Genomic DNA, 109,184 nt, shown 5'->3' with positions numbered 1-109,184 from the left:
TCGCCATGTACTCGATCACCGACTTCACGTCGTTCTTCGACAGCTGCGTGCCCTCGGCAATTGCATCAATCAATTGAGTCTTCGTCATCTTCGCCATGTCTGAATTCCTTTTGTGCGGGCGAGCAAATCCTGCTCAGGACGCGGCTGAACCACACAAGTGTGATGCTGATTCATGCCTGATGTCATGAAGTCCCGGGCTTAGAACCCATTGAGCCCCAAAATACAAGCAGGGTGTCCGCGAGGGTTCCACTCCGCCCTTGAAAGCTGTCGCAGCATGCTGCCGTGTTGTTTTGAACCAATCGCCCGCTGGCGCGTCTAACTAATTGAAGTCCCCAAGCTTCACCCCCATCAGAGAGCCCCGCTTCCCCCAGGCGGGGCTTTCGCTTTCTCCACAGCGTCGCGGCCGGGCATGGCCGTCCGAAGGCCGGCGTCGCGTCCGCTCGCCTATGGTCCCGGCCATCGACGCCATGCCGCGCAGCACGGAGCACACAGATGCCCGGAAGGGATTCACCTCATCGTGAAACTTGTGGTTCGGCCCTCGTTGTTGAGACTTCAGTAACCCAACCCCTCCACTCTCTCTTCAGTATCGTTGCGTTGGAGTACCCCCAAAGTGCTGGATTTTAACGAGCTGCGTGAACTCGCGGCTGATGTTCGCGTGTTTGTCGACATCGCCGAAGACAAGGCCGAGGCGCTTCGCGCCGTCATCAGGGCCTACGACGTGGTGCTGGCGATCTTCCCTTCGCAGGAAGGCATGGGCCTGCACGTCATCAAGGGCGGCGAGATCCTGGATCAGATCGCAAAATCGCGGACCCATGCGATCTACAGCCACACCGCCATCGCGGTTCCCGATCTGCAACATGCACAGGCGCTCAAATATCTGACAACGCCCGTCGACCAGCGGATCGCGGCGTAGCAGCAGACGGCGACATTTCCGGCCTGCTATTTCTTTGCTCCCAAAAGGCCCCGTTTAGGAACGGGGCTTCTGCACTCCCGTTGGCCCACACAACCAACCAGGAGTTCGAGATGAAAAAGCTCATCATCGCTGCCGCAGCCGCCGGTCTCATGTGCGGCTCCGCCTTTGCCCAGAACCAGACCGGCCCCGCCCCGCAATCCGACAACATGCAGAAGCCCGGCATGAACAAGATGGACAGGGGCTCGGCGGGCACGACCGGGATGAGCAAGGACGGCATGAGCAAGGGCGGAATGGTGAAGCCCGACGCCTCCGGCCAGGGCGGCTCCGGCCCGGGCAGCGACCAGGGCGGCACCAAGACTCGCAGCAACATGAAGTAAGCGAAATTCCTGTAGTGCCTGCTTCCGGCCGTGTCGCCTCCCACAAGGCGGCGCGGCCAACTCACGCTTGCCCCCTGCAGTGATGGATGCACAGGAACGCCCGGTTCTCACGCGCATTGACTCATCTCAAGACAAGGAGATCGACATGAGCGTTGAAGGCAAGGCGAAGGAAGCAGCCGGCTACATCAAGGAAGAGCTGAACGAGCACGGCAAGTCCCCCGAGAGTCAGAAGAAGGCTCAGGAGGGGCGTGACCTCAGGAACGAAGGCCGCGTCGAAGACGGCAAGCCGCCGAAGACGACGAAGCCCGGCACCGGTCACTAGATCGAGTTTCGGAAACAGCGCTGAGCGAAAACCGTCCCTGGCCATGTCAGGGGCGGTTTTGCACGTTTAGTTGCTGCAGGAGATCTCCGCGGCTAGATCGATGTCCCCGGCTGCGGCTGGGGACTTTCTGTGCGGACGTCTGGAGCAGAAGGAAGACCCGACCAGCTGACTCGAGGGTATTTTCCGAACACCCAGATGCTCGCCGCGCCGATGATCGGGAACAGGGCAAACGCAGCCGTGGCTGCGAGAGGACCGGCACCAGTTATTGCGAGAACGCCGGCAACGCCGAGCCCCACCACGACGCAAAGCACCCCAATCCCGAGCTTGACGAGGAGCTCGATCCGGCTGTTTGACAGAGCCGCCGCCTGGGCCGCGATCTTCGCCTGGGTCTCGATGACTTGCAGTCCATCCTTGCTCTGGATCTCTACCAGCTCTTTCTGTCTCGCCCACTCGTCGGTCTTGGCTTTCTGGACCGTCGCTTCGTGTTGTTTGTTGAGCTTCACGGCCAGAGTTTGAAACGATCCATATGCCTTGTAGCTTCCGTCCGCGAACTCCTCGAGGAACCGCGTCGCGAACACCTCGCCCCCCTCTTTAACCCAGACCTCCCATACGACGCTTTCAGCTAGCTGGCTCGGCCCATAGGATTCATAGATCTCATCGCCCTCAAACTCCTCGACGATGGCGGCCTCCACCTCATTCTGCTCCACAACTATCCTCCCAAATAATTCGACCAATGAAAGGAGCCGATTGAGCACTTTTTCCAGGACTACTTCAAGCTGCTGCAAGGACTTATCGACGCGCCGTCCACGCCTGACTGGCGGGATGCTCCAGCTATTGTATATGGTCGGTTGTTTCTCGTGAGGGGCTGATGAAGATTGCCATTGTTGTCGCCGGCTTGATCGTTGTTGCTGTTGCCGCCGTCGTGGCGATCCAGCCGAGCTTCTTGAGGCCTGCGTCGCTGGCGCTCGTGAAGAAGTCCGACATCCTCGGCTTTTCACCCGGAATGACCTCCGACGAGACCGACAAGGTCGTCACGCAACGCCGCTACCGCTGCCGCCAGCTTCGCGAGTCCTACACCCTCGAATGCGCAGCCGATGGCGCCAGGCTCACGATCGACAGCGACGAAGTTGACGCAAAACATCCCATCCGGCGCGTCAACGCGGAGCTGCTCAATCCTGGGCCGCAAGAGGCTGCGGTCAAATCGATCTCCGACCAGTTCAACGCCCAGCCGACCAGGGACGCCCGCGAGGGCTGGATATGGACCGTCGGCCGCGGGCTGAAGCTGAGCTACGACGGCGCCGCCTTGAAGCTCGTGGACGAGGCCGAGGATATCAGGCGCCGCAAGGAGGAAGCAAAGCCCTAGGGCGCGCGACGCCGAATGCTCTCAGCGCCGAAACCGGTTCAGCGTCCACAGCGGGATCCATGATCCCAGCACCATCAGGACCGCAATAGCGGCAACCAGAACATACTTCAACGGATGTTGTGACGACGCGAGCGAACCTTCGAGATGAAGGTGCGGGAGCAACTCGTCCATCCCCACTCCGATGAGCGCAACCGCAATCAGCCCGCCAAAGGCCGAGGCGAGGATGTTGCCGATCCACCCGATCGCGCCGCGCCCGTTCGACCAGGCCTCGTAGATCGCGACAGTGAGCATCACGACAACAAAGACCAGCATGAAGGTCATCGAGCCGCCGACGCTCGATTTCGGCCCTGAGATCTCCACCAGCAGCATGGCCGCCACCGCGAGCAGCGTGATCGTCTTCATGGCGTCCCCATGGTCAATGAGCGCCCAGCAAATAGACGGCGGCGCCAATCAAGATACAGCCGAGGCCGAAGATCACCGTCGCGATCTCGACGACGTTTTCCAGACCGAGGAATCGGACGACAGCGCTCCATGCGGCAGACAGGAGGATTTCCACGAGCGCGCTGAGGAGGGACTGGAGCATATGGATTAGTCGCCCCTGCCCGCGCCCGGGTTCGGCAGCCGGGCATCAATTCGTTCGTGGGCCGCCCGCTCTGGTGTCCCGGACGCGCGACACAGGCGGCACCGACCGGAGGGATCGACGGCGGAATTCACTCACGCATGTCCCTGGTCGCGAAATGGCATCCAAACGCCACCAGGGCCAGAGTAAACGACGTGCCGAGCAGGATGCGCAGAGCCAATTCCGTCCCCTCGCTCACATACCTGATGTCGTGTCGGTGCGCGTAACGTTCAAGGTGTGCGGCATCAGGCGCCTGAGGTGAGCTTGTCAAAAGCACGAGCCACGCGACGGTCCCGCAAATAGCCGCAACCCTCGCAATCCATCCGAGCCTTTGAAGCCAGCGCATCATGCCGCCCTCATCATGGCCTGGATCTCCGCTTCATAGCCGCGCTTCTCAAGTCCTCGGCTCAATCAGCACCTTGAGAGCGCTGAGAATGACGAAAATACCCAGACCGTAGCAGAGTGCATTCACCACCCAGGAAATAGCTATCCCTGCGAAGGTGGAGCCCCCGACCGCTCCCCAGAACAGATACGCCACGCTGATGCCAGGCCACTCCAGCGACAGAAAAGCGAAGTCGGTGAGCGGCTCGATGGCGAGCAGCACCGCCGAGATCAGCGCGCCGATGGCCAGTGCAATGATGAGGTTCGTCTTCACGGAGGGCATCAGAATCCCAGCAGCCCGGCGATCACAGGAATGAGGATATAGGCGGCAAGCCCAAGAAGGCCTCCCACGACAAAGCGCGCAGCGCGGCCGTGAATCCTCGTATCGAGCCACGCACAAACGGCCAGCGCAGCCTGTCTCAGCCAGTCGCCAACGAGGCTCCTGACGAGACCAAACAGCAGTTCTGCAAAGACAGCGGCCATGGCGTTTAGTCGCCCGACCTCTGGCGGGGTTCAACTGCCGAGGGGGCGAACTATTTCAGTTGGCGAGCTTCGAGATGCAGCGCAAGAGCCGTCGTTACGGTGACAGGGCTGGCAACCGCTGCCTTTCAATGCCCGGTTAGTCCGCCGGGACGAAGAGGAGTGTGCCTGCCCGACGCGTTGGCCTGCCGGTGTCATTGGTGTGATTGACGCCGTCCATGACGGGAACCTCGGAAAAATCGAACGGACTGACCCCATCCAGGCACGCCACGTTGACGGCATATAGCGTCTGGTCAGATCGTCGCTGATGATGTGTGTATATTCCGCAGCGAGAACAGAAGAAGTGCTGCGCTGATCCGGTGTGGAAGCGGTAGCTTGTCAGCGCATCCTCGCCCTGCAGGATCTTGATCCCACCCATTTCCGCCATGGCAACGACGGCGCCTCGCATGCGGCAGTAAGAGCACGTGCAGCGGCGGATCGAATTGAAGCCGTCGCTGAGCGTCACCTCGAAACGCACCGCACCGCAATGGCACTGGCCGGCCCGAACGTTCGTGTCACCCACCATGTCGTCTAAATCTCCTCTTCGGAGGTGCGCACCATCATCGTGGTTGCAAGGACTGACGCGCGCCCCAAGCCACACTAGCAGAACGCCCCGGCTGTTGTATGGTTGGACGTTTCTCGCGAGGGGTGCGACGCATGGCTCCGCGGCCCCGACGCGTGCCGCGTGCCAAAAGCAATGTTGATCTGCGTCAACGCCACCGACGCATGGTGCAGCGACCTTTTGGATCGGCCTTACCTGGTTCATAGAGGCGCAGCGGCCACCGCTTTTCAATGCTCGCAGCGAGCTTGGGAGTGACCGCCAATGAAGCACTGGTTGCCCGGACTGGACGCTCTCCGTCGATACGAAGCGGCATGGCTTCCGCGCGACATCTTCGCCGGCGTCGTCCTGGCAACAATGCTGGTCCCGGTCGGAATTGCCTATGCGACCGCATCGGGCTTGCCCGGCATCTATGGTTTGTACGCAACGATCGTGCCGCTGCTGGCCTACGCGTTGTTTGGCCCAAGCCGCATTCTCGTCCTGGGCCCGGACTCGGCGCTGGCGGCCATACTGCTGGGCGTCATCGCGCCCCTGGCTCACGGCGATCCCGCACGGGCCGTGACGCTCGCCGGCATGATGGCGATCGTCTCGGGGACGGCTTGTATCCTCGCAGGCGTCGCGCGACTTGGCTTTGTCACCGAGCTTCTGTCCAAGCCGATCCGCTACGGTTACATGAACGGAATTGCCCTGACTGTCTTGATCAGCCAGCTGCCCAAGCTGTTCGGCTTTTCCACCGAGAGCGAGGGACCGCTACGGAGCTTGTGGGAGATCGCCGGCGCCATCCTCGCTGGACGGTCAAACTGGGTCGCGTTCGGAATTGGCTCCGCCACCCTGGCCGTGATCCTGTTGCTCAAGAACAGCAAGCTGCCCGGCATTCTGATAGCCGTCGTCGGCGCGACGATCGTCGTCGGGATGCTCGATCTCGGGACCCGGTATGGCGTCCAGGTCCTGGGTCCGCTTCCGCAGGGGCTGCCGGCTTTCTCCATCCCCTGGATCAGCACCAGCGACATCGTCCCCGTGCTGATCGGCGGTTGCGCGGTCGCGCTGGTTTCGTTTGCCGATACGAGCGTGCTGTCACGCGCCTTCGCCGCGCGCCTGGGGGATCGGGTCGATCCCAATCAGGAGATGGTCGGGCTTGGCGCCGCCAATCTGGCAGCAGGCTTTTTCCAGGGCTTTCCGATCAGCAGCAGCAGCTCGCGCACACCTGTTGCGGAAGCCGCGGGCGCCCGCACCCAGCTCACGAGCGTCACGGGCGCGCTTGCCATCGCCTTGCTTCTGCTGGTGGCACCAAGTCTCCTGCAGCATTTGCCCAATGCCGCCCTCGCCGCCGTCGTGATCGCCGCTGCGATCGGCTTGATCGAAGTCGCCGACCTCCGGCGCATCTATCGCATTCAGCGATGGGAGTTCTGGCTGGCCGTCGTCTGCTTTGTCGGCGTCGCCGTGCTCGGGGTGATTCAGGGAATAGGTCTTGCGATCGCAATCGCGATCGCCGAGTTCCTGTGGGACGGCTGGCGCCCGCACTCGGCCATCCTGGGGCGCGCCCACGGCGTCAAAGGCTATCACGACATCACAAGATATCCGGATGCACGCCGTATCCCCGGGCTGGTGCTGTTCCGGTGGGATGCGCCGCTGTTTTTTGCCAACGCCGAATTCTTCAGGGAACGCGTCCTCGACGCCGTCGCGACATCGCCGACGCCCGTGCGTTGGCTGGTCGTGACCGCCGAACCCGTGACCAGCGTGGACGTCACTGCCTGCGACGTGGTCGCCGAACTGGACCAGGCGCTGCAGGCGCAAGGCATAGAGCTCTGCTTTGCCGAGCTCAAGGATCCCGTGAAGGACAAGCTGAAACGATTTGGCTTGTTCTCGCAGCTCGGCGAGCACTATTTCTTTCCGACAATCGGCGTCGCCGTCTCGCGCTATCTCGAAGTCAACAACGTGGAATGGGAGGACCGGGAGATACCGAGTCTGGAAGCAGTCGCACTCCCCACGACGGCATCCGGTTCAAAGCGGACTTGAATTCATGCGCCGTCGCCATCTCACCTGTCCTGCCGCTGGAGCTGTTGCGTCGCTAGTTTGCGTCGCGAGCCATTTCGCCTCACGTACACGTGCTCTCACCCCCTGCCCCTCGTTCCACTTTCCTGCTATCTCCTTCCCCCGTCGGCCCCGCCGACCCAAAACCCCTCCGACCATTCCAGGGAGCAAGAAACATGCGATACCTCCACACCATGCTGCGCGTGCGCAATCTCGATGTCGCGCTGAAGTTTTACCAGGATGCGCTGGGCTTGAAGGAGGTGCGGCGGATCGAGAACGACAAGGGGCGCTTCACGCTGGTCTTCTTGTGCTCGGCGGACGATCTCGAGGCGCTGAAGAAGCAGCCGCAAACGCGCGGCGCGCCGCTGGTCGAGCTCACCTGGAATTGGGACGAGGAGAAGTACGGCGAGGATCGCTTCTTCGGCCATCTCGCCTATGAGGTCGACGACATCTACGCCACGTGCGAGAAGCTGCAGAAGGCCGGCGTCACCATCAACCGGCCGCCGCGCGACGGCAACATGGCCTTCGTCCGCTCGCCGGATTTGCACTCGATCGAGATCTTGCAGAAGGGCGAGCCGAAGGCACCGCAGGAGCCGTGGTTGTCGATGCCCAATACCGGCCATTGGTAGGCTTAACCCGCAGGAACAAAGCCCGCGCTGCCCGCGTTCTCTCCCTGACAATGCGATTGGAGGAGAACGCGATGGGACGCGGAATTTTGTTGTGGCTGCTGGGTGTGCCGATCCCGGTGATCATTCTGCTGTGGCTGTTCTTCGGCCACTGATCATCAGGCTCAATCTGCCAAGTTCGATTTGCCAGGTTCGACTTACGAAGCTTGACTTGCAATTGAAAGCTCCGCCCCGGGCGGAGCTTTTTGCGGGGACTCAGCGCAATCATGCGTCGCCCGCTGAAGCGAATTCCGCTATCAACCGCGCGCGGTGGCCTGTAGCCAACGAAAACGCGCGGGAGGATTTCATGCCGGACACCAAGCTGACGATCTGGGGCCGCGCCAACTCGGTCAACGTGCAGAAGGTGCTGTGGTGCCTCGCCGAGCTTGGCCTCGCCTATGAGCGCATCGACGCCGGCATGGCGTTCGGCAAGACCCGCGAGGCCGACTATCTCGCGATGAACCCCAATGCGCGGATCCCGACGCTGGTCGAGGGCGACTTCGTGCTGTGGGAGTCCAATTCCATCATGCGCTATCTCTGCCTCGCGCATGGCCGCGGCACGCCGATCTATCCCGACGCGCCGAAGCTGCGCACCAGCGTCGACCGCTGGCTCGACTGGACGCTGTCGATGGTGCAGCCGGTCGACCGTCCGGTGTTCTGGGGCATCGTGCGCACGCCGCCGGCCGAGCGCGACATGGTCAAGGTGCAGAAGGATGCCGATGCCGCCGCCGAGGTCTGGGCCATCGCCGACCGCCTGCTCTCCTCGCGGCCATTCATGGACGGCGATGCGTTCACCCTCGCCGATATCGCGATCGGCGCCTATGCGCGGCGCTGGCTCGGCGTCGAGGGCATCACGCGACCCTCGCAGCCGCACCTGGCGCGTTGGCTCGCCGAGCTCGGCAAACGCCCCGGATTTGCGCAATTCGTCGCACCGCCGATGTCGTGAGCGGTGGCGCGGGGTAAGCTGCGCTGAGAGCGCAATGAATCGGCGCTATGGCGCACGTGCCAAGCACCGCGCCGGCACTTGACGGCTACTGTGCATGGGGTTGTTTTCCCAGTTTTTGTTTTTGGGGGCCCTAGCGCCAGCCGCGCTCGACCAGCAGCACGCAGATGATCAGCGCCAGCGTCACGACCGCGGTGGCGAGCTTTGCCGTCCAGCTCAGGCCGCGGCCGACCCACAACAGCAGCGCGCAATACATCACGAAGGGGACGATGATGTCGGGCCGCATGAGATCGGGCGGCATCGGCTTCAGCGCCTGACCGTGGTCTCGACACTGACCGAGCCGCCAACCTTCACGCAGGTGCCGGTGCCCTCGACCATGACGAAGCGCGGGCCATAGGAGGCGCAGGAGCCGGCCTTGGCCGCCCCGCCCGCGCCCTTCAGCGGCAGGGCCTTGCCGGCCTGTGGCCGCTCGGCGGGCGGAAGGCGCAGGGCCTCGGCCCCGGCCGCGGATGGGGCCAGCAACGAGACGAGGATGAGGAGCGGCGCACGCATGCGGGCCGTTCTAGCCCGGACCGGCGCCCCGCGCCATCCGGCTCGCTTCGCCCGCGGGTCAGATGAACTTGACGCCGGCCGATTTGCCGCGGCGCCAGACCACCTGGCAGCTCCGCCCGGTCCGGGCGTCGCGTGCGAACGCCATCCGGATCACGCCCGGGAGCTGGCTCGCGTCCTCGTCCAGCGTGATCTTGGCGCCGGTGTCGGAGATGTCCTGGACCAGGCAATGCCGCGCCGCGAACCCGCCGTCGAGCGTGATCCAGGCGTGCTGCGACAGCGATTTGCGGGCTGCGCGCTTCTTGGGCTGTGGCATGGACAAATTTCTCCGGTTCCAGCGCTATCCCAGGGGGCCTAAGAAACCGTTGAAATCGCCTCCCGAATGAGGCCGGGGCCGGCTATCCACCGGTGCCAAAAGACCGTTCCCGAACGGCTTGCCCACGGCCGCAAAGGCCACTATACGTTCGCCCGCTGCCAGCCGCCGGGCCCGACTCGGGCGGCCAGCGGCCGTGCCGCGGAAAGCGGCGGGGCCTTCGTTTGCTCCCTTCGTCTATCGGTTAGGACGCCACCCTTTCACGGTGGAGAGAGCGGTTCGATTCCGCTAGGGAGCGCCATCATCCGGGCCATCGGGTGATGCGGCGATATCCGCCACCCCGCATGAACCTCCCTGCCCTGACCACCGACCAATGGTCCCGTTGGAACCGGTGCAGGCCATGGCGCAGCGAAAATCCCCCTCGGAAGACCAGTCGCCGGCACCGCCGCCCTGGATGCACCGTGCGACGCCGTACGCACCCGACCGGCGCGCAAAGATGCTGGAGCACATGGCACGTGCCCGATCGATTCCGCAGCCTCAGGCCGCGATGGTGCCGGCGCCGGCGCGCCCGAGCGGCATCGACATTCTCGGCGATGCCTTCGGCTACATGGTCGTGTTCGGCATCATCGCCCTGCTCTTCCAGTCGCGCGTCCCGCTCTATCTCGGCGCGTTTCTCTTCGTCACCGACGGCGAGCGCATCGAGCGCGCGCTCGGAACGATCGGCATCCGGCTCGAGCCCGACACGATTGGCCCTGACGTCGTCAAGGGCTTCGCATCCCTGTTCGGATGGTTCGCGCTGCTCGCGTGCTTGAAGGGCTACGTCCCCGTCTGGCTCGCGGTATGGATGCCGCCGGCGGAGTCATGGTCCTTCATCGCCGGCATCGCAATTGTGCTCGCCATCGTCGAAGCCTTCGCAGCACTGGCGATGCGGCGCGCATTGCCGTGGTTCGGACTCCGGGTCAGGCCGGACAGCTTGGGCTGGTCGGCGATCAAGCTCGTCATGGCCGTTGGCGCGCTGGCGTTGCTGGTGATGCTCGGATGACGCGATCGTGAGATCGGAAGCCCATAAAACGCGGCGCTATGCCGCCGGCCCCGATCCGAGCGTTTACCAAAAATTTACCCCTGCTATTTGATCGGCGTATCGATTGCTTAGACGTTGCTCGCTACGTGTTTCTACGGAAACCCTCCGAAACACGATTGGCGCCCATGTCCGTCGCAGAGTTCCTCAGGCAGCGTGCAGTGCAGGTCACCGTAAGCGGCAGCTACTCGCTGCCGCGCTGGTACGATTGTGAGGGCAAGCTGCGCACCTTTGCCTGCCGGACCAGCCGCGTCTCGCCGTTCCGCATGATGGTCGACGTGCCTGTCGTCGGCAAAGTCGGCGAGCGCGTGACCTCCTACTTCCAGGACTTTGGCGAATTCCAGTGCACCATCAGCGCGACGCTGAAGGCGGGCTTCCTGATGGAACTCGACATGACGCGGGCACGGCGTGCCTGGATGTCGGAGAAGCTGACCTGGCTGGAGAAGAAGCAGAAGGACGACAGCATTTTGGAGCTGCGCAACGACGCGCGCTTCGTTCCCCAGGTCTCGCACACCTTCCTGACGCTCGCCGACGGCAGCACCCATCCCTGCTTCATCATCGACGTCTCCACGGCCGGCGTCGCGATATCCTGCGAATACAACCCTGAGATCGGAACACCGCTTGCGGTCGGTGCCTGCGTCGGCCGCGTCATTCGCAAATTCGACAACGGCTTTGCGGTCAAGTTCGCCGAGAAGCAGCAGCGGGACGACCTCGTCCGCCTGATCGTCCGTACGCCCATGCTGCAATCGGCCTGAACCGGGCCGGATCAATCTTAACTCTTTCTTAACTAAGGACTGGAGGTGGAGACCCCTGCGCGATAGGGTGTGAGCCGGTACGTCCGCAATCACTGCGGGCCCTGAGTTATCGGAAGTACTGGAATGTCCATCGCTGACGCCGGGTTCACGCCGGCAGAGACCACCCGGAACCCTGCAGCCAAGCCACAGCTTCCACCCGGCGTCGTGACCGAAGGACCGCTCGTCCAGGCCAAGCTGCGCGAGAGCTATCTCCTCCTCGGCATCCTCTATGTCGGCGCTGTCGCGGGCATCATCTGGGCCGTTACGCAAGGCGTCGGCAAGGTCGAGCTATTTACGTTCGTCTGGATGTTCGCGCTGACGACGTTCGGCATCGGCGCCGGCATGCACCGCCTGTTCGTCCATCGCAGCTTCCGCACCGGCCCGATCATGCGCGTCTTCTTCTGCGCCATCGCCCAGATGGCGGTGCAGGGCTCGATCGCCAAATGGGTCGCCAATCACCGCCGCCACCACCTCTATGCCGATGACGTCGGCGACCCCCACAGCCCGCAATTCGACGGCTTCGGCAATCGCTATGTCAGCGCGCTCAAGGGCTTCCTGCACGCCCAGGGCAGCTGGGTGTTCGACCAGGCGACCACCGACAACGAATACTACGCCAAGGACATCCTCGCCGATCCCATCGCGATGTTCTTCGTGCGCACGCGCTGGGTCTGGTACGGGATGTCGGCGGTCTTCATCCCCGGCGTGATCGGCTACGTCTTCGGCGGCGTGCACACCATGATCGGCTGCGTGCTGTTCTCCGGCCTGCTCCGCGCCTATCTGCTGATCCTCACCAGCCAGCTCACCGGCTCGGTCTGCCACGCCTATGGCTATCGCCGCTTCGAGGTCGACGACGCCTCGACCAACGAGTTCGTGACCACGATCCTCACCTTCGGCGAGGGTCTGCACAACAACCATCACCGCTTCCCGCGGGACGCCTATATCTCGCACGCCTGGTGGGAGATCGATCTCAACGGCCTGATCATTCTGGGCCTGGAGAAGATCGGCCTCGTCCACGACGTCTTCCACGCCTCGCACCGTCAGCTGGAGCGGGCGGCCGAAGCGCAGGCGGCCCCGACAGCGCGCTAACCGGCAGGCGGCGACCGCGCTGCGGTCGTCCTGCCTCCGCACCGCTGCCCTATCGCGGCCCCAATGCGGGATCAGTTTTTGACGGTCCGTGCCTCATGCCGGATGTCATTTGCGGACTTGCGATCGGTGGACCGTATGGCAGTCAACAAGATCACCTGGGACAGGGTTGGCCGGGTCACCGAGCCCGGACGCTACATGTACACGTTCGGCTGGCTGACGATTACGGCTGGCGATCTCGATATCTGGAAACAGTACCCGCGGGCCGCGTTCACGCTGCTCGCGCACCATTCCGAGCCGGCCGAAGCGGCCGGCGAGGAATACCATCTCGGCGCCTTCGACATCGCGCCCGACGCGCCGCCGTTCACCACGCATTGAACGGGCCGCAAGCGCAGGCTCAGATCACCTTGCCAGGGCCGGGATTCGAGCCGGGGCAAGCGGCGCTTCGCGGCAGGCGCGGCTGCGCGCGGCGCGGGGAACACATGGCATGCTCGTTGCTTAATCCACACCATGATCCACATCCCTGCCGTCGACCAGGCCTTCCTGCTGCTGCTCATCGTCTTCTTCCTTGGCACGTGCCTCGTGCGCGCCTTCTGGGAGCTGGAGCAGGTGCGGGCCCGCCGGATCGCATCGGCGCCCCGCGGCCGCACAACGAAGCGTGACTAGGCCGGCTCGCACTGCCGCGCATTGTCCGGCCGGGAGCGATCCCGCCTCTGGACTCACCGCTCCCACACGTGCATCGTGAATCGAAGAAACCTGCGCATTGCCTTGATCTGACTTACAAATCGCGATCCGATGGCAGCCGCGCCGACCGCTGCCATGGATGACGAAGTGGTTCTGTCATGCGATTGATTGCGCTCGTCTTCTAGACGTTTGGCGGCGGTGATGAACGCAAGCTGTCACGCTTGTTAAGCGACACGACAGCAAGCGCATGACACATGGTCGCATCGGTGGACGTAGATTAGCGGATCAAGGGAACCTATTTTCGGCGCCGATGTATTTGATTGAAGCCTTACCCACCGTCATCGGAACTGCCGCCATCGCACCGGCGCTGCTGATGCTATGGCTCGTCATTGCCGCTGAGGAGCGCCCGGGACCCCCGGCCCAGGTCTGGACTGCGTTCCTGCTCGGCGCGGCCAGCATTTCGCTGCTGGGCCTTGCCCGCGCTCCGTTCGCCAAGATGGTTGCAGCCCCTGACGACCCCTGGGCAGCGCTCGCCATGCATTCGGTCTTCGGCGTCGCCCTGCCCGAGGAAGCCGTCAAGGTGATCGCCATCGTGCTGGTCTCCTCGACCAAGCGGCGGACCTTCGCCAACCCGATGGACACCGTGGTCTATGGCGCCGCCGTCGGCCTCGGCTTCGCCGCCTACGAGAACCTCGCCTATCTCGTACAGCATGCCGAGATGTGGCGCTCGCTGGCCGCCTTGCGCAGCGTGCTAACCGTGCCGTTCCACGGCGCGCTCGGCATCATCGCCGGCGCGTATCTGACGATCGCCCGCGCCGGCACGGCGCTGGGTGCGAACCGCCACCACCGCGACTGGGCTCGCCTGTCCAGCCGCCTGTTGATCTTCGCAGGCCCGGTGGCGCTGCATTCGGCGTTCGACTTCCCGCTGCTCACCCTCCAGCGGATGCCGGATCTCGATCCCAGCTTGCGGATGTGGCTGGGCGCAGCGAGCCTGCTGATCGGCTTCAGCTCGATCGCCTTCGCCATCCGCCTGGTGCGGCGGGTCGCGCGCCATCACGCGCCGCGGACCGAGGTCGCACGGGAACGGCTCAGCCAGCTGCGCCGGATGTGGGCGCTGCTGCTCGCCGGCGGCGGCGTCGGCTTTCTCGGGCTCGCCTTCGTGCTGACCTCGATCCATCACTGGCTGATCAATCCCGAGCGCAATCTGACGCTGGCGCTGATCCCGATCGGCTTCGTCTCGATCCTGCTCGGCCTGGCGCTTCTGATCGTCACGATCGCGATCTACATTCTCGGCCGTAACCGCGTTCGCACCAGTGGCGAAGGTTTTTCGTCTGCGCACGGCGGCGGCCAGCTAGCGGACTCATAAAGACGCAGCCATAGCCTGATATTCACCGGGATTCGCCGAACGTTACCCGGTAGATTCCCCAGTAAGTGACGCCGACAAAGCCTCCGCCGCCCACGATGTTGCCCAGCGTCACCGGCACGAGGTTATGGACGATGCCCGATATTGTGATGAGCGATGCATCGAAGTTCGCGGGCGCATGACCGGTCTGGACCAGCAACCAGGCCAACGGCAGGAAGTACATGTTGGCCACGCAATGCTCGAATCCGGCGGCAATGAATGCCGAGATCGGCAATACGACGGCAACCATCTTGTCGGTGACCGATCGGCCCGCGTAGGCGAGCCAGACGGCCGCGCACACCAGCACATTGCACAGGATACCCTTGACGAACAGCGTCAGCATGTCCGGGCGAATTTTTCCGACCGCCGTGTTCAGGACGGACAAGCCAACGCGGCCGTCATTCATGTCCAGATGATGTGAGAGAAAGATCAGCAGCACGAGCCCAAGCGCGCCGAGCAGGTTGCCGAACCAGACGACGGTCCAGTTACGCAGCATCGTGACGGTGGACACCCTGCCGCTGGCCCAGGCCATCACGATCAGATTGTTGCCGGTGAACAACTCGGCGCCGCCGACCAGAACCAGCGCCAATCCCAGGCTGAAGACAAGCCCTCCGACCACCCGTACGGTGGCGAAGCTAAACGTGGGGTCGCTGGCAACGATGGTGTAGTAGACCGCACCAAAACCGATGCCGCCGCCGGCCACGACCGCCAGCATGAAGGAGGTCAGAAAGGGCAGATTGGCTTTCTTCACGCCAACCTTTTCGACGGCTTCCTTTATCTCGGCAGGGCTGTAGGCCTGCAGATTGAAGATCGGCGTCTGTGACGCGGGCGGCGGCTCATCCATCCTGATATTCCCCGGGACCCGTCGTCACCCGCCCGCGCTGCTGCCCAACGTCAGGAGCCCGACAATCTGCACGGCGATCACCTTCACCAGCGTCATCGACGGGAAGATCATGGCGTAGCCGATGTCGGGCCGCTCCGTTGGTGCCATCTTGGTCGAGTAGACCAGAATGGCGGGGTTGCCGGTCGCGCCCGATGCGACGCCGACGAGATCGTCATACGGGATGCGCATCATGTAGTGGCCGACCAGCAGCACGATCGCCACCGTGGAGAGCAGCACAGCAGCGCCGATGAACAGCATGGTGAAACCGGATTCGGCGACGGTGCGGACAAATGGTTGCCCAGCGTTGACACCGACGGTCGCCAGAAACATCGCAAGGCCGAAGTTTCGAAGGACGATGTTCGCCGGTAGCGGCATGGTCCAGAGCATCGGTCCGGTGCGGCGCAGCTTGCCGAGAATGAGGGCCACGATCAGCGGCCCGCCGCCAATACCCAGCGTGACAATGCCGACGCCCGGGATCGGAATCGGGATCAAGCCAAGCAGGACGCCCATCACCATGCCGAGCCCCAGCGACACATAGCTGAACTCGGCGGTCGCTTTGACGGTATCGCCAAAGTGCTTGCGGATCTCCTCCTTGCGTTCCGGCGGCATCAGAACCCCTACGCGGTCGCCAAACTCCAGCATCAGGTCCGGTGAAGGCACGAGGTCGGCGTCGTAGCGCCGCACATGCAGCAGATGCGCCGGAAAGCCTGAGGGCATCGGCAGGCTGCCAAGCGGAATGCCCACGACGCCGGCCTTGCCGACAAAGACGCGGATGTAGTCGAGGTCGGCGCGGTCGCTGGCCAGCCGGCCGGGTGCCAGCTCGCCGAGTTTCGCCGCAGCGCCAGAAAGTGCCTCCTGGCTGTCGGCGACTACCAGCACGGCGTCGCCTGCAGACAGAATCGTACCTTCCGTTGGAACGATGTTCTGGCCGGACTTGCGGACCATCGTCACTTGTACGTCGCCAAGGACTTTCTTGTTCAAATCTCCCAGCGTGTGGCCGGCAAAGCTCGTGCCGACGGAAATCTCACCCATGTGAAAGCGCTGGGCTTTCGCCGGAAATTTCGGCTTCACAATCCGGGTCATGAAGTAGATGCAAAGGATCGGGCCGATCACGCCGAAGGGATAGGCGATCGAGTAGCCGATCGACGGGTCCTTGCTCTTGGTGACGTCAAGCGCGGCCTGCAGGGTTGCCGTGCTGGTCATGGACCCCGCGTAGAGCCCAAGCGTATGGCCAATCTTGATGTTGAACATCTGCCCCAGGCCGAGCGCCACGGCTAGACCGACAAGGCACGCGATCAGCGCCAGCAGGTTGTATTTCTGGCCCGCACCGACCATGCCCTCGAAGAATTGCTTGCCGTAGAGAATCCCGATTCCGTACAGGAACATGATCAAGCCGGTGAGACCGATCGGGCCGATGATCTGTGCCTTCGGGGCAAAAGCGCCGATCGCGAGCCCCACGAAGAGCACGGCGCCCACGCCAAGGGAAAAGCCGAAGATGTTGATCTGGCCGACCAGATAGCCGACGCCGATGGCAAGAAACGCCGTCAGGATCGGCTGGCTGCCGATGATATCGCGAGCAACGTCCAGCATTGTCCCCTCCAGGTATTCCAAAGCTCTCAGCGGGCGTTGCAGCCCGCGTCGCGAAACTGGCCGATAACCCTGTTGATCAGCTCCCGCGTGGGCGGCGGCGTATCCAAGTGCTTGTAGTCGAGGCCCATCGCCTTCCACTTGAACTCGCCCATCTGGTGGAAGGGCTGCACTTCAACCCATTCGACGTTCTTCATGGGCGCCACGAATTTTGCGATCCCCTCGACATTCGCCGGGTCATCCGTAAAGCCGGGCACGAGGGTGAAGCGCACCCAGGTCGGTTTGCCGATCGTTGCCAGGCGTTCGGCAAAACGCAGCGTCGGCGCGATTTCGCGCCCGGTTACCTTGCGGTAGGTGTCCGGGTCGGAACTCTTGATGTCGAGCAGCACGAGGTCGAGAGCATTGAGGAACCGCTCGTCGGCGCGATCGCCAAGGAATCCGGAGGTTTCGATGGCCGTGTGCAGGCCCATCGCCTTGGCGCCTTCGAAGATCCGCCTGACGAAGGCGAGCTGCACCATCGCTTCGCCGCCCGATATCGTCAGGCCCCCACCGAGGTCACGCAGCGAGGGAGCGAAATCACCGAGGCGCCTCAGCACCTGTTCGGCCGAAACATAGGTTCCGTCCTTGAGGTGCCACGTATCCGGGTTGTGACAATAGGTGCAGCGGAGCAGGCAGCCTGAAACGAACAGAACGACACGCAGGCCCGGGCCATCGTATCGGGACGACGATTCGTATGAGTGGCAGTAGCCGAACGCGCCTTCCTCGTCCTTGAACTTGTCCTCGTCGGGCGCATTGGGAGATGCGCCCGTTCGGAGGTCGTGCCGGCTGCCGGATTCAAGTGGCTGCACCGTCGACATTGCATTTCTCGGCTCAGATTTGGCCGTGGAAAGTGCGGCTGATCACATCCCTCTGTTGCTCCGGCGTCAGGCGAACGAAATTGACGGCATAGCCAGACACGCGGATCGTAAGCTGCGGATATTTGTCCGGGTTCTTGATGGCGTCTTCCAGCGTCTCCTTGTCGATCACGTTCAGGTTCATGTGGAACCCGCCGCGGCCGAAATAAACGTCGAAGGCCTTGGTAGCCTCCTCGATGACCTGGGCTTCGGACAGGTGCGCCTTCTGCGGGGCGACCGATACCGTGTAGCTGATGCCGTCGAGCGAGTCCTTGTAGGGCAGCTTCGCCACCGAGAGACATGACGCCAGCCAGCCATGGCTGTCGCGACCATGCATCGGGTTAGCGCCAGGTCCGAACGGCTCACCCTTGCGGCGGCCATCCGGTGTGTTGCCGGTTGCCTTGCCGTAGACGACGTTCGAGGTGATGGTGAGCACGCTCTGCGTATGCGTCGCGTTCCGGTAGGTCGGATGCTTGCGGATCTTCTCCATGAAGGAGGTCACCAGCTGGGAGGCGATCTGGTCGACCCGGTCGTCGTTATTGCCGAACTGCGGCGTCGAGATATTGCCCTCGTTCTGGTAGTCGACCACCAGTCCCGTGGCATCGCGATTCACACGGATCTTGCCGTACTTGATGGCGGCAAGGCTGTCGGCAACAACAGACAGGCCGGCGATGCCGAACGCCATGGTGCGCAGGATGTCGCGATCGTGCAGCGCCATCTCGAGGCGCTCATAGAAATACTTGTCGTGCATGTAGTGGATGCAGTTCATGGCATGCACGTAGGTCTTGGCGAGCCACTCCAGAATGGTGTCGAACTTCGCCAAGACGTCGTCATAGTCGAGGAAATCGCCGGTGACCGGCATGGACTTCGGCGCAACCTGGTCGCCGGAAACCTCGTCGCGGCCGCCATTGATGGCGTAGAGCAGCGCCTTGGCGAAGTTCACCCGGGCGCCGAAGAATTGCATCTGCTTGCCAAGCCGCATGGCCGAAACGCAGCAGGCGATCGCGTAGTCGTCGCCCCAGTACGGGCGCATCAGATCGTCGTTCTCGTATTGCAGCGAGGACGTATCCTTGCTGACCTTGACGCAGAAGCGCTTGAAAGGCGCCGGCATGTGGGTGGACCACAGCACGGTGATATTCGGCTCCGGCGCCGGCCCGAGATTGTAGAGGGTGTGGAGCATGCGGTAGCTGCTCTTGGTCACCAGCGCCCGCCCGTCGAGATCCATGCCGCCGACGCACTCAGTCGCCCAGTAGGGGTCGCCACTGAACAGCGCGTCGTAGTCGGGCGTCCGAAGGAAGCGGACGATGCGCAGCTTCTGGACCAGCTGGTCCCACAGTTCCTGCGCGCTGGCTTCGTCGAGCGTGCCTTCCTTCAGGTCGCGCTCGAGATAGATGTCGAGGAAGCTCGAGATGCGGCCGATCGACATCGCCGCGCCGTTGGCTTCCTTGATCGCGCCGAGATAGGCAAAGTAGGTCCACTGGAACGCCTGCTGCGCATTCGTTGCGGGTTGCGTGATGTCGCAGCCATAGAGCTTCGCCATCGACGCCAGGTCCTGCAGCGCGCGCATTTGCTCGGCGAGTTCCTCGCGCATGCGGATGATTTCATCCGTTGGCCACATGTCGTCGATCTGGGCCCGCTCCTGGTGCTTGACCTCCAGCAGACGGTCGGTGCCGTAAAGGGCAACCCGGCGGTAGTCGCCGATGATGCGGCCGCGTCCATAGGCATCGGGCAGGCCAGTAATGATCCCGGATCGCCGGCAATTCATGATCTCGGGCGTATAGGCGTCGAACACGCCGTCGTTGTGCGACTTGCGATACTTGGTGAAGGCCTCGTGGACTTTCTCGTCAGCCTTGAATCCGGCCGCCTTGAGGCCGGCTTCCACCATGCGGAGTCCGCCGAAGGGGAAGATCGCCCGCTTAAAGGGCTGGTCGGTCTGCAGGCCGACGATCACTTCGTTGTCGCGGTCAATGTAGCCGGCCTGATGCGCGAGCAAGGTTGACGGATTTGCTGCGTCGACGGCCAGGACGCCCTTCTTTCGCTCCTCGGCGAAGTAAGGCTGCAGCTTTGCCCATACGGCCTTTGTTCGCTGCGAGGCAGGGGCGAGAAATTTCTCGTCACCCGTATAGGAGGTTACGTTATGCACGATGAAGTCGCGGACGTTGATGGTCTTTGACCAGTCGCCCAGTTTGAAGCCGCGCCATGCGTCCGTGGTGACATCATCATGCTTGCGCGCTGCGCTGCCCTTCATGATCCATCTCCATCCCGAGGAATTGGTTTTGGGTCCGGCTGCGGTACCTCTGTTATCTCCTCATGTTAGCGATGATGCGCCGACGCGACGCTTGATCTATGTCAAGCCGGAAGGGGTCTCCTTGCCGATTGGGCTGCTCCTGCAGGGCTGCGGCCGCACAAAGGTGGTCGGTATCGGCGCAAAGCGGACATCGCCAACGGTTTATGAGTACACGGCCTAGCTAGCGGGATGGCAAGCGGGGTGCGCGTCGACTAGATTGAGCCCACGCTGTTCGATCTGGAGCCTGCCGATGACATCGCCTGAGGATTTTTCCCGGCTGCAATCCGCGATGAGCCGGACGGTAAAAGCGCATTGGAAAGCCTTTCTGTTCGAAGGCATTTTGCTCGCCGTGCTCGGTATCGCCGCGCTCGTCCTGCCGCCGCTCGCAAGCCTTGCGATCGCGATCGTCCTCGGCTGGATGCTCCTGATCAGCGGCATCGGCGGGCTGATCGTGACCTATTGGGCGCGCAGCACGCCGGGCTTCTGGTGGTCGCTGATCTCGGCCGCGCTCGCCGTGCTTGCCGGCATGCTGCTGCTGGCCCGGCCGATGCAGGCCGTGCTGACGCTGACCATCGTGCTCGGCGCCTATTTCCTGGCCGAGGGCGTCGCCACCATCATGTATGCGCTGGAGCACCGCCGCGAGCTGAGCAGCCGCTGGACGTGGCTCCTGATCTCGGGCCTCGTCGATATCGCGATCTCCTTCATGGTGATCACGGGATTGCCGAGCTCGGCGGAATGGGCGATCGGCATCCTCGTCGGTATCAACCTGCTGTTCGGCGGCGCCACCTTGATCGGCATGGCGCTGGCGGCACGCAATAGCAACACCTGAGGCTCTTCATCGCCGAACGAGCCGATTGGGGGGTGACAACCCGCCAGGGGCACGCTATATGGCTCCCATGATCACCCTCGTCACCAGCTATTTTTGGTACTTTAGCTACGACAGCTCGCTGGCGGCAGGAGGATCGCGCTCAATCTGAAATATTGAAGCAAACGTCCGAACAAGCCGCCAGACCTGGCGGCTTTTTTATTGGCCGGCAGGTTCTCAACAAACAGGAGCCCGCCGTGCTGAGCACGACCGACGATCTTCGTATCCGCGAACTGAAAGAGCTGAGCACGCCGGAAGAGGTGATGCGGGAAGTCCCGCGCACGCTCACCGCGACGCGCGTGGTGATGGCGGCGCGCAACGCCATCCATGCCATCCTCAATGGCCAGGACGACCGCCTGCTTGTCGTGGTCGGCCCCTGCTCGGTGCATGATCCCAAGGCCGCGCTCGAATATGCCGAGCGCCTCGCGAACCTGCGCGAAGACCTCGCCGACCAGCTTGAGATCGTGATGCGGGTCTATTTCGAGAAGCCGCGCACCACCGTCGGCTGGAAGGGCCTGATCAACGATCCCGATCTCGACGGCAGCTTCGACATCAACAAGGGCCTGCGGCTGGCGCGCAACGTGCTGTCGGCGGTGAACAATCTCGGCCTGCCCGCCGGCGCAGAGTTTTTAGACATGACGACGCCGCAATACATCGCGGATCTCGTGTCCTGGGCTGCGATCGGCGCGCGCACGACCGAGAGCCAGATCCATCGCGAGCTGGCCTCGGGGCTGTCCTGCCCGGTCGGCTTCAAGAACGGCACCGACGGCAATGTACGGATCGCGGCGGACGCGGTGAAGTCGGCCTCGCATCCGCATCATTTCATGGCGGTGACGAAGCTCGGCCGCTCCGCCATCGCCTCGACCGCGGGCAACGAGGATTGCCACATCATCCTGCGCGGCGGCAGCAAGCCGAACTACGATGCGGCGAGCGTCGCGGCCGCCTGTAACGATCTGGCCAAATCCGGCGTCGCGCCGCTGGTGATGGTGGATGCGAGCCACGCCAATTCGAGCAAGAAGCCGGAAAACCAGCCTCTGGTCATGGCCGACATCGCCGGCCAGATCTCGGGCGGCGAGAACCGCATCATGGGCGTGATGATCGAGAGCAATCTCGTCGCCGGCCGTCAGGACGTGGTGCCGGGCAAGCCGCTGACCTACGGCCAGAGCATCACCGACGGATGCATCGACTGGGCGACCACGGCGACCGTGCTCGAGCAGCTCGCTGACGCGGTCGAGATCCGGCGCAACACGCAGCGCGCGGGGCTGCACGAGCGCACGGCTTAAGGCCAATGAAGGCGCGGGCGGGGCGAGCTGTCGCGCCCTGCCCGCCACGGCTCAATTGCGGCTTAGCAGCCTCGGCAGATGCTCTTGATCTTCTTGTCGAGCAGAGCGTCTTCCTTGTTCACCGGATTGTTCGGATCGCTGAGGTTCTTCTCGCTTGGCACATCGCTGGCGCGCGGCTGACGATGACCGATCGGCGCCTGCGGTATCGATCCCGACGTGACACCGCCTCCGCCTGTCGTCGATCCCTTGGTGCCGGTCTGCGCCATCGCAGTGCCACCGAGCAAGATCACGAGCGACGCTGCCAGCATGATCATCTTCATGTCCGATCCTCCATTCTCAAGCCGGCGCTCCCTCCGCTCACGTGGCGGGCGGATAGAGATGAACCTCGCCGCAATAATCCACGATACGATAGCGCGTTTCGGTGTCGGCTTCACCCGCGCCAGCTGCGGTATTTTGTGCCACCAACACATAATTCGGCCCCACCGGCGATTTGCCGGCGCCGCCGGGAATGTCGATGACATAGTCGGGCTGACACAGTCCTGACACCCGGCCACGCAACTGCCGCATCAAATCCTGCCCCTCGGCCAGCGTCGTTCGCAAATGCACGGTGCCAGGCGCGAGGTCACCGTGATGCAGATAGTACGGCTTGATCCGGCATTCGACGAAAGCTCGCATCAAATCCGACAAAGCGGCAATGGTGTCGTTGACGCCGCGCAAGAGCACGGACTGGCTCACCATGGGAACCCCGGCATCGGCAAGCCGTGCGCAGGCCTCGCGCGCAGGCCCCGTCAACTCGCGCGCATGGTTGGCATGGATCGCCACCCACGTGGTCGCACCCTCGACCTTGAGCGCCGCGACCATCTCGTCGCTGATGCGCGCCGGATCGGCCACGGGCACCCGGGTGTGAAGGCGGATGATCTTGACGTGTTCGATCGCCGCAAGATCGGCCATGATCTCGCTCATCCGGCGCGGCGACAGCATCAAAGGGTCGCCGCCGGTCAGGATCACCTCCCAGATCTCGCCATGCGAGCGGATGTAGTCGATCGCCGCGGTATACGCGCCGTCCGACAGTGCGTTCTCCTTGCCCGGCCCGACCATCTCGCGCCGGAAGCAGAAGCGGCAATAGACCGCGCAGACGTGAACGAGCTTGAACAGCACGCGATCGGGATAGCGATGCACGATCCCGGGAACCGGCGAGTGCGGGTGATCGCCGATCGGATCGGCGCTCTCGCCCGGCTGCATCTCCAGCTCGGCAACGGTCGGAACGAATTGCCGCGCGATCGGATCGTCGGGGTCGGAGGTATCGATCAGATCGACCAGCGCCGGCGTGATCGCCACCGCATAGCGCGCGGCGACGCGTTCGAGCGCAGGCAGCGCTTCGGCGGATGCAAGCTGCGCGGCTACAAGTTCGGCCGGCTCACGCAGGGTGCGTGCAAGGTTGGTCTTCGTCATGTCTCACTTAACGTTTCATTAGCGGGCGGTGTCCACACCACCTGATCAATCCGCGCTGCGCCGCTCGCGAGCATCACCAGCCGGTCGAAGCCGAGCGCGACACCGCTCGCCTCCGGCATTGTGGCGACCGCGGCCAGAAAATCCTCGTCCAGCGGATAGGCCTCGCCGTAGCGGCGTTGCTTCTCTGCCATCGACTCGGTGAAGCGCTTGCGCTGTTCCTCGGCGTCGGTGAGTTCGCCAAAGCCGTTGGCGAGCTCGACGCCGCAGGCATAGACCTCGAAGCGTTCCGCGACCCTGGGATCGCCAGCCTTCACCCGTGCCAGCGCCGCCTCTGGAGATGGGTATTCGAACAGAATGGTCAAACGGCCCTGCCCCAGATGCGGCTCGACATGCTCGACCAGGACCTTGCTGAAGATGTCCGACCAGGTGTCGTCCCTGGCCACGCGGACCTTGCCGGCGGCCGCCTGGGCGAGCACGGCACGGTTACCCTCGTTCCCAGAGATTGTCGACAGCAGGTCGATCCCGGCGAACCGCTCGAAGGCGCCCGCGACCGTCAGAAGCTCTGGCTCGGCGAAGGGGTCGGCTGTCCGGCCTCGGAACGTGAAAGTCCCGATCCCCGTTGCCTGCGCGGCGCGGGCGATGATGACCACGGTGTCGGCCATGATGGCGTCGTAGGGGGCGCCGGCCCGGTACCATTCCAGCATGGTGAATTCGGGCAGATGCAGGTCGCCCCGTTCGCGGTCACGGAACACCCGGGCAAACTCGAAAATCCGCTCTTCGCCCGCCGCCAGCAGCTTCTTGCAGGCGAATTCGGGCGAGGTCCGCAGGTATCGACTGGCCCGGCTGCCGTCCGGCCGCATGATCTCGGTTCGGGGGGCGTGAAGATGGGTCTCATTCCCCGGCGAGACCTGGAGGACGGAGGTTTCGACCTCGACAAACCCCTGCTCGGCGAAAAAGCCCCGTAGAGACCCGGTAATGGCCCCCCTGGCCTGGAGGAACGGCCGCCGGTCGAGGTGCCGGCCGGGTGACCAGAACGGCGAAATGGGCTTGTCCCCAGTCATTAACCGACCGCCCCGCGGGCCAGCAAAACGCTGGCATCCAACGGCAAAATCAGTATGTTGCGGCCCGAAACGGGCGCTGAGGTCCGATTTGAGACCCCGAGTCCCCCCGAGATTTGACCACGTCCTGGCCGCAGCCGGGCCAAGCAAGCAGGAAATATAGCTTTGAGAGTCATCGCCAGTTCTATTCGCAAAGGCAACGTGATCGAGCAAGACGGCAAGCTTTATGTCGTCGTCAGCGCCGAGAACATCCATCCCGGCAAGGGCACCCCGGTCAGCCAGATCGAAATGCGCCGAATCTCGGACGGGGTAAAGATCTCCGAGCGCTACAAGACCACCGACCAGGTCGAAAAGGCCACGATCGAAGAGCGCAACTACACCTTCCTGTATGAAGATGGCGAGGGCTTCCACTTCATGAACCCCGAGACCTACGACCAGGTCCAGGTCTCCAAGGACGTCATCGGCGACGCCGCGGCCTATCTTCAGCCAGACATGACCGTCAAGCTGTCGACCCACGACGTCAACGTCGTGTCGATGGCGCTGCCGCAGCGCGTGACGCTGGAAGTGGTCGATACCGAGCCGGTGACCAAGGGGCAGACCGCCTCGTCGTCCTACAAGCCGGCGGTGCTGTCGAACGGCATCCGCACCACCGTGCCGCCGCACATCTCGGTCGGCACCCGCATCGTGGTGATGACCGAGGACGGCTCCTACTCCGAGCGCGCCAAGGACTAACGACGAACGGGGCGATCGGAACAGGTGCCGCCGGGGGGCGAGACAGTGGTTGGGAAGAGTTTCCGCTTCGTCTCGCTGCTTCTGGTGGCGTTTTCGCCCCTCGTTGCCACGCCGCTCGCTGCGGATGAAATTCGCAGCCCTTCGCTCACGGCCCTGCGCGTCGATTGGCGCGCAGCGCTGGACCAGCTCCGCAGCGAGATCAACAGCCGTCCCCCGGTCGCGGGCGACTTCATCTTCGCACCTCGCCGTTCGGTGCCTCGTTACGATCCGCGGGCGATGCCTGCGCTGGTGCAGCTCAACGCGGTCTCATCGCAATTCTTCACCGGTATCGCCCGCAGCTCCGTGCCCGTGCTGCTGCCGTTCGATGCTGCCGCGTATCTCGAGGCGCAGCGCAACGGCGCCCCGGGGACACTCGCGATCTCGCGCTATCAGGCCGATTTCAATCCCGTCGACATGTTCAATTCCGGCCCCGCCGGTTACAGCGCCAGCTTCTCGCTCGAGCCCGGCGCCGGCGACGGCATGCCCAGCCGCGTCTACGCAAGGCCGGTCGAGGTGCAGATCACGGGCTCGGCGCTCGTCTACGACGTCGCCGATCCCGCCGGCGGCAAGGGCGAGTCGGTCAAGCCGCTCGCGGCAACCTATCCGGACCTGCGCAGGTTCATCCGGGAAGGCTATGTGCGCTACGCCTTCACCCGCTTCGGCGTCGCCTATGTCGTTTCCATCCAATGCCTCGACAGCGTTGCAAAGCCGCGGCGGCTCGCCTGCAAGGAAGCCTATCCGGTTGCCGAGCGCTTCCTGAAAGGGCTCCGCATCGCGGGCGGCCAGCGCATGCGGCCGCTCACGGACACGGCCTCCAGCATCATCGATCGTCCTTTGGCGCGTTCGCCAGATTTCACCTACCGGCCGAGCGGCGACATCATCCCGAACACCGGCTATCGCAACAAGGCCGGCCATCCGGATGTGATGGCCTATGCGCAGATCCGCTTTCCCCTCGAGAAGGCGCCCGCCTTCGTGCGTTCGCAATCCTACGGCAAGCGCGACAAGAGCGACGGCCCGACGGCCTATCCCTGGCGCGACAATTTCTGCGAGTCCCGCAGTTTCGAGGTCTGGCAATGCGGCGGCGGTTATGGCCACCAGGGCGAGGACATCCGCGCCGCCGAATGCCCACCGCCCGGCGAAGGCCGCGAACCCTGCGATCCCAAGCAGCGCGGCGTCGTCGCGGTTCGCGACGCCATGGTGATCCGCGGCGCCAGGGATCAGGCCGCAACGCTCGAGGTCAACAGCCGCACCGAGCATATCCGCTTCCGCTACATGCACATGAACCCGCAGGCGCTGACCGCCGGCGGCGTGCTCAACGGCCGCATCGTCACCGAGGGCGAGAAGATCGGTGTGGTCTCCAACTATCTCGACCATCCCGCCGGCACATCGATGCACCTGCATTTCGACGTGCAGGTGTTTACCCGCGACGGCTGGATCTGGGTCAGTCCCTACGTCACGCTGGTCTCGGCCTATGAACGCCTGATCCGCGCGCGCGGCCGCGAGGTCGGCCCGGAGATCGCCGGCACGCCGCAGCCGGTGGCGCATGCGCTGCCGGAGGACGTGATCAAGCCGGACCTGCGCGAGGGATCGAGCGGCGAGGAGAATTGAGGGACGACGGACCCCAGCCCGGATGAGCGAAGCGCTATCCGGGACCGTCCCGGGTATCGCTGCGCTCACCCGGGCTACAAGCCCTACGGATCACTCCAACAGCGTCGTGAGCTGAGCGCCCTCATCCGCCACGAACACCGCGATCAATTCCGCGGGCTCCGTCGTGCTCGCATTCGCCGACACCAGATGGGTCGAGCCCGGCGGCTCGAAGAAGGACTGGCCGACGCCGAACGTCTCGACCGGACCGCCGCCGAGCTGGGAGCGGATCTCGCCCTTGGTGATGTAAGCCGTCACCGAGCCTGCGTGCCGGTGCGGCCGCGAGAACCCGCCCGGTCCGTAGAACACACGCACGATGGTGACGCGCTTGCCCGGCACGTTCGGCAGTGCGTAGGAGCCGATCGGCTCGACCTTGTCGAGTGGTGAGCTCTCCGCAGCCGTGGCGCAGAGTGGCGCCAGCGCGCCCGATATCGTGTCCATCGTCACCGGCAGCGCCTTGCCGATCGCAAGCGCGCAGGCGAGCCCGCCGACGACGGCCAGCGCCATCGAACGCGAAGGCACCGAGCGCTGCGTGGTGGCCAAACTCATTGCAGTCATGACAACCTCCCTTCGTTGCAATCAGGATGCAGCGGCATTCGCTGCGGCCGGCCGCTTCGCCGGCGTCCAGCGGAATGCTGCGCCAAAACGGTTCCAGACGTTGATCGAGGCGATCGCCGAGGTCAGGTACGTCAGCTCGGTCTCGGAGAATTCGCCGGAAGCCTCGGCATAGATCGCCTCGCTGACGCCGTCGGGCAGGAATGTCAGCGCCTCGGCCCAGGCAAGCGCGGCACGCTCGCGCGCGGAAAAGACCGGCGCCTCGCGCCACACCGCGACCAGATTCAGCTTGTCCACGGGAACGCCGATGCGCTCCGAGAACAGGATGTGATGCTGTACGCAGAAGGCGCAGCCGTTGATCTGCGAGGCCCGCAGCTTGACCAGCTCCAGGAGCTGCTTGTCGAGGCCCGCCTTGGCCGCCACCTGGCCCAGTGCCAGCACCAGCTCATACGCATCGGGCGCGATTGTCTTGAAATCCTCGTATTCGCTGCGGGCGTGTGACATCGCGGTTTACCTCGTGTATTATAAGACTGCTTACATCTTATAAGAGCTCTTACATGACACGCAAGGCCGCGGCCCTCACGAAATCGAAAGCCTCGCGCAAGACGACCGCGCCCGCCGAAGACGTTGCCGTTCGCGTGCCCGCGCCCGGAGAAGGCAAGCGCGGCGAGCAGGGCTATCTCGGCTATCTGCTGCGCCAGGCCCACGCCGCGGTCCGCCTGACGATGGAACGGACGCTCGCCGACCTCGGCGTGACGTCGCCGCAATTCGCCGTGCTGACCATGCTGAACGCCTATCCGGGTCTCTCGGGCGCCGACGTCGCCCGGCTCACCTTCCTGACCCCGCAGACGGTCGGCGTGATCATTCGCAATCTCGAGCGCGACGGTGCGATCGTGATGACGCCTCATCCGGTTCATGGCCGGATCCAGCAATGGGCGCTGACGCCACGGGGAGCGACGTTGTTGAAGGCATGCAGGGAGCGCGTGATCGCGCTGGAGAAGCGCCTTGCCGCAAGCCTGGACGCCAAGGCAGAAACCGCGATCCGGCGCTGGCTCGCCGGCATCGCCGCCGATTTGCAGGAGGACTAGCCGGCTCTAGTCGCCGCCGCCTCCGTCCCCACCGCAGCCGCCGTCTCCTCCATCGCCGTCCGAGAAATCGCTGACGGCGCCGTCGCCCTGAATGCCGCGGCCAAAGTTCTCGGCGATGATCATCAGGATCACGACAAACAGCCCGGCGCCAAACGGCCAGGGATTGCTACGGATGATGTCGAACAGCTCCCGCATGCGCCCATTCTGCGCGGACGGAAGCGAACCGACCGTAAAGTGACAGGCTTCAAATCGGGGATATCTGGGCAGGCGCAAGGATGCCTAGCCGTCCTTCAACGCCTTCTTAACCTCGCCGTCCGGCCAGGTCTCGCCCGCTGCGATCACGCGCACGCGGCTCTGATCCGCGGCATTGACCAGCACATGCGAACTCACCCGGTCGCCGCCTGGCTCCAGGTGCAAATCGGTTTCGGGCTTCCAGCTCAGCGTGGTCGCGAGATCGCCGGGATAAATCTGCCATTGCGATCCGTCGTCGAGTTCGACGACATGGCTCTCCGCATGTGCGCGTATCTTCATTCCACCCCGACTTTTCGATGAGCAGACTGGGTGCGGAAGGCAGGCCCCGGCGATCAGCCGGGGCCCTGCTCCGTCAGTCGTTGTCGTGATGAATCACGGTCTTGCTGCGATTGCCGAATTCATCTTCCTTCTTGATCACCGTGGTGCGGTCGGCAGGCTCGCGCTCCTTGATGACTGTGGTGCGGTCGCGATCGCGATCCCGCTCACGATATTCATGGGACTGTCCGACCGTCACGCCGGCACCAACCGGACCGACGTGAACGCCGACTTCGTCGGCGAATGCAGGCGCGGCGATGGCCGTGACCATGGCGGCCGCAAACAGATATCTTTTCATCCTCTCATCCTCCAATGTATGCGGAGGGAATGCGGGACTGCGACACTTTGTTCCGGCGGAACGCGGCGGCGATGACCTCATCCCGGTGTTCCAGGAACTGGCTCACAGGGCCCCTGTTTCCCGCTAGAATGGGTCCATGAAACACGCTGATTCCTCTGCCGGCCACAGCCGCCGCGCCCTGCTTCGATCCACGCTCGGCGCAGCCGCACTCGTCGCATTCCCCACGCAGCTCCTCGCCGCGCCTCCGGGCTTCGACGAATGGCGCGAGGGCTTTCGTGCACGCGCCATGGCGAAAGGCATTTCGGCCGCGACATGGCAACGCGCGATGGCGCGGGTCGAGCCTGACATGAGCGTGTTCAAGCAGATGCGCAACCAGCCCGAATTCCACGAACAGGTCTGGCAATACATCAATCGCCGCGTCTCCGACTGGCGCATCATCAACGGCAAGATCGCGCTGAAGAACAACGAGGCGCTGCTCGCGCGCGTCGAGCGCGATTTCGGCGTCGAGCGCGGCACGCTGCTGGCGTTGTGGGGCGTGGAGTCCGCCTATGGCGATCCGCTGGTGCAGCAGAACCACATGACGCCGGTGTTCCCCTCGCTCGCCGCGCTCGCCTGGAACGAGCCGCGCCGCAAGGCCTATTGGGAAACCGAGCTGATCAACGCGCTGCGCATCGTCGACAAAGGCTGGAGCACGCCGGAGCAGATGCAGGGATCCTGGGCCGGCGCGATGGGCCATTCGCAATGGATGCCGGAGGTCTGGCTCAATGTCGGAATCGACTATGACGGCGACGGCAAGGTCTCGCCGTTCGGCAAGCCCGACGACGCATTGGGATCGACCGCAAAATACCTCGTCAATCGCGGCAAGTGGCATCGCGGCGAGCACTGGGGCTACGAGGTGCGCGCGTCCGGCAACATGAGTGGCAGCCGGACTTACGCGGCGTGGCAGGCAGCCGGCGTCACCCGCGCCGACGGCCAGCCGTTCCCGCAACCGAACGCATCCGCGCAGATGTGGACGCCCGTCGCAGGCGGCCCGACCTTTCTGCTCGGACCGAACTTCTACTCGGTGAAGAGCTACAATCCCTCGATGAACTATGCGCTGGCGATCTGCCATCTCGGCGACCGCTGCCTCGGCGCGCCGCCCTTCATCCAGCCTTTCCCCGGCTCCGAGCGCGCGCTGACGCTGGCCGAGGTGCAGGAGATGCAGACGCGGCTGACCAAGGCCGGCTTCGACACCGGCGGCACCGACGGCCGCGTCGGCAACGACACCATGAAGGCGGTCAAGGATTTCCAGCAGCGGGCGGGGATTGCGCCCGCGGATGGCTATGGCGGGCTGAAGGTGCTGGCGAAGCTGCGGCAGGGCAGCTAGCCGCGGCAGGTAGCCCGGATCGCGCTGCGCTCCATCCGGGCTACGCGACCATCGCTAGTGTCGATATTGCGGCTCTTCCGCATCAAGCTGCCGCCGGATCGCGGCGAGGTGCAGCCGCGCGGATTCGGAGTCGCCCTCGCGCATCTGCCTGTAGGTTTCGGCGGCGATCGCGGCATCGACGGGCAGAACTTCCCTTCCCGTCGACATCGCCAGCACCTGCACCTCGGCGGCGCGTTCGAGGTAATAGAGATCGTCCCAGGCCTCCGCGATGGTCGGGGCCAGCACCATCACGCCGTGATGCTTCATGAAGACGATGTCGGCATCACCCACCGCGGACGCGATGCGCGCGCCTTCGCGGTTGTCCAGCGCGAGGCCGTTATAGTCGCGGTCGACCGCGGTGCGACCGTAGAATTTGAGCGCGGTCTGGCCAGCCCAGATCAGGGGATCGCCCTCGGTCATCGACAGCGCCGTGGCATAGGGCATGTGGGTGTGGAAGGCGACCTTGGCGCGCGGCAGGCGCTTGTGCATCTCGGCATGGATGTAGAACGCGGTCGCCTCGGGCACGCCCTCGCCGTCGAGCACGTTGCCGTGGAAGTCGCAGATCAAAAGCCTTGACGCGGTCAGCTCGCGAAAGGCGTAGCCGTAGGGATTGACCAGGAAGAGATCGTCGTGGCCCGGCACCACCGCCGAGAAATGGTTGCAGATGCCTTCCTCAAAACCGTTGCGCGCAGCCATGCGGAAGCAGGCGGCGAGGTCCTCGCGCGCGGTGCGGATCGCGTCGGTGGCGAGATCCGGCCGGTTCGACCCCACTGAGGCGGTTGCGGACGCGGATGAAGCGGCGTGGGACAGGCTGTGCGCCATGGCAGGGAAACCTCGTTTGATCGGCTTCTGGCGTTGTACAGGGGCGACGCGCAAGCGTCAGCCCCTCGTCCCGCCACCCTGCCCTGCGTCGACTACGCCCGCCGCGGCACGCCGCCGGCATTCATGCCGCCGTCGATGACGAGCTCGCTGCCGGTGACGTAGCGCGAGGCATCGGAGGCCAGATACAGCACGCCCGAGGCGATCTCCGCAGCCTGGCCGGCACGGCCGAGCGGCGTTGCGACCTTGGCGCGCTCCTCCGGGTCGATCGGCGCGTTCTGGCCGGCGCCAGTCGCCCCGGTCGGGATCTTGCCCCAGATCGGCGTGTCGATGATGCCGGGGTGCACGGAGTTGACGCGGATGCCGTCGCCGGCGGCCGCGCATTCCATCGCGATCGATTTGGCGAACAACCGCACGCCGCCCTTGGTGGCCGAATAGGCCGACAGGCCCGGCGCGCCACGCAGGCCCGCGAGCGAGGACATCATGACGATCGAGCCGCCGCCGGTCTTCCGCATCAGGGGCAGGCAGTGCTTGACCGAGAGAAACACGCCATCGAGATTGATCGCGTTCTGCTTGCGCCAGTCGCTTAGCGTCATGTCGACGATCGAGGGCACGGCGATGCCGATGCCGGCATTGGAAACCATGATATCGAGCCGGCCGTAGCGTTTTGCGATCTCGGCTGCGATCTCGATCCAGCGTTCCTCGCTGGTGACGTCCTGCTCCAGGAAGATTGCCTTGCCGCCGGCCTTTGTCACGCGCTTGGCGAGCTCGGGGCCGCGCAGCTCGTCGATATCGGTGATGACGACCGTTGCGCCCTCGCGCGCGAACAGCTCGACGATGGCTTCGCCGATACCCGAAGCGCCGCCTGTCACGAGCGCGACCTTGCCCTCAACCTGCCCTGCCATGTTCACTCCTTTTTTTGTTGTTTGAGCGGATTATTTTGACCGCATGACACCGTCGGATCTTGCGTTATCTAATCACGGATGGCCCCTGGTCCGGTAGCGCGACGTCGACGACGCGGAATTGCACGCGTTCGGCGCCCTGGTAGCGGTCGACCGACAATGATCCCGCGACATGCAGTTGCTGGCCGCGATTGGCGAGCAGCGCATTTCCGAGCTTCTGGCCGACCGAACGGAATGCGATGCCGTTGACGATCGAGCCATCGCCAGACTTGAAACGCAGCCTCAAATGCGCCTGTCCGACCTCGTCGGCATACACGAGCTGGTGCGCCGGCAGCGCCAGCACGACTTCCGGATTGCCGCTGCCGAAAGGACCGGCGCGGTTGAGCGTCGCCGCAAGCTCCGTCGTCACCGCGCGCGCGGACACCGCGCCGTCGATGTAGAGCTCGTTGACGTGGCGCGCCTCGGCGACGTCCTGCCCCAGCGCGTTTTCGAGATAGGCGCGAAACTCGGCGAGCTTCTCTTTCCGCAGCGTCACGCCCGCGGCCATCGCGTGGCCGCCGCCCTTGAGCAAGATACCGTCGGCGACTGCCTGCCGCACCGCCTTGCCGATGTCGACGCCGGCGATGGAGCGGCCCGAGCCGGTGCCGATGCCGCCGGGCTCCAGCGCAACGGCAAAAGCCGGTCGCGAAAACTTCTCCTTCAGGCGAGACGCGACGAGGCCAACCACGCCGGGATGCCAGCCTTCGGAGGCCGTGACGATGACGCCGAGCTTGTCCTCCAGCCCGATCGAGGCGAGCGCTTCGGCTTCGGCCTGCGCTTCCGCGGCCTGCTCGATGACGCGGCGCTCGCTGTTGAGGCGATCGAGCTCGGCGGCGATCCGCGCGGCCTCGACGCTGTCGCCTTCGAGCAGCAAGCGTACGCCGAGATCGGCACGGCCGATGCGGCCGCCGGCATTGACGCGCGGCCCCAGCATGAAGCCGAGATGCCAGGCCTCCGGCGGACCGTTGAGCCGCGCCACGTCCATCAGCGCGGTGTGGCCGACATGGTCGCGCCGCCGCATCGCGATCAGGCCTTTTGCGACGAAAGCGCGGTTGAGCCCGATCAGCGGCGCGACATCCGCGACCGTGCCGAGCGCGACGTGATGCAGCATGCCGAGCAGATCGGGCTCGGGCATCTCGCTGGTCCAGAAGCCGCGCTGGCGCAGCTCGCGATTGACCGCGACCAGCGTCACCAGCACGAGACCGACCGCGGCGAGATGGCCAAGGCCGGAGAGATCGTCGAGCCGGTTCGGATTGACCAGCGCATCGACCTCCGGCAGCTCCGTGCCGGCCTGATGATGATCGATCACCACCACGGACATGCCAAGGCGCCTGGCTTCCGCGAGCGGCTCGATGCTGGTGGTGCCGCAATCGACGGTGACGAGCAGCGTCGCGCCCTTTGCCGCCAGCCCGCGAACGGCCTCGACGTTGGGGCCGTAGCCCTCGAAAATGCGATCGGGAATGTGGATCAGCGGATCGAGTCCGCAATGCCGCAGGTGCCAGGCCAGCAGCGCGGCCGAGGTGGCGCCGTCGACGTCGTAGTCGCCGAAGATCGCGACCTTCTCGCCCTTCGCCGCCGCATCCGCGATCCGCCTTGCGGCGGCTTCCATCTCCGTCACGGTGAACGGGTCCGGCATGAGCTTGCGGATGGTCGGATCGAGGAAGTCAGCGACAGCATCGATATCGACACCGCGGCCTGCCAGCACCCGCGCCAGCAGCTCCGGCAATTGGTGCTGCTGCACGATGGCGAGCGCCTTGGCCGCCCCACGCGCGTCCAGCCGGTCGCGCCAGAGCTTGTCGGTGAGCGAGCGCGCCACGCCCAGGAACGCCTGGGGCATTTCGACGGGCAAGGCGGTGGCGGGCGGCGTCATGAGTCGGAACTGGCTTGAGGAACGTGGGAGCCGGACAGGGCGTTGCGGCGATCGGCCGACAATGACGATTGACCTGGAATCCCCCGGGATTTGCAATGTCCGCGACGCACAAAGCGGTGGATTGCCGCTTTGCTGCGCGGACTGACTATCATTTGGGCAACCGACGGAACAGCAAATTAAGCAGGCGTTAGGCGGAATCTTCGAAAAAGACTCGTATTCGATCTGTGATTTGTTGTTCCGGGTTCGTTGCAGATCAGACCTCATTGCCAAGGGAAGTCCCCCGATGTCTGCTGCGCTGGGTCTGAAAGCCAAGCCGATCGCCACCGAACCCACTGATGATGATTCCGACATCTCCGCGCTGATCAATCGCCTGACCGCGGAGGTCAACCAGATCGCGGTCGACAAGACCAAGGCGATCCAGCAGATCACCAACCAGATGAAGATGCTGGCGCTGAACGCGCTGATCGAGAGCTCGCGCGCCGGCGCGCAGGGCGCGGGCTTCGCGGTGGTCGCGCAGGAGGTGCGCGGCGTCGGCCAGCAGGTCGAGACCATCGCGCGCGAGCTCGAAACCCAGCTGACGAAGCGCACCGGCGACCTCGTCTCCTCGATCGACCGGATGAGCCAGCGCTCGCGCGGCGAACGCATGGTCGATCTGTCGCTGAACGCGGTCGAGCTGATCGACCGCAACCTCTATGAGCGCACCTGCGACGTACGCTGGTGGGCGACCGATTCCGCGGTCGTCGATTGCGCGGCCTCGCCTGCCCCGGCTGCGGTCAACTATGCCTCGCAGCGCCTCGGCGTGATCCTCGGGGCGTACACCGTCTATCTCGACCTCTGGCTCTGCGATCTCGACGGCAACGTCATCGCCAACGGCCGCGCCGACCGCTTTCGCGTCGTCGGCCAGAACGTCGCCCACACGAAGTGGTTTCGCGAAGCGCGAACCTTGCGCTCCGGCGATGACTATGTCGCCGGCGACGTCGAGAACCAGCCCCTGCTCGGCAATGCGCAGGTCGCGACCTATTGCGCCAGCGTCCGCGCCGGCGGTCAGGCCAACGGCGCACCGATCGGCGTGCTCGCCATCCATTTCGACTGGGAGGCGCAGGCCCGCGCCATCGTGCAAGGCGTGCGCGTCGGCGACAGTGACAAGGCGCGCGTGCTGCTGGTGGACTCGAACCTCCGCGTCATCGCGGCTTCCGACGGCCAGGGTATCCTCAGCGAGCGCATCTCGATCGCGCTGAACGGCCAGCGCTCCGGCTTCTACCACGACCGCACCGGCGCGCTGGTCGCCTTCCATGCGACGCCGGGCTACGAGACCTATCGGGGGCTCGGCTGGTACGGGGTGATCGTCTGCGGGGCGTGAGGCGGCAATGGCCGTCCGGTTCACGGCCAAACAAAAAATCTGCAAAACAACCCCATGCAAAGTAGCTCCGGGACGGAGCACGATGCACGCTCGCGCGACATAACCGTTTGGCGCGTCAGGCAGAACAACGGCAACTGCGCACCAGTCGCAAAGCGCGGTTGATTCTGGCGCCTTCACCGTTTCAATCGGCCGGAAGATGGATCACGACACCATGTTGCTCGGCAATCGTCGCGACGGCCTGGACAGACGGCACGCCTCCGGTGCGCCTTCCAAGCTCGTCGAAGGCAGCAAACATGCGATCGAGGCCGGCGCCCGGTAACGCGAACACCAGCAGACGCGCCGTATCCGTGCCGACGTTGCGATAGCCGTGACGCCGATTGCGTGGCGCAAAGAGGAATGAACCGGTGCCAAGCCGCAACGGACTGCTCTCACCTTCGACGTCGACGAGCACCTCGCCGCTCAGCACATAGAATGCCTCGTCCTCGCGGCTGTGCGTATGCGCCGGCGCACCACGGCCCGGCGGCACGACCGATTCCCACACGGAGTGTTGGCCGGTATCGCTCGCCATGGCCTTGTAGCTGTGCGTCACGCCGAGCACGTCAAGCGTGGGGCCGGCCCCGGGCTCCCGGAAGAGCGCGCTCAATGACGGCGAATTGCGGGTTGCATCGCTGCTCATGGCAGTTCCCTCCAATGATCGGGTTGCGATGCACTATCTTCCAGCGAAAACGAACTCACCTTGCGCCATAACGTTCCAAGCACGAAGACCGGTCTGTCTTGCTCGACTGGCGCGACGGCGGAACCGGCCGCGTCTCGGCCGGAACGGCACTTGTCGCGCGTCCAGCACCTTCCCAAATGAACGGCATGGTCCACCGCCCCGCTATCGGTGAGCGGAACGACCCGTCTCAGGATCTCCTCCGCGGAGACCAACATGCCGTCACCGGCGCCTGCAAACGAAACAGAACGTCTCGCGGCCCTGCACGCGCTCGACATCGTCGACAGCGCGCCTGAAGCCGCTTACGACGAAATCGCCGAGCTCGCGGCCCAGCTGTGCGGCTGCCCGGTCTCGTACATCAGTTTCATCGATGACGACCGGCGCTGGCTCAAGGCGAGATATGGACTTCCGGTCGACGTCACCGACGCACCACGCGAGAGTGCTGTCTGCACGACGACGATCTGCGGCGCGGAGCTGCTCGTCATTCCCGATTTGAAGCAGGATCCACGTTTTCACAACAGTCCGATGGTCGCGCTAACGCCATCTTGCCGATTTTATTGCGGTATGCCGCTGATCACTGATGAAGGCTATGCGCTCGGGACGCTCTGTGTGATGGACTTCGAGCCGCGGCAGCTTTCGTTCGAGCAGACGGAAGCGCTGCGAATGCTGTCGCATCAGGTGCTGGCGCAACTGGAGCTCCGCCGCAAGCTGCTTGAGTACGGCCGGACAATCAGGGAGCTCGAGCAGGCGCGACTGGAGGCCGCTACCGAGCGCGCGCGCGCCGAAGCCCTGCTGCACAATGTCCTGCCGGCGCCGATCGCCGACGAACTCAAACGTTGCGGCAGAGTCCAGCCCAGATACACGCGGTCGGCGACCATCCTTTTTGCGGATATCCAGGGCTTTACACTGCTGGCAGAACGGACCGAGCCGGCCCGCCTCATCAATCTGCTCGATGAGTATTTCACGGCCATGGATGGCATCGGCGCCCGGTATGGTCTGGAGAAGGTCAAAACCGTGGGCGACGCCTACATGGCGGTGGCCGGGGTGCTATCGCCCGACCGGCGGCACTCGATCGACGTTTGCCTGGCGGCGCTGGAGATGCGCGCCCGGCTCGATCGCCTCAAGGCGCAATACGAAGCGGCGGGCGAACAAGGGCTGCAACTGCGCATCGGCATTCACACCGGCCCCGTCATTTCGGGCGTCGTGGGTCTGCGCAGAATGACTTTCGACATCTGGGGCGATGCGGTCAACACCGCATGGTTCATGGAGGCGTTCGGAGTTGCAGGACGGATCAACGTGTCGGAAACCGTAGCCGGCCATGTCCACGGACTGTTCGCGCTGGAGCCGCGCGGCCCGATCGAAGCCAAGCACGAACGCACGCATGACATGTTCTTCCTCAATGGCTTGAAGACGGAGTATTCGCGCGATGGTGATGGTCATTCGCCGAATGACCAGTTCCTTGCCGAGTATCACCGTATCGGCGGCTCGCGACTGCCCGCCGATTGACGGGTGCGGACGCTGGCCATTCGACTCGTCGGGCATGACTGCGCAATCCACCGGTCTGGCCGGTGGTCTCGCCTGACAGGCGAACGTTCAAGACACAAGGGAATGACCCCTGACCGATTCCGGTCGCATCGCAACGCGATATCTTGAGCATTTTTCGGCAACGCAGAACGCTTCCAGGCAAGAGCTCGCCCCATTGCTCCTGTAAAACCCGGCTCACGTCAGCAGAGCGCGGGCGCCGTTTGTCCCTGATTGTCCCACGCTCGCAACATGCCGAGGAGACATGCCATGAAGATCGTCGTGATCGGCGGGACCGGATTGATCGGATCCAAGCTCGTGACGAAGCTGAAGCAACACGGCCATGAGGCCGTGGCAGCCTCGCCGAAATCGGGCGTGAACGCCGTGACCGGGGAAGGCCTCGGTGCGGCGCTGGCTGGCGCGGACATCGTCGTCGACGTTGCCAACGCGCCGTCCTGGGAGCCTCCCGCCGTCCTCGATTTCTTCCAGCGTTCAAGCAAGAACCTCGTTGCGACGGAGGCCGCTGCCGCCGTGAAGCATCACGTTGCGCTGTCGATCGTGGGGACCGAACGGTCGCCCGACAACTCCTATTTTCGCGCCAAGCTCGCCCAGGAGACCATCATCAAATCCTCTTCGGTGCCCTATTCGATCGTGCGCGCCACCCAGTTCTTCGAATTCCTCGGCGCCATTGCCGAAACGGCTGTGGTCGAAGGAAAGGTCGTCGTCCCTTCCGCACTGTTTCAGCCGATCGCCGCCGAAGACGTGGCTGATCGCCTCACGGAGGTCGCAATGGGCCGGCCGCTCAACGGTACGATCGACATCGCAGGACCTGAGAAGGCCCCCTTCAATGAATTCATCGCGCGCCGCCTGAAGGCATCCGGCGACGCCCGGCCGGTGGTCGGAGACCCGAAGGCGCCTTATTACGGCGCGCCTATCGACGACACGTCGCTGAACCCGCTCGGCGAAGCGCGGCTCGGGAAAATCCCGCTCGCAACATGGCTCGCGAGCCTCTGAGGCTCGGAGCACTCCCGCATCACCAAGGCCACGGCAATGAAGGAAATCCCATGCGCAGATTGATGATCGCAATTGCGGTCTGTACCGCATCTGTCCTGACGGCCCATGCAGCCGAGCCGGCAGCACCACAGGCAAAAGTGTCGATCGTGTTCGACCAGCCGCTGCCGAATGTCCCGGGCAAGAGCATGAAGGGCGTGCTGGTCGAGTATGGCCCCGGCGGCTCCTCGCCGGCCCACATGCACCCGCGCTCCGCCTTCATCTATGCGACCATCCTGGAAGGAGCGATCCGCAGTCAGGTCAATGACGAGCCCGCCAAGGTCTATCACAAGGGAGAGAACTTCTTCGAACGCCCCGGCGACCGCCATTCTGTCAGCGCCAACGCCAGCGACACCGAGCCCGCGAAACTGCTGGCCGTCTTCGTGGTCGATACGGCCGACAAGGACCTGGTCACGCCGATCGCGAAGTAGCAGACGCAATTGCCTCGCAGATGACGCGACGAACTGCCAAATCAGGGCAGGACGGCACGTGTGCCGCCCGGCTATCGGCAGCCTGTCCGCCGGGCTTGGCCAAGGCCCGGCCGTCATCTCCGGCCGGAAAGAACCGTTGAGCTAGATCAACCTTCATTCCCGGCCGTCACGGCAGCTTCGATGCGCTCTCGCAGGGGACGGCGCATGAATCTACTGCTCAAGGAAATCCGGCACACCCCCTTGCTCTGGCTTCTGGTCTTCGTGCCGCTGGTGATCGCGCTCGAGCGGATGATGCCGCACGCCCACACGCTGCTGTTCGTGCTGGCCGTCATTGCCATCATTCCGCTGGCAAGCCTGCTCAGCCATGCAACGGAGGCCATCGCCGAGAAGACAGGGGATGCGGTCGGCGGACTTCTGAATGCGACGCTTGGAAATTTGACCGAGCTCATCATCGCGATCGCCGCCCTCCAGGCCGGTGAATACATGCTGGTGAAGGCCTCAATCGCGGGCGCCATCGTCACCAACTCGCTGTTCATGCTCGGCGCATGCCTGCTGCTGGGCGGGCTCCGATATCCGACACAGGAGTACAACCGGGCGGGTGGCCGGCTCTATTCCGCACTGCTGCTGATGGCGACCATCGCCCTGCTCTCGCCCTCCGCCATCGCAGACCTCGACTTCGCCGGCAAGGAAACCGCGGTGCAACGATTGAGCGCCGCCCTGGCGATCCTGTTGATTGCGGCCTACGGCCTCAGCCTGCTGTTCTCACTGAAGACGCACAAGGAGCTGTTCGCCAGCAGCGATCACGGCGAAACGCCCGGGCCGGTGCTGCCCATCGGGATAGCCATTCCAACCCTGCTCGTCGTGACCGTGCTCGTTGCACTCGTGAGCGAGATTTTCGTGGAATCGGTGCAAAAGGCCGCCGAGACGCTGGGCATGAGCCCGGCCTTTGTCGGCTTCGTCGTCGTCGCGTTGGTCGGCGCAGCGGCCGAAATGGCGGTGGCGTTCTCCGCGGCACGTCGCAACCGGCTCGACCTGAGCGTCAGTATCGCGCTTGGAAGTGCGTCCCAGATTGCCCTGTTCGTTGCACCCGTCCTCGTGCTGCTGAGCTACCTCGTCGGACCGCACCCCATGGATCTGCAGTTCTGGCGTGGTGCGGTGACGATGGTGATGATTGCGACCGTGGTGACATGCTTCGTCACCAACAGCGGCCGATCGGCGTGGTTTATCGGCGCCCTCCTGCTTTTCATCTACGCGATTTTCGCGATGACCCTCTACATGATCCCGCCGGGCTCGCACGGCCCGGTCTAGATCGCGCAGCGCGATAGCGAGATCCGGCGACGCGTCCAGAATTCACACCGGCGGCAATATGTCAGCGTCGTTGAGCCGCCATCTCCGCCGCGAGCAGCAGCGCGGCCCGGCTCGCACCGATCGAGGCGACGCCCTGCCCCGCGATGTCGTAGGCGGTGCCGTGGGCGGGCGTGCAGATCGGGAATGGAAAGCCGCCGAGCAGGGTCACGCCGCGATCGAAGCCCATCAGCTTCATCGCGATCTGCCCCTGATCATGATACATCGTCAGCACCGCATCGAAGGCGCCGCCCTTGGCGCGCAGGAACACGGTGTCGGCGGGAAACGGCCCCTCCGCGGCGATCCCCTCACCCTGGCCGGCTGCGACAACTGGCGCAATGATGTCGATCTCTTCGCGGCCGAAATTACCGCCGTCGCCGGCGTGTGGGTTCAATCCGGCGACCGCGATGCGCGGCCGCGCAAAGCCGGCGTTGCGCATGCAGGCATCTGTCAGCTCAAGCGCGCGCTTGATACGCTCGCTCGACAGCTTTGCTGCGACATCCTTCAGCGGAATGTGCGAGGTGACCCGTGCGTTCCAGAGCCGGTCGAGCACGTTGAACTCACTTGCCGGTGTCTTGAGCCCGACGACTTCCGCCGAGAATGCGATCTCGTCGTCATACTCAGCGCGGGCCAGCCGCATCGCCTGCTTGTTGAAGGGCGTGAAACAGACGGCGTCGACGCGGCCGTCGCGGCCGAGCTCGAGTGCGTGCCGGTAATTGGCCAGCGCGAACTTTCCGCCGGCAAGGGTCGCGGTCTTCGGCTCGACCTCCTTGGGGTCGAGATGACCAAGATCGATGAACAACGTCTCTTCCTTCGCCGCCCGAAGGTCGGCGCCCTGCTCCACCATGGCGAGGTCCGGCTTGACGCCGGCGACGCGCGCGCCCTCGTCGAAGATGCGGCGGTCGCCGATCACGACGATCCGGCTGCGGGCACGGACCTCGTCCAGCGCCACGAGCTTCGCCGTCAGCTCCGGGCTGATGCCGGCGGGGTCTCCCATTGCCAGTGCAATGAGCGGCTTTGCGGTCATATGATCACCTTCTGCCGAGTTGTCTCTTGGGTTGTCGTCTCATCGGTGGACGGCGCGGGCTTGCGCAGCCCGCGCGCAAGCTGCAGCACGAGCGGAAGCAGCAACAGCGCGATTCCGCCGAGCACCAGGCACGTCACCAGCTTGTTCGCAAAGAAGATCCCCAGCGATCCCTTGGAGATCAGCATCGACTGCCGGAACGCATCCTCGGCCTTGTCGCCGATGACTATCGCGAGCACGAGCGGCGCCAGCGGATAAAACAGCTTCTTGAAGAGATACCCGACGATCCCGAAGCCGAGCATCATGACTACGTCGAGATAGGAGTTCGACACCGAATAGGCGCCGACGACGCAGATGATCACGATCAGCGGCGCGATGACGACGAAAGGAATCCGCATCAATGCTGCGAAGACCGGAACGGTCAGCAGCACCAGCGCGACGGCGACGATATTGCCGACATACATCGAGGCAATCAGGCCCCACACGAAATCCTTTTGGTCGACGAACAGCATCGGCCCGGGATTGAGGCCCCAGATCATCAGCCCGCCCATCATCACGGCCGCGGTCGCCGAGCCGGGAATGCCGAGCGAGAGCATCGGCAGCAGGGCACTGGTGCCGGCGGCATGATCGGCCGTCTCCGGCGAGATGATGCCTTCGACCTCGCCGGTGCCGAAATATCGGCCGCGGCGCGAGAAACGGCGGGCGATGCCATAGCTCATGAAGGAGGCCGCGGTCGGACCGCCCGGTGTGATCCCCATCCAGCATCCGATCGCCGCGCTGCGCAGCAGCGCAACGCTGTGCCGCGGCAGGCGGCCCACCGCGCGGAACACTTCGCGCCAGTCGATCTTCGAGGACACCGCGCGGGCGTGAAACTCCTCCTCGACCGCGACCAGGAGCTCGCCGATGCCGAACAGGCCCATCACCGCGACGACGAAGTTCACGCCCTTGACCAGCTCGTCGATACCCATGGTGAGACGGACGCTGCCGGACACCGTGTCGATGCCGATGGCGGCGATCGCAAAGCCGATGGCCAGCGCCACGACGGTCTTGATCGGCGCCGAGCCACCCATGCCGACGAAGCTCGCAAAGGCCAGGAAATAGACCGCAAAATATTCCGCCGGCCCGAAGGCGAGAGCGACCTGAGCCACCCAGGACGCGAGGAAGGTGATCAGGATGACGCCGACCAGCGCGCCGAACGCTGCCGAGCCGAAGGCGGTGGCGAGCGCCGTCGTCGGCCGGCCGTCGCGCGCCATCGGATAGCCATCGAAGGTGGTCGCGACGGACGACGGCTCGCCGGGAATGTTGAACAGGATCGAGGTGACCGAGCCGCCGAACAGCGCGCCCCAATACATGCTGGAGAGCAGGATGATCGCCGACACCGGCTGCATGCCGAAGGTCAGCGGCAGCAGCAGCGACACCCCGTTCGGCGCGCCCAGCCCCGGCAGCACGCCGACGAGGATCCCGAGCAGCACGCCAACTGCCATCAGGGCCAGATGCGGCACCGTGACCGCGATGGTGAAGCCGTGCAGGAGCTCCTGGAGATTATCCATCGACCTCTCCGTCAGAAGCCGAAGGCTGCGGCCAGCGCACCATGCGGCAGGCTCACCTGGAACATGCGCTCGAACACGACGTAGAGCGCGAGCGCCGTCGCAGCAGCCATCGCCAGCGCACGCGGCACGGATTGATGCCGGGGGATCGCCAGCACCGCGAAGACATAGAGGGCCGAGGCGAGATACATCCCCAGCAGCGGGATCGCGGCGACGAAGATCGCAGCCGGCACGAACAGGCCGGCAAGCCGGCGCAGCTCGATCGGCGTGATCGCGATCGGAACATTTGCCAGCGTCGCGGCCGGCAACACGCCCCGCACCAGATTGGCGAGGCTCCCGAGCACGATGATGATTCCGGTCAGGAACGGAAAGGTGCCGGCATCGACGCCGTTGCTCGACCAGCCGATGCCGTTGTCGAGGCTGGAGACGACGACGACCACACCAAAGCTGCCGGTGAGGACGGCGGTCGCAAGTTCAAGCGCGCGGCGCGATATCATGGGGAGCTCCGCTCTGGCGTCGCAGTTATGGCGCACGTGTCCTTGCCCAGAAACCGGCGTCGTCGCTGCCTCGTGCGCAATTGCGCACCAGGCAGGGACGACAGCGGAGTTCGTGGACAAGCCCGGCGCATATCCAAGCTGGCGCCCCGCCTCATTTGACCAGCCAGCCCTGCTCGCCCGCGACCTGCCGGACGTGCTCGAGGTCTTCCTTGATGAACTTGTCGAACTCGGCGCCGGTCAGGAACGTGTCGACCTGGGACGTCTTCTCGATGTAGTCCTTCCACTCCGGCGTCGCCTGCACCTTCTTCATCAGGTCGACATAGAACGCCGCCTGGTCCGGGGTGACCTTGCCGGGCAGCCACACCGTGCGCGGCTGCTCGTATTGCTTGATGTCGAGCCCTTGCTCGACGCAGGTCGGAACGTCGCCCCAGCCTTCGGTCGCCGTGACCTTGGCGCCCTGCGCCAGCCGCTTGGGGCTGAAAACGCAAAGCGGCCGCTGCGTTCCGCCGCGCCATTGCCCGAGGCTTTCGCTGGGATTGTTGACGTGGGAATCGAGGTGTCCGCCGGCGAGCTGCACCGCGGTCTCCGCGCCGCTCTTGAAGGGGATGTAGGTCAGCTTGACCCTGCCCGCCTTCTCGATCATGCGCGTCAGCACCTCGTCGGTGTCCTTGGACTGCGCGCCGCCCATCTTGAATTCGCCCGCTGCGGCCGCCTTCAGATAGTCTCCCGCCGTCTTGAAAGGAGAGTCCTGCTTGACCCAGAGCAGGAACTCGTCCTGCGCCATCGCTGCGATCGGGGTGAGATCGGTGTAGTTGAAGGCGACCTTGGAGACGAGCGGCTGCTGCCAGGCGTTCGACGTGCCGAAGATCACCTTGTAGGGATCGCCCGCGGAGGCCTTGCCGTAGACATAGCCCTCGGCGCCGCTGCCGCCGCCCTTGTTGACGACAACGATCGGCTGTTCCGTCAGCTTGTGCTTGGTGATGATGTTCTGCACGGCGCGGGCGAGGTTGTCGGTGCCGCCGCCCGGTCCCGCGGTCGCCACGAACTCGATCGGCTTCTGTGGCTGCCAGGCGCTGAGTGCTGGAACCGTGCCGGCGAGCACGGAAGCGGCCGCGGAAAGCAGGAATATTGACGTCCGACCCATGATTTCCTCCAGATGATCTTGTTCTGTTGTTCTTGTTGGTCGTATCGACGTCCGGTCAGGCGACGCGTTCCTCGCGCCTCCCTGATGCCAGGACGATCGCGCCTTCTTTCTCGAGCGCTTCGATCTGCTTCTGGTCGAACCCGTGCTCGGCCAGCACCTCGCTGGTGTGCTCACCGTAGACCGGCGCGCCTGACAGCACTTTGCCTGGGGTCTCCGAAAACTTGACGGGAAGCCCGATCGTCTTCACGGCGCCGAGCGTGGAATGCTCGACCTCGACGACCATCTCGCGCGCCAGTGTCTGCGGATCGCTCAGGGCCTCCAGCATGTCGTGCACGGGTCCGCACGGCACGCCCTTCTCGTCCAGCGCCGCGAGCCAGTGCGCGCGCGACCGGGTGCGGAAGCGCTCGCTCAGGACCGCTTCGAGTTCCTTCAGATGCGCCATGCGGTCGGCCCCGGTGACGAAGCGCGGATCGGCGGCGAGCTCGCTCGCGCCGAGCGCTTCCAGCATCAACAGCCAGTGCTTCTTGTTGGCGCCGCCGACCACGAGCCAGCCGTCGGAGGCTTCAAAGGCCTGATAGGGCGCGTTGAGCGGATGGGCCGAGCCCATCGCGCGCGGCGCGGTGCCCGCGGCCAGCGCGATGGTGGACTGCCAATAGGTCTGCACCAGCGCCGCCTCATAGAGCGACGTCTCGACCCACTGCCCCTCGCCGGTCTTGAGACGGTGCGTATAGGCGGCGAGGATACCCATGCTCGCGAGCAGGCCGGCGGTGATGTCGGACAGCGGTGGACCGCACTTGACCGGCGGACCATCGGGACGTTCGCCCGTAAAACTCATGATGCCGCTCATGGCCTGCGCGACCAGATCGAAGCCGCGGCGATGCTTGTAGGGACCGGTCCGGCCGAAGCCCGACAGCGAGCAGTAGATCAGCGTTGGGTGCTGCTTGTGCAGCTCCTCGTAGCCGAAGCCCAGGCGTTCCATGGCCCCTGGCGCAAAATTCTCGACCAGCACGTCGGCGTTAGCGATCAGCCGCCGCAGCACCTGTTTGCCGCCGTCGGTCTTCAGATCCAGCACGATGCCGCGCTTGTTGCGGTTCATCATCAGGAAGGACGCCGCCTCCTCGCCGATCTTCGGCGGCACCGAGTGACGGGTGTCGTCGCCGTTCGGCGATTTCTCGATCTTGATGACGTCGGCGCCCATGTCGGCGAGCATCAGGGTGCAGGTCGGGCCGGCCATGACGTGGGTGAGATCGACGACCTTGAGGCCGGCGAGCGGACCCTTGCGGGGGGACCTGGATTGGAAACGATCGCTTTGCATCGGCCCGTCCTATTGGCCGCGCCATTGCGGCGCGCGCTTGTTGAGGAAAGCATCGAGCCCTTCGCGAAAATCCTGGCTCGTGTAGCACATCAGGATGAGGTCTTCCCCCTCGTCCCGCGTCAGCCGCCGTTGCAGGCGGGCCATCGCTTGCTTGGTCGCGGTCAGGGTCAGCGGAGCGTGGCCGGCGAGCAGCCGGGCGACCTCCTCAGCGCGCCGGTCAAGCGCCGCAAGATCCTCGACGACCTCGCCGAGCAGCCCGACGCTTGCGGCCTCCGCCGCATCGATGAGACGCGCGGTGAAGATCAGGTCCTTGACGCGCGCGGCGCCAATGAGCGCGGTGAGCCGGCTGACATTGGACATCGACAGGCAATTGCCGAGCGTCCGGGCGATCGGGAATCCGATTTTCGCGCTTTGGGTGCCGATGCGCAGATCGCAGGCCGCGGCGATGCCCGCCCCGCCGCCGGTGCAGAACCCGTTGATCGCCGCGATGGTCGGCACCCGGCACTGCTCCAGCGTCGTGAGCACGCGATCGATCCGGTTCTCGTAGTCGATGGCGTCCTGCGGCGTCTTGAATTCGCGGAACTGGTTGATGTCGGTGCCCGAGGCGAACGCCTTGTCGCCGGCGCCGCGCAGCACCAGGACCTTGATGGAACGATCGCCATTGGCCTCTTCGCAGATTGCCGCGAGCCGCTCGTACATGGCGAACGTGAAGGCATTGCGGGCCTGCGGGCGGTTGAAAGTGATCCGCCCGATGCCGTCATTGCATTCAAAAACGAGGTCTTCCGCCTCCATGGCCTGGTCCATTTCCTCATGTCCTCTTGTTTTCTGCATTTTTGAATGCAAAAATTCAGATATTCAAGCTATAATTTCCGTCGATGTACCTATTTCTTCTTTTTTGAATGCAAAATAGAGATTGATCCCATGCTTCATGAGGAGGTCGTCGGCCGCATCCGCACCATCCTGCTCGACGGCGAAATCCCGCCGGGCGCGCGAATTCCCGAGCGCGAGCTGTGCGATCGGCTCCAGATCTCGCGCACGCCGCTGCGCGAGGCGCTCAAGGTGCTCGCCGCCGAGGGGCTGGTGCAGCTCCTGCCTCATCGCGGCTCACGCGCGGCAAAACTGACCGACAAGGACATGCGCGACCTGTTCGAGGTCTGCCAGGGTCTCGAGGCGCTCGCCGGCGAGCTCGCCTGCGAACGCATCACCGACGCCGAGATCGATGCGATCGCCGCCGCGCATGCGGACATGGTGCAGCATTATCGCGAGGGCGACCTGATCCAGTACTACCGCGGCAACCGCGCCATCCACGAAGCCATCGTCACCGCCGCCGGAAACCCCGCGCTGGCCGGGCTCTACGCCTCCGTGACCGCGCGCATCCGCCGCGCGCGCTATGTCACGCCGATGACGCCGCAGCGCTGGGCGCTCGCCGTGAAGGAGCACGAGGCGATCCTGAACGCGCTCCAGCGGCGCGACGGCGCCGGCCTCTCCCACATCCTGCGTGCGCATCTCCGCCACAAGCGCGAAGAGGTCCTGCAGGCGGGCTTTGCCGAAACGGAAGGACACGACCTCGCGCTACGGATCGCCTGAGAGGCGATTGCCCGGCGCGCATGCGTTCGACCCATGCCGCTTCTGGCCTTCGCGCCGCTTCGCTGCAATAACGGCCTCGAAGATCGATGATAAGATCACGAGGCCGCAATGAACAAACCGCTGCCCTCAGACCCTGTCGCGCGGGCGACCTCCGACAGCACCGGAAGCGCGCCGCAAGGCGGCTTTGCCGATCTCGTTCCCGAACTCGGCGTTTCCAGCATTCAAGCCAGCCTGTCGTTCTGGCGCGACGTGCTCGGCTTCGAGGTCGCGTATGACCGCCCCGATGCGCGATTTGCGTATCTCGTCAGGGGGCGTCTGCAGGTCATGCTCTGCGAATTGAACGGCCGCTGGGAGACGGCCGAGATGCAGCGTCCGTTCGGACGCGGCGTCAACTTCCAGATGGTCGTCGACCGCATCGATCCCATGCTGAACGCCCTCGGCCATGCGAAATGGCCGCTCTACGAGCAGCCGAACGAAGCCTGGTACCGGGTCGGCGACCTTGAGTGCGGCCAGCGTGAATTCCTGGTCCAGGATCCGGACGGCTACCTGATACGCTTCGTCGAACGCCTGGGTACGCGCGCGCCATCGTGAGTTAAAAAGATTCGTGCCGTCCTGCCGCATCGCGCGCCCAGCAGACACAATCGCGACACAATCATTGATTGCATTGCCGCAGCGCCCCCAGCATCCCGTTGCTGGCCTCGGGCCGACCATGACGCGCGACACGATCGCGCAACCAAAAAAGAAAAAGTGGAGGAAACGAATGACACTCAATGTCTCACGTCGATCCCTGCTCACACTTGGCGCAGGCCTTGGCGCCAGCGCAATGCTCGGCAGCAGCGCGATGGCGCGCGCTCCCAAGCTTGGTACCCAGACCCCCTACTGGCACCGCTTCGTTCTCGGCGACGCCGAAGTCACCATCGTGTCCGACGGACCGCTGCCGCTCGGCGATCCCTCCGGCACTTTCACCGGCGTCCCCAAGGAAGACGTGAAGAAGATGCTCGCCGACAATTTCCTGTCGCCGGACAATGTCGTGCTCGAGCAGAACTCGCCGATCGTGAATACGGGCGACAAGCTCATCCTGTTCGATACCGGCATGGGCAGCTCCAAGATGTTCGGCGCGACAACCGGCCGGCAGCAGAAGAGCATGACCGAGGCCGGCATCAAGCCGGCGGACATCGATGCCGTGGTCTGCTCGCATGCCCATATCGACCACATCGGGGGCATCGTGGACGACGGCGGCAAGCCGCTGTTTCCGAACGCGCAGATCTACATCTCCCAGACCGATTTCGACTTCTGGACCGATGAAGGCAAGCTCGGCAGCGCCGCCAAGGATTTCGTGGTTCACGCCCGCAAGAACCTGCTGCCGGTCCGCGACCGCATCGTGTTCTTCAAGGACGGCCAGGAATTCCTGCCCGGCGTGCAGGCGATCGCAGCGCCCGGTCATACCGTCGGCCACACCATCTTCCTGGTCTCGTCGGCTGGCAAATCCTTTGCCTTCCTCGGCGACCTCTCGCACCATTCCGTGCTGCTGCTGGAACGGCCGCGGATGGAATTCTCCTACGACACCGACCCGAAACAGGCGGCCGAGTCGCGCGTGAAACTGCTCACGATGCTTGCGGCCAACAAGACGCCGGTGATGTCCTATCACTTCGCCTGGCCGGGCTACGGCCATGTCGCCAAGGCCGGTGAGGGTTTCCATTACTATCCCGAACCGATGCAGATGACGTTGTAGACCGTCAAGGTCGTTCGCGAGAGCGGGCCCGGGCGGCGCGAGTCGCTCGGTCCCTTCGCCGATCGAGAAACACGCGCACCGATTTCTGTTTTTTCTAATATCTAACAATCCGATTGTAACAACTCATATTATTCGTTTGTCAAAACCGTTCTCCTGCGTAGCCTGATTACGCGCGATCGCCGGCTGCCCGAAAAGGCCGCCGCCAAAATGGCGATGCTGGGGAGGATTGGGATGACGACGACGCTCGACGCATCGGGACTGCCTGCACGTTCGCTGCTGCCCTTCCTCGATCGCGAGCACACGATCGCAAGGCCAGGCTACAGCCGATGGATGGTGCCGCCCGCGGCGCTCTGCGTCCATCTGTGCATCGGACAGGCCTACGCCTTCAGCGTCTTCAACCTGCCGATGACCAAGCTGATCGGCATCACGCAATCGGCGCCCGGCGACTGGAAGCTCACCGAGCTCGGCTGGATCTTCTCGATCGCAATGGTCTTCCTGGGCCTGTCGGCCGCGGTGTTCGGACGCTGGGTCGAGGAAGGCGGCCCGCGCAAGGCGATGTTCACCGCCGGCATCGCCTGGGCGAGCGCGTTCCTGATCTCGGCGCTCGGCGTTTACCTGCACAATCTCTGGATCATCTATCTCGGCTACGGCGTGATCGGCGGCTGCGCGCTCGGCATCGGCTATATCTCGCCGGTCTCGACGCTGATGAAATGGTTTCCCGACCGGCCGGGCATGGCGACCGGCATGGCCATCATGGGCTTTGGCGGCGGTGCGCTGATCGCCTCCCCCTTCTCCGTCTGGCTGATGAGCAAATTTGCAGGCACGAGCGATGTCGGAGTGCTCGGCGCCTTCATCACGCTGGGCTGTGTCTATTTCGTCTTCATGATGGTGGGCTCGGCCATCGTCCGCGTGCCGGCGCCGGGCTGGAAGCCGGAGGGCTATGTGGCGCCGGCAACGGCCACCAAGCTGATGACGAAGAACGACGTGTTCGTCTATCAGGCGATCAAGACGCCGCAGTTCTGGCTGATCTGGATCGTGCTGTTCTGCAACACCACCGCCGGCATCGGCGTGCTCGGCCAGGCTTCGGCGATGAGCCAGGAGATGTTCCCCGGCCACATCACCGCGATCGCGGCCGCCGGTCTCGTCGGCCTGATGAGCCTGTTCAACATGGGTGGACGCTTCAGCTGGGCTTCGCTGTCCGACTTCATCGGACGCAAGAACACCTATTTCGTCTACATGGTGCTCGGCATCGCGCTTTACGTGACGGTGCCTTACGCCGGCGCGAACGGTAATGTCGTGCTCTTCGTGCTGTGCTTCCTGATCATCGTCAGCATGTATGGCGGCGGCTTCTCCACCGTGCCGGCCTATCTGCGCGACATGTTCGGCACCCGCTATGTCGGCGCGATCCACGGCATCCTGCTCACGGCGTGGTCGATGGCCGGCATCGCCGGTCCCGTGCTGATCAACTACATCAGGGAATACAACGTCACGCACGGCGTGCCGAAGGCGCAGGCCTACAACACCACCATGTACATCATGGCCGGACTGCTCGTGGTCGGCTTCCTCGCCAACCTCTGCGTCCGTGCCGTCGACAAACGTCATCACATGCAGGACGAGGACAATTCAGGTCTCGAGCCGGCGCGTGCTGCCTGACGTTCGGACGAACACAAGGAGGCGATCATGACCACCACGACGCGAAGCAAAGCAATCTCCCAACTGTGGTTGAGCTGGGTCGCCCATCGGCTGTCCCAGATCATGACGGCGATCAAGCCGCAGCATCGCGCCAGCGAGATCGCGGCTGTGGCTGCGGCAAGCAACAATCCCTCGGGAGCCTGACATCATGCAGACCGTTCAGACGGCGAAGACCACGCCGCTACAATTGGCGCTGGCCTGGAGCTTTGCGGGCATTCCCCTGCTCGCGGGCGTGATCCAGACCCTGCTCAACGCCATGAAGCTGTTTCAGTAGGCAAGCGGCGATGCTCCCTGCGAACAAGCGCACAACGCTCCTCGGGAGCGCGCGACAGCTGATCGCTGACGAAGGCCTTACCGTCTCCATGCTGGCCGCGGTGATCGCCGCTGCGGTTCTCGCCTTCGGCTTCGGCGCGACCGCGGACGTCATTATCGCCATGCTGGCGATCGGCGCAGTGACGGCCGTCGCCGAGACCCGACTGCACAGGCGCGGGTAGCTGGTAGACCGGCCGTCAACGGCGCTTGCGCGCGCTGCGCGGCGGCGGTTCCGTCACGCGCCTCGTCTGCCCGGCGGCGAGGTCGCGCATGATCGCGATCGCGCCCTGCACGTGATCGTCAGGCTGGTCCACCGAATAGACGACATAGGCCGGCATCGAGAATTTTGGCGCGCCCTCGACCAGGTGCAGTCGCCGCGCCCTCAGCAGCGGCTCGACGATCCGCTGCGCGAAATAGCCGGAGCCGCCATTGGCCAGCACGTGCTGAAGCCCGAGCCAGCCGATATTGGCTGATAGCGCTGGCCCCGCGAAATTCGGAAAGACGGCGCTGTGGCGGGCGTAGAATTCCGGCCCCCAATCGACATAGACGTAGCCGTCCTGCGGCTCCGGATCGCTCTTCGGGTTGGTCGAGACCAGGACAAGCTGCTCCTCGATCAGCAATTCGACCTTGAGGCCCGGACGGCTTTGCGGCGTGTACATCACGCCGATGTCGATGCGGCCTTCGACCAGTCCCTGCATCAGCTCCGGCTCGAGCGCGCTCTCGGCGCGGATGGAGATCTGCGGGTTGGCCTCCTGCATGCGCGGCACCCAGAGCAGCAGAAATTCCTCCCACAGGCCGATGCGGCCGCCGACCACGAGCGCGCCGCTAAATCCCCTGGGAATGCCGACGTCGTGCCGGGCCTGCTCGACGGTGCGAACAAGCGTCGAGGCGTGACGCTGAAACTGACGTCCGGCCGCCGTCAGCGCAGCGCCAGCCTTGTTGCGCACGAACAGCGTGCAGCCGAGCAGCTCTTCGAGACTGTGGATCCGCGTACTGACGGTGGACTGGCTGACATGCAACCGCTCGGCGGCCGTGATGAAATTGCCGGTCGCAACCACCGTCAGGAATGTACGCGCGAGCTCGGTATCCACGGGCGCCCCTCACATCGATTTTATCGATATGAAAGGCGCTTGCATGAAAGATGTCAAACCAACCGATTGGCCTATTCCGCCGGCTCGGCAAAGATCGCCGTTTTCGGCACAGCCGCATCCGTCCTGGCGCCGGGAAAGATCCGCTTGACCAGCACGAACAGCGCGGGAACGAAGAAGATGCCCAGCACGGTCGCCGCGATCATGCCGCCGGCCACGCCAATGCCGACCGCGTTCTGGCTGGCGGAGCCCGCCCCTGTCGCCACCGCCAGCGGCATCACGCCGAGGATGAAGGCGAGCGAAGTCATCAAGATCGGGCGGAGACGTTGCCGCGCCACGTGCAGCGTGGCCTCGACGAGGCTGCGGCCGGCCGCGATCTGCTCCAGCGCGAACTCGACGATCAGGATCGCGTTCTTCGAGGCGAGACCGATCGTGGTGAGCAGGCCGACCTGGAAATAGACGTCGTTGGCCTGGCTGAACAGCGTCGCTCCGAGCAGTGCGCCGAGCACGCCGATGGGCACCGTCAGCATCACCGCGAACGGAACCGACCAGCTCTCATAGAGCGCCGCAAGGCTGAGGAAGACGATCAGGAGCGAGATCGAATAGAGGTACAGCGTCTGGCTGCCGGTGAGCCGCTCCTGGAACGACAATCCGGTCCATTCGTGCCCGTAGCCCTTGGGCAGCTTGGCCATCTGCTCTTCCACGGCCTGCATCGCGATACCCGAGCTGATGCCCTGCCCGGCCTGTCCCTGGAGCTCGACGGCCGCGACGCCGTTGTAGCGCTCCAGCCGCGGCGAACCATAACTCCAGCGATTGGTGGCCAGCGCCGAGAACGGCACCATGGAGCCGGCGGTATTGCGGACGTACCAGCGGCCGATGTCGCTGGTATCCATGCGGAACGGCGCATCGCTCTGGACATAGACCTGCTTGACGCGGCCACGGTCGATGAAGTCGTTGACATAGGCCCCGCCCCAGGCCGCCGACAGCGTGGTGTTGAGATCGCTCAGGTTGACGCCGAGCGCGGTGGCCTTGGCCTGATCGACGTCGACGTTGAATTGCGGCGTATCGTCCTGGCCGTTCGGCCGCGCCTGCGCCACGCGCCTATCCGCCGCGAGCTGGCCGAGCAGTTGGTTGCGCGCCTGGATCAGCGCCTCGTGACCGTTGCCGCCGGTGTCCTGGAGATAGAGATCGAAGCCGCCGGCATTGCCGAAGCCGGGGATCGAGGGCGGCAACACCGCGAACACCATCGCGTCGCGGATTTTTGAAAAGGCGCCCATGGCGCGGCCGACCACAGCCTGCGCCGAGGTCGCAGGGCTCTTGCGCTCGTCGAACGGTTTCAGGCTGACGAAGGCAAGGCCAACGTTCTGCCCCTGGCCGGCAAAGCTGAAACCGCTGACAGCGAACACGCCTTCCACCGCATCCTTCTCGTTGTCGAGATATTGGTGCTCGACCTGCTTGATGACCTCGAGCGTGCGCACCGAGGTGGCGCCGACCGGAAGCTGGATCAGGGTCATGATCGTGCCCTGGTCCTCTTCGGGCAGGAACGAGCTCGGCAGCCGCTGGAACAGGACGACCATGCAGGCGACGATCGCCGCGAAGGCGATCATCAAGCCCGCAACCCGCTTGATCGCAACCGCAGCGCCGCGCTGGTAGCCATCGGCCATGCGATCAAAGCCGCGGTTGAACAGCCCGAAGAAGCCGCCTTGGGTGCCATGATGCTTCGGCGGCTTCAGGATCGTGGCACATAAGGCCGGGGTCAGGACGAGCGCCACCAGCACCGAGAGCAGCATCGCCGTGACGATGGTCAGCGCGAACTGCCGGTAGATGATGCCGACGGAGCCGTTGAAGAAGGCCATGGGGATGAACACGGCCGAGAGCACGACGCCGATCCCGACCAGAGCGCCGGTGATCTCGCGCATGGACTTTTCGGTCGCCTCGCGCGGGGACAGATGCTCCTCGGCCATGACGCGCTCGACGTTCTCGACCACGACGATGGCGTCGTCGACCAGCAGGCCGATCGCCAGCACCATCGCGAACATCGTCAGCGTGTTGATCGAATAGCCGGCAAGCGAAAGCACGCCGAACGTCCCGAGCAGCACCACCGGTACCGCGATGGTCGGAATGATGGTGGCGCGCCAGCTCTGGAGGAACACGAACATCACGACGAAGACGAGAGCAATCGCCTCGAACAGCGTGTGGATCACCTTCTCGATCGACAGTTTGACGAACGGCGTGGTGTCGTAGGGATAGATGACGCGCAGCCCCTCCGGCATGGTGGCACTGAGCTGGGCAATGCGCGTCTTCACGGCTTCGGAGGTTGCAACCGCGTTGGCGCCGGTTGCAAGGCTGATGCCCATGCCTGAAGCCGGCTTGCCGTTGTAGCGCGCAGTGGAATCGTAGGACTTCGACCCGAGCTCGACGCGCGCGACGTCGCCGATGCGCACCGCCTGGCCCGATGATGCCGTGCGCAGGATGATGTCCTTGAACTGGTCGACGGTCTGAAGGCGACTCTGCGAGGTGATGGTCGCGTTGAGCTGCTGGCCGCCGACGGACGGCAGGCCGCCGAGCTGGCCGGCCGTCACCTGCGTGTTCTGGGCCTGGATCGCCGCGGTCACATCGCCCGGCATCAGATTGTATTTGGCGAGCCTGTCCGGATCGAGCCAGATCCGCATCGCGTATTCGGAGCCGAACAGCTGCACCTGGCCGACGCCGGCAACGCGGCTGATCGGGTCGTTGATCGAGGACGCCACGTAATCGGCGATATCGCTGGCGGTGAGCCGGCCGTCCTCGGACACGAAGCCGAGCACCATCAGGAAGCTCGACGACGACTTCACGACCTTGATGCCCTGCTGCTGCACTACCTGCGGCAGCAGCGGGGTGGCGAGCTGGAGCTTGTTCTGCACCTGCACCTGGGCGATGTCGGCGTCGGCCTCGTTGGTGAATGTCAGCGAGATCTGCACGACGCCGGTCGAGGTGCTGGACGACGACATGTACTGGAGATAGTCGAGACCGGTCATGTTCTGCTCGATGACCTTGGTCACCGAGTTCTCCGCCGTCTCGGCGTTGGCGCCGGGATAGGTCGCCGTGATCGTGACCACGGTCGGCGCGATCTGCGGATATTGCGCGATCGGCAGCCGCATGATCGCGAGCACGCCGCCCAGCATGATCAGGATGGCGATGACCCAGGCGAAGATCGGCCGCTTAATGAAGAAGTGCGACATGATGATTACTGCTCGGTCGTCGTGGCCGCGGGCCGCGCATCGGCCTGCCGCGTCGGATTCTCTGTCAGGCCGGTTGCCGGATCGACCGCGACCTCGACGGTCTTAACGGACGCGCCGGGGCGGGCCTTCTGCGTTCCCTCGACGACGAGACGATCACCCGGCTTGGCGCCGGAACGAACCAGCCAGTTGCCGTCGATCTCCTCGCCGAGATCCAGCGTCCGCTGCTCGATCCTGCCATCCTTGTCGACGAACATCGCCACCGCCTGCCCCAGCGGATTACGCGAGACCGCCCGCTGCGGCACCAGGATCGCGGCCGGATCGACGCCGGCGACGACGCGGGCGCGGACGTACATGCCGGGCAGCAGCGCGCGCTCGGGATTGGCGAAGATCGCGCGCGAGCTCACCGAGCCGGTGCTCTCGTTGACGCTCGTATCGGTGAAACCGTATTTGCCCTTGTGACCGTAGGCCCTGCCGCTCTCCATCAGGAGCTCGACCTGCACGCCTTCGGCCGGCCGCTTGAGCTTTCCGCTCGCGATCTGGCTGCGCAGGCGCTCCATCTCGGATGTCGACTGGTCGAGATCGACGTAGACAGGATCGAGCTGCTGGATCGTCGTCATCGCGGTCGCCTGGCTGGCGGTGACGAGTGCGCCCGGCGTGATCGTCGACTTCCCAATGCGGCCCGAGATCGACGCGGCGACCTTGGTGCGGTCCAGCGCGATCGCAGCGGTGTCGCGGTTGGCCTGTGCCGCGCTCACATCGGCCTCGCCCTGCTTGTAGGCGGCGACCGCATCGTCGACGTCCTGCTGGCTGGCCGCGTTGGTCTGGAGCAGCTGAGTTTTGCGCGCGGCTTTCAGCTTGACGCTGACGAGCGTTGCCTCCGCCCTCTGCACGGCGGCCTCGGCGCTGGCCAGCGCCGCCTTGTACTGAATGGGATCGATCTCATAGAGCTGGTCGCCCTCCTTGACCTCGGCACCTTCGACGAAGTCGCGCTTGAGGAGAATGCCGGTGACCTGCGGCCGCACCTCGGAAACCTGATAGGCGACGACGCGGCCCGGCAGGACCGTCGAGACCTTCGCCTGCTGGGGCTTCAACGTGACGACGCCGACTTCCGGCGCCGCCTGTTGCGCGACCGGCGCCTGGCTCTGCTCGCCGCAGGCTGCGAGCGACAGCAGGGCAAGCAAGGGAACGGCGCGGACGATCGGGAGAGGCATGATGACGATCCATGAGATGGCGTTGCCGACCTCAGGGCGGGATCATGGCAACGGAAACAATTGGAAACTCTCTGGTTTCCATTAGGAAACTTGGTAGTTTCCATCCCTGAAGTCAAGTGCTAGGCTGCCCTCACATTTCCGTTCAAGCAGTCGTGAAGCGGCTCAACATCGGCGGCAGGTCTTGCATGGCGAAAACATCGGAGAAGCGCACCCGCACCGGCGACAACCGTCCCCCGGAGCGGAGCGTCGATATTCCCGCTCCCGACGCGAGGATGTTGCACCTGCTGACGGCGGCGAAGGACACCTTCACCAGCAAGGGCTTTGCGGCGACGACGATGGACGACATCGCCGGCGCTGCCGGAATGTCGAAGAAGACGCTCTACAAATTGTTCGAGAGCAAGACCGAGCTGTTCCGCGCCATGCTGCTGCGCAGCCTGCCCGAAGTTCATTTTGCGGACGCTCCGCTTGAAGGACCGCCAGCGACCCGGTTACGACACTCGCTCCGGAAGATTGCCGACGTGGCGCTGGCGCCGAGCGAAATCGCGCTGCATCGCCTGATCATTGGCGAGCGCCAGGCTTCACCTGGCCTCGGCCGCATGTTCGCGGAAGTTATCCTCGATACAGGCACGGACGGTGTCGCCGAACTGCTTAGGACGGTTCGCCTGGAGCCTCGTCTCGAGAACCTGCCGCTGCGCCTTGTCGCCGAAATGCTGCTCGGAATGGTATTCAGCCATGATCATTTCCGCCTGCTGACCGACGACGGATTCCGGCTCAACCGCCGGGCGCTGGACCGGCGGATCGATCTTGCGATTGCGATGTTCTGCGCGGCTGAAGATCACACGAGATAATCGGAAACACCGTCCCACAAGAGCTTCAGCGCCGTGACTACCAGCAATCCGTGACAGGCGCGATAGATCTGTTGCTGGTCGAGCCTGCCATGCAACCGCCAGCCGAGCCAGACGCCGGTGGGAATGGCCAGGAGGCAGGCCGCCATCACGATCCAGACATGGCCCGCCGGCCGCACCAACAGCAGCCACGGCACCGCCTTGGTCGCATTGCCGACAGTGAAGAACAGGCTCGTCGTTCCCGCATAGACCTCCTTGCTGAGGCCGAGCGGTAGCAGATACATCGCCAGCGGCGGCCCGCCGGAATGCGCGACCATCGTCGTCACGCCCGAGGCAAGACCGGCAGCGACCGCCTTCGGTGCCGAACGCGGGCGAACGACCACCTTCGGATCGCTCACCAACCACAAGCCAACGAAGATCAGCGTGACGACCGCCATCACGATCGCAACCGCTCGATGGTCCAGCACGCGAAACAGGAGATAACCGAGGCCGATGCCGACCACGAGCCCGGGCAATAGCAGGCCGATGTCCGGCTTCGACCAGGTCGAAGGCTTCCAGTAGCGTAGCGCGAACAGATCCATCGCAATGAACAGTGGCGCGAGCAGTCCGCCAGCGGTCACCGGGTCCATCACAAACGACAGGAGCGGAATGCCGATGATCGAGAAGCCGCCGCCGAACGCGCCCTTCATGAAGCAGATCAGGAAGACGCCGGTGAACGCGACGAGGATTGTGGTGGCCGTCAACTCCATCTGCGCTTCTCAAGGTCCGTTACGCTGTGCGAACCGCACCATCAGTCCGCCTGCGACCTCGGGGGCCGACCGTCCTCATTCCGGAAAAACAGGCCGGGCAGCACAGAGGGCAGTCCAAAGGTCAATCCGAGGAACGCGAGAAACAGATCGAGATAACTCACGGGCATTGTCGTCGCTCCATTGCCACCGAGCGTTCCCGGTGCAATTTGCTCTTTGCCCGGAATATGATCCGACTTATTTGTCGGTACAATCAGAACATTGTACTCGGTGCAATAATGATCGAGGCTCCGAACCATGTGCTTTGGGGTATGTTCCCTCGTCACGTCGGACGGCAGCCCGCCCGCCACGCGGCGTAGCGGTATGTCGGCGCTGAGCAAGGTCGCAGTTTCGCTGCTGCGGCACGCGTCTTACGACCACGGCCCCGCGCAAGCGTGATTGCTCGGCCCGGTGGTCGAGCTCGCAGCTAATCTGCGAGCGGGAGCTGCGGTGCTAGCAGCCCAGCTTGTCGGCGATCCCGCCGAAGTCCCTGGCGACGATATCCCACTTACCCGTCGCCTCGAAATCGACCTTCTGCAACGGCCCGTACTCCGTCGGCCGCGCCACGAACGCGGTCTTCAGCCCGTTCTTCTGTGCGGCGGCGAGATCGCCGTTGTGGGCGGCGACCATCATCACCTGTTTCGGCTTGAGGCAAAGCAGGCGCGCGGCGCCGAGATAGGTTTCGGCATCGGGCTTGTAGTGCTCGAACAGCTCGGCCGACATGATGAGGTCCCACGGCAGGCCTGCAAACTTCGCCATGTTGGTGAGCAGCGCGACGTTGCCGTTCGACAGCGGCGAGATCACGAATTTCGTCTTCAGCCGCGTCAGGCCCGCGACGCTGTCGGGCCAGGGATTGAGGCGATGCCAGCCCTTGGTGAGGTGATCGAGATCGGCCTCGGTGAGGCCCTTAATCGCAAACTGCGCGACCAGCTTTTCCAACGAGCGGCGGTGCAGATCGTCGAGCATGACATAGCCGCGCTCGGGATGTTGGCGCACGTCGTCCATCGAGGCCATGTACATGCCGCGCCAGCCGTCGACCAAGGCGGTCCAGTCGGCGCTGATCCCGCGGCCCTTCGCCCACCACATGAAGTCGGTGATCAGGCTGGTGCGCCAGTCCACGACCGTGCCGAACACGTCGAACACGAGGGCTTTGACGGCGGAGAGATCGGATGTAGTTGTCATGTTTTGCTCCGCGCTCCCCGCCGCTTCTCGGGCGGCTTCAATTGAGGGGTGCGGCTTTAAAGCACGATCCAGCACGCACAACAATGGCGCTAGTCGGACTGGCCAAACACGCCAGAGATGAGCAAGATGACTTGCCTCAACCCTTTGGAGTGCGCGCGATGACGACGACCCCTGCATTCGTGTTGCTCAAAGAGGCCTTGCTTCCGGACGAAACTGTTCTGATCGATACCTTGCGACGCCGTCATCCAGGGCGCCTGTGGGAGCTGAGCACGGCCCTCGCATTCACAAAAGCCGACGGCGCCATCTCCATCCGCGCGGGCGATCATCTCGTGGTCCTCCTCCTGATGTCTGTTCCGCTGCCGTTTGATCAACAGCTATGGCAGCAGGCCTCCTGGGTCTGGCCGGAGGCATTCGATGCCGCGGGGCAGCATGGTGCACACCTGATTGTCTCGACCATGGGACCTGCCGTAGAGAGCGCCGAAACGGCGGCGCTGAGTGTCATTGAGAGCACCCGCCTCGTCACCGCCGTCGTCGGCAGTCTTATCAAGGCACAGCCTGGCTGTCTCGCCGTGGTCTGGAACGGACGGGTCGGACGCTCACCCGAGATGTGGATCGAGCAGTCACGCCGCGCATTCGAACCGTTTCCGGATCACCCATTTGGCCTTTGGACGGAGATTGTTCACTATGTGAGCGGCAAGACCATAGGAGCCTACACGGTCGGGCTTTCGGCATTCATCGGACGTGAGATCGAATTCGAGGTGGACGGGCTCGACCAACGCGGCGTCACCGTGCGTGTCGCCAATGCCACGTCTCATCTGCTCGCAAACGGGCTCGACAAAAACACCGCGAGCGGAAAGGTATTCAAGGATGATGACGAGACCATCGGTTACGTTGGGATTCTTCACCGCAACTCGCGCTTTCGCATCGGGCCGGTCGTTTCGTTTTTTTCCTGTCTCGACCACGCTGGGAGAACCAGGATCTACCAGATCATTCCCGCCTCGATCGCACGAAATCACCCGCTGCTGATCATGTTGGGCAAGGTCGGGCTTTTCGATCCAGCGAAAACTGAAAACCTGATCGAGCTAAAACCCGATCACTATGTTTCGGAAACTCGCCTTGAGAGCTTCGACGTCGCCCTTTCGACTAGGTTATCCGAAATGCTGGCAACCGACGCCTATGCCGAGGCAGACACCAACGCTCGCCATGCACTCGCGCGCGGAGACCCCGAATCCGCGAAGAGTCCTCTCCAGCCCTGGGCGGAAAAAGTTGACCGGCTTCAAGAGGCCGTCAAACTCGGCCTGATCTTGTGCGATGCATTCATGTTCATGCCGGCGTCGCCTCGCAGCCCGTAGTAGGCGCGCGACGTGTCGTGTCTCTCACGGTCTCTTGGCAGCGACGTTCGGCTGAACCAGCCGAACGATCGCGCGCGGGAGCATTGCGGACTCAATCCAGGTGGAACTTCGCCAGCTCGCGGTGCTCGGCCTTGATGTAGCGCACGGTGCCGGTGACTGAGCGCATCACGACCGTCTCGGTCTCGATCACGCCGTCCTTGCGGAACTTGACGCCGGAGAGCAGCGAGCCGGTGGTGACGCCGGTGGCGGCGAACAGGCAGTCGCCGCGCGCCATGTCCTCGATGCCGTAGATCATCTTGGGATCGTTGACGCCCATCTTGGCGGCGCGCTCGCGCTTCTCGTCGGAATCGAGGATGAGGCGGCACTGCATCTGGCCACCGATGCAGCGCAGCGCCACGGCCGCGAGCACGCCTTCCGGCGCGCCGCCGGTGCCGAGATACATGTCGACGCCGGTATTGTCGGGATCGGCGCAGTGGATCACGCCGGCGACGTCGCCGTCGGTGATGAGGCGGACGGCCGCGCCGGTCGAGCGGACGCTCGAGATGATGTCGGCATGGCGCGGACGATCGAGCACGAGAACCGTGATGCCGTCGGGATTGACACCCTTGGCCTTGGCGAGGCGGCGGACGTTGTCAGCCGGCGATGCATCGAGATCGACCACGCCCTTGTCGTAGCCGGGACCGATCGCGAGCTTCTGCATGTAGACGTCGGGTGCGTGCAGCAACGTGCCGCCGTCGGCCATCGCCATGGTGGCGATCGAGCCCGGCATGTTCTTGGCGCACAGCGTCGTGCCTTCCAGCGGATCGACCGCGATATCGACTTGCGGGCCTGCCTTGAGACCGACCTGCTCGCCGATATACAGCATCGGCGCCTCGTCGCGCTCGCCCTCGCCGATCACGATGGTGCCCTGGATCGGCAGCTTGTTGAGCTCGCGCCGCATCGCGTCCACGGCGGCCTGGTCGGCCGCCTTCTCGTTGCCGTGTCCGCGAAGCCGCGCCGACGACACTGCCGCCCGTTCCGTCACCCGCACGATCTCCAGCGTGAGAATGCGCTCGAGCAAGTGGTGCGGGGGGACTTCAATATGGGTCGACATCGGCTAACTCCTTCGAAACGTTTGGGACGGAAATCTCCGCCCACATCAACTCGTAACACCCACAGTTCGTTCGAACCGTGTCAGTTCTTCTCAATTCTGATGACCTGCGGCCGTCCGCTGATCACCTTGTCCTTCTGTACGGCGGCGAGCGCGCGGCGCACGGCGTCCTCATGGGTCGCGTATGTGATCAGGATGACGGGCACGGGCACCGCCTTGCCATCGGTCGGCGCCGCGCCGCCATTCGGATGGCGCTGCACGATCGATTCGATCGAAATCTTCTGCTCCGCGAGCCGGGTGGCGATCGCCGCCGCGGTGCCCGGGAAATCGCGCGCCAAGAGGCGGATGTAGTAGCCGCCCTCGTGCCGTTCCATCGGTGCCTTCTTGGTGTCGCGCAGATGCGAGATCGGCCGGCCGAACGGATTGGCGCGGATGCCGCGCGCAACGTCGGCGATGTCGGCGACGACGGCGGACGCGGTCGCAGCACCGCCGGCGCCGGGCCCGACCAGCGTGATCGCCGGAATGCCCTCGCCGTCGATCGTGACCGCATTGGTGACACCCATCACCTGCGCAATCGAGGAGGATTTCGGCACCATGGTCGGATGCACGCGCTGCTCGATGCCCTTGGCGGTGCGAACCGCAACACCGAGCAGCTTGAGCCGGTAACCGAGATCGTCGGCTGCGCGGAGATCTTCCGGCGCGATGGATGAGATGCCTTCGACATACACCGCGCTTTGAGCAACTTTCGTGCCGAAGGCGAGGCTGGCGAGGATCGCCAGCTTCTGCGCGGTGTCGTGGCCATCGACGTCGAAGGACGGGTTGGCCTCGGCATAGCCGAGCCGCTGCGCATCCTTGAGGCATTCGGCGAAGGACAGGCCTTCCTGCTCCATCCGGGTCAGGATGTAATTGCAGGTGCCGTTGAGGATGCCGTAGACGCGGTTGATGCCGGTTCCGGCAAGACCCTCGCGTAACGTTTTGATGACGGGGATCGCGGCACCGACGGCTGCCTCGAAATTCAGCGCGCCGCCGTGCTTTTCAGCGGCCTTGGCAAGCTTCAGGCCGTGCTTGGCGAGCAGCGCCTTGTTGGCGGTGACGACCGACTTGCCTGTATTCAGCGCGGCCTCGACGGCGGAGAGCGCGGGATCGCCGGCGCCGCCCATCAGTTCGACGAAGCAGTCGATGTCGGGATGCGTGGCCAGTGCCATCGGATCCTTGGCCCATTCGACGCCGCGCAGATCGACGCCACGCTTCTTCGCCTTCGAGCGCGCGGTGACGGCGACGACGCGAATGCCGCGGCCACTGCGGCCCGAGAGCACGCGGGCCTGGGTCTCGATCAAACGGACAACTTCGGCGCCCACGGTGCCGAGCCCCGCTATGCCCACTTTCAGGGGTGCAACCATGATGCTTTAGAAAACCTGCAGAAGAGAATTAGCGCCGATTGGCGAGCGGAACGACGTTGTGCAACGTTTCGATGCCGCTTTCAAGGAAGCGGCGCACGCCGCGCGCGGCCTGCCTGATCCGTTGCTCGTTTTCCACCATGGCGATGCGGACATATCCTTCACCATGCTCGCCGAAGCCGACGCCGGGCGAGACCGCGACGCCGGATTTCTCCACCATCAGGGTTGCGAACTGCATGCTGCCGACGCTGCGGAAGGCCTCCGGCAGCGGCACCCAGGCGAACATCGAGGCTTCCGGCGGCGGGATCTCCCAGCCGGCGCGGCCGAATGATTCCACCAGCGCGTCGCGGCGCTTGCGGTAGGTGTCGCGCATTTCCTTGATGCAATCGTCGGGGCCGTTCAGCGCGGCGGTCGCGGCGACCTGCACCGGCGTGAAGGCGCCGTAGTCGAGGTAGGATTTGACGCGGGCGAGCGCCGCGATCACGCGGTCATTGCCGACCGCAAAGCCCATGCGCCAGCCGGCCATCGAATAGGTCTTCGACATCGAGGTGAACTCGACGGTGACGTCGATCGCGCCGGGCACCTGGAGCACCGAGGGCGGCGGGTTGTTCTCGTCGAAATAGACCTCGGCATAGGCGAGATCGGACAGGATCAGGATCTCGTGCTTCTTCGCGAACGCGACGAGGTCCTTGTAGAAGTCGAGGCTCGCGACATAGGCGGTCGGGTTCGAGGGGTAGCAGACCACGAGCGCGAGCGGCTTGGGGATCGAATGCACGATCGCCCGCTCCACCGCCTCGAAGAATTGCGGCGTCGGCTCCGAGGGCACCGAGCGGATCACACCGCCCGCCATCAGGAAGCCGAAGGCGTGAATCGGGTAGCTCGGGTTCGGGCAGAGGATGACGTCGCCGGGCGCGGTGATCGCCTGCGCCACATTGGCAAACCCCTCCTTCGAGCCGAGCGTGGCCACGACCTGGGTGTCGGGGTTGAGCTTCACGCCGAAGCGGCGGGCGTAATAGGCGGCCTGAGCCCGGCGCAGCCCGGGGATGCCGCGGGAGGCCGAGTAGCGGTCGGTGCGCGGCTTGCCCAGCGTCTCCTTCAGCTTCTCCAGCACATGGGCCGGCGCCGGCAGGTCCGGATTGCCCATGCCGAGGTCGATGATGTCGGCACCGGCATTCCGCGCGGCCGCCTTGGCCCGGTTGACCTGCTCGAACACGTAAGGCGGAAGGCGGCGGATGCGGTAAAAATCTTCCATGGCTCTCTGGGCTCCGGGCAACCGGTCAGGACAGAATCGAAAGGCGATGACGCCTATTTCAAAGGAGACCGCCCCTTGCGCGAAAATCACTCAAAATCAACTACTTGGAGCGACTTTCAGCGACAGGGGCTGAACACCTTCGCCCTGACTCTCGGCTGAACTGAGGTCTTTTTAGCACGGAGTGGCGGGGGCGCCAGCGATTACCTTGCACCGCGCTATTTCGCGTCCTTGGCGGCGACGGCCTGACGGTCGCGTGCGGCGGCGAGCTCCGCCTCGATCTTGGCACGCTGGTCCGGCGGGATGACCGCCTGATCGCGATCCGGCGGGAGGTCGTGCACCGGCAGGTAGGTCCCAGGCTCCCTGGGATGCGCTTGTGCATCGGCGGGTGTCATATCTGCGAGCTGGCTCGAGCAGCCGCCGAGGGCAAGCGCCGCCATCAGCAGCGCGCCGCAGATCGGCAGCGACTTTTGCAGGTCCCTGAACGCCAACACTTGGGAAATCCCCTACTCGTCCCAAAGCAAGCTGCCGGAGACTAACCCGACAACCTGCCCAAGCTCAAACCATTGCTGCCCACAAATGGTACGAGCGAGAAAACATCCAAGGCCCACGACCGGAGAGGTGCACCTCGATTGTGACAAAACCAAGAAACTTTGTCGCAGTGCAGCACATGTTGGAGCTTGTTTAACGCCAAACATGCGAGCTTCGCGGTGACGAATACGGAATGAATCGTTACTGTTCTGCTCATGAGTACCGCCACGACCGACACGCCCAAACCCGAGACGAACTTCGATGCGGAAGCCTTCGCGATGAATGTCGCGCGGGCGATGGAGAGCGGCGGCAAGGCGCTCGCCGCGTACCTGAAGCCGCGCGAGAGCGGCGAGGTGCAGGATCGCCCACCGGCCGAGCTTACGGAAGTGGTCAAGACCTTCACGTCGGTCGCCGAATACTGGCTGTCGGATACGTCCCGCTCGTCCGATCTGCAGACCAAGCTCGCCAAGGATTATCTGGACCTCTGGGGCTCGGCTGCGCGCCGCATGGCCGGCCAGGACGCCGCGCCCGCGATCGCGCCCTCGCCGCGCGACAAGCGCTTTGCCGATCCGGAATGGAAGTCGAACCAGTTCTTCGATTTCATGATGCAGCTCTATCTGCTCACGACCAAATGGGCGCAGGAGCTGGTGCGCGACGCCGACGGGCTCGACCCGCAGACCCGCCGCAAGGCGGAGTTCTACGTCCAGCAGGTCACCAACGCGATCTCGCCGTCGAACTTCGTCCTGACCAATCCGGAAGTGCTGCGCGAGACGGTGGCAAGCAGCGGTGAAAATCTCGCGCGCGGACTGAAGATGCTGGCCGAGGACATCGCCGCCGGCAAAGGCATGCTGAAGATCCGCCAGTCCAATCCGGACAATCTCGTCGTCGGCGTCAACATGGCGACGACGCCGGGCAAGGTGATCTACCAGAACGAGATGATGCAGCTGATCCAGTATTCGCCGACCACGGAGAACGTGCTGCGCACGCCGCTCCTGATCGTGCCGCCCTGGATCAACAAGTTCTACATCCTCGATCTCAAGCCGGAGAAATCCTACGTCAAGTGGTGCGTCGACCAGGGCATCACCGTGTTCGTGATCTCATGGGTCAATCCCGACAAGCGGCTCGGCAACAAGAGCTGGGAAGACTACATGAAGGAAGGCCCGCTCACGGCGATGGACGTGATCGAGAAGGTCACCGGCGAGATGAAGGTGCACACCGCCGGCTATTGCGTCGGCGGCACGATGCTCGCCACCACGCTGGCCTGGCTCGCCGAGAAGCGCCGCCAGCGCGTCTCGTCGGCGACGTTCTTCGCGGCACAGGTCGACTTCACCCACGCCGGCGATCTGCTGGTGTTCGTGGACGAGGAGCAGATCGCGGCCCTCGAGCAGGACATGAAGGCCGCGGGCGTGCTCGAAGGCTCCAAGATGGCGATGGCCTTCAACATGCTGCGCTCCAACGATCTGATCTGGTCCTACGTCGTCAGCAACTATCTGAAGGGCCAGCAGCCGAGCGCGTTCGACCTCTTGCACTGGAATTCGGACGCGACGCGCATGACCGCGTCGAACCATTCCTATTATTTGCGCAACTGCTACCTGGAGAACCGGCTCTCCACCGGCACGATGGTGCTCGACAACACCCTGCTCGACCTATCCAAGGTCAAGGTGCCCGTCTACAACCTCGCCACCCGCGAGGACCACATCGCGCCGGCGGAATCGGTGCTCTACGGCTCGCAGTTCTTCGGCGGCCCGGTGAAATACGTGCTGTCAGGCTCGGGCCACATCGCCGGCGTCGTCAATCCGCCCGCCTCGAACAAATACCAGTACTGGACCAACGACAACGTCAAGGACGTCAACGTCGCCGAGTGGATGAAGGGCGCGGTGGAGCACAAGGGCTCGTGGTGGCCGGACTGGCGCGAATGGCTGGGCGGGCTCGATCCCGAGGAAGTCCCGGCGCGCGCGGTCGGAAGCGAAGCCCTGCCGCCCCTCGAGGACGCCCCCGGCAGCTATGTCAGGGTTCGCGCATAGCGGAATCTGCGACGCTTGTATAAGCTCGCTTTCAACGCAGCGACGACAGAGGGGACCGGGTTATGACGCGTGAATTGTTCTGGCTGACCTTGACGGTGATCCTGACCGGAATTCTCTGGATCCCCTACACCATCAACCGCTGCCAGGTTCGCGGTCTCAGCGGCGCGTTGGCCAATCCCTCGCGCGCCGACAAGCCGCAAGCCGAATGGGCGAACCGCCTGATGTTCGCGCATGACAACGCGGTCGAGAACCTCGTGCTGTTCGCGCCACTGGTGCTGATCCTGAACGCGATCGACTATTCCTCCAAATGGACCGTGCTCGCCTGCACCGTCTATTTCTGGTCGCGTGTCGCGCACCTGATCGTCTACGCCCTCGGGATCCCGGTTTTCCGCACGCTGGCCTTCACCGTCGGCTTCCTCGCGCAGGCCGTGCTGGCGCTGGCGATCTTCAAGGTGTTCTGAGCACGCGCGCGCAACGCTCGGCAATGCGTAGCGAATCCAGCCGGGACTTCGTCCAGTTTCACGACCTCAACGCGGACACGATCCAGTCCATCGTTGACCGCGCGCAGGTGCTCGCGGCTGCGTGGAATAGCCGCGCCATGCCCCAGAGCCTGACCGGCAGGCGTGTGGCGCTCATCGCCGATGACGGCGGATGGCGGAATACGACGGCCTTCGATCTCGGCGTGAGGGCCATGGGAGGCATCTGTGTTCAACCTCCGATCAGGTTCAATATCCACGAAACGACGGCTGATCTGGCCGGATATCTCGACAACTGGTTCGACATCCTGGTCGTCCGCACCCGGGACTTGTCGACCCTGCGCGAGCTTGCATCGAACGCCAGGGCTCCCGTCGTCAATGCCAGGACGCGATCGAACCACCCTTGCGAAACGCTCGGCGATCTCGCTTATGTCGCGAGCAAGAGAGCCGGGCTCGACGGCCTGAAAGTCGTCGGGGTGTCGCCTGCCGCGAACATCCTGAGGTCATGGGTCGAAGCCTCGATCTCGCTGCCGCTCCAGGTAACGCAGATCTATCCGGAGGACTGGCATCTCAAGGACATCGCGAGCCCGAACTTCACGGCGAGCACCAGCCTGGATGCCCTGTTCGATGCGGATGTGATCATCACGGATTGCTGGCCTGATGGCGCACGCGCGGATCAACTCCTTGACTACCAGCTATCGGCATCGCTCCTCGACAGATGCCGCCCCGACGTCATTTTCCTGCCCTGCCCGCCCGTGACCAGAGGTCAGGAGGTCAGCGCCGATGCGATGTCGCATCGCGCCTGCAGCAGCACGGTGGCGAAGGCCTACCTGCTCCACGCGCAAAACGCGCTGTTGGAATGGGTCGCCGCATAGCGGGTCGTGGTCAAGGTGGCTGGAGATCAGGCCTTGCGCACGACGAGATGCAGCATGTTCGCCGGGGTCGCGTCAAAGCTCTGGATCACGTTGGTATCCGACGTCAGCGTGATCCAGGGACCCGCGCTGGCGTAGGTCGTTTCGAGCCACTCGGGCGACGCATAATTGTAATAACGGCCGAGACTGTCCCGGCCGTCGTCCTCGCCCATCTTGTAACTGGCGTAGAACACGCCTGACGTCCTGAGCGCGCGATGAATCCGCGCGAGGATGCCGGCGAGCTCGCCGCGCGGCACGTGCAGCAGGCAGGCGCTTGCCCAGACGCCGTCATAGGCCTCGTGCGCATCAAGCTCGTCGAACCGCATCGCCTCGACGGGATGGCCGAGCCGTCGCGACGCGATCTCGGCCATTTCGGGCGAGCCGTCGGTCGCATGCACCGAAAACCCTTCGGCCAGCATCACCGCCGAATGATTGCCGGCACCACAGCCGAGTTCGAGGATCGCGCCGCCTGATGGCAGCAGGGCGAGGAAGCCGCGCAGCCGCGTCGAGGGCGCCTTGGCCCAGCCGGCATAGGCTTCGGCGTTCTGCCGGTAGAATTTCAGCGTGGTCTCATCCATGGCGGACTCGCATCGGCACTCTTCTGCCGTGTCCCGGCTTCGCAGCGCACCGCCAATGAACCGCTGCGCTGCGTCCGGGGCACCGACGTTCCCTACTCCTCCGGCAAACCCAGCATCAGCCGCATGTTCTGCACGGCCGCGCCGGATGCGCCCTTACCGAGATTGTCGAGCCGCGCGACCAGCACCGCCTGGTGATATTTGTCGTTGGCGAAGACGTAGAGCTCGAGCATGTTGGTCTCGTTGAGCGCTTCCGGTTCGATCCGGCCGCCCTTTGACGCTTCGTTCTGAAGTGGCATCACCGAAACATATTTCGAGCCCACGTAGCGCTTGGCCAACGCGGCTTGCAAATCCGCCCCACTCGGCTTGCCCGGCAGCGTGTCGAGCTGGAGCGGCACCGAGACCAGCATGCCCTGCCGGTAATTGCCGACCGACGGGATGAAGATCGGCCGCCGCGTCAGGTTCGAATAGAGCTGCATCTCCGGCAGATGTTTGTGCTCGAAGCCAAGGCCATAGAGCTCGAAGGACGGCGCGCTGCCGTCTTCGAAGCTTGCGATCATCGACTTGCCGCCGCCGGAATAGCCACTCACCGCATTGACGCTGATGGGATAGTCAGGCGGCAACAGGCCGGCATCGACGATCGGCCGCAGCAGCGCGATGCCGCCGGTCGGATAGCAGCCGGGATTGGAGACCTTCTTTGCGGCCTTGATCTTGCCGGCCTGGTCCGGAGCCAGCTCCGCAAAACCATAGGCCCAATCAGGCGCAACCCGGTAGGCGGTCGAGGCGTCCAGCACCTTCGGACCCGATGGGCCCATGCTGTCGATCAGCGCCACCGTTTCCTTGGCGGCATCGTCGGGCAGGCAGAGGATGACGAGATCCACCTCCTCCATCAGCGCCTTCTTGGCCGCGGGGTCCTTGCGCTTGTCGTCGGCAATCGTCTTCACGACGACGTCGTTCTGCAGCTTCAGCCGCTCGTTGATGCCGAGCCCGGTGGTGCCGGAGCCGCCGTCGACGAAGACGGTGGCGGGCTTCTTGGCCGCGCCGGTGGTCGGGGCCTGTTTGGTGTTGACGATACTGGTATCAGAAAGACTCATGGCACGCTCCTTTCGAGCTTGTTCGTGTCGGCGCCGCGCTTATGGAAACAGCGCGATCTGCTCCAGCCCCGCGGTTTCAGGAAATCCGAACATCAGGTTCATGTTCTGGATCGCCTGACCGGCCGAGCCCTTCACCAGATTGTCGAGCGTCGAAAGCACGATCCCCCCGATCCTTGATGCGGTCGGCGACGACGCCAATCTGAACATAATTGGAGCCGCGTACGTTCTGCGTCTGCGGTAGCACGCCCTTTTTGGCGACATGCACGAACGGCTCGCTGGCGTACGCATTCTGCAGCGCCGCCCGCAGATCGTCGGGCGTTGCACCGTTGAGCTTGACGTAGGAGGTGCAGAACTCGCCCCGCGCCATCGGAATCAGATGCGGCGTGAAATTCACCGTCACCGCTGAGCCCGCAGCGAGGCTGATTTCCTGCTCGATTTCAGGCGCGTGCCGGTGAGTGCCGACCGAATAGGGCGACAGCCCCTCGCCCGCTTCGCTGAACAGCGTGTTCTGCTTCAGCCCGCGGCCGGCGCCGGTCAGGCCCGATTTCGCGTCAATGATGATGTCATCCACGTCGATCAGCTTGGCCTTCGCCAGCGGAACCAGCGCCAGCAACGCCGCGGTCGGATAACAGCCGGGACAGGCGACCAGCCGCGCGGACGTGATCTTCTCCCGGTAGAATTCGGTCAACCCATAGACAGCCTCGCCTTGCAGTTCGAGCGCGCGATGCTCATGGCCGTACCACTGCGCATAGGTGTCCTTGTTGCGCAGCCGGAAATCCGCGGACATGTCGAGGATCTTGATCTTCGGATTGGCCTTGAGCACGGCCGCGATGATCTCCTGCGTGGTGCCGTGCGGCAGCCCGCAGAGCACCGCGTCGAGCTTGGTCCAGTCGACCTTTTCCCACTCCACGAGTTTTGGCAGGTCGAGCATGAAGAAGTGCGGAAATACCTCGCTCATGGCCTTGCCCGCATGGGTGTTGGCGGTGAGCGCCGTGATCTCGGCATTCGGATGCCGCGCCAGCAGGCGCACCGCGTCGGCTCCGGTGTAGCCGGACGCGCCAAGAATGCCGATCTTCTTCTTCATGCTCATCACACGCCCCCTTCAGGCGTAATCGCTTGCTGTGTTTGTACCGTGTCTGTTGCGAAGGCCAACGGTCTCGCTTCGCGCATCAGGCCTGCGATCGTGCGCGAGTCCGCATCCGCCTGCGAGCCCAGGGCGCTCGCGATCGCGGCAAAATCGGCGTCGGACTTGTGCTGGTTGAGCTTGAAGCTGCCTTCGACCTCCTCAACCGTCATGACCAGACCCACGATCGCCTTCTTCATCGTCTCGAGCCGTCCGGCCGTCATCTTCGCCGACGTCCACGGCTTCTTCGGCAGCAACCAGGTCTCGAACTTGTCGCTGAGCGTGTCGATCTGCACCGCCAGCTCGTGGTTCGACAGAAGCCGCACCGGCCCGCTCAGATGCACCGACTGGTAGAGCCAGGTCGGCACCTGATCCGGCGAGACGTACCAGTCCGGCGATACATAGGCATCGGGGCCGTTGACCGCGAGCAGCCAGGACGCCGAGCCATCCGCCAGCTTTAGCAGCGGATTGTGACGGGCGACATGAAAGGCCGCCTGCGGCGTGCCGTCAGCGGCGTAGGTCAGGTAGAACGGCAGCAGCGAGGCGACCGGCTTGTGGCCGTCGAAGGCACACATCGTACCGAAGCCGCGCTCTTCTGCGAATTTCAGGCTCGCGGCACGGTCCTGCTTGAAAAAGGGTGGCGTGTACATCGTGGTCTCCTGCTGGGCCTCCTTGGGGGCCGCCGGATCAGATCGCGCTGACAGGAGAAAGAATGCCGCGGATCGGATCCAGCGGCAAAGACGATGATCTCAAACGCGATCGACCGCCCAAACCGCTAAAGAGCGGCGGCGGCGACGGGCGAACAGGATGGTCGCGGCGTTGATCATGGCGCGCGGCTATAAAGCCGGCGGGTTCCAGGGTCAAGTCCAAATCAGCAGCGCGTGCGGGCTGGATGCCGCACCGGTGACGGCGAGACGCCGCACTGGTGACGGCGAGATGCCGCACGGATGTCATCTGCGTGCCGCGGAATTTCCAGTAGCAATGGGGGTTCCCGAGAGTGACCGGCACGTTGCAACTACGCCGGTCCGTGCCGTTCGTTCGCAATGCAACCCAGGACACCGTCATGACCGAGATCACCCGTCGCGCAACGCTGGCCGGCGCCGCCGCCTCGGCGCTCCTGCCCTTCGTGAAGACGTCACCCGCGAGCGCCGCCGCGCCCCCGGCCGCAGCCCAGAACGCGAGCTTCTACCGCTACAATGTCGGCAGCCACCAGGTCACGGTGGTCTGCGATGGTGTCACCACCGTCAACCTGCCCGACAATTACGCCGCCGGCGCCAGCAAGGACGACATCAACAAGATCTTCGCCGAAAACCATCTGCCGACCGACAAGGTCACCCACACTTTCAACCCTGTGGTCGTCAACACCGGGCCGAAGCTCGTCGTCATCGACACCGGCCTCGGGCCCGACCAGTTCACACAGACCAAGGGCAAGGTCGGCCAGTTCCACAACAATCTCGCCGCCGCCGGCATCGACCGTGCCGCGGTCGACACCGTGATCATCTCGCATTTCCACGGCGACCACATCAACGGCCTGCTCGCGGCCGAGAACAAGCCGGCCTTCGCGAACGCCGAAATCTTGGTGCCTGCGGCGGAATGGAAGTTCTGGATGGACGATGGCGAGATGAGCAAGGGGACCGGCAATCCGATCCTCGAGAGCAACTTCAAGAACATCCGCCGCGTGTTCGACGCGCTCGGCCGCAAGGTCACGCAATACGAGGCCGGCAAGGAGGTCGCGCCAGGCATCACCTCGGTGGCGAGCCCGGGCCACACGCCGGGGCACAACTCCTTCATCGTCGCCTCGGGCTCCGAGAAGGTGCTGGTGCAGGTCGACATCACGGCGGGTGCTGCGTTCCTGTTCGTGAAGCATCCCGAGTGGAACATCGCCTCCGACGTCGACAAGCCGCTGGCGCAGCAGACGCGGCGCAAGCTGTACGACATGGCGATTGCCGAGAAGATGCCGATCCAGGCCTTCCATGCCGCCTTCCCCGGTCTCGTCCGCGTCGAGAAGGAAAAGGACGGCTCGGGCTATCGCTGGATCCCGTCGATCTGGAACGCCTCGCTCTAGGCTTCGCCCGATAAGCTGGCCGGGCGGCCCTGCTGCCCGGTCAGATGACGCTCCAGATCCATTCCATGACCTTGGCAATCACGTCGCCGAACACAAGCAGCGCCGCGGACCAGACCAGCGCCGAGATGAAATTGGCGGCCTGAAAGCTCCAATAGGGCATCTCGAAGATGCCGGCGGCGAGCGGCACCGAGGCGCGCAAGGGGCCGAAGAAGCGGCCGATGAAGATGCTGGGCACGCCCCAGCTGCGCACGAAGGCTTCGCCCCTGGGCAGGAGTTCCGGATAGCGGGAGAGCGGCCACATCTGCGCGACTTGCTCCTTGTAGCGGTAGCCGAACCAGTAGGAGACCCAGTCGCCGAGTGCAGCGCCGATGCCGCCGGCGATCCATACGGGGTAAAAACTGATTCCGCTTGCCCCGATCAGCGCGCCGATCGCCACCAGCGCGCCCCAGGCCGGGACCAGCAGCGAGATGAAGGCGAGCGACTCCCCGAAGGCCAGCAGGAACACGATGGGGGCCGCCCAAGCCTGGTGAGCACGCACGAAGTCGGCGAGTGCGTGCGCAAACTGCTCCATTCCAGATAGCCTTCCCGCCCCGTCACGGTCCTGTCAGATAAAAAGACTGGTAAGCCAAGGGCTTGTGTGACATCAAGTCACAAAGCCCGGCCCAAACGGGGCCAAGGGGTCAAATTGCCGGGATTTCGTGGGCCTGCGGCGTAAAATCGCCGGGATTGGCTCCCACCCACACCGGCCGGCCGACCTGCGGTGACCTTTGCAGGCCAGCCGTGGCATAGTCGCCCGAACCGATTCGCCGCATGCGCGGCCCTCAAAGCACATCAAGATATATGTCCAAGCAGTTGAAGCCCAAAGCAAAAGACGATTTTTTCGGCGGTGATGAGCCGAAGACCAAGGCGCCCGCCAAGACGGCATCGCGCGGGAGCGGCGGCGAAGCCGACTACACCGCGGCCGATATCGAGGTCCTCGAGGGCCTGGAACCGGTCAGGCGCCGGCCGGGCATGTATATCGGCGGCACCGACGAGAAGGCTCTGCATCACCTCTTCGCCGAAGTCATCGACAACTCGATGGACGAGGCGCTGGCCGGGCACGCGACCTTCATCGGCGTCGACCTGAGCGCGGACGGCTTTTTGACCGTGATCGACAACGGCCGTGGCATCCCGATCGATCCGCATCCGAAATTCCCGAAGAAGTCCGCGCTCGAAGTCATCATGTGCACGCTGCATTCGGGCGGCAAGTTCGACTCCAAGGTCTACGAGACCTCCGGCGGTCTGCACGGCGTCGGCATCTCCGTGGTGAACGCCCTCTCCTCGCTGCTCGAGGTCGAAGTCGCGCGCAGCCAGAAACTCTACCGCATGACGTTCGAGCGCGGCCACCCCAAGGGCAAGCTCGAGGACCTCGGCAAGGTCAACAACCGCCGCGGCACCCGCGTGCGCTTCAAGCCCGACACCGACATCTTCGGCGCCAAGGCCGCGTTCAAGCCGCAGCGCCTGTTCAAGATGACCCGCTCGAAGGCCTATCTGTTCGGCGGCGTCGAGATCCGCTGGAATTGCGCGCCCGAGCTGCTCAAGGGCGTCGAGGACGTGCCGGCGGAAGCGACGTTCCACTTCCCCGGCGGCCTCAAGGATTATCTCGCGGCTGCGATCCATGCCGACACGCTGGTGCATCCGGACATCTTCTCCGGCAAGTCGGGCCGCAACGGCGCGCATGGCGCGTGCGAATGGGCTGTCGCCTGGACTGCGGACGCCGACGGCTTCCTGTCCTCCTACACCAACACCGTGCCGACGCCCGATGGCGGCACCCACGAATCCGGCCTGCGCAGCGCGCTGCTGCGCGGCCTGAAGGATCACGCCGAGCGCGTCGGCCAGGGCAAGCGCGCCTCGTCCATCACCTCGGAAGACGTGATGGTGGGCGCGGCCGTGATGCTCTCGGTGTTCGTGCGCGAGCCTGAATTCCAGGGCCAGACCAAGGATCGTCTCGCCACCGCCGAAGCGCAGCGCATCGTCGAACAGGCGATGAAGGACCCGTTCGACCACTGGCTGTCGGGCAATCCGAACATGGCCAACCGGCTGCTCGACTTCGTGATCGACCGCGCCGAGGAGCGGCTGCGGCGGCGACAGGAGAAAGAGACCGCGCGGAAAACCGCGGGCAAGAAGCTGCGCCTGCCCGGCAAGCTCGCCGACTGCACCGATGCCGGCACCGAAGGCTCCGAGCTCTTCATCGTCGAGGGCGACTCGGCAGGCGGCAGCGCCAAGCAGGCGCGCGACCGCAAGACCCAGGCCGTGCTGCCGCTGCGCGGCAAGATCCTCAACGTCGCCTCCGCCGGCAAGGACAAGCTGACGGCGAACGCGCAGCTCTCCGACCTCGTGCAGGCGATCGGCTGCGGCCAGCTCCTGCATTATCGCGAAGAGGATCTGCGCTATCAGCGCATCATCATCATGACCGACGCCGACGTCGACGGCGCGCACATCGCATCGCTGCTGATCACGTTCTTCTACCGCCAGATGCCGCGGCTCATCGACGAAGGACATCTCTTCCTCGCGGTGCCGCCGCTGTACAAGCTGACCCACGGCCAGAAGTCGGTCTACGCGCGCGACGACAAACACAAGGAAGAGCTGATCAAGAGCGCGTTCAACGCCAACGCCAAGGTCGAGGTCAACCGCTTCAAAGGCCTTGGTGAGATGATGCCGGCGCAGCTCAAGGAAACCACCATGGATCCGAGCAAGCGGACGCTGCTCAAGGTGGTGCTGCTCGCCGACGATCGCGACACCACCGCGGATTCGGTGGAGCGGCTGATGGGCACCAAGGCCGAGGCGCGCTTCGCGTTCATCTCGGACAAGGCCGAGTTTGCCAGCGAGGAACTGCTCGACGTCTGAGGTGGCGCCCTACCGTCAAAAGCCCCGGCTCAGCTCCGGGGCTTTTTCGTTTGCAGCAGGATGTATCCGGTCAGCGACTCGGCCAGCGACTCACTGCCCCCAAGGCTGAGGCAGGATTGCTTCCATTTCGGACAAAGCCGGATTTGCTAACGAGAAGTTACCAGAAGCCGACCTTCAGAAAATGACGCAATATATTGAAAATATTCGACTATTTTGGATTTCAGCAATCGTGGCCGAAATCCCTACTGTGTGGCGTTTCCCGGCGACTGTGCCTGTCCGGCAACAGCATTTCGGCGGGAAACGTCTATAGTCCGGGCATCAGATCACACGGACTCAGTGCGCTCGCGCCTGCCAGACAGACCAAAGGTTGGGGATTTTAAAATGAAGAAGATTTTACTCGCTCTGACCGCGGTTGCGGCGATGACCGGTTCGGCCTCGGCGGCCGACCTCGCGGCCCGTCCCTATGTGAAGGCTCCGATGCCGGCGCCCGTCGCCAATTGGACCGGCTTCTACATCTTCGGCGGCGGCGGTGGCGGCCTCTCGAATGCCGATCAGTCGATTGTCGACACTGTCAGCGGCACCCCGCTGACGATCACCCAGCGCCAGGGCGGCTCGGGCTGGTTCGGCACCGTGGGCGCCGGTTACGACTGGCAGTTCAGCGGCACCTGGGTCGCTGGTGTGTTCGCTGACGGTCAGTTCGGCAGCATCCGCGCCACCATCCAGGATCCGGGCAACAATATCACGGGCAGCCAGAAGCTGGAAACCTCCTGGGCCGCTGGTGTGCGCCTCGGCTGGCTGGCCGCTCCGAACGTTCTCACCTACGTCAACGGCGGTTACTCGGGCGCCCACTTTGGCCAGACCAACTTCACTGACCTCGCTGGCGTCCCGGTCGGTGCCCACCTCAACAGCTACAACCGCAACGGCTGGTTCGTCGGTGGCGGCGTCGAGAATAGCCTGAACTTCTTCGGCATCAACTCGCCGGGCTGGTTCATGAAGACCGAGTATCGTTCTGCCTTCTACAACGCCAAGACCCAGGACGAGCTGTTCGACGTCAGCAATCTCCCGGTCGGCCAGAGCATCCGCGCCAACAGCTGGAACCAGACGATCTCGACCTCGCTGGTCTACCGCTTTAACTGGACCGGTCCGGTCGTCGCGAAGTACTGATCTGACCTGATCTTCAGACGTCAAAGCCCCGGCATTGTCCGGGGCTTTTTCGTTTTGGGGCCGTCAGCGGCTAACGCTGGCCTTCAGCGACCGGTACGCCTCTCCAAGCTGGCTCTCGATCTTCGCCCAGTCGGCAGCGGCGAATGGCCCCGCCCCGAGCATCGCGGAACGCCATGGCCTCTGCCCGCGCCATGCCGAACTGCCTGATGCCTGAATCGTCCGCGTTCTTGCCGTAGGTCAGCGCCGCCACGCGCGCGATGGTGAGGCCATAATCGCGCGGGCCGACCGCCTCGCGCCGAGCCTGCCACCAGTCAAGCTCGAGACGGGCGGCCTGCTCCGCGTCGAATGCCACGGGCGCGGCCGGCGCGAAATCCCGGTAGTACGCCACGAGGGCCGGCAGGGCCGCATCGGCTTCCCGGCGAGACCGCGTCGGCTGGAACGTCCTGGCGGCTCCGGCGGCGCTGAGCACGATCTGCAGGCTCTTGAGCGGAGAAAAGCCGAACTGCGTCCGCGTCGAATCGTAGAGATGGAAGAACAGCGCGGCGTGGCGTTTGTCGTAATAGTCGCGCCACATCGCGGTCTCGAGCCGCGCCATCTCGGCGGGATCGAACGCCCGCAGATCCGCATGACGCGGAATGACGGCATAGACCGCGATCAGTGCGATCGCAGCCGCGGTACCTGCGAACATCTTGCGCACGGACATGGGTCCTCCCAGCGGTCCTGCATCCGCAGCCATTGTATCCAAACCGAAGCTACGGCTAGTCTGGCGGGAAGTTTTCGCGACCCGTGGCGATCGTTGATGCCGTGGGCCGCGACAGAAGCTGACCGATGGGAGGATTGCATGCGCAGATTTCTGCTGATCGCAGGCCTGTTTGCGCTCGCCGTCGGGCTGCTCTGGATCGGACAGGGCACGGGCACCGTCCCCTGGCCGCGGTCGAGCTTCATGATCGACCAGTTGCAATGGGCCGGCTATGGCGCAGCCATGGCCGGCCTCGGGCTGGTCCTGATCTGGCAGAGCAACCAATAGAAGAAACCAGGGAATACGAATATGACATCCAACCGGTTCGATCTCCGCGGCAAAGTCGCGATCGTCACAGGGGGCAATGGCGGCATCGGGCTTGGCCTCGCCCACGGGCTCGCCGACGCCGGCGCCGATATCGCCGTGGTCGGACGCAATGAAGCCAAGTCGGCTGCCGCCGTCGCCGACCTCAAGGCGCGCGGCGTCAAGGCGATTGCCGTCACCACCGACGTCACCGACAAGGCGGCGGTCGCGGCCATGATCGACCGCGTGGTGAAGGAGCTCGGCCGTATCGACATCCTCATCAACAATGCCGGCATGAGCATCCGAAAGCCGCCGCACGAGCTCGAGCTCGACGAATGGAACAAGGTGATCGACACCAACCTCACCAGCGCCTTCGTGTGCTCGAAGCTGGCCTATCCGGCACTGAAGGCGTCGGGCAACGGCAAGGTGATCAATATCGGCTCGATGATGTCGATCTTCGGCGCGAGCTTCGCGACGGCCTATGCCGCCAGCAAGGGCGGCATCGTGCAGTACACCCGCGCCTGCGCCAATGCCTGGGCACCCGACAACATCCAGGTCAACGCCATCCTGCCGGGCTGGATCGACACCGATCTCACGCGCGGCGCGCGGCAGCAGGTGTCCGGCCTGCACGAGCGCGTGCTGGCGCGCACGCCCGCGGGACGCTGGGGCGACATCGACGACTTCGCCGGCATCGCCGTGTTCCTCGCCTCGCCCGCCTCGAACTTCGTCACGGGCACTGCAATCCCCGTCGACGGCGGGTTCTCGGTGATGGCCTGAAGGCCGTCCTGCACGCAGAAAGCTTGCACGCAAAAAAGAAGCCCCGGCGATGCCGGGGCTTTCAAATTTGGGTAGTGATCGTCTTCTACAGCTGCTTAGTCGTTCGTTGGCGTCTCAGTAGCGGGCGATGACCGGCGCGTCGAACTTGTAGCTCGCGCGCACGACGGCCCACTGGATGTCACGCGGCTTGGCATCGAAGGTGTAATTCCCCGAGGTGCCGCCGAGCTGATAGGTCTGGCTGCCGAAGGCCGCGTAGTTGTATTCGAGACCGACGATCCAGTTGCGGGTGATGCCGTATTCCCAGCCGGCGCCGACGGTCCAGCCGTTGGCCCAGTGGGTCTGACCGCCGCTGCCCGTCGACGGGGCGACCGTGTCGCTGACGTTGAGACGGTTGTTCACGCCGGCATAGCCGCCCTTGATGTAGAACAGGTTGTTCTGCACGGCGAAGCCGGCGCGACCGACGACGGTCGCGAGCACGTTGGCGCGCCAGGTGAAGATATCGTCAGCGGCGCCGAAGGCGGTGTTCACGACCGTGCCCTTGTTGTCGAGGCCGGAGATCGTGCCTTCCATGCCGAACACGTAGTTGTTGGCCTGCCAATTGTAGCCGATCTGGGCGCCGCCCATGATGCCGGCGCCACGCTGGCGATAGCCCTGGCCCGGAACGAGATCGCCGAACAGCGCGCCGGTCCCGTTGTTGATGAACTGCTCGTTGGTCCATGCGCCACCGATGTGACCGCCGACATAGAAACCGGTCCAGTTGAACAGCGGCTCGACATAAGCGGGCGCCTTCGTGTAGCGCGCACCGAGATCGGCGGCGGAGGCAGCGCCGGTCGAAACCAGAGCGGTCGTGCAGGCGAAGGCAGCAATCAATTTGTTACGCATGGTACACCCCGTGTCCTTTGATGGGTGCACGCTCACACGCAGGTCTTACTCAAATTTGAATCAAGAAAGTTAAGACGCCGGATTGGCAATCGGTGCGCTGTGAATCCGTCTGCGCTGTTGCACGCGCGCAACGCGCCACGCGCGATTTAACGCGGCATTATCCCTATTGAATTGCTCCGTTACGATCCGGGCGCTGCCTTGGACTGCACGTGCTCGGGCCGCACGCCGATTGCAAGCAGGCGCGCCGGAATGCCCTGGAGCCATGGCAGCGCGGTGATCAGGCGCACGATCAGCGGCACCTTCAGCGGCCGTTCGCCGGCCTGCAAGGCGCCGCTGATGATGTTGTTCTGCACGATCACCTGCATGCGCTGCGTCATCCTCACCGGAAACTCGCGCCGGCGGCGCACAGCATCGAGCTCGTCGTCGGAGGGGCAGCCGTGCCGAAGCTTGTCCGCCAGCAGATTGGCGGTCGCGACCGCATCCTGCACGGCGAGATTGACGCCGACGCCGCCGACCGGCGACATCGCATGCGCGGCATCGCCGATGCAAAGCAGGCCCGGCCGCGTCCAGTGCGTCAGGCGGTTGATCGCGACGGTCAGCAGCTTGAAATCGTCAAGACTCTTCACGTCGGCAAGGCCGTTTCTGAGCACTGGCGCCATGCGTACGACGTCGTCGAGCAGCGCCGGCAATCCCCTCGCCTTCACCGCCCCGTACTGTCCCTTGGCGATGACATAGGCGCATTGCCAGTAATCGCCGCGGTCGAAGGTGACCATCATCTTTCCGGGCTCGACGCGCGCGAACAGGTTCTCGGTCTCGTCCGCCCTGCGGCCGACACGGAACCACAACACGTCCATCGGCGCGCCGATCTCCTCGACCTTGAGGTCGGCGCGCTCGCGCACGGTCGAATGCCGGCCGTCGCAGGCAACGGTGAGATCGGCTTCGATGTCGATCGGCCCGTCCGGCGTCATCGCACGCACGCCGGCGATGGTCTCGCCGCGGCGGATCAGATCGACGGCTTCCGTGTTCATCATCACCTTGAGCGAGGGAAAACGCTGGCCGGCCTCGCGCAGGAAATTCAGGAAGTCCCATTGCGGCATGAAGGCGATGAACGGGTACTTGGTATGGAGCCTTCTGAGATCGGCGATGCGCACATGGGTGCCGCCAAACAGGCCGTCCATCGTCTGCAAGCGTTGATGCGGCAGCTTCAAGAAGGCGTCGATCAGGCCGAGCTCGTCCATCACCTGGAGCGTCGAGGGATGCACCGTGTCGCCGCGGAAGTCCCGGAAGAAGTCCGCATGCTTCTCCAGCACCACGACATCGATGCCGGCACGTCCGAGGAGATAACCCAGCATCATGCCGGCCGGCCCGCCGCCGACAATGCAACACCGGGCTCTCACGGAGTGACGCACGGCGTGCTGCGGCGTATCTGAATCCGACATCAGCTCCTCGCTTACAACTTTAGTCCCTTGTGCGGTGCAACAAGCCGGATTTGGTTTGCCGCATTGCCGAATGGCCGGTAGCGTTGCTGATGATTTCGATTGATTTCAGGATGAACTAGTGTTGCACACCATACTGATCCTGCTTGGCATTTGGCTGCTGATCAACGTACTTTTTGTCGTGATCATGCTGCCGCCGCGCAAGCCGCGGAAGTCGGATCCGCACGATTCCGGAACACTCGCGCCGGTGCGGATCGACCAGAACGGCTATCCGTTCGAGGAGCAGGAGAAGTTCCTGCTTCGCCACGTCATCATCTCGATCGCCATGGGGACGTTCTTCTCGCTGGCGCCCCCCTTGATGGAGGCAATCGACTCCATCAAGCGCTTCATCGGAAAGCGTCGCGGCGAGTGAAGTTCCTCGCGGGAACTGAACTCGCCGCCCCATGCATCAACGGAATGCAGACCGCTCAATTGTTGCTGCGGTTCACCGTCCGAAAACTCTTGATCTCCGACACGCTGCCGTCGCGATAAGTCAGTTCTACCGAGACGAACTGCGTGGCCGGGGCGAGCTTCATGTAGAGCGGCATGCCGGCCGAGATCGCGCTGGGGTCGCGCATATCGCAGCCCGGCATCTTCAGCACCTGGTTGGGCACCGCGGAGTCGATGCCGATGCGCACCTCGCGGATCGCGCAGCGATACGAGACGAGGTGCGTGTAGTAGACCAGCAGCCCGTTGAACTCGCGGAATGACAGCCAGCTCGTCGCCGTCATGTCGAGGATCTTGCGCTGGTCGCGGATCAGCGCGGCCTCGGGATCGAACCTGATCGGGAATGGCCCCTGCATGTCACCGGACTGGTCGACATAACGAACCTCGATCGTGCCGGCCTGCGCGTCAGGCGGCAGCTCGATCGACGGGTTCGGCATCCGCTTGCGGGTGCGCGGATCGAGCGTGTCGATGAAACCAGTCTCGCGGAAATCGCCCTTGCCGGCCATGCGCCAGGAGATACCAAGCGTCGGGTCGGCGAAGGAGAACACCACGCTCCAGCCGCCATTGTGGCGCGAGAAGCTCGCGATCGGCGCGTTGGTGGTTTCTTCCTTGGGCACACGCGGCACCGACACCGGCGGCAGCGCCGCGAGCTGCTGCGGCGCCGGTTCGGCCGGGCGCGCAGCCGTGTCCTTGGCAATGCCGCTCAAGAAAACGTCGTCGACCATCTGGTCGAAATAGACCGGCACCTGCCGGTGCTTGACGGTGTCGGCCATCTCGCTGACGAGACGGCGGGTGCGCTGCGCCACCTGCACGAGGTTCTCGCCGGGCTGGAGCAGTTCCTTGGCGAAGGTGCGCGTGAACACCGAATTGGGATTGGCGTCGTCGTTGGAGAGGCGATCAAGCGCGGTCTGGCGCGGACCTGCGGAAAACACCGAGAAAACGCCTTCGGGCAGCTGCATCATCGGCGCGAGCCCGCCGCCGCCGGCGACCGCGCGGGTGCCTTTGCGCTCGAACGGATTGTTGCGGCAGGCGTCGAACACCAGGATCGACGTGCGCGCCTTCTTGTTCTGAAGGCGCTCGACGATGCGGTCGGCCAGGATCGACGCGTCGCGCACCAGCTCTTCCTGCCCTTCCGTCGCCGCCGGGACGTCGGTCGGCAGGAGGTAGTTCTGGCCCGCGATCTCGAAGCCGTGGCCGGCGTAGAAGAAGAATGCGGTGTCGCCGGGCTCGATCGCCCTGTCGAAGGCGAGCAGCGTCTCGGAGAATTGCTGCCGGCTCTGGTTCTCGGCGACCATCACCGAGAAGCCGAGCTGCTTCAGCGTATCGCCCATGGTGCGGGCGTCGTTGACCGCCTTGAGCAGTTTAGGAACGTTCCTGTAGTCGTTGTTGCCGACGACGAGGGCAACGCGCTTCTCGGCTTGCGCGGGAAGCGCGAAGCCGCTGAGTCCCACCGCAAGGCCAAGGGCCGCCAGAATTCTGAAAAGCCGACGCGTCATCGCAAGATTCCCGTTGCAGAATGGCCATTCGCCGGTTCCCTCGAACAGTCGTTCATTGGCCCCCCTGGCGCTGATGTGATAGTCGGCCCAGCCATATCGACGGTTCAACGGCCTTGCAGTCCCGGTTCCGTCGTCTGGACTATGGCAGATTCCGCTGGAATCTGCTTTTTCTTGGACCCTGGGCAATTGCGCCGCAAGCGGGGGCTGCCGTGTATCGCTGGTGTACCGACGAGGTCGAGCCGCATGACCGCTTCGACTATTGGCGCGAGGTCCGCGCCAAGGGTCTGTTCGGCGTCACAGCGGAACTCGAGCGCGAGCGGCGCGGCGATTTCTACGGCGAATTCTCGCTGCGCCAGCTCGGCGGCGCCGGCCTCGTCGAACTGAAGGCTTCGCACTACACGGTCGAGCGCAGCACGTCCGACATCGCCTACGCACCAGGTGACAGCATCTGCGTCTACCAGCAACTCGGCAGCGGCGGCTGGTTCGGCGGCATGCGCGCAAGCGACTTCGCGATCGCCAATGGCAGCTTTGCCACCAGCCACACCGACCAGCCCTACCGCACCGCCCCGCTCGGCGCAGGGGGCTTCCACCTGCGCATCCTGAAGATCCCCGTGAGCGGCCTGACAACGCAGGACAAGCGCCTGCACGAGCTTGCGCCCCGGACGTTCGACGATCCCGGCCTGGCGCCCCTGCTCGGCGCCTGCTTCGCCGATCTCGGCGAGGCCGCCGCTAACGATGACGGCGCCCTTGATGCGACTTCGCTGGTCCAGGCCCTCGCCCATCTGGCCCTGATCGAGCGCGGCATCGTGCGGCCCGGCAGCCGTCTGGGGCAGGCCGCGCTGCGGACCGCCCGGCTCTCGCAGGCGCGGCGCCTGATCGCACGCCACCTCCAAGACCCCGGTCTGGCGCCGACGATGGTGGCCGACCTGCTCGGCGTGTCCGTGCGTCACCTGCACATGCTGTTCGAGACCGCGGCGAAGAGTTTTTCGCAGACCGTGACGGAGGAACGCCTGAAGCAGAGCCGCCGCCTGATGCGCGAGGCGCCGGACCGGCTCATCGCCGACATCGCAGCCTCCTGCGGCTTCGAGAGCCTGGCGACCTATTACCGGGTCTTCAACGCCGCCTACGGGATGGCCCCCGGCGACTTCCGGGCCCAGGGCCCAGAACGGCGCTAGCCGTCCCTCCGGCGGGATGTCACCGGCCAACGGACGAGGCGGAAAAGCCGAGCCGGACCCGCTATTTGGGCAAAAACCTCAGGTTTTTTAGGGCCTTCCCGCGCCCGCTCCATTGACTTTGGCCGATTCCTGCCTATGTTCCGGGTCGACGCGGCTCAGATCGAAGACCGATTCCTGAGCCTGGCGCTTTGTTCGCGTGAGTCAGCACCCCCAGCTTCTTTGAGAGCGCGCCGTTTCGGGGTGGAACGCGACAGCCTTAATTACCCTCGATTCCGAACGGCGGTTTCGACCAGAGGCTCAATGTCCTTTTCAAATCTCGGACTGTCCGAAAAAGTCCTCGCCGCAGTGGCGGCCACCGGTTACACAAACCCCACCCCCATTCAGGAACAGGCGATCCCCCACGTCCTCGCACGCAAGGACGTGCTCGGCATCGCCCAGACCGGCACCGGCAAGACCGCGGCCTTCGTGCTGCCGATGCTCACCATTCTCGAGAAGGGCAGAGCCCGGGCGCGCATGCCGCGCACGCTGATCCTCGAGCCGACCCGCGAGCTCGCGGCGCAGGTGAAGGAAAACTTCGACCGCTACGGCGCCGGCCAGAAGCTCAACGTCGCGCTGCTGATCGGCGGCGTTTCCTTCGGCGACCAGGATGCCAAGCTGACGCGCGGCGTCGACGTGCTGATCGCCACCCCCGGCCGCCTGCTCGACCACACCGAGCGCGGCGGCCTCCTGCTCACCGGCGTCGAGCTGCTGGTCATCGACGAAGCCGACCGCATGCTGGACATGGGCTTCATTCCCGACATCGAGCGCGTCTGCAAGCTCGTCCCGTTCACCCGGCAGACCCTGTTCTTCACCGCGACCATGCCGCCGGAAATCCGGCGCATCACCGAGACCTTCCTGCATAATCCGCAGAAGGTCGAGGTCTCCAAGCCCGCCACCACCGCCGTGACCGTCACGCAGTCACAGGTGCCCGCGGGGCGCGAGGCGCATGAGAAGCGCGAATTGCTTCGCCGCCTGCTGCGCGAGGCCAAGGATCTCAAGAACGCGATCATCTTCTGCAATCGCAAGCGCGAGGTCGCGATCGTTCACAAATCGCTCCAGAAGCACGGCTTCAGCGTCGGCGCGCTGCACGGCGACATGGACCAGCCGGCCCGCATGGCGGCGCTCGAACAATTCCGCAAGGGTGAGCTGCCGCTGCTGGTCGCCTCCGACGTCGCCGCCCGCGGCCTCGACATTCCCGAAGTCAGCCACGTCTTCAATTTCGACGTCCCCCATCATCCGGACGACTATGTCCATCGCGTCGGCCGCACCGGCCGTGCCGGCCGCACCGGTACCGCGATCTCGATCGTCACGCCGCTCGACCAGAAGTCGATGGTCGCGATCGAGAAGCTGATCGGCCAGAGCATTCCGCGCGCCGAGGGCGATTACGCGATCCACACTGAGGCCGGCGATGCGACCGAGCGCCCGCGCGAGCAGCGCGGCCGGGAGCGTTCGCGCGGCGGACGCGGCAAGCCGCAGCGCGGCGGTCGCGACCGTGAGCGCAGCCACGAGCCGCGCGAGGCCCGTGGCGAGGCGAGACATGCTTCTGAAGCACGCCCCGCAGCCGAGGCGAAGCCCGCACGCGAGGCGAGGCCTCCGCGTGAAGCCAGGCAAGCATCCGAGCCGCGTCATGGCTCGCGCCAGCAGGCCAATGCATCGCATGTCCCGTCGATCGGCCGCCCCGAACCGCGTCGCCAGCGCGAGGTCGATACCGAGCCCGGCGATCACTCGCACCTTCCGGCGTTTCTGCTCCGGCCAGTGCGTTCTCCCGCCGGCGCCTGACGCGCCGGCGCACGTCAGGTCCGGTTGAGTAGAGCCGCTTCACACTTTTTCTGATGCATTCGCGAACGTCTGTTTACACGGCGTTCACGATCGTCCGTTAGCCTACGAACATAATTTAAGCATTGCTGCGGTCGACGGCGCATCGACCGCTGTGGGGTATGTTCCGTGGTCAAGGTGCTCGACGAACACGAACGCACGATGGCGTTCGCCGAAGTGGCTCTCGGTCAGATCCGTTCGCTTCGACAGACTGCAATTCCCCGCAATTACGAGATCTGGTACGTCTACGCCACTGGCTACAACGCACCGCTCAACAAGATCATCAACGAGACTCTGGCGCGCCACGGCAAGCTGACCGAAGGCGATCTCGAGCAGATCTACGAGACCTATCTTTCCCACATCAAGACCACCGACCGCATCGACAAGGTCGGCGCACGCGTCATCGGCGAGATCGACGACGTGATGAAGGTGCTGAGCGAAGCGCTCGGTGTGACCGGCTCCTACGATGCCAGCCTGTCGGGCGCGACCGAGAAACTGTCGTCGGCCAAGAGCCGCGACCAGATCAAGTCGATCGTCGAGACGCTGCTGCGTTCGACCAGCGAGATGCGCGAGACCAACAAGGCGCTCGAAGACCGGCTGACGCTGTCCAGGAACGAGATCAGCAATCTCCAGCAGAGCCTGGAGGCGATCCGCGCCGAGAGCCTGACCGATCCGCTTACGGGGCTTGGCAATCGCAAATATTTCGACCGCATGATCGGCATGGCCGTGCAGAGCGCGCTCGCCTCGGGCGAGCCGCTGTCCCTGCTGCTGTTCGACATCGATCATTTCAAGTCGTTCAACGATTCCTACGGCCACCTCACCGGCGACCAGGTCCTGCGCCTGGTCGGCCTGTCCATGAAGCAAACCATCAAGGGACAGGACATCACCGCGCGCTATGGCGGCGAGGAGTTCGCGGTCCTGCTGCCCAACACGGCGCTACGCCAGGCGCTTACCGTGGCCGATCACATCCGCCGCGCCGTGATGGCGAAGGAATTGAAGAAGAAATCGACCGGCGAGATCCTTGGCCGCGTCACCATCTCCGTCGGCGTTTCGATGTTGAAGCCGGGCGACGACACCGACGCGCTGATCGAACGCGCGGATGCCTGCCTCTATGCCGCCAAGCGCAACGGCCGCAACCGCGTGATCTGCGAGGCCGATCCGGAATTCGCCATCGAGTCGCACAGCCGGGTGGCGTAGCTTTTCACCGACTGCCGTAGGATGGGCAAAGGCGCATAGCGCCGTGCCCACGAATACTTCCGGTGAGTCAAAGTTCGTTGGTGGGCACGCTCCGCTTTGCCCACCCTACGGCACCGCAGCTTGACATTCTGCCGTGGCGGACAACATCCGACACGACAATATTGGCCGCCTGCCCCCTGCAAAGGACGTCGTCGTCGTGCCCAACAACCCCCACGACTTTCACACACCGCAACCGTCCTACACCAGGGACGAACTGCTGAGATCGAGCGAGGGCGGCTATTTCGGGCCGGGCAATGCGCAATTGCCGGCGCCCCCGATGCTGATGATGGACCGCATCACTGAGATCAGCTTGGACGGCGGCGAGTTCGGCAAGGGCCATATCGTCGGCGAGCTCGACATCGCGCCCGGACACTGGTTCTTCGATTGCCTTTATCGCGGCGACCCGATGATGCCGGCGTCTCTGGGGCTCGACGCCATGTGGCAGGTGATCGGCTATTGGCTCGGCTGGTCGGGCTCACCGGGCAAGGGCCGCGCCATCGGTGTCGGCGAGGTCGAGGTCACGGGATCCATCACACCGGACATGCGGCGCGTACGCTACGAGGTCGCCATGCGCCAGGTCCGGCGCGGCAAGCTGGTGCTCGGAATTGCCGACGGTCGCGTGCTTGCCGATGATGTGTGCGTCTTCGTGGCCAAGGACATGAGAGTTGGCCTGACCAAGGCCGTGGATTGAAGGGCCGTAGGCCGGGCAAAGGCGCGTAGCGCCGTGCCCAACATCTCTCCACACGACGACCTTAACGGTGGGCACGCTTCGCTTTGCCCACCCTGCGAACCTTCTTCTTGACTGCTTTCTTGACCGGCCGCTTCTTGGCGACAGGCTTCTTCCGCTCCGCCTTCTTCGCCGCCGCTTTCTTGCCCTTGGGCCGTTTCTTCACCTTGGCGCGCTGGGCTGCGGCGAGGGCCGCCCTCGCCCATTGCGCAAGCTCCTCGGAATCGTCGAACAGCCGCGCCGGCAGCTCCCAGTAAGAGTTCACCAGCACGGTCTTGGCGCGGGTCGAATACTGGAACGGCTTTGAGCCTTCGGCTTCAAAGTCCGGGATGGTCGCCTCATCGGCACGGAAGAACAGGCCGGCGCGCAAGGCGAGCGCGAAGTTGACGCCGTCGACGGAGATACCGTGGCCGGAGAACATCTTGCGGATGGTGACGGGGCCGAAATCGGCGAACAGGTCAATCAGGAATTCGCGGTCCATGGCCCAACTCTCTCCCAGTGTCGTCCCTGCGAAAGCAGGGACCCATAGCCACAGAGAGAAGTTTAGCGAAGACTGTTCGTCGTACCAGCGTCGGTACGAAAACCGCCCATCATCGCGAGATCACGCGGTATGGGTCCCTGCGCCCCGTGCGCAATTGCGCACTAGGCAGGGACGACAGCGGTGTGAGTGGCAAGAGCCAAGCTTACCCGTCGATCTTGGCGGGGCGCAGCTCGACCGACTCGCCGCAGCCGCAGGCAGAGATCTGGTTGGGGTTGTTGAAGACGAACTGGGCCTGCATCTTGTCGGCCTTGTAGTCCATCTCGGTGCCGAGCAGGAACAGCACGGCCTTGGGATCGACCAGGATCTTGACGCCCTTGTCCTCGACGACCTCGTCGGTCGGGCGGACATCGTGGGCGTATTCGACCGTGTAGGACTGGCCGGCGCAGCCGCCGTTTTTCACGCCGACGCGCAAGCCCACGATCTCGGAGTCCGCGCGCTGCGTCAGCTCGCTGATGCGCTGCGCTGCGGCATCCGTCAGCCGCATCACCTGCGGGCGGGGGCGCCGGGGCTTTGGTGTCGAAGCTGGTGTCGCCTGGGTCATGTTATTTATGTGGTCCGTTGCGGAGCGAATTCAATGCGAGCTGAGACCGTCACCACATGTTGAGCACGAGGCGGGCCTCGTCGCTCATGCGCTCGGGCGACCACGGCGGCTCCCAGACGACCTTGACGTCGACCACGCCGACGCCGGGGACGCTGGCGACCGCGTTCTCGACCATGGTCGGCAGCTCGCCGGCGGCCGGGCAGTTCGGCGTCGTCAGCGTCATCTGGACGTCGACCGAACGGTCGTCCTTGATCTCGACCTTGTAGATCAGGCCGAGCTCGTAAATGTCGGCCGGAATTTCCGGATCGAACACGGTCTTGAGCCCCGCAATGATCTCGGTGGTGAGACGCTCGGTCTCCTCAGGCGGCAGCGCCGACTGGGTCTCCATCGGATTGGCTTTGATTTCGGCCGTGTCACTCATGCGAACAAATCCCGCGCCTTCAAGAGCGCCTGTGCCAGATGATCGACTTCTTCCCGCGTATTATACATGCCGAACGAGGCCCGGCAGGTGGCCGTCACGTTGAACCGCTCTAAAAGCGGCATCACGCAATGGGTGCCGGCGCGCACCGCGATGCCCTGGCGGTCGATCACGGTGGCGACGTCATGGGCGTGGGCGCCCTTGAGCTCGAAGGAGATCACCGGGCCCTTGCCGCGGGCCGTGCCGATCAGCCGCAGCGAGTTGATCTCGCGCAGCTTCTCCTGGGCGTAGGCCGTGAGATCGGCCTCGTGCGCGGCGATGCGCTCCTTACCGATCGAATTGACGTAGTCGATGGCAGCTCCCAGGCCCACGGCCTCGACGATCGCGGGCGTGCCCGCCTCGAATTTGTGCGGGGGATCGCCATAGGTGACGACGTCGCGCGAGACCTCGCGGATCATCTCGCCGCCGCCGTTATAGGGGCGCATCGCGACGAGGTGGTCGTACTTGGCCCAGAGGATGCCGATGCCGGTCGGCCCGTAGACCTTGTGGCCGGTGAAGACATAGAAATCGCAGCCGAGATCCTGGACGTCGACAGGCAGATGCACCGCACCCTGGCTGCCGTCGACCAGCACGGGGATGCCGCGCGCATGGGCGATCTTCACGACGTCCTTGACCGGAACGATGGTTCCGAGCGCGTTCGACATCTGCGTGATCGCGACCAGCTTGGTCTTCGGCGTCAGCAGCTTCTCGAATTCATCGACGAGGAAGTTGCCCTCGTCGTCGACCGGCGCCCATTTGATCACCGCGCCATGACGTTCCCTGAGGAAATGCCAGGGCACGATGTTGGAGTGGTGCTCCATGATCGAGATGACGATCTCGTCGCCCGCCTTGATGTTCGGTTCGCCCCAGGACGATGCGACCAGATTGATCGCCTCCGTCGCGTTGCGGGTGAAGATCACTTCCTCAGTGCGGGGCGCGTTGATGAACTGCGCCACCTTGGTGCGACCGCCCTCATAGGCTTCGGTCGCGGCATTGGCGAGGTAATGCAGGCCGCGATGCACATTGGCGTATTCGCTCGTATAGGCCTGCGTCATGCGGTCGAGCACGACTTGCGGCTTCTGCGCGGACGCGGCGTTGTCGAGATACACCAGCGGCTTGCCGTAGACCTGCATCGCGAGCGCCGGAAAGTCCTGGCGCACGCGGGCCACGTCATAGGCCCCGTTCTTGACCGCCGGATGCGTGCTCATGACCGACGCTCCAGCCAGCGCTCGGCAATGCCGATCACATGCTCGCGCAAGCCGTCATCGGCGATCTGCTCGATCGCCTCGCCGACGAAGGCCTGGATCAGCAGCGCCTGAGCCTGCTTCTCCGGCAGACCGCGCGCCTTCAGATAGAACAGGAGGCTGTCGTCGAGCGCACCGGCGGTGGCACCGTGGCCGCAGGAGACGTCGTCGGCGAAGATCTCGAGCTCCGGCTTGTTGTCGGCCTCGGCTTCGTCCGAGAGCAGCAAGGCTCGGGTCATCATCTTGCCGTCGGTCTTCTGGGCATCGGGACGGACGATGATGCGGCCCTGGAACACCGAATGGGCGCGGTCGTCGATCACGGCGCGGAACACCTCGCGGCTGACGCAGTTCGGCACGGCATGATCGACCACCAGCGTGGTGTCGCCATGCTCGGTTTTCTGCAGCAGGTTCACGCCGTTGGCGGAGAGCTCGCTGCCCTCCCCTGCCAGCGTGATGAAGCCCTGCAGACGGCTCACGGCTGCGCCCGTGGTCATGTTGAAGAAATTGAACTTCACGTTGGCGCCGACGGTGACGAACTGCGAGGTCACGTTCACCGCATCAGGCGCATCGTCCAGCAGGCGAATATGCGCGACGTCGGCATCATCGCCGACCGTCACGATCACGGCGTCGTTGACCTGGTAGGCCGTGGCACCGGCCGCAACGAAGCTCTCGACGATAGTGGCGCGAGCGCCCTTCCCGATCGCGACCTGCGAACGGGTGAAGGCCGACGCGGAAGCAGCGGTCGCGATGTGGATGATCTGGATCGGCGCGGACAGCTGCGCGCCATCGGCGATATCAAGCACGACACCGTCGGTCGCCATCGCGGCATTGAGTGCGATCACGGCATCGGTGGCTGCGGTCTTCAGGAGACCGGCATCCTTTTCCAGCGTCTCCCGCGACGCCTTGAAGCCAACGTCAGAGGCCAACGCCTTGACGTCGGAGAGATCGGCCGCGAATACGCCGTCGACCAGCACCAGCTTGCGAGCGCCGGCGATCGCATTCGCCTTCACGGCGTCCGCGGCGCGCTTCAGGGCAGCCGCATCGGGTGCGGCTGCCAGCGGCAGCACCTCGCCGACCAGCGCGCGCAGGTCGGTGTATTTCCATTCCTCGATCCGGCGGTGCGGCAGGCCGAGACGCTCATAGCTCTCGAACGCCTCGCGGCGCGCCGCGATCACGGAAGGCGAACCCGGCAGGCGGCCCTCGGCGCTGGCGAACAGATCGCTCACCGCGCGGCCATTTCCGGTCTTTGCCACAGCAACGTTCATCGCAAAATTCCTTACGCGGCATCCTCGAACTGGGCATAGCCGGACGCTTCCAGTTCCAGCGCCAGATCCTTGCCGCCGCTCTTCACGACACGGCCCTTCGACATCACGTGCACGAAATCGGGCACGATGTAGTTGAGCAGCCGCTGATAGTGGGTGATCACGACCATCGCGCGCCCCGGCGAGCGCAGCGCATTGACGCCGTCGGCCGCGATGCGCAACGCGTCGATGTCGAGGCCGGAATCCATCTCGTCGAGGATGCACAGGCTCGGCTCGAACAGCGCCATCTGCAGCACCTCGTTGCGCTTCTTCTCGCCGCCGGAAAAGCCGACATTGACGCCGCGCTTGAGCATGTCCTGCGGGATGTTCAGCGACTTCGAGACCTCACGGACCTTCTTCAGGAAGTCCGGGGTCGAATATTCGCTCTCGCCGCGGGCCTTGCGCTGCGCGTTCAGCGCGGTGCGCAGGAAGGTCATGGTGGCCACGCCGGGAATCTCGACCGGGTACTGGAACGCCAGAAACACGCCCTTGGCGGCGCGCTCGTCGGGATCCATCTCCAGAAGATCCTCGCCCTTGAACAGGATCTGGCCGTCAGTGACCTCATAGCCGGGCTTGCCGGCGATGACGTGGGAGAGCGTCGACTTGCCGGAGCCGTTCGGCCCCATGATCGCGTGCACCTCGCCCTCGTTCACGGTCAGCGTCAGCCCGTGGAGGATCTCACGCTCCTCGACACGAACCTTGAGGTCTTTCACTTCAAGCAAAGCCATCTTGGTGTCCAGTCTATTCAAAATGATGCATGGAGCGCCGTAGCGCACCGCTAGGGGTCGGCGATCAGCCGACCGACCCTTCAAGCGAGATCGAGATCAGCTTCTGCGCTTCCACCGCGAATTCCATCGGCAGCTGCTGAAGCACGTCCTTGACGAAGCCGTTGACGACGAGGCCGACCGCCTCCTCCTGCGAAAGACCGCGCTGGATGCAGTAGAACAGCACGTCTTCGGAGATCTTCGAGGTCGTCGCCTCGTGCTCGAACGTCGCCGAGGAGTTCTTGGCTTCGATGTACGGCACGGTGTGCGCGCCGCATTTGTCGCCGATCAACAAGGAATCACAGGCCGTGAAGTTGCGCGCGCCGGTCGCTTTCCGATGCGCGGTAACGAGGCCGCGATAGGTGTTCTGCGACTTGCCGGCGGCGATGCCCTTGGAGATGATCCGGCTCGACGTGTTCTTGCCGAGGTGAATCATCTTGGTGCCCGAGTCGACCTGCTGGAAGCCGTTCGAGATCGCGATCGAGTAGAACTCGCCGCTCGAATTGTCACCGCGCAGGATGCAGCTCGGATATTTCCAGGTGATCGCCGAACCGGTCTCGACCTGGGTCCAGGAGATCTTGGAACGGTCGCCGCGGCAGTCGCCACGCTTGGTGACGAAGTTGTAGATGCCGCCCTTGCCTTCCGAGTTGCCGGGATACCAGTTCTGCACCGTCGAATATTTGATCTCGGCGTCGTCATGCGCGACGAGCTCGACGACGGCGGCGTGAAGCTGGTTCTCGTCGCGCTGCGGCGCGGTGCAGCCTTCGAGATAGGAGACGTAGGACCCCTTGTCCGCGATGATCAGCGTGCGCTCGAACTGGCCGGTGTTGCGCTCGTTGATGCGGAAATAGGTCGACAGCTCCATCGGGCAGCGCACGCCCGGCGGCACGTAGACGAACGAGCCGTCCGAGAATACCGCCGAGTTCAGCGTCGCGTAGAAATTGTCCGAGGTCGGAACCACCGATCCCAGATATTTCTGCACCAGCTCGGGATGCTCGCGGATCGCCTCCGAGATCGGCATGAAGATCACGCCGGCCTTCTTCAGCTCCGCCTTGAAGGTGGTCGCAACCGAAACCGAGTCGAAGACCGCATCGACCGCGATCTTGCGGCGGGCCGGGTCTTCCTCGCCGGGCTTAGGCTCGACGCCTTCGAGCATGGCGACTTCCCGCAAGGGGATGCCGAGCTTCTCGTAGGTCTTGAGAATCTCCGGATCGATCTCGTCAAGCGAGGTGACCGTCTTCTTCGGCTTCGGCGCCGCGTAGTAATAGAGGTCCTGGAAGTCGATCTTGGGATAATCGACGCGCGCCCAGGTCGGCTCGGTCATGGTCAGCCAGCGCCGATAGGCCTCAAGCCGCCACTGGAGCATCCAGGCGGGCTCGTTCTTCTTCTGCGAGATGAATTTTACGATCTCTTCCGACAGCCCCTTGGGGGCCTTCTCGGAGTCGATCAGGGTCTCAAACCCATAACGATACTGGTCGACGTCGATGCGCTTCACGCGCTCGACCGTCTCTTGTACGGCTGGCATTCCATCCTCCGCTCGCGGTTTCAAGGACCGCGGTGGATCAAACTCAAACGACTATTACGATGTTTTTCTGCGGAAAGCACGTGCTTAGAACCGTTCAAGCCGTGTTTCGTCGCTTAGCCTCTAAGTAGGGTATTACCAAGCTTTCGCCAAGCCTCTAACGCCCTATTGATATCATCTGGTTCCGTGGACCAGCCCAGACTGAGACGCACCGCTCCCTGAGCAATGGTGGCATCATACCCCATAGCCGACAGCACGTGGGACGGCTGGACCTTGCCGGAGGAACAGGCGGAACCTGAGGAGACGGCGACGCCTTCCAGGTCGAAGCCGATCACGGCGGTCTCTGCCTTCAGGCCCGGCGCCGTGAACAGGACCGTGTTGGGCAACCGCTTCACGTCGTCCGCGAAGACCGTCCCGCCCGCAATGGCGCGAATGCCATTTTCCAAGCGATCCCTGAGGGTCGCCATGCGCTCCGCATCCTCCGGCAGAGCCTGAAGCGCCACTTTCACAGCGGCGCCGAATCCGGCGATGCCCGCGACATTCTCGGTTCCGGCGCGGCGGTTCAGCTCCTGCCCGCCGCCCCGCAGCACTGGCTCCAGTCCGGCAATTCCCTCGGCCACGACCAGTGCGCCGATGCCCTTGGGACCGCCGATCTTGTGTGCAGAAAAGGTCGCAAGGTCCGCGCCTATAACCTTAATATCGAACGGGATTTTCCCCAGCGCCTGGATCGCATCGACGTGCAGGAGGCCCCCCGCCTCGTGGACGATCCCTGCAGCTTCCGCGACCGGCTGAATTGCGCCTGTCTCGTTGTTGGCGGCCATGATGGAAACCAGGGCCGGCGGGCCGTCGCCGAGCCGCGCGTTCAAGTGGTCGAGGTCGATGACGCCGGCGCGTGTGACCCGGATCTGGCTGATCTTGTCGGCCGGGAACCGGCCGCCTGACAGCACCGACGCATGCTCCACTGACGAAACCAGAAGCCGCTCAACCGGGCCGCCGGACCGGCCCCGCAGGCCCGGCGACAGCGCCAGCGCGTTGGCCTCGGTGCCCGCGGAGGTGAAGACGACGTTGCGCGGCAGCGCGCCCACGGCCGCCGAAAGCGTGGCCCGGGCGTCCTCGACCAGCCGGCGCGCCTCGCGCCCCTCGGCATGAACCGAGGACGGATTGCCGATCAGATCGTAAGCGGCCAGCATCGCTGCGCGCGCCTCGGTGCGCAGCGGCGTGGTCGCATTCCAGTCGAGATAGACACGGCTCGGCATGGCGCCCTCTTAGCACCTTTTGCCATCGCGCCAATCGGCAGCCGCCGCACATCAGGCCGGCTGTTGCTGCGCGATCCCGGCGACGGAACGGGGCACCGTCCGCAGCCCGAACAGCGGACGCAGCCAGACGACGCGCCGCGCGATCTCGTAACTGACCACACAGGTCAGCGCGGTGCCTGATATCACGACGGCGGCCTCGCTTCCGGCAGAAAGCCCGCTGCCCCGCAGTGCGTGCGCGATCATGATGATCGCGGTCTGATGCACGATGTAATAGGGAAAGATCGCATCGGTCAGATAGCGGCGCACCGGGCCATCGGCCGTCAAATGGCGTCGCGCAAAACCGAGGACCGCGGCCATCGCGACCCATTGGTAGCAGCCATAGGCGGAGCCGGCGAACCATCGCAGCATCGGCGACCGCGGGAACAAGCCGGCATAAATGAGGATGAAGGCGGCGAAGCAAGCGGCTGCAATCATCAGCGCCATCCAACGTTGCCGCTCGATGCCGCGCCAGATCCCGTCCTCGCGTGCAAGCAGGAAGCCGATCAGGAACGCGGTCGCATAGTCCGCGTGGTTGTACCAGTCGCCGAACAGCGCATGCGTCGACGGGAAGATCGGCGACAGGAACAGCCGCCAGGCTGCAAACAGCAGGCACGGCAGCACCAGCAGCCACGGCCCGGCGAGCGCGGCCGCCAACCTCTCGCCGATCCAGTCCGCGGCCGCCGGCCACAGGGACAGCACGCCAACCAAGGCCATGGTGTAGACCCAGAGATAGACGATGAACCAGAGATGGTTCCAGGTCGGCTGCACGATGCAGGGCTTCGGACAGAACTGCGAGCTGAACGCCAGATAGTGCTGCAGGTAGAAGTCGGCAAAACCTGCGGGATAGCCGAGGCTCTCGACGATCTGGAGGTACGACTGCGGCGGCACGATCACGAGCATGCCGAAGATCAGCGGGATCAGCAGCCGCGCGGACCGGGCGCGCGCGAAGGCGGCGAGCCGGTACTTGCCCAGAAACTTGCCCAGCATGAAGCGGCTGGCGACCCCGGAGACCAGGAACAGCAGCGACAGCCGCCACGGATTGAGCACCAGCATCACCGGCTCCAGCCAGGTCAGCCGGTGCTCGCTCTTGATGTGAAATCCCCAGGACACGTAGAGCATGCCGACGTGGTAGAAGATCAGGAGCCCGAAGGCTAAAATCCGCACCCAGTCCAGATCGATGCGTCGTTCCGAGGTCGAAATTTGCTGCGGTGCTGACATGGTTCTCTGCTCCTTGACGGGACGACAAACGCGGTTTTCGGGCCATGACTGACGGCCAAAATGCTCCCGAAACGGAGCGCGTCGAGACGGTTTGGGATCAGAACCGACCGCGAGGGGACGAGACGTCGTCATCCGGGACAAGCGGTTGGCTCGCCGGGATCAACGGCGGCGACTGGACGACGTTTGGTGCGATTGCGGCCATCGCGTTCGCCATCGGCATCGTCAATGCGCTCTCCGGCGCACAGGACGCCGCCTGGCGCGGTGACAGCAGCGATGTCGGCCGGCGACTATTGTGGGAGCTGACGAGCATCATCGTCATCCTGTTGCTCGTGCCGATCCTGATGCTGTCCGTTCGGCGCATGCGCCGGACGACGGGACTGGCGGCGCAAATCGGAATCGGTACGGTCGCCCTGCTCGGCTTCTCGGCCCTCCACATCACCGGCATGGTCGGGCTCCGGAAATTCATGCTCTGGCTGGCCGGCAGCGCCTACGACTTCCATTTCTCGCTGGCGGTGGTCCTGTACGAGTTCCGCAAGGACGCGGTGACCGCATTGCTGATCGGGGCAACGCTCTGGCTGATCGAAAGCCGTCGTGAGCTGCGAAAGGCGGCTCGCGCGGCCCTGTCCATGCCGGCCGCTCCGCTGGAGCAACCATCCCCCGACCTGATCTGGCTCCGGGACGGAACCAGCCGCATTCGTGTCGCACCGCGCGATATCCTGTGGGTCGCCTCCGCCGGCAACTACATCGAATACAGCCTTGCCAACGGCACCCAGCACCTGATCCGGGGGACGCTTGCCGCGACCGAAAGCGAGCTCGCCCGCTTCGCCATCGTGCGCGTTCACCGGACGAGGCTTGCCAACCTGGACCGAGTGAGCGGCGTGGACTTCAAGCCGTCAGGGGATTTCGAGCTCACATTCGACACCGGCAAGACGCTTGGGGGCAGCCGCCGCTACCGGCCCGCGGTCGCCTCGCTCGGAGGCCGCACCGCGCCTGCGTGAATCGCCTCCCGGATCGCCCGGCAACCAATAATCAATCGTGATTCCAATTGGTTGCCGCAACAGCGCCGAGCTTGACCGTCCCCCCGCTCGATCCACACCGTTATTGGCGTGACACCGGGATGACCGGCTAAGCTCCTGAGTCCATTGACGGATGTCGAAGATGCTTGCTTTTTGCCCCGCAGCCTATGTTAGAACGCGGCCGTCAAGTCACCGCGCGCCAATTGCGCATCACCGCGAGGCGCACGCCTTCTCTCCCTTCCATTCGCGCTTTCGTCGGCATCTGCCAATGAGGCCACAATCGGTTGATTGCCAAGGACCCGCTCTCCAGCCAATCAATCCAGAGATCATCCATGCCTGAAGTAATTTTCACTGGCCCTGCCGGCCGTCTCGAAGGCCGCTATCACCCGGCCAAGCAGAAGAACGCGCCGATTGCGATGATCCTGCATCCGCATCCGCAGTTTCACGGCACGATGAATCATCAGATCGTGTACCAGTGCTACTACGCGTTTGCGCATCGCGGCTTCTCGGTGCTGCGCTTCAACTTCCGCGGCGTCGGCCGCAGCCAGGGTTCGTTCGACCACGGCACTGGCGAATTGTCGGATGCGGCCGCCGCGCTCGACTGGGCGCAGACCATCAATCCGGAAGCGCGCGCCTGCTGGGTCGCCGGCTTCTCCTTCGGCGCCTGGATCGGCATGCAGCTTCTGATGCGCCGCCCCGAGGTCGAGGGCTTCATCTCGATCGCGCCGCCGGCCAACCTCTATGACTTCTCGTTCCTGGCGCCCTGCCCGTCCTCTGGGCTCATCGTGCATGGCGAGAAGGACGCGGTGGTGCCGCCCAAGGACGTCAACACGCTGGTCGAGAAGCTGAAGACGCAGAAGGGCATCGTGATCGACCAGCAGATCATCCCCGGCGCCAACCACTTCTTCGACGCCAAGCTCGAGCCGCTGATGGAAACCATCACGGCGTATCTCGACATGCGTCTGGCCAACGTGCGCTAAGGCCCGCAAGGTCTTGTAGCCCGGATGAAGCGCAGCGAAATCCGGGTTACGAAATTGAGGGCGCCGCCTAAGCCAGCTTCAGCGCGGCGATCCCCATCAGGACGAGCGCGATGCCCGCAAGCTTCATCGCGCTCAAGGTCTCGCCGAACAGCACGACGCCCATGACGAAGGTGCCAGCAGCGCCAATGCCGGTCCACACCGAATAGGCGACGCCGACCTCGAGCACCTTCAAGGAACGCCCGAGCAAGACAACGAAGGCGGCGAGCAGCAGCAACGAAACGATGCTCCAGCCCACCCGCGTGTAGCCTTCGGCATATTTCATCGAGATCGCCCAGCCGACATCGAGCAGGCCTGCGATCACCAGCATCAGCCAGGCCACAGATTGCGACATCGGTCTGCGCTCAGGCCGCGAGCTTGAGCAGATGCGCGTCGTGACGGACGAGGAAGGCGCGCAGCAATTGCGGATAGTCGGCGCCGACCGCAGTACGGACGCTAGGACGTTTTGCAAGCTCCGCCCGCCACGCGCGCACCTTCGGCAGATCGCTGAAGATGCCAAGCTCGGTCAGCTCGTCGAACAGATCGAAATAGCGGAAGACGGGTGCGAACACCGCGTCGACCAGGCTGAACGCACGCCCCGCGAAATAGGGACCCGCGCCGAGCGCGGCTTCGACGCGCGCGAATTTCGCCGCCAGCGCCTGGCGCTTGCTTTCGAATGTCGCCGGATCGGTCGTGGTCTCCAGCCCCCAGAGGTCGCCGAGGATCGCCGAGCCGAACTCCATCCAGGCGCGGTGCTCGGCACGCTCTAGCGCATCCGCAGGATGCAGCCTCGCGCCGCACTGCGTCTCCTCGATGTACTCGCAGATCACGTTGCTCTCGAACAGCGCGACCTCGCCCTTGTCGGTCGTCACCACCAGCACCGGCACCTTGCCGAGCGGCGAGAGTTTCAGGAACCAGTCGGGCTTGTTGGCGAGATCGATGTCGACCCGCTCGAACGGAACGCCCTTCTCCTTGAGGGCGATCACGGCACGCTGCACGTAGGGGCAAAGCTTGTGGCTGATCAATTTGAGCGAAGCGGTCATGACCAAGATCCCGGCAGTTTGATGCAACTGCACTCAAGATAGATGCACTTGCATGCACCTGTCAAGATCAATGCAATTGCATCAATCAGCCGAACCTCAGGGCCGCGCGATCACCCCGCCGGTCATCGGCATCGGCACGCCCGTGGTAGCCGGATAGGACAGCGGCAGGCCTTTCAAGCCGCGGGCGGCGAGGAAGCCGAAAGCCTGCGCCTCGATGGCATCGGAGGCCCATCCGAGCGTCTCGGCGGCCTCGACAGTGGCCGACCCCACCCGCTCCCGCAGCATCCGCAGCATGGTGAGGTTGCGGGCGCCGCCGCCGCAGATGATCCAGCTCCGCGGCCGGCGCGGGAGCAACGGAATGATGCGGGCGATTGCGGCCGCGGTGAAAGCGGTGAGCGTCGCCGCGCCATCGGCCGGCTGGACATCGCCAAGCCTCAAGGCAGCAAAGTCGTTGCGGTCGAGCGATTTCGGCGGCGGGCTTGCGAAGAACGGCAGCTCCAGCGCTCGCGCGATCCAGGCTTCGTCGACCTGTCCGAGTGCGGCGAACTTTCCTTCCGCATCGAACGCCTGGTTCATGGTGCGGTACATGAAGTCGTCGAGCAGCGCGTTGCCGGGCCCGGTGTCGCAGGCGATCAGCGTGTCGTTGCCGTCGATATAGGTGATGTTGGAGACGCCGCCGATATTGACGACAACAATCGGCCCTTCCCGCTCCAGCGATTGGACGAGCGCCCGATGGTAGACCGGCACGAACGGCGCGCCCTGCCCGCCCGCCTCGACGTCGGCGGCGCGGAAATCATGCATCACGGGGATATGGATCGCCTTGGCCAGCGCCGGCGCATCGCCGATCTGCACCGTCAGCCGCCGCTCGGGGCGGTGCAGCACGGTCTGGCCGTGGAAGCCGACGATGTCGATGTCCTCCGGCTTCATCCGGTTCTGGGCGATGAAGGCAGCCACAGCCTCGGCATGGGCCAGCGTCACCGCGCGCTCGGCCTCGGCGAGCACACCCGGACGGGCATCGCGTCGCGGCAGGTGCACGGCCTCGCTCAGCGCCTGGCGCAGCACATTGCGCTCCGCAGGGCCATAGGGCCGGTAGCCGGACGGTCCGAACGCCTTCACCTGCTTTCCGTCGGTTTCGATCAGCGCGACATCCACCCCGTCCAGCGAGGTGCCGCTCATCAAACCGAGTGCCGTCAACATCATGGATCAGCGTCCTCAAGAGACCCCCTCCGGCATGCCGATCTTGTGCCAGAGGGACACATCTTATAATGCCACAGGCAAAGTGGCGGGTGGCAATCGAGTTCCCACGGAAGACCCTTAAATTGCTCCCAAAACAGTAAACCAAGAATTGTCAGGCACGCCGACAGATGACTGCATTTAAATCGGATTTCCTCAACACCCTGCAGGAACGTGGATTCATCCACCAATGCTCCGATTTCGAGGGGCTGGACGCGCTCGCCGCCAAGGGCGAGGCGACCTGCTATGTCGGCTACGATTGCACCGCCCGGTCGCTGCACATCGGCAACTATCTGACCATGATGATGCTGCACTGGCTGCAGCAGTCCGGCAACAAGCCGATCACGCTGATGGGCGGCGGCACCACCATGGTGGGCGATCCCTCCGGCAAGGACGAGACGCGCGCGATGCGCACCGTCGCCGAGATCGAGGCGAACAAGGAATCGATCCGCGGCGTGTTCGCAAAGGTGCTGCGCTACGGCGAGGGCAAGAGCGACGCCGTCATGCTCGACAATGCGGAGTGGCTGACCAAGCTCAACTGGATCGAGATGCTGCGCGACGTCGGCCGGCACTTTTCGGTCAACCGCATGCTGACCATGGATTCCGTGCGGCTACGCCTCGAGCGCGAGCAGGAGATGAGCTTCATCGAGTTCAACTACATGGTCTGCCAGGCCTACGACTTCGTCGAGCTGGCCAAGCGCACCGGCTGCAAATTGCAGATGGGCGGCTCGGACCAGTGGGGCAACATCATCATGGGCGTCGATCTCGGCCGCCGCATGGGCACGCACCAACTGTTCGCGCTGACGACGCCGCTGCTGACCACGGCGTCGGGTGCGAAGATGGGCAAGACCGCGCAAGGCGCGGTCTGGCTCAACGCCGATCAATTTTCGCCTTACGACTTCTGGCAGTACTGGCGCAACACCGAGGACGCCGACGTCGGCAAATTCCTGAAACTGTTCACGACGCTGCCGATGGGCGAAATCAGGAAGCTCGAGGCGCTCGGCGGCTCGGAGATCAACGAGGCCAAGAAGGTGCTCGCCACCGAGGCGACCGCGCTGCTGCACGGCCGCGACGCGGCGAACGAGGCAGCCGAAACCGCGCGGCGCACCTTCGAGGAAGGCGCGCTGGCCGAAAGCCTGCCGACGGTGGAAATTCCGCGCGGTGAGCTGGACGCCGGCCTCGGCGTGCTCAACGCCTTCGTCAAGGCAGGGCTCGTTGCCTCCAACGGCGAGGCACGTCGCCAGATCAAGGGCGGCGGCCTGCGCGTCAACGACGAGCCCGTCACCGACGAGAAGATGGCGCTGCTGGCGGCCAATCTGACGCCGGAGGGCGTGATCAAGCTGTCCTTCGGCAAGAAGAAGCACGTCCTCATCAGGCCTGCATAGGCGTATGAGCTTTTGATGCTTGTCAGGGCGCGCAGATGCGCGCTCCCTGACGAACAATGGATCAGAACACGCCCAGGGAACAAATCGCGGGTGATCAACGGAGCGCCGTGCGAACCGCGCTCGTGGTGCTCGCGCTCTGCTTCACGCTCGCGGTGCTCGGTCGCGGCCTGAGCGAGAGCTTCACGGTCTTCCTCAAGCCGATCTCCGAAAACTTCGGCTGGGATCGCGCGCAGGTCGTCTCGATCTATTCACTGACCTGGCTCATCAGCGGACTGACGGCGCCGCTGGTCGGACGTCTGTTCGATCATTCCGGACCGCGCATCGTCTACGCGCTCGGACTGTTCCTGCTCGGCTCGGCCTTCCTGATTGCAGCGCACGCGCAGGCGCTCTGGCAATTCCAGCTCTCGATCGGACTCTGCGTCGGCATCGGCGTCGCCTTCATCGGCAATGTGCCGAACTCGATCCTGCTCGGCCGCTGGTTCGGCCCAAAGCTGCCGACCGCGATGGCGGTAGTCTATTCGGCGATGGGCGGCGGCGTGCTGGCACTGCTGCCGGCCTCGCAGCTCCTGATCGACCATCTCGGCTGGCGCGAGACCTATCAGCTGTTCGGCCTCGCCGCCCTGGGCCTGCTGGTGCCGCTCATGCTGCTGCCGTGGCGGTCGTTCGCTTCGGGCTCGCCGCATGTCGCGAAGAAGACCGATCCGCATTTCGTCGACAACGGCTGGACGCTTGTGAGCGCGATGCGTCACCACGCCTTCTGGGCGCTGTTCTCGACCTTCTTCTTCACCGCGGTCGGCATGTATGCGATCGCCGCGCAGATCGTCGCCTATCTCATCGACGCCGGCTTTCCGCCGCTCCAGGCCGCGACCGCCTGGGGTTTTTCGGGCGTGGTCCTGGTGTTCGGCATGCTCGGCGTCTCCGCGCTCGACGGGCTGATCGGACGCCGGCCGTCGGTGCTGCTCAGCTACGCGATCTCGATCATCGGCATCGCCCTGCTCTGGCTGCTTCAGTATTATCCGAACATCATCCTGCTCACCGGATTCGTCCTCTGCTTCGGCAGCATGATGGGCTCGCGCGGCCCGCTGATCACCGCGACCGCGATGAAGATCTTTCGCGGCAGGCGCGTCGGCACCATCTTCGGCACCATCTCGATCGGCAGCGGATTGGGTTCGGCGTTCGGCTCATGGAGCGGCGGCCTCATCCACGACGTCACGCACGGCTACAATCTCCTGCTCGTCTTCGCACTTGCGAGCGTGATCCTCGGAATGATTCCATTCCTGATTGTCCCCGCCTTGCGGGAGTAGGTCTCCCCGACGTAACCTGCACCCCTCGACGTCACCGGAAAATTACGGACGACATGCGAGAGCCGCGTGCGAAAAAAATCCGGCGCAACCGGAGTGAAGGGACAAACTGCGGTGTTTTGTCCTACATGACGAAAATGTCAGCGCGGAATCAATCGCAGGTGGCTTGCGAGGCCGAACTGAATACGTTCCAAGTCGCGCATTGGATGGAGGGCACAAACCAATGAACTTTCCCTATCTCACTCGCTTTCAGCCGGTTCTCTTGAGCCTGTTTCGCTTCATCACCGGCCTCTTGCTGTTCCAGTACGGCATCGCCAAGCTGTTCAAGTTCCCGCCTGTACCGATGTTCGCCAAAGTCGAACTGATGTCACTTTACGGCGCGGCCGGAACGCTTGAACTGGTGATCGGCGGGCTGCTGATGATCGGCCTTTTCACTCGCCTTGCCGCTTTCATTCTCTCGGGCGAAATGGCCTTCGCCTACTTCATGGGACACATGCTCAAGGGCGAAACACCGGTGCTCCTGCCGCTGCTCAATGGCGGCACCGCGGCGATCCTGTTCTGCTTCGCCTGCCTCTACCTTTCGGCCGCCGGCGGCGGTCCGATCAGCGTCGATGCTGCGATGGGCAAGGAAAGCGGTTCGACCGGCGGCGCGTTCGCGCGGCGCTGACGCACGGCGCACAAGTAACGGATGGCACCGGCGCCTTGCCGGTGTCATCTACCGCGAGCCCAGGACGTTCCAGATGAGAACGAGGGCTGCGACCAGCAGCACGGACATGATGAGGCGGTGAACGAATCGGTTCATGGCCGCTCCGGCAGGGCTGGATAATTACCAAAGTCCAAGATCGATCTTCTCCAGCGCGTGGACTGGCCTGCGCCGACGTGTGTCGGTTTGCCTGCACGTTTGCGCATAGGGCTGCGAGCGCTCACGCGCGCGGCGGGCCGCCGCATGCCTATGTTCATGATTGGTAAGAACTTCATGCTACCGATGCGAGCAATAACAACCATTTCGTAGAGGCTGCGATGAAGCTGCTGAGCCACCTGAAGATCCGCACCAAGCTTGCCAGCATGGTCTGCCTTGCGGCTCTCACAGTCACAGCCATCATCGCGGTATCGGCCTTCCTCAGCAAGAGCCGCATGATGGAGGACCGGGTCCAGCAAATGAAGACCGCGGTCGACATGCTCTACAACCTCGCCCAGTCGGTTCAGGACGACGTCACCGCCGGCAAGCTGACGCAGGCCGAGGCCAAGGCCCAGTTCCACATGCGCGGACGGCGCATGAGCTTCAACGGCGGCCAGGGCTATCCCGTCGTCTACAATCCCGACACCTCGCTGCTCGTGAACGGCGCCAATCAGCAGCTCGAGGGCAAGATCACCGGCGCGAAAGACTCCAACGGCGTGATGATCGCCGACGCGATCATCAACGTCGCCGCCCAGAATGCCCAGGGCGGCGTGACCTCCTACCTCTATCCCCGCCCCGGCCAGACCGAGGCCGTGCGCAAGACCGTGTTCGCGCGCAAGTTCGCGCCCTGGGACGCGACGATCAGCTATGGCCTCTATGTCGACGACATCGACGCCGACGTGCGCGCGCTGACGCTGGAGCTTGCCGCTGTCGGCCTCGGCCTGATGCTGCTGATGGCCACGCTGTCCTGGCTGATCGCCCGCGACGTGCTGAGCGCACTGGACCGCCAGAAGACCCGCATGCAGGAAATCGCCGACGGCGCCATCGACAAGCCGGTCGAGGAAACCGATCGCGGCGACGAGATCGGCCGCATGGCCGAGACCCTCGAAGTGCTCCGGCAGACCGCCTTGACCGCGCGCACGCTCGAAGCCGAGCAGGTCGCCACCAAGACCCGCAGCGAGCAGGAGAAGCGTGATGCCTTGATCTCGCTCGCCGATCGCTTCGATGCGTCCGTGGGCCAGCTCGTCGGCCTGATGGCCTCGGGCTCCGGCGAGCTGGAGACCACCGCCAAGTCGATGTCATCCACGGCCGAGGGCACCAACCGCCGCGCCGCCGTAGTCGGCTCGGCCGCAACTGAAGCCAGCCAGCGCGTCCAGACGGTCGCCGCCGCAGCCGAGGAGCTCTCCTCCTCGATCACCGAGATCAGCCGCCAGGTCGCGCAATCCGCCGAAGTGACCGGCCGCGCCGTGGACAGCGCCCGCCGCACCGACACCATCGTCCGCGCGCTTTCGGACGGCGCCCAGCAGATCGAGCACGTCGCCGAGCTGATCTCCAGCATCGCGGCGCAAACCAATCTGCTCGCCCTCAACGCCACCATCGAAGCTGCGCGTGCCGGTGAAGCCGGCCGCGGCTTTGCCGTCGTCGCCTCCGAGGTGAAGTCGCTTGCGAGCCAGACCGCGGAAGCCACCCGCGAGATCGGCGACAAGATCGCGCAGATCCAGGGCGCGACCAAGGAGGCCGTGGACGCGATCGGCGGCATCACCGCCACCATCGAGGAAGTCAGCCGCATCGCCACCTCGATTGGCGCTGCCATCGAGGAGCAAGGCGCCGCCACCGCCGAGATCGCCCGCAGCGTCTCGCAGACCGCCGAGGCGACCAAGGAGGTCACCACCAATATCGGCGGCGTCAGCACGGCGGCGAACGAGACCGGCAACGCGGCCGGCATGGTGCTCGCGGCCGCCTCGAACCTCTCCAAGCAGGCCGAGCAGCTCTCCGGCGAGGTCGGCACCTTCCTGGCGGGCGTGCGCGCCGCGTAGCCCATGCGCCCCAAAACCATATCGTGCGCGTGTCACGAACCGGACACACGCAAAGATAGATATTTCTGTTGACGCTCCCTCTGGCGCAGCCTTCAATGCCGACGCCAAAGGGAGGACGTCAATGAGCGATGACATTGTTCGCGCCGTGATCTATCCGGCGATCGGCGTTGCACGAGTTGGCACCAGCCGGAACGAATGGTTCGTCGGCCCGGAAACACCCGATCCGGCTCCACTTCCCGTCGGCTCCTATCGCGATGCGACGGGCGCGCTGAAGCGACAGGCGGCGCGTTTCCGCATCTATGGTGTCAACGCATCCGGCGAGATCGTCCGCGAGCTGATGGGCGCCGATCGGACCGCCGATGTCACGTGGCACGTCGAACTCGCGAACACCAAGGCCGCCTGGTACGGATTCCAGCTCGCCCTGGATATTCCGGAGGCTGCGTCTGCGATGCCGACCACGCTTCGCAATGCCACGGTCGCCGACCGGACCCAGCTCGCGATCCGGCCTGGTCCCCGCAGCGTTGCGGGCCGCAATGCGAAGGCCAAGGCATTCGATACCGGCGCGTTCATGGGACGCACCGTCTATCTCGGTGAGATATCCACCGATGCGGACGCACGCTTGATCGTATTGGGCGGACACGGCGTCTCGGCATCCGCAAACGGGAGCTGGGCCATCACCTTCGCCAACAACGAAGGCTGGTTCGACGACGTGTCCGACGGACCGGTCACGGCCGAGGTGACCTTGTCCGGCCGAAAGCTCGAGGTCACGCCCGCCTGGGTCGTCGTGGCGCCACCGGATTACGGACCGCTCCGCAAATCCGTGCGTACGATGTGGGACCTCATGCGCGACGTCGCGGTGACGGCCAGCATGCTGACGGCGCCGCAGCGTCCCTCCTTCACGAACGACATCCTGCCGATCCTGCAACGCATGAATGGCCTTCAGTGGGTGAACGCCGCGTTCGCGGCCGCCTTCGGATGGGCCGGCGCCTTCGATCTCATCTCGCCGCAGGCCCTCGCCCGCTTGTCCAGCGCCGACGACAACGAGAAAGAATTGCGGCGGACCATCGCCAACACGTTTCGCCG

Annotated in this window: 117 protein-coding genes, 1 tRNA gene and 1 pseudogene (2 of these 119 only partly in view); 55 read left to right on the top strand and 64 right to left on the bottom strand. The window is 64.3% G+C overall.

All coding sequences use genetic code 11. From position 1 onward, the window contains the following. A protein-coding gene (locus NLM25_RS22775) for an HU family DNA-binding protein (RefSeq protein WP_007591377.1) crosses the window boundary here: on the bottom strand, positions 1-97 show its beginning. 200 nt of this gene lie to the left of the window's left edge; the window shows 97 of its 297 coding nt (coding positions 1-97); its start codon is at positions 95-97; its stop codon lies beyond the left edge, outside the window. Positions 98-610: 513 nt separating this feature from the next. On the opposite strand from NLM25_RS22775, the gene NLM25_RS22770 reads away from it, so the two are divergent. The 3 genes from NLM25_RS22770 to NLM25_RS22760 all read left to right on the top strand — a co-directional run bounded on the left by NLM25_RS22770 (position 611) and on the right by NLM25_RS22760 (position 1,612). After that, the gene (locus NLM25_RS22770; RefSeq protein ID WP_254119224.1) at positions 611-913 is read left to right on the top strand and encodes a hypothetical protein; all 303 of its coding nucleotides are present in this window, start codon (positions 611-613) and stop codon (positions 911-913) included. 110 nt (positions 914-1,023) lie between these two features. Continuing rightward, entirely contained in the window at positions 1,024-1,290 is a 267-nt protein-coding gene (locus NLM25_RS22765) for a hypothetical protein (RefSeq protein WP_254138472.1), read from the top strand. A 145-nt stretch (positions 1,291-1,435) separates the two neighbouring features. Further along, positions 1,436-1,612 (top strand): hypothetical protein, encoded by a 177-nt coding sequence (locus tag NLM25_RS22760; RefSeq protein WP_254119220.1) that lies wholly within the window; start codon positions 1,436-1,438, stop codon positions 1,610-1,612. 92 nt (positions 1,613-1,704) lie between these two features. On the opposite strand, the gene NLM25_RS22755 is transcribed toward NLM25_RS22760, so the two are convergent. Further along, positions 1,705-2,397: a hypothetical protein gene (locus NLM25_RS22755; RefSeq protein ID WP_254138471.1), complete on the bottom strand. Its 693-nt coding sequence runs from the start codon at positions 2,395-2,397 to the stop codon at positions 1,705-1,707. 83 nt (positions 2,398-2,480) lie between these two features. Here NLM25_RS22755 and NLM25_RS22750 point away from each other — a divergent pair, with 83 nt between their 5' ends. Further along, positions 2,481-2,975, top strand: coding sequence for a hypothetical protein (locus NLM25_RS22750; protein ID WP_254138470.1), 495 nt, complete (start codon positions 2,481-2,483; stop codon positions 2,973-2,975). Positions 2,976-2,996: 21 nt separating this feature from the next. Here the strand turns inward: NLM25_RS22750 and NLM25_RS22745 are convergent, their stop codons facing one another. Further along, on the bottom strand, positions 2,997-3,296 hold the full coding sequence (locus tag NLM25_RS22745; RefSeq protein WP_254138469.1) for a hypothetical protein: 300 nt from the start codon (positions 3,294-3,296) through the stop codon (positions 2,997-2,999). Here NLM25_RS22745 and NLM25_RS22740 point away from each other — a divergent pair. Then, complete coding sequence (locus tag NLM25_RS22740) at positions 3,286-3,567, top strand: hypothetical protein (protein ID WP_254138468.1); 282 nt, start codon at positions 3,286-3,288, stop codon at positions 3,565-3,567. The genes NLM25_RS22745 and NLM25_RS22740 overlap by 11 nt on opposite strands. A gap of 421 nt (positions 3,568-3,988) precedes the next feature. Here the strand turns inward: NLM25_RS22740 and NLM25_RS22735 are convergent, their stop codons facing one another. The 3 genes from NLM25_RS22735 to NLM25_RS22725 form a co-directional block, all read right to left on the bottom strand. Further along, positions 3,989-4,258: a hypothetical protein gene (locus NLM25_RS22735; RefSeq protein ID WP_254119211.1), complete on the bottom strand. Its 270-nt coding sequence runs from the start codon at positions 4,256-4,258 to the stop codon at positions 3,989-3,991. Next, the gene (locus NLM25_RS22730; protein ID WP_254138467.1) at positions 4,258-4,458 is read right to left on the bottom strand and encodes a hypothetical protein; all 201 of its coding nucleotides are present in this window, start codon (positions 4,456-4,458) and stop codon (positions 4,258-4,260) included. The genes NLM25_RS22735 and NLM25_RS22730 overlap by 1 nt, the downstream gene beginning before the upstream one ends. A 136-nt stretch (positions 4,459-4,594) precedes the next feature. Further along, a complete protein-coding gene (locus NLM25_RS22725) occupies positions 4,595-5,020 on the bottom strand; it encodes a GFA family protein (protein ID WP_254138466.1) in 426 nt (141 codons plus the stop codon). Positions 5,021-5,317: 297 nt separating this feature from the next. Between NLM25_RS22725 and NLM25_RS22720 the strand changes: the two genes are divergently transcribed. From NLM25_RS22720 to NLM25_RS22710, 3 genes are all read left to right on the top strand, one after another. Then, a complete protein-coding gene (locus NLM25_RS22720) occupies positions 5,318-7,069 on the top strand; it encodes a SulP family inorganic anion transporter (protein ID WP_254119206.1) in 1,752 nt (583 codons plus the stop codon). Positions 7,070-7,260: 191 nt separating this feature from the next. Next, positions 7,261-7,713 (top strand): VOC family protein, encoded by a 453-nt coding sequence (locus NLM25_RS22715; protein WP_254138465.1) that lies wholly within the window; start codon positions 7,261-7,263, stop codon positions 7,711-7,713. 343 nt (positions 7,714-8,056) lie between these two features. Then, the gene (locus tag NLM25_RS22710) at positions 8,057-8,695 is read left to right on the top strand and encodes a glutathione S-transferase family protein (protein WP_254138464.1); all 639 of its coding nucleotides are present in this window, start codon (positions 8,057-8,059) and stop codon (positions 8,693-8,695) included. Positions 8,696-8,825: 130 nt separating this feature from the next. Here NLM25_RS22710 and NLM25_RS22705 read toward each other — a convergent pair whose 3' ends face one another. Genes NLM25_RS22705 through NLM25_RS22695 form a run of 3 tightly spaced genes read right to left on the bottom strand, consistent with a single transcriptional unit; the run spans position 8,826 to position 9,557 of the window. Continuing rightward, a complete protein-coding gene (locus NLM25_RS22705) occupies positions 8,826-8,993 on the bottom strand; it encodes a hypothetical protein (protein ID WP_254119201.1) in 168 nt (55 codons plus the stop codon). Between the two features lie 5 nt (positions 8,994-8,998). Continuing rightward, on the bottom strand, positions 8,999-9,244 hold the full coding sequence (locus NLM25_RS22700; protein ID WP_254119199.1) for a hypothetical protein: 246 nt from the start codon (positions 9,242-9,244) through the stop codon (positions 8,999-9,001). A 58-nt stretch (positions 9,245-9,302) separates the two neighbouring features. Then, entirely contained in the window at positions 9,303-9,557 is a 255-nt protein-coding gene (locus tag NLM25_RS22695; protein ID WP_254138463.1) for a PilZ domain-containing protein, read from the bottom strand. A gap of 223 nt (positions 9,558-9,780) precedes the next feature. Between NLM25_RS22695 and NLM25_RS22690 the strand changes: the two genes are divergently transcribed. From NLM25_RS22690 to NLM25_RS22660, 7 genes are all read left to right on the top strand, one after another. Beyond that, positions 9,781-9,855, top strand: a tRNA-Glu gene (locus tag NLM25_RS22690). 99 nt (positions 9,856-9,954) lie between these two features. Then, the gene (locus tag NLM25_RS22685) at positions 9,955-10,596 is read left to right on the top strand and encodes a hypothetical protein (protein ID WP_254138462.1); all 642 of its coding nucleotides are present in this window, start codon (positions 9,955-9,957) and stop codon (positions 10,594-10,596) included. A gap of 164 nt (positions 10,597-10,760) precedes the next feature. Then, positions 10,761-11,387: a PilZ domain-containing protein gene (locus NLM25_RS22680; protein WP_254119194.1), complete on the top strand. Its 627-nt coding sequence runs from the start codon at positions 10,761-10,763 to the stop codon at positions 11,385-11,387. Between the two features lie 123 nt (positions 11,388-11,510). Beyond that, the gene (locus NLM25_RS22675) at positions 11,511-12,512 is read left to right on the top strand and encodes an acyl-CoA desaturase (RefSeq protein ID WP_254138461.1); all 1,002 of its coding nucleotides are present in this window, start codon (positions 11,511-11,513) and stop codon (positions 12,510-12,512) included. A 135-nt stretch (positions 12,513-12,647) separates the two neighbouring features. Further along, a complete protein-coding gene (locus tag NLM25_RS22670) occupies positions 12,648-12,887 on the top strand; it encodes a hypothetical protein (RefSeq protein ID WP_254138460.1) in 240 nt (79 codons plus the stop codon). Positions 12,888-13,019: 132 nt separating this feature from the next. Then, entirely contained in the window at positions 13,020-13,175 is a 156-nt protein-coding gene (locus tag NLM25_RS22665) for a hypothetical protein (RefSeq protein ID WP_254138459.1), read from the top strand. A gap of 328 nt (positions 13,176-13,503) precedes the next feature. Continuing rightward, on the top strand, positions 13,504-14,559 hold the full coding sequence (locus tag NLM25_RS22660; protein WP_254138458.1) for a PrsW family intramembrane metalloprotease: 1,056 nt from the start codon (positions 13,504-13,506) through the stop codon (positions 14,557-14,559). A 22-nt stretch (positions 14,560-14,581) separates the two neighbouring features. Here NLM25_RS22660 and NLM25_RS22655 read toward each other — a convergent pair whose 3' ends face one another. The 4 genes from NLM25_RS22655 to pflB are packed head-to-tail and all read right to left on the bottom strand — an operon-like array spanning position 14,582 to position 20,206. Further along, positions 14,582-15,439: a formate/nitrite transporter family protein gene (locus NLM25_RS22655; protein ID WP_254119185.1), complete on the bottom strand. Its 858-nt coding sequence runs from the start codon at positions 15,437-15,439 to the stop codon at positions 14,582-14,584. Between the two features lie 24 nt (positions 15,440-15,463). Beyond that, on the bottom strand, positions 15,464-17,206 hold the full coding sequence (locus NLM25_RS22650; RefSeq protein WP_254138457.1) for a TrkA C-terminal domain-containing protein: 1,743 nt from the start codon (positions 17,204-17,206) through the stop codon (positions 15,464-15,466). Beyond that, positions 17,095-17,922, bottom strand: a complete 828-nt coding sequence (pflA, locus tag NLM25_RS22645; protein ID WP_254138456.1) for a pyruvate formate-lyase-activating protein — start codon at positions 17,920-17,922, stop codon at positions 17,095-17,097. The genes NLM25_RS22650 and pflA overlap by 112 nt, the downstream gene beginning before the upstream one ends. 13 nt (positions 17,923-17,935) lie before the next feature. Next, a complete protein-coding gene (gene pflB / locus NLM25_RS22640) occupies positions 17,936-20,206 on the bottom strand; it encodes a formate C-acetyltransferase (RefSeq protein ID WP_254138455.1) in 2,271 nt (756 codons plus the stop codon). 289 nt (positions 20,207-20,495) lie between these two features. Here pflB and NLM25_RS22635 point away from each other — a divergent pair, with 289 nt between their 5' ends. Beyond that, complete coding sequence (locus NLM25_RS22635) at positions 20,496-21,074, top strand: HdeD family acid-resistance protein (protein ID WP_254138454.1); 579 nt, start codon at positions 20,496-20,498, stop codon at positions 21,072-21,074. A gap of 233 nt (positions 21,075-21,307) precedes the next feature. After that, positions 21,308-22,393, top strand: a complete 1,086-nt coding sequence (locus NLM25_RS22630) for a 3-deoxy-7-phosphoheptulonate synthase (RefSeq protein ID WP_309143610.1) — start codon at positions 21,308-21,310, stop codon at positions 22,391-22,393. A gap of 62 nt (positions 22,394-22,455) precedes the next feature. Here the strand turns inward: NLM25_RS22630 and NLM25_RS22625 are convergent, their stop codons facing one another. Genes NLM25_RS22625 through epmA form a run of 3 tightly spaced genes read right to left on the bottom strand, consistent with a single transcriptional unit; the run spans position 22,456 to position 24,906 of the window. Then, positions 22,456-22,713: a hypothetical protein gene (locus NLM25_RS22625; RefSeq protein WP_254119175.1), complete on the bottom strand. Its 258-nt coding sequence runs from the start codon at positions 22,711-22,713 to the stop codon at positions 22,456-22,458. 37 nt (positions 22,714-22,750) lie between these two features. Further along, on the bottom strand, positions 22,751-23,845 hold the full coding sequence (locus tag NLM25_RS22620; protein WP_254138453.1) for a lysine-2,3-aminomutase-like protein: 1,095 nt from the start codon (positions 23,843-23,845) through the stop codon (positions 22,751-22,753). Beyond that, positions 23,842-24,906 (bottom strand): EF-P lysine aminoacylase EpmA, encoded by a 1,065-nt coding sequence (gene epmA / locus NLM25_RS22615; protein ID WP_254138452.1) that lies wholly within the window; start codon positions 24,904-24,906, stop codon positions 23,842-23,844. The genes NLM25_RS22620 and epmA overlap by 4 nt, the downstream gene beginning before the upstream one ends. Before the next feature lie 162 nt (positions 24,907-25,068). On the opposite strand from epmA, the gene efp reads away from it, so the two are divergent. Beyond that, entirely contained in the window at positions 25,069-25,635 is a 567-nt protein-coding gene (efp, locus tag NLM25_RS22610) for an elongation factor P (RefSeq protein ID WP_254119169.1), read from the top strand. A gap of 24 nt (positions 25,636-25,659) precedes the next feature. After that, a complete protein-coding gene (locus NLM25_RS22605) occupies positions 25,660-27,282 on the top strand; it encodes a M23 family peptidase (protein ID WP_254138451.1) in 1,623 nt (540 codons plus the stop codon). A gap of 90 nt (positions 27,283-27,372) precedes the next feature. Here NLM25_RS22605 and NLM25_RS22600 read toward each other — a convergent pair whose 3' ends face one another. Together NLM25_RS22600 and NLM25_RS22595 are read right to left on the bottom strand one after the other, a co-directional pair. Then, positions 27,373-27,876 carry a cupin domain-containing protein gene (locus NLM25_RS22600; protein WP_254138450.1) on the bottom strand — a complete coding sequence of 168 codons (504 nt, stop codon included), beginning with the start codon at positions 27,874-27,876 and terminating at the stop codon, positions 27,373-27,375. Between the two features lie 21 nt (positions 27,877-27,897). Next, on the bottom strand, positions 27,898-28,377 hold the full coding sequence (locus NLM25_RS22595; protein WP_254138449.1) for a carboxymuconolactone decarboxylase family protein: 480 nt from the start codon (positions 28,375-28,377) through the stop codon (positions 27,898-27,900). 53 nt (positions 28,378-28,430) lie between these two features. On the opposite strand from NLM25_RS22595, the gene NLM25_RS22590 reads away from it, so the two are divergent. Beyond that, positions 28,431-28,961, top strand: coding sequence for a MarR family winged helix-turn-helix transcriptional regulator (locus tag NLM25_RS22590; RefSeq protein ID WP_254138448.1), 531 nt, complete (start codon positions 28,431-28,433; stop codon positions 28,959-28,961). Positions 28,962-28,967: 6 nt separating this feature from the next. Here the strand turns inward: NLM25_RS22590 and NLM25_RS22585 are convergent, their stop codons facing one another. The 3 genes from NLM25_RS22585 to NLM25_RS22575 all read right to left on the bottom strand — a co-directional run bounded on the left by NLM25_RS22585 (position 28,968) and on the right by NLM25_RS22575 (position 29,826). Then, positions 28,968-29,156, bottom strand: a complete 189-nt coding sequence (locus tag NLM25_RS22585) for a hypothetical protein (protein ID WP_254138447.1) — start codon at positions 29,154-29,156, stop codon at positions 28,968-28,970. Positions 29,157-29,240: 84 nt separating this feature from the next. Next, positions 29,241-29,492 carry a hypothetical protein gene (locus NLM25_RS22580; RefSeq protein WP_254138446.1) on the bottom strand — a complete coding sequence of 84 codons (252 nt, stop codon included), beginning with the start codon at positions 29,490-29,492 and terminating at the stop codon, positions 29,241-29,243. A gap of 73 nt (positions 29,493-29,565) precedes the next feature. After that, a complete protein-coding gene (locus tag NLM25_RS22575) occupies positions 29,566-29,826 on the bottom strand; it encodes a hypothetical protein (RefSeq protein WP_254138445.1) in 261 nt (86 codons plus the stop codon). Between the two features lie 136 nt (positions 29,827-29,962). Here NLM25_RS22575 and NLM25_RS22570 point away from each other — a divergent pair, with 136 nt between their 5' ends. Then, on the top strand, positions 29,963-31,192 hold the full coding sequence (locus tag NLM25_RS22570) for a lytic murein transglycosylase (RefSeq protein WP_254138444.1): 1,230 nt from the start codon (positions 29,963-29,965) through the stop codon (positions 31,190-31,192). Between the two features lie 54 nt (positions 31,193-31,246). On the opposite strand, the gene NLM25_RS22565 is transcribed toward NLM25_RS22570, so the two are convergent. The 3 genes from NLM25_RS22565 to recJ all read right to left on the bottom strand — a co-directional run bounded on the left by NLM25_RS22565 (position 31,247) and on the right by recJ (position 34,861). Next, the gene (locus NLM25_RS22565; protein ID WP_254138443.1) at positions 31,247-32,053 is read right to left on the bottom strand and encodes an aldolase; all 807 of its coding nucleotides are present in this window, start codon (positions 32,051-32,053) and stop codon (positions 31,247-31,249) included. Positions 32,054-32,145: 92 nt separating this feature from the next. Further along, entirely contained in the window at positions 32,146-32,955 is an 810-nt protein-coding gene (locus NLM25_RS22560; protein WP_254138442.1) for an SDR family NAD(P)-dependent oxidoreductase, read from the bottom strand. Positions 32,956-33,019: 64 nt separating this feature from the next. Then, positions 33,020-34,861, bottom strand: coding sequence for a single-stranded-DNA-specific exonuclease RecJ (gene recJ, locus NLM25_RS22555; RefSeq protein ID WP_254138441.1), 1,842 nt, complete (start codon positions 34,859-34,861; stop codon positions 33,020-33,022). A 283-nt stretch (positions 34,862-35,144) separates the two neighbouring features. Between recJ and NLM25_RS22550 the strand changes: the two genes are divergently transcribed. Beyond that, the gene (locus NLM25_RS22550; RefSeq protein ID WP_254138440.1) at positions 35,145-36,221 is read left to right on the top strand and encodes a methyl-accepting chemotaxis protein; all 1,077 of its coding nucleotides are present in this window, start codon (positions 35,145-35,147) and stop codon (positions 36,219-36,221) included. A 181-nt stretch (positions 36,222-36,402) separates the two neighbouring features. Here NLM25_RS22550 and NLM25_RS22545 read toward each other — a convergent pair whose 3' ends face one another. Then, positions 36,403-36,897, bottom strand: a complete 495-nt coding sequence (locus tag NLM25_RS22545; RefSeq protein ID WP_254138439.1) for a cupin domain-containing protein — start codon at positions 36,895-36,897, stop codon at positions 36,403-36,405. Positions 36,898-37,149: 252 nt separating this feature from the next. Between NLM25_RS22545 and NLM25_RS22540 the strand changes: the two genes are divergently transcribed. The 4 genes from NLM25_RS22540 (at position 37,150) to cax (ending at position 41,243) form a co-directional block, all read left to right on the top strand. Beyond that, positions 37,150-38,439, top strand: coding sequence for an adenylate/guanylate cyclase domain-containing protein (locus NLM25_RS22540; protein WP_254119145.1), 1,290 nt, complete (start codon positions 37,150-37,152; stop codon positions 38,437-38,439). Between the two features lie 285 nt (positions 38,440-38,724). After that, positions 38,725-39,468 carry an SDR family oxidoreductase gene (locus NLM25_RS22535; RefSeq protein ID WP_254138438.1) on the top strand — a complete coding sequence of 248 codons (744 nt, stop codon included), beginning with the start codon at positions 38,725-38,727 and terminating at the stop codon, positions 39,466-39,468. A 50-nt stretch (positions 39,469-39,518) separates the two neighbouring features. Further along, positions 39,519-39,935, top strand: a complete 417-nt coding sequence (locus NLM25_RS22530) for a cupin domain-containing protein (RefSeq protein ID WP_254119142.1) — start codon at positions 39,519-39,521, stop codon at positions 39,933-39,935. Between the two features lie 204 nt (positions 39,936-40,139). Beyond that, positions 40,140-41,243 (top strand): calcium/proton exchanger, encoded by a 1,104-nt coding sequence (cax, locus tag NLM25_RS22525; protein WP_254124311.1) that lies wholly within the window; start codon positions 40,140-40,142, stop codon positions 41,241-41,243. A 61-nt stretch (positions 41,244-41,304) separates the two neighbouring features. Here the strand turns inward: cax and NLM25_RS22520 are convergent, their stop codons facing one another. From NLM25_RS22520 to NLM25_RS22495, 6 genes are all read right to left on the bottom strand, one after another. After that, positions 41,305-42,306: a 4-hydroxythreonine-4-phosphate dehydrogenase PdxA gene (locus NLM25_RS22520; RefSeq protein ID WP_254138437.1), complete on the bottom strand. Its 1,002-nt coding sequence runs from the start codon at positions 42,304-42,306 to the stop codon at positions 41,305-41,307. Beyond that, positions 42,303-43,853 carry a tripartite tricarboxylate transporter permease gene (locus NLM25_RS22515; RefSeq protein ID WP_254138436.1) on the bottom strand — a complete coding sequence of 517 codons (1,551 nt, stop codon included), beginning with the start codon at positions 43,851-43,853 and terminating at the stop codon, positions 42,303-42,305. Before NLM25_RS22515 ends, NLM25_RS22520 begins: the two co-directional genes overlap by 4 nt. An 11-nt stretch (positions 43,854-43,864) precedes the next feature. Next, positions 43,865-44,347, bottom strand: a complete 483-nt coding sequence (locus NLM25_RS22510) for a tripartite tricarboxylate transporter TctB family protein (protein ID WP_254138435.1) — start codon at positions 44,345-44,347, stop codon at positions 43,865-43,867. 151 nt (positions 44,348-44,498) lie between these two features. Further along, complete coding sequence (locus NLM25_RS22505; RefSeq protein WP_254138434.1) at positions 44,499-45,491, bottom strand: tripartite tricarboxylate transporter substrate binding protein; 993 nt, start codon at positions 45,489-45,491, stop codon at positions 44,499-44,501. Positions 45,492-45,546: 55 nt separating this feature from the next. Next, on the bottom strand, positions 45,547-46,806 hold the full coding sequence (locus tag NLM25_RS22500; protein ID WP_254138433.1) for a CaiB/BaiF CoA-transferase family protein: 1,260 nt from the start codon (positions 46,804-46,806) through the stop codon (positions 45,547-45,549). Positions 46,807-46,815: 9 nt separating this feature from the next. Then, the gene (locus NLM25_RS22495; protein ID WP_254138432.1) at positions 46,816-47,610 is read right to left on the bottom strand and encodes an enoyl-CoA hydratase/isomerase family protein; all 795 of its coding nucleotides are present in this window, start codon (positions 47,608-47,610) and stop codon (positions 46,816-46,818) included. Between the two features lie 117 nt (positions 47,611-47,727). Here NLM25_RS22495 and NLM25_RS22490 point away from each other — a divergent pair, with 117 nt between their 5' ends. The 7 genes from NLM25_RS22490 (at position 47,728) to NLM25_RS22465 (ending at position 52,311) form a co-directional block, all read left to right on the top strand. After that, positions 47,728-48,393 (top strand): GntR family transcriptional regulator, encoded by a 666-nt coding sequence (locus tag NLM25_RS22490; protein WP_254138431.1) that lies wholly within the window; start codon positions 47,728-47,730, stop codon positions 48,391-48,393. 108 nt (positions 48,394-48,501) lie between these two features. Continuing rightward, positions 48,502-48,984 (top strand): VOC family protein, encoded by a 483-nt coding sequence (locus NLM25_RS22485; RefSeq protein ID WP_254138430.1) that lies wholly within the window; start codon positions 48,502-48,504, stop codon positions 48,982-48,984. Positions 48,985-49,153: 169 nt separating this feature from the next. Next, positions 49,154-50,125, top strand: coding sequence for an MBL fold metallo-hydrolase (locus tag NLM25_RS22480; protein ID WP_254119125.1), 972 nt, complete (start codon positions 49,154-49,156; stop codon positions 50,123-50,125). 231 nt (positions 50,126-50,356) lie between these two features. Beyond that, positions 50,357-51,778: an OFA family MFS transporter gene (locus NLM25_RS22475; protein WP_254138429.1), complete on the top strand. Its 1,422-nt coding sequence runs from the start codon at positions 50,357-50,359 to the stop codon at positions 51,776-51,778. A gap of 27 nt (positions 51,779-51,805) precedes the next feature. Beyond that, entirely contained in the window at positions 51,806-51,961 is a 156-nt protein-coding gene (locus tag NLM25_RS22470; protein ID WP_254138428.1) for a hypothetical protein, read from the top strand. Between the two features lie 4 nt (positions 51,962-51,965). Continuing rightward, a complete protein-coding gene (locus NLM25_RS43920; RefSeq protein ID WP_256565475.1) occupies positions 51,966-52,091 on the top strand; it encodes a hypothetical protein in 126 nt (41 codons plus the stop codon). A 10-nt stretch (positions 52,092-52,101) separates the two neighbouring features. Next, positions 52,102-52,311 (top strand): hypothetical protein, encoded by a 210-nt coding sequence (locus NLM25_RS22465; protein ID WP_254119120.1) that lies wholly within the window; start codon positions 52,102-52,104, stop codon positions 52,309-52,311. A 15-nt stretch (positions 52,312-52,326) separates the two neighbouring features. Here NLM25_RS22465 and NLM25_RS22460 read toward each other — a convergent pair whose 3' ends face one another. The 3 genes from NLM25_RS22460 to NLM25_RS22450 form a co-directional block, all read right to left on the bottom strand. Then, positions 52,327-53,220 carry a LysR family transcriptional regulator gene (locus NLM25_RS22460; protein WP_254138427.1) on the bottom strand — a complete coding sequence of 298 codons (894 nt, stop codon included), beginning with the start codon at positions 53,218-53,220 and terminating at the stop codon, positions 52,327-52,329. Between the two features lie 71 nt (positions 53,221-53,291). Beyond that, entirely contained in the window at positions 53,292-56,438 is a 3,147-nt protein-coding gene (locus tag NLM25_RS22455; RefSeq protein WP_254138426.1) for an efflux RND transporter permease subunit, read from the bottom strand. Between the two features lie 5 nt (positions 56,439-56,443). Further along, positions 56,444-57,649, bottom strand: a complete 1,206-nt coding sequence (locus tag NLM25_RS22450) for an efflux RND transporter periplasmic adaptor subunit (protein WP_254138425.1) — start codon at positions 57,647-57,649, stop codon at positions 56,444-56,446. Positions 57,650-57,834: 185 nt separating this feature from the next. Between NLM25_RS22450 and NLM25_RS22445 the strand changes: the two genes are divergently transcribed. Then, a complete protein-coding gene (locus NLM25_RS22445) occupies positions 57,835-58,497 on the top strand; it encodes a TetR/AcrR family transcriptional regulator (RefSeq protein ID WP_254119112.1) in 663 nt (220 codons plus the stop codon). On the opposite strand, the gene NLM25_RS22440 is transcribed toward NLM25_RS22445, so the two are convergent. The 3 genes from NLM25_RS22440 to NLM25_RS22430 form a co-directional block, all read right to left on the bottom strand. Further along, entirely contained in the window at positions 58,485-59,243 is a 759-nt protein-coding gene (locus NLM25_RS22440; RefSeq protein WP_254138424.1) for a sulfite exporter TauE/SafE family protein, read from the bottom strand. The genes NLM25_RS22445 and NLM25_RS22440 overlap by 13 nt on opposite strands. 41 nt (positions 59,244-59,284) lie before the next feature. Next, positions 59,285-59,620 (bottom strand): hypothetical protein, encoded by a 336-nt coding sequence (locus NLM25_RS22435; RefSeq protein WP_254138423.1) that lies wholly within the window; start codon positions 59,618-59,620, stop codon positions 59,285-59,287. A 112-nt stretch (positions 59,621-59,732) separates the two neighbouring features. Beyond that, positions 59,733-60,461: a haloacid dehalogenase type II gene (locus NLM25_RS22430; protein WP_254138422.1), complete on the bottom strand. Its 729-nt coding sequence runs from the start codon at positions 60,459-60,461 to the stop codon at positions 59,733-59,735. A 158-nt stretch (positions 60,462-60,619) separates the two neighbouring features. On the opposite strand from NLM25_RS22430, the gene NLM25_RS22425 reads away from it, so the two are divergent. Continuing rightward, complete coding sequence (locus NLM25_RS22425; RefSeq protein WP_254138421.1) at positions 60,620-61,813, top strand: hypothetical protein; 1,194 nt, start codon at positions 60,620-60,622, stop codon at positions 61,811-61,813. A 91-nt stretch (positions 61,814-61,904) separates the two neighbouring features. Here NLM25_RS22425 and glpX read toward each other — a convergent pair whose 3' ends face one another. The 4 genes from glpX to NLM25_RS22405 form a co-directional block, all read right to left on the bottom strand. After that, on the bottom strand, positions 61,905-62,906 hold the full coding sequence (gene glpX, locus NLM25_RS22420) for a class II fructose-bisphosphatase (RefSeq protein ID WP_254119107.1): 1,002 nt from the start codon (positions 62,904-62,906) through the stop codon (positions 61,905-61,907). A gap of 80 nt (positions 62,907-62,986) precedes the next feature. Further along, positions 62,987-64,303, bottom strand: a complete 1,317-nt coding sequence (locus NLM25_RS22415) for a homoserine dehydrogenase (protein WP_254138420.1) — start codon at positions 64,301-64,303, stop codon at positions 62,987-62,989. A gap of 28 nt (positions 64,304-64,331) precedes the next feature. Further along, the gene (locus NLM25_RS22410; RefSeq protein WP_254119103.1) at positions 64,332-65,552 is read right to left on the bottom strand and encodes an LL-diaminopimelate aminotransferase; all 1,221 of its coding nucleotides are present in this window, start codon (positions 65,550-65,552) and stop codon (positions 64,332-64,334) included. 215 nt (positions 65,553-65,767) lie between these two features. Then, a complete protein-coding gene (locus NLM25_RS22405; RefSeq protein WP_254119102.1) occupies positions 65,768-66,043 on the bottom strand; it encodes a hypothetical protein in 276 nt (91 codons plus the stop codon). A gap of 252 nt (positions 66,044-66,295) precedes the next feature. Between NLM25_RS22405 and NLM25_RS22400 the strand changes: the two genes are divergently transcribed. The 3 genes from NLM25_RS22400 to NLM25_RS22390 all read left to right on the top strand — a co-directional run bounded on the left by NLM25_RS22400 (position 66,296) and on the right by NLM25_RS22390 (position 69,455). Continuing rightward, on the top strand, positions 66,296-68,104 hold the full coding sequence (locus NLM25_RS22400; protein ID WP_254138419.1) for an alpha/beta hydrolase: 1,809 nt from the start codon (positions 66,296-66,298) through the stop codon (positions 68,102-68,104). Between the two features lie 62 nt (positions 68,105-68,166). Then, complete coding sequence (locus NLM25_RS22395) at positions 68,167-68,565, top strand: MAPEG family protein (RefSeq protein ID WP_254138418.1); 399 nt, start codon at positions 68,167-68,169, stop codon at positions 68,563-68,565. 23 nt (positions 68,566-68,588) lie between these two features. After that, entirely contained in the window at positions 68,589-69,455 is an 867-nt protein-coding gene (locus NLM25_RS22390; RefSeq protein ID WP_254138417.1) for an ornithine carbamoyltransferase, read from the top strand. Positions 69,456-69,481: 26 nt separating this feature from the next. Here the strand turns inward: NLM25_RS22390 and NLM25_RS22385 are convergent, their stop codons facing one another. The 5 genes and pseudogenes from NLM25_RS22385 to NLM25_RS22365 form a co-directional block, all read right to left on the bottom strand. After that, positions 69,482-70,069 (bottom strand): bifunctional 2-polyprenyl-6-hydroxyphenol methylase/3-demethylubiquinol 3-O-methyltransferase UbiG, encoded by a 588-nt coding sequence (locus NLM25_RS22385; protein ID WP_254138416.1) that lies wholly within the window; start codon positions 70,067-70,069, stop codon positions 69,482-69,484. Between the two features lie 92 nt (positions 70,070-70,161). Continuing rightward, positions 70,162-71,160 (bottom strand): N-acetyl-gamma-glutamyl-phosphate reductase, encoded by a 999-nt coding sequence (gene argC, locus NLM25_RS22380; protein WP_254138415.1) that lies wholly within the window; start codon positions 71,158-71,160, stop codon positions 70,162-70,164. A gap of 39 nt (positions 71,161-71,199) precedes the next feature. After that, positions 71,200-72,250, bottom strand: a pseudogene (argC, locus tag NLM25_RS22375) (N-acetyl-gamma-glutamyl-phosphate reductase). Continuing rightward, positions 72,250-72,933 carry an FMN-binding negative transcriptional regulator gene (locus tag NLM25_RS22370; RefSeq protein WP_254138414.1) on the bottom strand — a complete coding sequence of 228 codons (684 nt, stop codon included), beginning with the start codon at positions 72,931-72,933 and terminating at the stop codon, positions 72,250-72,252. Before NLM25_RS22370 ends, argC (NLM25_RS22375) begins: the two are co-directional and overlap by 1 nt. Positions 72,934-72,970: 37 nt before the next feature. Beyond that, entirely contained in the window at positions 72,971-73,348 is a 378-nt protein-coding gene (locus NLM25_RS22365; RefSeq protein WP_254138413.1) for a hypothetical protein, read from the bottom strand. Here NLM25_RS22365 and NLM25_RS22360 point away from each other — a divergent pair. After that, positions 73,347-74,348, top strand: coding sequence for an MBL fold metallo-hydrolase (locus NLM25_RS22360; protein ID WP_254138412.1), 1,002 nt, complete (start codon positions 73,347-73,349; stop codon positions 74,346-74,348). The two genes, NLM25_RS22365 and NLM25_RS22360, sit on opposite strands and share 2 nt — an antisense overlap. 40 nt (positions 74,349-74,388) lie before the next feature. Here NLM25_RS22360 and NLM25_RS22355 read toward each other — a convergent pair whose 3' ends face one another. Then, complete coding sequence (locus NLM25_RS22355; RefSeq protein ID WP_254119088.1) at positions 74,389-74,919, bottom strand: DedA family protein; 531 nt, start codon at positions 74,917-74,919, stop codon at positions 74,389-74,391. A 109-nt stretch (positions 74,920-75,028) separates the two neighbouring features. Further along, positions 75,029-75,160 (bottom strand): hypothetical protein, encoded by a 132-nt coding sequence (locus NLM25_RS43915; RefSeq protein WP_256570727.1) that lies wholly within the window; start codon positions 75,158-75,160, stop codon positions 75,029-75,031. A gap of 28 nt (positions 75,161-75,188) precedes the next feature. Here NLM25_RS43915 and parE point away from each other — a divergent pair, with 28 nt between their 5' ends. Further along, positions 75,189-77,234, top strand: coding sequence for a DNA topoisomerase IV subunit B (gene parE, locus NLM25_RS22350; RefSeq protein WP_254138411.1), 2,046 nt, complete (start codon positions 75,189-75,191; stop codon positions 77,232-77,234). A 381-nt stretch (positions 77,235-77,615) separates the two neighbouring features. Next, positions 77,616-78,398 (top strand): outer membrane protein, encoded by a 783-nt coding sequence (locus NLM25_RS22345; protein WP_254138410.1) that lies wholly within the window; start codon positions 77,616-77,618, stop codon positions 78,396-78,398. A gap of 70 nt (positions 78,399-78,468) precedes the next feature. Here NLM25_RS22345 and NLM25_RS22340 read toward each other — a convergent pair whose 3' ends face one another. Beyond that, entirely contained in the window at positions 78,469-79,101 is a 633-nt protein-coding gene (locus NLM25_RS22340) for a hypothetical protein (protein WP_254138409.1), read from the bottom strand. Between the two features lie 138 nt (positions 79,102-79,239). Between NLM25_RS22340 and NLM25_RS22335 the strand changes: the two genes are divergently transcribed. Together NLM25_RS22335 and NLM25_RS22330 are read left to right on the top strand one after the other, a co-directional pair. After that, positions 79,240-79,425 carry a hypothetical protein gene (locus NLM25_RS22335; protein ID WP_254138408.1) on the top strand — a complete coding sequence of 62 codons (186 nt, stop codon included), beginning with the start codon at positions 79,240-79,242 and terminating at the stop codon, positions 79,423-79,425. A 21-nt stretch (positions 79,426-79,446) separates the two neighbouring features. Next, the gene (locus NLM25_RS22330; protein WP_254119079.1) at positions 79,447-80,217 is read left to right on the top strand and encodes an SDR family NAD(P)-dependent oxidoreductase; all 771 of its coding nucleotides are present in this window, start codon (positions 79,447-79,449) and stop codon (positions 80,215-80,217) included. Between the two features lie 114 nt (positions 80,218-80,331). Here NLM25_RS22330 and NLM25_RS22325 read toward each other — a convergent pair whose 3' ends face one another. Beyond that, positions 80,332-81,099 (bottom strand): outer membrane protein, encoded by a 768-nt coding sequence (locus NLM25_RS22325; protein WP_254119077.1) that lies wholly within the window; start codon positions 81,097-81,099, stop codon positions 80,332-80,334. A 179-nt stretch (positions 81,100-81,278) separates the two neighbouring features. After that, positions 81,279-82,538: an FAD-dependent oxidoreductase gene (locus NLM25_RS22320; RefSeq protein ID WP_254138407.1), complete on the bottom strand. Its 1,260-nt coding sequence runs from the start codon at positions 82,536-82,538 to the stop codon at positions 81,279-81,281. Between the two features lie 121 nt (positions 82,539-82,659). On the opposite strand from NLM25_RS22320, the gene NLM25_RS22315 reads away from it, so the two are divergent. Continuing rightward, entirely contained in the window at positions 82,660-82,947 is a 288-nt protein-coding gene (locus NLM25_RS22315) for a hypothetical protein (protein WP_254124310.1), read from the top strand. Between the two features lie 55 nt (positions 82,948-83,002). Here the strand turns inward: NLM25_RS22315 and NLM25_RS22310 are convergent, their stop codons facing one another. Further along, positions 83,003-84,517 (bottom strand): caspase family protein, encoded by a 1,515-nt coding sequence (locus NLM25_RS22310; protein WP_254138406.1) that lies wholly within the window; start codon positions 84,515-84,517, stop codon positions 83,003-83,005. A gap of 209 nt (positions 84,518-84,726) precedes the next feature. Here NLM25_RS22310 and NLM25_RS22305 point away from each other — a divergent pair, with 209 nt between their 5' ends. The 4 genes from NLM25_RS22305 (at position 84,727) to fabA (ending at position 89,473) form a co-directional block, all read left to right on the top strand. Continuing rightward, positions 84,727-85,692, top strand: coding sequence for an AraC family transcriptional regulator (locus NLM25_RS22305; RefSeq protein ID WP_254138405.1), 966 nt, complete (start codon positions 84,727-84,729; stop codon positions 85,690-85,692). A 300-nt stretch (positions 85,693-85,992) separates the two neighbouring features. Next, positions 85,993-87,510, top strand: a complete 1,518-nt coding sequence (locus tag NLM25_RS22300; RefSeq protein ID WP_254138404.1) for a DEAD/DEAH box helicase — start codon at positions 85,993-85,995, stop codon at positions 87,508-87,510. Between the two features lie 165 nt (positions 87,511-87,675). Then, complete coding sequence (locus NLM25_RS22295) at positions 87,676-88,743, top strand: GGDEF domain-containing protein (RefSeq protein WP_254138403.1); 1,068 nt, start codon at positions 87,676-87,678, stop codon at positions 88,741-88,743. Positions 88,744-88,939: 196 nt separating this feature from the next. Continuing rightward, positions 88,940-89,473 (top strand): bifunctional 3-hydroxydecanoyl-ACP dehydratase/trans-2-decenoyl-ACP isomerase, encoded by a 534-nt coding sequence (gene fabA / locus NLM25_RS22290; RefSeq protein WP_254141240.1) that lies wholly within the window; start codon positions 88,940-88,942, stop codon positions 89,471-89,473. A gap of 61 nt (positions 89,474-89,534) precedes the next feature. On the opposite strand, the gene NLM25_RS22285 is transcribed toward fabA, so the two are convergent. The 9 genes from NLM25_RS22285 to NLM25_RS22245 form a co-directional block, all read right to left on the bottom strand. Then, complete coding sequence (locus NLM25_RS22285) at positions 89,535-89,990, bottom strand: TfoX/Sxy family protein (RefSeq protein WP_254138402.1); 456 nt, start codon at positions 89,988-89,990, stop codon at positions 89,535-89,537. A gap of 202 nt (positions 89,991-90,192) precedes the next feature. Further along, a complete protein-coding gene (locus NLM25_RS22280; RefSeq protein ID WP_195798296.1) occupies positions 90,193-90,591 on the bottom strand; it encodes an iron-sulfur cluster assembly accessory protein in 399 nt (132 codons plus the stop codon). A 49-nt stretch (positions 90,592-90,640) separates the two neighbouring features. Continuing rightward, the gene (locus tag NLM25_RS22275; RefSeq protein ID WP_008558582.1) at positions 90,641-91,012 is read right to left on the bottom strand and encodes an SUF system Fe-S cluster assembly protein; all 372 of its coding nucleotides are present in this window, start codon (positions 91,010-91,012) and stop codon (positions 90,641-90,643) included. Continuing rightward, positions 91,009-92,256 (bottom strand): cysteine desulfurase, encoded by a 1,248-nt coding sequence (locus tag NLM25_RS22270; protein WP_254138401.1) that lies wholly within the window; start codon positions 92,254-92,256, stop codon positions 91,009-91,011. Before NLM25_RS22270 ends, NLM25_RS22275 begins: the two co-directional genes overlap by 4 nt. Next, the gene (gene sufD, locus NLM25_RS22265) at positions 92,253-93,557 is read right to left on the bottom strand and encodes a Fe-S cluster assembly protein SufD (RefSeq protein ID WP_254138400.1); all 1,305 of its coding nucleotides are present in this window, start codon (positions 93,555-93,557) and stop codon (positions 92,253-92,255) included. Before sufD ends, NLM25_RS22270 begins: the two co-directional genes overlap by 4 nt. 11 nt (positions 93,558-93,568) lie before the next feature. Next, the gene (gene sufC, locus NLM25_RS22260) at positions 93,569-94,321 is read right to left on the bottom strand and encodes a Fe-S cluster assembly ATPase SufC (protein ID WP_018641709.1); all 753 of its coding nucleotides are present in this window, start codon (positions 94,319-94,321) and stop codon (positions 93,569-93,571) included. A 64-nt stretch (positions 94,322-94,385) separates the two neighbouring features. Then, a complete protein-coding gene (gene sufB, locus NLM25_RS22255; protein ID WP_028144823.1) occupies positions 94,386-95,882 on the bottom strand; it encodes a Fe-S cluster assembly protein SufB in 1,497 nt (498 codons plus the stop codon). A 113-nt stretch (positions 95,883-95,995) separates the two neighbouring features. Then, a complete protein-coding gene (locus tag NLM25_RS22250; protein WP_254138399.1) occupies positions 95,996-97,135 on the bottom strand; it encodes a cysteine desulfurase family protein in 1,140 nt (379 codons plus the stop codon). A 51-nt stretch (positions 97,136-97,186) separates the two neighbouring features. Continuing rightward, complete coding sequence (locus tag NLM25_RS22245) at positions 97,187-98,392, bottom strand: acyltransferase family protein (protein ID WP_254138398.1); 1,206 nt, start codon at positions 98,390-98,392, stop codon at positions 97,187-97,189. 44 nt (positions 98,393-98,436) lie between these two features. Here NLM25_RS22245 and NLM25_RS22240 point away from each other — a divergent pair, with 44 nt between their 5' ends. Then, on the top strand, positions 98,437-99,390 hold the full coding sequence (locus tag NLM25_RS22240) for a LytTR family DNA-binding domain-containing protein (RefSeq protein WP_254138397.1): 954 nt from the start codon (positions 98,437-98,439) through the stop codon (positions 99,388-99,390). A gap of 350 nt (positions 99,391-99,740) precedes the next feature. Further along, on the top strand, positions 99,741-100,388 hold the full coding sequence (locus NLM25_RS22235) for an alpha/beta hydrolase (RefSeq protein ID WP_024337874.1): 648 nt from the start codon (positions 99,741-99,743) through the stop codon (positions 100,386-100,388). Positions 100,389-100,455: 67 nt separating this feature from the next. Here the strand turns inward: NLM25_RS22235 and NLM25_RS22230 are convergent, their stop codons facing one another. The 3 genes from NLM25_RS22230 to NLM25_RS22220 form a co-directional block, all read right to left on the bottom strand. Then, positions 100,456-100,779, bottom strand: coding sequence for a multidrug efflux SMR transporter (locus tag NLM25_RS22230; protein WP_254138396.1), 324 nt, complete (start codon positions 100,777-100,779; stop codon positions 100,456-100,458). A 10-nt stretch (positions 100,780-100,789) separates the two neighbouring features. Next, complete coding sequence (locus NLM25_RS22225) at positions 100,790-101,467, bottom strand: glutathione S-transferase family protein (RefSeq protein WP_254138395.1); 678 nt, start codon at positions 101,465-101,467, stop codon at positions 100,790-100,792. A gap of 96 nt (positions 101,468-101,563) precedes the next feature. After that, on the bottom strand, positions 101,564-102,667 hold the full coding sequence (locus tag NLM25_RS22220; protein ID WP_254138394.1) for an anhydro-N-acetylmuramic acid kinase: 1,104 nt from the start codon (positions 102,665-102,667) through the stop codon (positions 101,564-101,566). Positions 102,668-102,831: 164 nt separating this feature from the next. On the opposite strand from NLM25_RS22220, the gene tyrS reads away from it, so the two are divergent. From tyrS to NLM25_RS22195, 5 genes are all read left to right on the top strand, one after another. Then, positions 102,832-104,085, top strand: a complete 1,254-nt coding sequence (gene tyrS / locus NLM25_RS22215) for a tyrosine--tRNA ligase (protein WP_254138393.1) — start codon at positions 102,832-102,834, stop codon at positions 104,083-104,085. A 56-nt stretch (positions 104,086-104,141) separates the two neighbouring features. After that, the gene (locus NLM25_RS22210) at positions 104,142-105,389 is read left to right on the top strand and encodes an MFS transporter (protein ID WP_254138392.1); all 1,248 of its coding nucleotides are present in this window, start codon (positions 104,142-104,144) and stop codon (positions 105,387-105,389) included. A gap of 220 nt (positions 105,390-105,609) precedes the next feature. After that, on the top strand, positions 105,610-106,053 hold the full coding sequence (locus NLM25_RS22205; RefSeq protein ID WP_254119043.1) for a DoxX family protein: 444 nt from the start codon (positions 105,610-105,612) through the stop codon (positions 106,051-106,053). A gap of 353 nt (positions 106,054-106,406) precedes the next feature. Continuing rightward, positions 106,407-108,101, top strand: a complete 1,695-nt coding sequence (locus NLM25_RS22200) for a methyl-accepting chemotaxis protein (RefSeq protein WP_254138391.1) — start codon at positions 106,407-106,409, stop codon at positions 108,099-108,101. Positions 108,102-108,222: 121 nt separating this feature from the next. After that, a protein-coding gene (locus tag NLM25_RS22195; protein ID WP_254138390.1) for a LodA/GoxA family CTQ-dependent oxidase crosses the window boundary here: on the top strand, positions 108,223-109,184 show its 5' portion. The gene runs 931 nt beyond the window's last position; the window shows 962 of its 1,893 coding nt (coding positions 1-962); it begins with the start codon at positions 108,223-108,225; its stop codon lies off the right edge, out of view.

The organism is Bradyrhizobium sp. CCGB01, assembly GCF_024199795.1.
Taxonomy (GTDB): domain Bacteria; phylum Pseudomonadota; class Alphaproteobacteria; order Rhizobiales; family Xanthobacteraceae; genus Bradyrhizobium.
This window is presented reverse-complemented; position numbering and strand designations above follow the sequence as displayed.

Bases quoted from the DNA above. Each gene is read 5' to 3' on its own strand.
- NLM25_RS22765 (WP_254138472.1), top strand. From the start codon at position 1,024: ATGAAAAAGCTCATCATCGCTGCCGCAGCCGCCGGTCTCATGTGCGGC.
- NLM25_RS22760 (WP_254119220.1), top strand. From the start codon at position 1,436: ATGAGCGTTGAAGGCAAGGCGAAGGAAGCAGCCGGCTACATCAAGGAA.
- NLM25_RS22750 (WP_254138470.1), top strand. From the start codon at position 2,481: ATGAAGATTGCCATTGTTGTCGCCGGCTTGATCGTTGTTGCTGTTGCC.
- NLM25_RS22740 (WP_254138468.1), top strand. From the start codon at position 3,286: ATGAAGGTCATCGAGCCGCCGACGCTCGATTTCGGCCCTGAGATCTCC.
- NLM25_RS22745 (WP_254138469.1), bottom strand. From the start codon at position 3,296: ATGACCTTCATGCTGGTCTTTGTTGTCGTGATGCTCACTGTCGCGATC.
- NLM25_RS22735 (WP_254119211.1), bottom strand. From the start codon at position 4,258: ATGCCCTCCGTGAAGACGAACCTCATCATTGCACTGGCCATCGGCGCG.
- NLM25_RS22730 (WP_254138467.1), bottom strand. From the start codon at position 4,458: ATGGCCGCTGTCTTTGCAGAACTGCTGTTTGGTCTCGTCAGGAGCCTC.
- NLM25_RS22725 (WP_254138466.1), bottom strand. From the start codon at position 5,020: ATGGTGGGTGACACGAACGTTCGGGCCGGCCAGTGCCATTGCGGTGCG.
- NLM25_RS22720 (WP_254119206.1), top strand. From the start codon at position 5,318: ATGAAGCACTGGTTGCCCGGACTGGACGCTCTCCGTCGATACGAAGCG.
- NLM25_RS22715 (WP_254138465.1), top strand. From the start codon at position 7,261: ATGCGATACCTCCACACCATGCTGCGCGTGCGCAATCTCGATGTCGCG.
- NLM25_RS22710 (WP_254138464.1), top strand. From the start codon at position 8,057: ATGCCGGACACCAAGCTGACGATCTGGGGCCGCGCCAACTCGGTCAAC.
- NLM25_RS22705 (WP_254119201.1), bottom strand. From the start codon at position 8,993: ATGCCGCCCGATCTCATGCGGCCCGACATCATCGTCCCCTTCGTGATG.
- NLM25_RS22700 (WP_254119199.1), bottom strand. From the start codon at position 9,244: ATGCGTGCGCCGCTCCTCATCCTCGTCTCGTTGCTGGCCCCATCCGCG.
- NLM25_RS22695 (WP_254138463.1), bottom strand. From the start codon at position 9,557: ATGCCACAGCCCAAGAAGCGCGCAGCCCGCAAATCGCTGTCGCAGCAC.
- NLM25_RS22685 (WP_254138462.1), top strand. From the start codon at position 9,955: ATGGCGCAGCGAAAATCCCCCTCGGAAGACCAGTCGCCGGCACCGCCG.
- NLM25_RS22680 (WP_254119194.1), top strand. From the start codon at position 10,761: ATGTCCGTCGCAGAGTTCCTCAGGCAGCGTGCAGTGCAGGTCACCGTA.
- NLM25_RS22675 (WP_254138461.1), top strand. From the start codon at position 11,511: ATGTCCATCGCTGACGCCGGGTTCACGCCGGCAGAGACCACCCGGAAC.
- NLM25_RS22670 (WP_254138460.1), top strand. From the start codon at position 12,648: ATGGCAGTCAACAAGATCACCTGGGACAGGGTTGGCCGGGTCACCGAG.
- NLM25_RS22665 (WP_254138459.1), top strand. From the start codon at position 13,020: ATGATCCACATCCCTGCCGTCGACCAGGCCTTCCTGCTGCTGCTCATC.
- NLM25_RS22660 (WP_254138458.1), top strand. From the start codon at position 13,504: ATGTATTTGATTGAAGCCTTACCCACCGTCATCGGAACTGCCGCCATC.
- NLM25_RS22655 (WP_254119185.1), bottom strand. From the start codon at position 15,439: ATGGATGAGCCGCCGCCCGCGTCACAGACGCCGATCTTCAATCTGCAG.
- pflA (WP_254138456.1), bottom strand. From the start codon at position 17,922: ATGTCGACGGTGCAGCCACTTGAATCCGGCAGCCGGCACGACCTCCGA.
- pflB (WP_254138455.1), bottom strand. From the start codon at position 20,206: ATGAAGGGCAGCGCAGCGCGCAAGCATGATGATGTCACCACGGACGCA.
- NLM25_RS22635 (WP_254138454.1), top strand. From the start codon at position 20,496: ATGACATCGCCTGAGGATTTTTCCCGGCTGCAATCCGCGATGAGCCGG.
- NLM25_RS22625 (WP_254119175.1), bottom strand. From the start codon at position 22,713: ATGAAGATGATCATGCTGGCAGCGTCGCTCGTGATCTTGCTCGGTGGC.
- NLM25_RS22620 (WP_254138453.1), bottom strand. From the start codon at position 23,845: ATGACGAAGACCAACCTTGCACGCACCCTGCGTGAGCCGGCCGAACTT.
- epmA (WP_254138452.1), bottom strand. From the start codon at position 24,906: ATGACTGGGGACAAGCCCATTTCGCCGTTCTGGTCACCCGGCCGGCAC.
- NLM25_RS22600 (WP_254138450.1), bottom strand. From the start codon at position 27,876: ATGACTGCAATGAGTTTGGCCACCACGCAGCGCTCGGTGCCTTCGCGT.
- NLM25_RS22595 (WP_254138449.1), bottom strand. From the start codon at position 28,377: ATGTCACACGCCCGCAGCGAATACGAGGATTTCAAGACAATCGCGCCC.
- NLM25_RS22590 (WP_254138448.1), top strand. From the start codon at position 28,431: ATGACACGCAAGGCCGCGGCCCTCACGAAATCGAAAGCCTCGCGCAAG.
- NLM25_RS22585 (WP_254138447.1), bottom strand. From the start codon at position 29,156: ATGCGGGAGCTGTTCGACATCATCCGTAGCAATCCCTGGCCGTTTGGC.
- NLM25_RS22580 (WP_254138446.1), bottom strand. From the start codon at position 29,492: ATGAAGATACGCGCACATGCGGAGAGCCATGTCGTCGAACTCGACGAC.
- NLM25_RS22575 (WP_254138445.1), bottom strand. From the start codon at position 29,826: ATGAAAAGATATCTGTTTGCGGCCGCCATGGTCACGGCCATCGCCGCG.
- NLM25_RS22570 (WP_254138444.1), top strand. From the start codon at position 29,963: ATGAAACACGCTGATTCCTCTGCCGGCCACAGCCGCCGCGCCCTGCTT.
- NLM25_RS22565 (WP_254138443.1), bottom strand. From the start codon at position 32,053: ATGGCGCACAGCCTGTCCCACGCCGCTTCATCCGCGTCCGCAACCGCC.
- NLM25_RS22560 (WP_254138442.1), bottom strand. From the start codon at position 32,955: ATGGCAGGGCAGGTTGAGGGCAAGGTCGCGCTCGTGACAGGCGGCGCT.
- recJ (WP_254138441.1), bottom strand. From the start codon at position 34,861: ATGACGCCGCCCGCCACCGCCTTGCCCGTCGAAATGCCCCAGGCGTTC.
- NLM25_RS22550 (WP_254138440.1), top strand. From the start codon at position 35,145: ATGTCTGCTGCGCTGGGTCTGAAAGCCAAGCCGATCGCCACCGAACCC.
- NLM25_RS22545 (WP_254138439.1), bottom strand. From the start codon at position 36,897: ATGAGCAGCGATGCAACCCGCAATTCGCCGTCATTGAGCGCGCTCTTC.
- NLM25_RS22540 (WP_254119145.1), top strand. From the start codon at position 37,150: ATGCCGTCACCGGCGCCTGCAAACGAAACAGAACGTCTCGCGGCCCTG.
- NLM25_RS22535 (WP_254138438.1), top strand. From the start codon at position 38,725: ATGAAGATCGTCGTGATCGGCGGGACCGGATTGATCGGATCCAAGCTC.
- NLM25_RS22530 (WP_254119142.1), top strand. From the start codon at position 39,519: ATGCGCAGATTGATGATCGCAATTGCGGTCTGTACCGCATCTGTCCTG.
- cax (WP_254124311.1), top strand. From the start codon at position 40,140: ATGAATCTACTGCTCAAGGAAATCCGGCACACCCCCTTGCTCTGGCTT.
- NLM25_RS22520 (WP_254138437.1), bottom strand. From the start codon at position 42,306: ATGACCGCAAAGCCGCTCATTGCACTGGCAATGGGAGACCCCGCCGGC.
- NLM25_RS22515 (WP_254138436.1), bottom strand. From the start codon at position 43,853: ATGGATAATCTCCAGGAGCTCCTGCACGGCTTCACCATCGCGGTCACG.
- NLM25_RS22510 (WP_254138435.1), bottom strand. From the start codon at position 44,347: ATGATATCGCGCCGCGCGCTTGAACTTGCGACCGCCGTCCTCACCGGC.
- NLM25_RS22505 (WP_254138434.1), bottom strand. From the start codon at position 45,491: ATGGGTCGGACGTCAATATTCCTGCTTTCCGCGGCCGCTTCCGTGCTC.
- NLM25_RS22500 (WP_254138433.1), bottom strand. From the start codon at position 46,806: ATGCAAAGCGATCGTTTCCAATCCAGGTCCCCCCGCAAGGGTCCGCTC.
- NLM25_RS22495 (WP_254138432.1), bottom strand. From the start codon at position 47,610: ATGGACCAGGCCATGGAGGCGGAAGACCTCGTTTTTGAATGCAATGAC.
- NLM25_RS22490 (WP_254138431.1), top strand. From the start codon at position 47,728: ATGCTTCATGAGGAGGTCGTCGGCCGCATCCGCACCATCCTGCTCGAC.
- NLM25_RS22485 (WP_254138430.1), top strand. From the start codon at position 48,502: ATGAACAAACCGCTGCCCTCAGACCCTGTCGCGCGGGCGACCTCCGAC.
- NLM25_RS22480 (WP_254119125.1), top strand. From the start codon at position 49,154: ATGACACTCAATGTCTCACGTCGATCCCTGCTCACACTTGGCGCAGGC.
- NLM25_RS22475 (WP_254138429.1), top strand. From the start codon at position 50,357: ATGACGACGACGCTCGACGCATCGGGACTGCCTGCACGTTCGCTGCTG.
- NLM25_RS22470 (WP_254138428.1), top strand. From the start codon at position 51,806: ATGACCACCACGACGCGAAGCAAAGCAATCTCCCAACTGTGGTTGAGC.
- NLM25_RS43920 (WP_256565475.1), top strand. From the start codon at position 51,966: ATGCAGACCGTTCAGACGGCGAAGACCACGCCGCTACAATTGGCGCTG.
- NLM25_RS22465 (WP_254119120.1), top strand. From the start codon at position 52,102: ATGCTCCCTGCGAACAAGCGCACAACGCTCCTCGGGAGCGCGCGACAG.
- NLM25_RS22455 (WP_254138426.1), bottom strand. From the start codon at position 56,438: ATGTCGCACTTCTTCATTAAGCGGCCGATCTTCGCCTGGGTCATCGCC.
- NLM25_RS22450 (WP_254138425.1), bottom strand. From the start codon at position 57,649: ATGCCTCTCCCGATCGTCCGCGCCGTTCCCTTGCTTGCCCTGCTGTCG.
- NLM25_RS22445 (WP_254119112.1), top strand. From the start codon at position 57,835: ATGGCGAAAACATCGGAGAAGCGCACCCGCACCGGCGACAACCGTCCC.
- NLM25_RS22440 (WP_254138424.1), bottom strand. From the start codon at position 59,243: ATGGAGTTGACGGCCACCACAATCCTCGTCGCGTTCACCGGCGTCTTC.
- NLM25_RS22430 (WP_254138422.1), bottom strand. From the start codon at position 60,461: ATGACAACTACATCCGATCTCTCCGCCGTCAAAGCCCTCGTGTTCGAC.
- NLM25_RS22425 (WP_254138421.1), top strand. From the start codon at position 60,620: ATGACGACGACCCCTGCATTCGTGTTGCTCAAAGAGGCCTTGCTTCCG.
- glpX (WP_254119107.1), bottom strand. From the start codon at position 62,906: ATGTCGACCCATATTGAAGTCCCCCCGCACCACTTGCTCGAGCGCATT.
- NLM25_RS22415 (WP_254138420.1), bottom strand. From the start codon at position 64,303: ATGGTTGCACCCCTGAAAGTGGGCATAGCGGGGCTCGGCACCGTGGGC.
- NLM25_RS22410 (WP_254119103.1), bottom strand. From the start codon at position 65,552: ATGGAAGATTTTTACCGCATCCGCCGCCTTCCGCCTTACGTGTTCGAG.
- NLM25_RS22400 (WP_254138419.1), top strand. From the start codon at position 66,296: ATGAGTACCGCCACGACCGACACGCCCAAACCCGAGACGAACTTCGAT.
- NLM25_RS22395 (WP_254138418.1), top strand. From the start codon at position 68,167: ATGACGCGTGAATTGTTCTGGCTGACCTTGACGGTGATCCTGACCGGA.
- NLM25_RS22390 (WP_254138417.1), top strand. From the start codon at position 68,589: ATGCGTAGCGAATCCAGCCGGGACTTCGTCCAGTTTCACGACCTCAAC.
- NLM25_RS22385 (WP_254138416.1), bottom strand. From the start codon at position 70,069: ATGGATGAGACCACGCTGAAATTCTACCGGCAGAACGCCGAAGCCTAT.
- argC (WP_254138415.1), bottom strand. From the start codon at position 71,160: ATGAGTCTTTCTGATACCAGTATCGTCAACACCAAACAGGCCCCGACC.
- NLM25_RS22370 (WP_254138414.1), bottom strand. From the start codon at position 72,933: ATGTACACGCCACCCTTTTTCAAGCAGGACCGTGCCGCGAGCCTGAAA.
- NLM25_RS22360 (WP_254138412.1), top strand. From the start codon at position 73,347: ATGACCGAGATCACCCGTCGCGCAACGCTGGCCGGCGCCGCCGCCTCG.
- NLM25_RS22365 (WP_254138413.1), bottom strand. From the start codon at position 73,348: ATGACGGTGTCCTGGGTTGCATTGCGAACGAACGGCACGGACCGGCGT.
- NLM25_RS22355 (WP_254119088.1), bottom strand. From the start codon at position 74,919: ATGGAGCAGTTTGCGCACGCACTCGCCGACTTCGTGCGTGCTCACCAG.
- NLM25_RS43915 (WP_256570727.1), bottom strand. From the start codon at position 75,160: ATGCGGCGAATCGGTTCGGGCGACTATGCCACGGCTGGCCTGCAAAGG.
- parE (WP_254138411.1), top strand. From the start codon at position 75,189: ATGTCCAAGCAGTTGAAGCCCAAAGCAAAAGACGATTTTTTCGGCGGT.
- NLM25_RS22345 (WP_254138410.1), top strand. From the start codon at position 77,616: ATGAAGAAGATTTTACTCGCTCTGACCGCGGTTGCGGCGATGACCGGT.
- NLM25_RS22340 (WP_254138409.1), bottom strand. From the start codon at position 79,101: ATGTCCGTGCGCAAGATGTTCGCAGGTACCGCGGCTGCGATCGCACTG.
- NLM25_RS22335 (WP_254138408.1), top strand. From the start codon at position 79,240: ATGCGCAGATTTCTGCTGATCGCAGGCCTGTTTGCGCTCGCCGTCGGG.
- NLM25_RS22330 (WP_254119079.1), top strand. From the start codon at position 79,447: ATGACATCCAACCGGTTCGATCTCCGCGGCAAAGTCGCGATCGTCACA.
- NLM25_RS22325 (WP_254119077.1), bottom strand. From the start codon at position 81,099: ATGCGTAACAAATTGATTGCTGCCTTCGCCTGCACGACCGCTCTGGTT.
- NLM25_RS22320 (WP_254138407.1), bottom strand. From the start codon at position 82,538: ATGTCGGATTCAGATACGCCGCAGCACGCCGTGCGTCACTCCGTGAGA.
- NLM25_RS22310 (WP_254138406.1), bottom strand. From the start codon at position 84,517: ATGACGCGTCGGCTTTTCAGAATTCTGGCGGCCCTTGGCCTTGCGGTG.
- NLM25_RS22300 (WP_254138404.1), top strand. From the start codon at position 85,993: ATGTCCTTTTCAAATCTCGGACTGTCCGAAAAAGTCCTCGCCGCAGTG.
- NLM25_RS22285 (WP_254138402.1), bottom strand. From the start codon at position 89,990: ATGGACCGCGAATTCCTGATTGACCTGTTCGCCGATTTCGGCCCCGTC.
- NLM25_RS22280 (WP_195798296.1), bottom strand. From the start codon at position 90,591: ATGACCCAGGCGACACCAGCTTCGACACCAAAGCCCCGGCGCCCCCGC.
- NLM25_RS22275 (WP_008558582.1), bottom strand. From the start codon at position 91,012: ATGAGTGACACGGCCGAAATCAAAGCCAATCCGATGGAGACCCAGTCG.
- NLM25_RS22270 (WP_254138401.1), bottom strand. From the start codon at position 92,256: ATGAGCACGCATCCGGCGGTCAAGAACGGGGCCTATGACGTGGCCCGC.
- sufD (WP_254138400.1), bottom strand. From the start codon at position 93,557: ATGAACGTTGCTGTGGCAAAGACCGGAAATGGCCGCGCGGTGAGCGAT.
- sufC (WP_018641709.1), bottom strand. From the start codon at position 94,321: ATGGCTTTGCTTGAAGTGAAAGACCTCAAGGTTCGTGTCGAGGAGCGT.
- sufB (WP_028144823.1), bottom strand. From the start codon at position 95,882: ATGCCAGCCGTACAAGAGACGGTCGAGCGCGTGAAGCGCATCGACGTC.
- NLM25_RS22250 (WP_254138399.1), bottom strand. From the start codon at position 97,135: ATGCCGAGCCGTGTCTATCTCGACTGGAATGCGACCACGCCGCTGCGC.
- NLM25_RS22245 (WP_254138398.1), bottom strand. From the start codon at position 98,392: ATGTCAGCACCGCAGCAAATTTCGACCTCGGAACGACGCATCGATCTG.
- NLM25_RS22240 (WP_254138397.1), top strand. From the start codon at position 98,437: ATGACTGACGGCCAAAATGCTCCCGAAACGGAGCGCGTCGAGACGGTT.
- NLM25_RS22235 (WP_024337874.1), top strand. From the start codon at position 99,741: ATGCCTGAAGTAATTTTCACTGGCCCTGCCGGCCGTCTCGAAGGCCGC.
- NLM25_RS22230 (WP_254138396.1), bottom strand. From the start codon at position 100,779: ATGTCGCAATCTGTGGCCTGGCTGATGCTGGTGATCGCAGGCCTGCTC.
- NLM25_RS22225 (WP_254138395.1), bottom strand. From the start codon at position 101,467: ATGACCGCTTCGCTCAAATTGATCAGCCACAAGCTTTGCCCCTACGTG.
- NLM25_RS22220 (WP_254138394.1), bottom strand. From the start codon at position 102,667: ATGATGTTGACGGCACTCGGTTTGATGAGCGGCACCTCGCTGGACGGG.
- tyrS (WP_254138393.1), top strand. From the start codon at position 102,832: ATGACTGCATTTAAATCGGATTTCCTCAACACCCTGCAGGAACGTGGA.
- NLM25_RS22210 (WP_254138392.1), top strand. From the start codon at position 104,142: ATGGATCAGAACACGCCCAGGGAACAAATCGCGGGTGATCAACGGAGC.
- NLM25_RS22205 (WP_254119043.1), top strand. From the start codon at position 105,610: ATGAACTTTCCCTATCTCACTCGCTTTCAGCCGGTTCTCTTGAGCCTG.
- NLM25_RS22200 (WP_254138391.1), top strand. From the start codon at position 106,407: ATGAAGCTGCTGAGCCACCTGAAGATCCGCACCAAGCTTGCCAGCATG.